This is a genomic window from Actinomadura sp. NPDC048394 (assembly GCF_040651755.1).
Taxonomy (GTDB): Bacteria; Actinomycetota; Actinomycetes; order Streptosporangiales; family Streptosporangiaceae; genus Spirillospora; species Spirillospora montaniterrae.
On the sequence record NZ_JBEZJL010000028.1, the window covers coordinates 22562 to 122109 of the forward strand.

Genomic DNA, 99548 nt, shown 5'->3' on the forward strand with positions numbered 1-99548 from the left:
CCCCACTCTCACCTCCCCCCCGCGCCCGCGCGGGGGCGGGCCCCGCCCCCCGCCCGCGGCCCCCCCACGGCGCGCGGGACTACTCGCTCTCGGCCTGCGCGGCGGCGCGCGGACGGCGGGCGCGGCGGCGGCGCGGGGCCTCCTCCGCGGGCTCCGCCGCGTCCGCGGACTCCGCCGGAGCGGCACCGTTGGCCTCCGCCGGAGCGGCGCCGTTCGCCTCCGCGGGGGCGGCGCCGTTCGACGCGACCGCGACCGGCTCGTCGTCGAGGATGCCGGGCGAGGTGCCCGCGACCTCGTCCGCGGCGTCCGCGGCCTCGACCGCCGCCTGCGCCGCCGGCTCCTCGCCGTCGACCTCGGGCGGCGGGCCCGCCGGGCGCTTGGCCGGGCCCGACTTCTTCGGCCGCGACCGGGCCGGCTCGGGCCGCGCGGCCTCCGGCTCCGCGGCCGGGACCGGCTCGGCCTCCTTCTTCGGCTCCGCCGGCTCCTTCTTCGCCTCGTGCTGCGCCAGCTTCTCCTCGACGGCCTTCTCGACCTCGCCCTTGCGCTTGCGGCGGCGGCCCGTCTCCTTGCCGGCGGCCTTGTCCGGCTTCGGCTCGACCGGGGTCAGGTGGACGTGGATGCCGCGCCCGTTGCAGGACTCGCAGGTCTCCGAGAACGCGTCCAGCAGGCCCTGCCCGACCCGCTTGCGGGTCATCTGGACCAGGCCGAGCGAGGTCACCTCGGCGACCTGGTGCTTGGTACGGTCCCGCGACAGGCACTCGACGAGGCGGCGCAGCACCAGGTCCCGGTTGCTCTCCAGCACCATGTCGATGAAGTCGATCACGACGATGCCGCCGACGTCCCGCAGCCGCAGCTGGCGGACGATCTCCTCGGCCGCCTCCAGGTTGTTGCGGGTGACGGTCTCCTCGAGGTTGCCGCCCTGCCCGGTGAACTTGCCGGTGTTGACGTCGATGACCGTCATCGCCTCGGTCTTGTCGATCACCAGCGAGCCGCCGGACGGCAGCCACACCTTCCGGTCGAGCGCCTTGGCGATCTGCTCGTCGATCCGGAACGCGCCGAGCACGTCCTGGTCGCCCGTCCAGCGCTCGACGCGGTCGGCGAGGTGCGGCGCGACGTACTCGACGTACTCCGAGACGGTGTCCCACGCCTCGTCGCCCGAGACGACGAGCTTGGAGAAGTCCTCGTTGAAGATGTCGCGGACGACCCGGATCGTCAGGTCGGGCTCGCCGTACAGCAGCGACGGCGCCGAGGCGGTCTTGACCTTCTTCTGGATGTTCTCCCACTGGGCGGCCAGCCGCGACACGTCGCGGCCGAGCTCCTCCTCGGTGGCGCCCTCGGCGGCGGTGCGGACGATCACGCCCGCGTTCTCCGGCATGACCTTCTTCAGGATCGACTTCAGCCGGCTGCGCTCCTTGTCGGGCAGCTTGCGGCTGATGCCGGTCATCGAGCCGTCCGGCACGTACACCAGGTACCGGCCGGGCAGCGAGACCTGGCTGGTCAGCCGGGCGCCCTTGTGGCCGAGCGGGTCCTTGGTGACCTGCACCAGCACCGACTGGCCCGACTTCAGCGCCGACTCGATCCGGCGCGGCTGGCCCACCAGGCCCGCGACGTCCCAGTTGACCTCGCCCGCGTACAGCACGGCGTTGCGGCCCTTGCCGATGTCGACGAACGCCGCCTCCATCGACGGCAGCACGTTCTGCACCTTGCCGAGGTAGACGTTGCCGACGTACGACTGGTGCGTCGCGCGGTTGACGTAGTGCTCGACGAGCACGTCGTCCTCCAGGACGGCGATCTGCGTGCGCTCGCCCTCCTGCCGGACGACCATGACCCGCTCGACGGCCTCGCGGCGCGCCAGGAACTCCGCCTCGGTGATCACCGGCGGGCGGCGGCGGCCCTGCTCGCGGCCCTCGCGGCGGCGCTGCTTCTTCGCCTCCAGCCGGGTCGAGCCCCGCACGGACTGGACCTCGTCCTCGGCGGCGGCGCGCTCCTCGCGGGCGGTGCGCACGTGCACGACGGTGTTCGGCGGGTCGTCGGAGCCGGTCCCCTCGCCGTCGGTGCCCGAGCGGCGCCTGCGGCGGCGGCGCCGACGGCTGGTGCCGCCCTGGGCGCCCTCGCCCTCCTCGTCGCCCTCGGCCTCGTGCTCGGCCTCGGCGTCCTGCTCGTCCTTCTCCTTGTCCTTGTCCTTGCCCTTGGCGGACCTGGACTTGGACTTGGCCTTCGCGGGCTTGGCCGGCTCCTCTTCCTTGGCCTCGGCGGCCTCGTGCTCCTCGGCCTCGTCCGCCTCGTCCTCGCCGCCCTCCTTGCCGCCCCGGCCGCGGCCGCGGCCGCCCCGGCGACGGCGGCGGCGCGACGGCCGGTCCTCCGACTCGTCCTCGTCGGCGGGGCCGTGGTCGCCCTCGGCCTCCTCCTCGGCGGCCTCGTGGTCGCGGTCGCGATCACGGTCGCGGTCGGACGGCTCGGGCTTCGGCTCGTCCTTCTGGCGCGCGGACGGCTCGGCCGTCGGCTGCGGCGGCTGGAACACGACCATCGGGGGCTGGAACGTCACGCCGGGGACGCCGACGCCGCTGGCGGGCTCGGCCTCCGACACCTGGCCGGCGTCCGGCTCGGCGCCGGCCACGGGAACGGAGGGCACCTCCGGCACGGACGGCACCGGGGGCACCGTCGGCGCCGCGGGCGGCGCGGCGGTCTCGTCCTGGGCGGCCGTAGTGCGGCGGCGGGTGCGGGTGCGGCGCGCGGGCTCGGCGGGCGCCTCGGACGCCTCGGCGGTCTCGGCGGTCTCGGGGGCCTCGGCGGCGGCCGGGGCGGGCTCCTCCGCGATCTCCGGGGAGGTCTCGGCGCCCGTCGGCGGGACCGGCTCGGCGGTCTCGGCGGCCTTCGCGGCGCGCGTGCGGGTGCGGGACCGGGTCGTCTTCTTCGCGGGCGCCTCGGCGGCGGGCTCGGCGGGCTCGGCGGCGGGCTCCACGGGCTCGGCGGCGGGCTCCGGCTCGGACGCCGGCGCGGGCGCCGCGGCGGCGGGGGGCCCGGCCGCGGGCGCGTCCTCGACGTCCGGCGGCGGCCCGGCCGGGCGGCTCGCCCGGCGGCGCGAGCGCGACGTCACGCCCGCGGCGGCGCCGTTCTCGCCGCCGTTCCCCGTTCCCGCGCCTCCGGCCGCGGTTCCGGCGGTTCCAGTGGTCTCTTCGGTGCCTTCGGCGTTGGCCGCATCGGCTTCGTTATCAAGCATCCGGGCAATCTCCCGTCAGGCTCCCGGGCGCGACCGCTCGTCCCGCCAGGGGGCGGTCCGTGCGGTGCGCCGCGCGGGAGCGCTCCGTCAGTCATCGGCGTCGTCACCGCCGGACGGTGGTCCGGTCGTGACGACGAAGTCGTCGGGGGTGCGCCCGCCGTCCCCTGCGGGACCGGTTCCGTGTCGCCACGGCTTCGGTCTCACGATCAGGCGCTGACGGCATCCGCGCTCGCGGGGTCCCCGGGGCGCGGCCGCGCGCCGCCGGCCGGGCCGGCGTCGTCGCCGGTCGGCAGGCCGGTCTCCCGGTCCGGATCCAGGGGATCCGCGAGGCCACCGGTGGCCGCGTCCAGGGGCCCCTGCGCCAGCCTGGTCACCAGCGGTGGTGACGGCGGCGCGAGGTCGGCGACCTGGCGCAGTCCGGTGAGGATGTCGTCGGGTCGTACGGCCGGTGTGGAATGCCGAACAACCATTCGAAGTATCGCACAAGGGGCATCCGCCGCCTCCGCGGCGCGCCGGTCCAGCTCACAGGAGGACACGGCAGCGCGCACGTCGAACCGGCGCCGCCCCTTCTTGGTGAGGCGCTCGACCTCGATGCTTTCGGCGGCCATGAAGGCGGCCACGGCAGCGGCGGCGGCGTCCTGCGCCACCCCGTCCAGCCGGATCCGCCACTCGGACGCCTCGAGCCGATCGGCGAGCGCGGCCGGTCTGGCCTGCGCGTCGCCGGCGCGTCCCGGCCCGGCCGGCACGACATCCACGATGTCGAGCCCGGGGGGCAGGGCCGCGTCGAGATCGGCCTGCACCCGCGCAGGGTCGCGGGTCTCGGTCAGCCCGATCTCGAGGTACTCCGCCTCGCTGGCAACCCCGGTCGCCGCCGCACCCGCGTACGAGATCTTCGGGTGGGGGGTGAATCCGCCGCTGAACGCGACAGGGATCCCGGCGCGCCGTACGGCGCGTTCCACGGCCCGGGAAATGTCGCGGTGGCTCGTGAACCGCAGCCTGCCGCGCTTCGCATAGCGCACGCGCAGTCGCTGGATCACGGGGGCCGGCGCCGGTCCCTCCGGCATGGGTGCCAGGGTTCTGGTCCTTCCTACTCGTGCCGAGTCGAAAAACAAGGTCTCTCTATAGAGTACGGGGCGGCGGGCATCGTTGCGCCGGGCCCCTTCCCCCGGACGGCCGCCCCCGCGCAGGCCACGGGCCCGAAAAGCCCGATTCCAGGGGCGTTTCGCGGGCGTGCCGCGCCGCGTCGGCCGTCGTCAGACGACCGAAAGCGGAAGCAGCTTCCGGCCCGTCGGGCCGATCTGGATCTCCGTGCCCATGGTCGGGCACACCCCGCAGTCGTAGCAGGGCGTCCAGCGGCAGTCCTCGACCTCGGTCTCGTCGACGGCGTCCTGCCAGTCCTGCCAGAGCCACTCGCGGTCCAGGCCCGCGTCCAGGTGGTCCCAGGGCAGCACCTCGACCTCGTCGCGCTCCCGGACGGTGTACCAGTCCAGGTCGACGGGCTCGCCGGCGAAGGCCTTCTCGGCGCACGCCGTCCAGCGCTCGTAGGAGAAGTGCTCGCTCCAGCCGTCGAACCGGCCGCCGTCCTCCCACACCGCGCGGATGACCTTGCCGACGCGGCGGTCGCCGCGCGACAGCAGGCCCTCGACGATGGACGGCTGCCCGTCGTGGTAGCGCAGGCCGATCGCGCGGCCGTACTCCTTGTCGCCGCGCAGCTCGTCCTTGAGGGCCTTGAGGCGGCGGTCGACGGTCTCGTGGTCGCACTGCGCGGCCCACTGGAACGGGGTGTGCGGCTTCGGCACGAACCCGCCGATCGACACCGTGCAGCGGATGTCCTTGCGGCCGGTCGCCTCGCGGCCCGCCTGGATGACCCGCTTCGCCATGCCCGCGATCGCGAGGACGTCCTCGTCCTCCTCGGTGGGCAGGCCGCACATGAAGTACAGCTTGACCTGCCGCCAGCCGTTCTCGTACGCGGTGGTGACGGTGCGGATCAGGTCGTCCTCGGTGACCATCTTGTTGATCACCTTGCGCATCCGCTCGGAGCCGCCCTCCGGCGCGAACGTCAGCCCGGAGCGCCGGCCGCCGCGGGAGAACTCGTTCGCGAGCGTGATGTTGAAGGCGTCCACCCGGGTGGACGGCAGCGACAGCGAGGTGTTCGTGCCCTCGTAGCGGTCGGCGAGGCCCTTGGCGACGTCGCCGATCTCGCTGTGGTCGGCGCTGGACAGGCTGAGCAGCCCGACCTCCTGGAACCCCGACTCCTTCAGACCCTGCTCGACCATGTCGCCGATCGTGGTGATCGACCGCTCCCGCACCGGACGGGTGATCATCCCGGCCTGGCAGAACCGGCAGCCGCGGGTGCAGCCCCGGAAGATCTCCACGCTGAACCGCTCGTGCACCGTCTCCGCCAGCGGCACCAGCGGCTTCTTCGGGTACGGCCACTGGTCGAGGTCCATGACGGTGTGCTTCTCGACCCGCCACGGCACGCCCGGACGGTTCGGCGCGACCCGCTGGATCCGCCCGTCGGGCAGGTACGTCACGTCGTAGAAGCGCGGCACGTACACCCCGCCGGACGCCGCCAGCCGCATCAGCAGCTCGTCGCGGCCGCCGGGCGAGCCCTCGCCCTTCCACTCCCGGACGACCTCGGTGATCGCCAGCGCGATCTCCTCGCCGTCGCCGAGCACCGCCGCGTCGACGAAGTCGGCGATCGGCTCGGGGTTGAACGCCGCGTGCCCGCCCGCGACCACGATCGGGTGCTCGTCGGTGCGGTCCGCCGCGTCCAGCGGGATGCCCGCGAGGTCCAGCGCCGTCAGCAGGTTGGTGTAGCCGAGCTCGGTGGAGAACGACACCCCGAACACGTCGAACGCGGCGACCGGGCGGTGCGCGTCGACGGTGAACTGTGGGATGCCGTGCTCGCGCATGACGGCCTCCATGTCGGGCCAGACCGAGTAGGTCCGCTCCGCCAGCACGCCGTCGCGCTCGTTCAGGATCTCGTAGAGGATCTGGACGCCCTGGTTCGGCAGCCCGACCTCATAGGCGTCCGGGTACATCAGCGCCCACCGGACGTCGGTGCCGTCCCAGTCCTTGACCTGGGAGTTCAGCTCACCGCCGACGTACTGAATCGGCTTCTGCACGCTCGGGAGCAGCGGCTCCAGGCGCGGGAAGAGCGACTCGACAGGCATGGCGGTGTCCTCCGTGCTGCGTCCGTGGGATGAACGCCCAGCCTACCGCCGCCCGGCCAGTCGAACGGGCGCCTGGTCGAACGGGCGGTGCTCAGTCGAACGGCCGCCTAGTCGAATCCCCTTCTGGGGGACGACCCCCAGACCCCCCGGTTGGGGTTCGACTGAGCGTCGCCTCCACTCCGCTGGCGCTCCGCTCCGGCGACGCTCAGTCGAAGGGACGGCGGCGGATGTGCACGGCCTGCAGCAGGCCGAAGGCGATCATGTTGGCGAACGTCGCGGACCCGCCGTAGGACACGAACGGCAGCGGCAGGCCCGTGATCGGCATGATGCCGAGCGTCATGCCGACGTTCTCGAACGTCTGGAACGCCAGCCAGCACACCACCCCGGTCGCCACCAGCGTGCCGAACAGGTCGGCGGCCTGGGACGCGATCCGCAGCCCGCGCCACAGTACGACGCCGAGCAGCAGGACGATCACGGCGGCGCCGACGAAGCCGAGCTCCTCCCCCGCGACCGTGAAGATGAAGTCGGTCTGCTGCTCCGGCACGAAGTGCCCGCCGGTCTGCTGGCCGTTGAACAGGCCCTTGCCGAACGGGCCGCCCGAGCCGATCGCGATCCGCGCCTGCTGGGCGTTGTAGCCGGCGCCGCGCGGGTCCGCGGACGGGTTCAGGAACGCGGTGAACCGGTCGATCTGGTACTTCTTCAGCAGCCCGAAGAAGAACACCGCAGCCCCGGCCGCCGCGCCGCCCGCGACGAGCCCGACCAGCCAGCGCTTCTGCGCCCCGGAGACCGCGAGCATCCCCAGCACGACCGCGATGAACACCAGCGTGGTGCCGAGGTCGGGCTGCAGCATGATCAGGACGCCGGGCACCCCGGCGAGCGCCAGCGCGAGCAGCACGTCCCGGCGGCCCGGGCCGATCTCCCCGTCCCGCGGCTCGCCGAGGATCATCGCGAGCAGCACCACCAGGCCGACCTTCGCGAACTCCGACGGCTGGATCTGGAACCCGCCGCCGATGACGATCCACGAGTGCGACCCGTTGATCGTGGAGCCGAGCGGGGTCAGCACCGCCAGCAGGCCGACGCACGCCAGCGCGTACAGGATCGGGACGTAGGCGCGCAGCAGCCGGTAGTCCAGGACGGTGACGACGCCGCCCAGCACGAAGCCGATGAGCAGGTTGAGGATGTGCCGCTTGAGGAAGCCCTCGGGGTCGTCGCCGTGCTCGAGCGCCAGCTGGAACGTCGCGGACCGCACCAGCAGCGCCCCGACCACCGACAGGACCAGCACGGTGACGGTGAGCGGCCAGTCCAGCTTCCGCAGCCCGGCGAGCCGCCCCTGCCACAGGCTCCGGTCGCCGTACCCGCCGACCGACCCGGCCCCCGTGCTGTTCAGCATCGCCCCGCTCCGATCGACGGCTCGAAACCGCCCGCGCCCGCCTCGCCTGCCGCGGTCACGGCGCGGTCCCCTGGACGGGCGCGCTCGGCAGGTCGGACGGTAGCTTGCCGTCCTTCAGCAGCGGCTTCTGCTTCTTCGTCCCGTACATGGCCTCCCAGATCTCCCGGACGGCCGGCGCCGCCGTCACGGCGCCCTGCCCGCCCTGCGCGACCATGACCACCACCGCGTACCGCGGGTGCTTCACCGGGCCGAACGAGGCGAACCACGAGTTGTCGTCCTTGCCGTAGACCTCCGCGGTGCCGGTCTTGCCGGCCACGTCGACCTTCTTGAAGTCGAAGCCGTTGAACGCCCCGGCCGCCGTACCGCTCTTGGTGACGCCCGCGAGGCCGCTCCGGATGTAGGCCAGCACCTTCGGGTCGACCGGCAGCTTCGCCGGCTGCGGGTCGGCGATCCGCCGCTCGATGCCGCCGTCCGGGCGCATCACCGCGAGGCCGAGGCGCGGCGTCAGCAATTTGCCGCCGTTGGCGACCGCCGCGTACGCGCGGACGAGCTGCAGCGGCGTGACCAGCACGTCGCCCTGCCCGACCGAGAAGTTCGCCGCGTCACCGGCGCGCCACACGTACCCGTCGACGCAGTTCTCCGCCGCGACCGCCTTCAGGTACGCGGCGCGCGCCGGGTCCGTCTTCTGCACGTCGGGGAAGCCGCTCTTGGCCGCCTTGCAGTCCGCCTTCTTGGTGGCGTCCCAGTAGTCCTTCTTCCAGCCGCGGTCCGGGATGCGGCCGCTGGACTCGCTCGGCAGGTCGATCCCGGTGGCCTTGCCGAACCCGTAGTCGCGGGCCATCTTCACCATCGGGTCCGACGGGTTCTTCTTCGGGTGCATGCCGCCGTCGCGCAGCCACTCCTCGTACGCGAACTTGTAGAACACCGTGTCGCACGACTTCACCAGCGCGGTGTGCAGGCTCATCGAGCCGAGCGCCTCGCCCTCGAAGTTGTGGAACGCGCGGCTGCCGACGTCGAACGACCCAGGGCACTGGTAGGTGCCGTTCAGCGGGTAGCCGTCGCCGACCGCCGCCGCCACCGACGAGATCTTGAAGGTGGAGCCCGGCGCGAACTGGCCCTGGGTGACCCGCGAGATCAGCGGCTCGCCCTTCTTCTTGCCGAGCAGCGCGTCGTACTCGTCCTGGGAGATGCCGCCGGTCCAGATGCTGGGGTCGTAGGTCGGGTAGCTGGCCATCGCGACCATCCGGCCGGTCTGCACGTCCATCACCACGGCGGCGCCCGCGTCGGACGGGTGGCCCGCCTTGCGGCCGTTCTCGATCGCGTGCTTCAGCGCCTTCTCCGCCGCGCCCTGCACCCCGGCGTCGATGCTGGTGACGAGGTTGCCGCCCGGCACGGCCGCCTTCTCCTCGGCGGTGCCGGTGACGCGGCCCTGGCTGTCGACGAGCACCCGGCGGAACCCGGGCTCGCCGCGCAGCGCCGCGTCGTACTGGGCCTCCAGCCCGGCCCGGCCGATCAGGTCGACGCCGCTGTAGCCGGTGACCTTCAGCCCCTTGCGCTTGTCGAGCTCCTCCTGGGTGATCGGCTGCAGGTAGCCGAGCACCTGCGCGGCGGTCGCGCCCTCGGGCCGCGGGTAGTCGCGGACGGCCTGGACCTGCGCGGTCACCCCGGGGAAGTCCTCCTGCCGCTCCATGATCTGCAGCGCGCGCTTGGGGTCGACGTGGTCCTCGACGGGGATCGGCTGGTACGGCGAGCCCGGCCAGCACGGCCGCTTGATGCCGGGGCCGCACAGCCGGATGCGGTTCGCGACGTCTTGGTAGGTGGTGCCGAGGACGCCGGCCAGCCGGTCCAGCACGGCCTTGCCGCCGTCCTTCTGCCGGGACAGGGTCGTCCGGTCGACGGACACGACGAGCGCGCTGCGGTTGCGGACGAGCGGGATCCCGCGGTCGTCGAGGATCATGCCGCGGACGGCCGGGACGACGATGTCGCGGGTGCGGTTCTGGTCGGCGAGCTGCTGGTAGTGCGAGCCGTCGAGGATCTGCATGCTCCACAGCCGGCCCATCAGGACCAGCAGCAGCAGCCCGACCAGCACGTACAGGACGACGAGACGGAAGTGCGTTCTCGGGTTCACAGGCCGCCGCCCCGCCCCGACATCGCGCGGTAGCGGGCGGCGGGCACCGACAGGCGGTCCCCGCGGGAGCGCTCGCCGCGCTCGTACCTGCGGGTGACGCGCAGCACCGCCCACACGACGAACGGGCTGGCGACCACGTCGTAGCCGACCTGCAGCGGCACCATGCTCGACACGGTGTCCCACTGGGCGCGCGGATCGCCGAGGATCATGCCGGTCACCGCGTACAGCACGGTCCCGGCGAGGGCGCCGGCGGCGACCGCGAAGAACGGCACGACCGTCTGCCGGTCCATCTCCGCGGACGCGATGCCGCACAGGTAGCCGATGAGGCAGTAGACGAGCGCGTACCGGCCGATGGTGTGGTCGGCGGGCGGGATGATGTCGGCGGCGAGGCCCGCGAGGAACCCGGTGACCATCCCGGTCATCGAGCCGAAGACGAGCGCGAGCGCCACCACCGCCAGCAGCACGAGGTCGGGCTGCACGCCGCCGGGCAGCGGCAGCCGGTTGGCCACCGACACCTGCAGGATCAGCGCGACCACGACCACCAGCACGGTGGTGACGGTGCGGCCGGTCTGCGACGTCTCCGGTGGGTTCAGCACGTCATCCCCCCGAGCTCGGGTTCGCGGACGGGGTGGCGGTGCCGTCCGCTTCGGTCTTGGGTCCCTTCTTGCCCTTCTTCTTCTTTTCGCCGGGCGAGCCGCTGGGGGACGGCGTCGGGCTCGGCGACGGCGGCGGGGCGGGCTTGGCCGGCAGCACCGCGTCGCGCGGGTCGGTCTTCGGCGGGGCCACCACGACGGCGACCACGTCCAGGCTGGTGAAGTGCACGAACGGCTTGACGTAGGCGGTGCGGGTCAGCCCGCCGGACGCGGCGTCGATGCGCTCCACGGTGCCGATCGGGACGCCCGGCACGTACGGGCGCTCGCCCTGCGAGCCGAGCGTGACGAGCCGCTGCCCGACCCGCATCGGCGCGCTCGCGTCCAGCAGCTGGAAGCGCAGCGGGGTGGCGCCGCCGCCGAGGCCGCGCCGCCCGGTGCCCTGCACGATGCCGATCTCCTTGGAGTCCTCCAGGCGGGACCCGACGGAGGAGGTCTGGTCGGTGGCGAGCAGCACGGTCGCGGTGGCGGGGCCGACGCGGGTGACCCGTCCGACGAGCCCGTCCGCGCTCATCACGGTCATGTCGGGGCGGACGCCGCTGCGGCCGCCGACGTCGATGGTGACGGTGTCCTCGAAGCCCTGGCCGGCGGAGATCACCTGCGCGGCGAGGATCTTGTAGCCGCCCATCCCGGCGGTGCCGAGCAGCCGCTGCAGCTGCGCGGAGCGGTCCTGGTCGAGGCGGGTGGAGCGGAGCTGCTCGCGCAGCCGCTGGTTGTCGCGGGCGAGCCGGTCGGCGCGGCGCTTCTCGCCCGGCGCGTCGGTGATCGCGTCGAAGGTGTTGCCGACCGGCCGCACCACCGACGCCGACGCCCGCTCGACCGGCCCGAACACGGCCGCGCCGACGCTTCTCAGCCCGCTCAGCGGCGAGTGGTCGCCGCCGCGGTAGTCCACGGTGATCATCGCGAGGGCCGCGACGAGCAGCACGCCGAGGACCGCGCGGGTGCGCCGGGTGTCCTTCACCCACCGACCTCCGGATTCTGTGGTCGCCGCCGGTAGTTCAGTGCCGCGGCCGGTTCAGTGCCGCGACTCCGGTACGAGGACCTGCCGGAGCGACTCGAAGTCCTCGACGCACTTGCCGGTGCCGAGCACCACCGAGTCGAGCGGGTTGTCCACCAGGTGGATCGGCATGCCGGTCTCCTCGCGGAGCCGCTCGTCCAGGTTCTTCAGCAGCGCGCCGCCGCCCGTCAGGGCGATCCCGCGGTCCATGATGTCGCCGGAGAGCTCGGGCGGGCACTTGTCGAGCGTGGTCTTCACCGCGTCCACGACGGCGTTGACCGGTTCCTCGATCGCCCGCCTGACCTCCTCGGCGGAGATCACGACGGTCTTGGGCAGCCCGCTGACGAGGTCGCGGCCGCGGATCTCGGCGTGCGGCTCCTCGTCGCCGCCGGGATAGGCGGACCCGATCGCCATCTTGATCTCCTCGGCGGTCCTTTCCCCGAGCATCAGCGAGTACTCCTTCTTGGAGAAGGAGATGACCGCCTGGTCCAGCTCGTCGCCGCCGACCCGCACCGACTGGCTCGTCACGATGCCGCCGAGCGAGATGATCGCGACCTCGGTGGTGCCGCCGCCGATGTCGACCACCATGTTGCCGGTCGGCTCGTAGACGGGCAGCCCGGCGCCGATCGCGGCGGCCATCGGCTCCTCGATGATGTACACGCGCCGGGCTCCGGCCTGGTAGCCGGCATCCTTGACGGCGCGCTGCTCCACCCCGGTGATCCCGCTCGGCACGGCCACCACGATCCGCGGCTTGGCGAAGTGCCGGCGTTTGTGGACCTTCTGGATGAAGTACCGGAGCATCCGCTCGGTGACGTCGAAGTCGGCGATGACACCGTCCTTGAGCGGGCGGACCGCCACGATGTTGCCGGGCGTGCGGCCGATCATCCGCTTGGCCTCGATGCCCACCGCGACGATCTTGCCGGTGTTGGTGTTGATCGCGACCACGGACGGCTCGTTGAGGACGATGCCGCGCCCCCGCACGTACACGAGCGTGTTGGCGGTGCCAAGGTCGACCGCCATGTCACGGCCGAGAAACGACAGCTTGTTACCCATGAAGAAAGGGAGCCCTTCATGATTGTCGGGCGTGTATAGCGGCGCGTCCATCGTAACGTGCAGGCGCGCTCGCGGGCAGTCGCCCCCGCTCCGCGCGTCGCCCAAAAAACGGGTCCTGAGCAGCCCGCTTTTGGCTAAAGCAACGCGGGCCGGAGAACTCCGGCCCGCGTGTCGTGCGCGACCCGTCCCACGGCCTGCCGGACGTGGCGGGGTTCCAGGGGACGCCCCCTGGCGGAGGTTCAGCCGAGCTCGGGGAAGAAGAGCTTGATCTCGCGCTCGGCGGAGTAGGTGGAGTCGGAGCCGTGGACGATGTTCTCGCCGATCTCCAGGGCGAAGTCGCCGCGGATGGTGCCGGGCGTGGCGCTGACCGGGTCGGTGGCGCCGGCCAGGGCGCGGAACGCCTCGATGGCGCGCGGGCCCTCGACGACCATGGCGACGAGCGGGCCGCCGGTGATGAACTCGACCAGCTCGCCGAAGAACGGCTTGTCGGCGTGCTCCTCGTAGTGGGTCTCGGCGGTCTCGCGGGCGAGGGTGCGCAGTTCGAGCGCGACGAGCGTCAGGCCCTTGCGCTCGATCCGGGAGACGACCTCGCCGACGACGCCGCGCCGGACGCCGTCGGGCTTGACCAGGACGAGAGTGCGCTCGGACACGTGTGTTTCTCCTTGAGGAATTCAGATTGGGTGAGCGCGCGAATCCTACCCGGCTTCTGGGGCCGGAGCGGATTCGGCGGCGCGGCCGTGGTGCCGGGCGGCGCCGTGCCGTTGTCCTGCGCGGTCGTGTCGTTGTCCGGCGCGGTCGTCTCGTTGTCCGGTGAGGCCGTGTCGTTGTCCGGCGCGGTCGTGTCGTTCTCCGGCGCGGCGGTGCCGGGCGATGACGCGCAGGGTGACGGCGGCGAGCAGGACGGCGGCCGCGCCGGCGGCGAGGAGCCAGGCGCGGTAGCCGCCGGCGAGCGCGTCGAGGTGCCCCGCGCCGGCGGGCGCGTCCGCGCGCCGCAGCCGGTCCGCCTGCAGCGAGAGCACGAAGAGCTGCCCGGTGAGGACGGCGGGGAAGCACAGGGACAGGCCGAACAGCGCCGCGCCGACCTGCGCGTCCCGCAGGGAGGCGGCGAGGGCGAGGCCGGCGCCGGTGCCGAGCGGGACGAGCAGGACGACCGGGGTCCAGCGTCCGGTGGGCCCGGCGGCGAGGGCCAGGGCGATGCCGGTGGCCATCAGGGCGTACCCGGCTCGGACGGCGGCGCGGGGGCGCGCGCGGGACGCGGCGAGCGCGCCGGTCACCGCGGCGAGGGCCGCGGCGGCGGGCGGGAGCATGCCGGGCGGGGGGCCGCCCGCGGCGGCGAGCCCGGACAGCGGCGCCGCGAGCGGGTAGGTGAGCAGGCCGGTGGCGACCATGACGACCGCGCAGCCGGACGGGCCGCCCTCCGCACCGCCGGCCGCCGCGATCCCGGCGAGCGCGGCGAGCGCCGACGCGGCCACGACGAGGCGGGCGCCGGGCGACCATCCGTGCGCGGCGACGACGGTCAGGAACGCGAAGCCGGCGACGGGGACGAACGGCAGGGCGAGCCGCCCGCGCTCGGCGAGGCGGGGCGGCGGCAGCGTCCAGGGGACGCGCCCGCGCAGCAGGACGCCGAGGACGGCGGCCACCGCGGCCGCGCCGGCGAGCCAGGGGAACGGGGCGAGCGCCGCGGGCCAGCCGGAGGCCGCCGCGCCGGTGCGCGGCGGCGGGACGGCGTGCAGCGCAACGGGCATCGCGACCAGGAGCGCCGCGGCGAGCACGCCGGCCCAGAGGGCGGAGAGGGCCGCGTTCCGCCGTTCCCACACGAGGACGAGGGAGGCGGGCAGCGCGATCCCGGCGCCGGCGCCCTGCACGGCGCGGACCGCGCCGACCAGCGGCACCGAGCCGGCGAACCGGACGGCGCCGAGCCCGCCGAGCAGGACGACGAGGCCGGTCGCGAGGACGGCCCACGCGGGCAGGCGGCGGGCGGCGACGGCGGCGAGCGGGACGGTGAGCGCGAGCGCGGGCAGGGACAGGCCGGTGGCGCGCAGCAGGGCGGGGACGCGGGCGTCGCCGAGGCCGAGCGCACGCGCGGCGGCGGGGACGGCGCCGGCGGTGGCGTCGGGCACGACCAGCACGGCGGCGGGCAGGACGGTGACGGCGGTCAGCAGCGCGCCGAGCGCCGCGCTCCGGCGCCGTGCCGCGGCGGCGCCGGCGGCGGGGCGGTCCGGCGCCGCGAGCGGGACGCCCCGGTGGTCGTGCGCGTGGGAGGACACGGCGTGCTCCTTCGGAGGTCGTCCCCGCCGAACGCACTATTTCCCGATAAAGAAGAATGTCGGAATTGTTCGTCCATCGTGCGCAGGGATTCGGCGAGGAATGGGTGCCGTCCCCCGCGAATTTAGCGCGCCGGGAGCCGCTCCACCTTGCGTCCCATCCAAAAGGCCGTCAGCCAGAGCGCCCCGAACAGGACGCCGAGGAAGAACATGGCCGGCACCATGAACCCGGTCGCGATGATCGCCACCTGCAGCACCGAGCCCGCCGCGAACGACCACCGGAACTGCAGCAGCCCGGCCATCAGCAGGCACAGCACCGCGAGGCCGCCGCACACCGCCCCGGCCGTCGCGCCGGACACGTCCAGCACCGCGACCGCCACCGGGATCGCCAGCGCGATCACGATCGCCTCGCAGGCCAGCACCGTGGCGTACAGCCTGCGCACCGGATTGGCGGCCTTCCTCCCGGCCCGCGCCCCGGCCTGCTCCCGGGTTCCCTCCGTCGCGCCTTCCGTGGTGCCCTCGGCCATGGCGGTCACCGGCCCTCCCCTACCCGCAGCAGTGTCCTGGCGTCGCCCGCCGTGACCACCGAACCGGTGATCAGGACGCCGGCGCCCCGGTACTCGCCGGTCTCCTCGGCCAGCCCGATCGCGCGGTCGATCGCGTCGTCCAGCCGGTCCGCGACGTGCACCCGCTCCGGCCCGAAGATCCCCTCGGCGAGCTCCGCCAGCTCCTCCGGCGGCAGCGACCGCGGCGAGGAGTTGCGCGTCACGACCAGCTCGGCCAGGACCGGTTCGAGCTGGTCGAGGACCCCGGCGACGTCCTTGTCCGCGGCGACGGCGAGCACGCCGACCAGCCGGGTGAAGCCGAACGACTCGGTGACCGTCGCGACGGTCGCCGCCATCCCGGCCGGGTTGTGCGCCGCGTCCAGCAGGACGGTCGGGCCCGTCCGGGCGACCTCCAGCCGGCCCGGCGACGCCGACTTGGCGAACCCGCTGCGCACCAGCGCCGGGTCGAGCTGCCCCTCGTCGCCGCCGAGGAACGCCTCGCCGGGGGCGATCCGGGTCGCGGCCTCCAGCGCGACCTCTCCCCTGGTCGGCGCGCCGCTGGCGAACGCCTCGACGGCCGCCAGCGCGGTCGCGGCGTTGCTCGCCATGTGCTCCCCGAACAGCGGCAGGAAGATCTCGTCATAGGTGCCGTGCAGGCCGCGCACGCCGATCATCTGGCCGCCGACCGCGACGTCCCGGCTCAGCACGCCGTACTCGATGCCCTCGCGCGCCGCGGCGGCGCCGGTCTCCACGACCCGCCGCAGCAGCACCTCGGCCGCCTCGACGGGCTGCTGGGACAGCACCGCGACCGAGCCCGGCTTGATGATCCCGGCCTTCTCCCCGGCGATCTCCTCGAGGGTGTCGCCCAGGTAGCGGGTGTGGTCGAGGCCGATCGGGGTGACGACGGCGACCGTGCCGTCGGCGACGTTCGTCGCGTCCCACGTGCCGCCCATGCCGACCTCGACGACCGCCACGTCGACGGGCGCGTCCGCGAACGCGGCGAACGCCATCGCGGTCAGGACCTCGAAGAACGACAGCCGCGCCTCGTGCTTGCCGTCGATCAGCTGCACGTACGGCAGCACGTCCTGGAACGCCTCGGCGAACCGCTCCTCGCTGATCGGCTCCCCGTCGATCGCGATCCGCTCGCGCAGGGTGGTCATCTCCGGGCTGGTGTACAGCCCGGTGCGCAGGCCGCGCTCGCGCAGCAGCGCCTCGATCAGCCGCGCGGTGCTGGACTTGCCGTTCGTGCCCGCGACGTGGATCACCGGATACGCGCGGTGCGGCTCGCCCAGGACGTCCACGAGGTCGCGGATCCGGTCGAGGGTCGGATCGATCTCCCACTCGACGCCCCGGCTCATGATCGCGCTCACGGCGCCGCGGTAGTCGAGCGGCTCGGTTGCCTGGCTCACGATGAGAGCCTATCCGGCGCCGCCGCGAGCCCCGTCCGGACCCGCGCACGGCGGCCGGGGGCGCGCGGAGTGGAACCATGGGAACCATGCGGGCCGATGAGGTTTTCTTCCGGGAATGGGAGCGGCGCCGTCCGGGCGAGACGCGCAGCCTGGCCCGCGCGCGCGAGCTGGCGGAGGCGCTGGGCGCCCTGTCCCCCGGGCTGCCGGTGCTGACCGTCGTCGGGTCCAAGGGCAAGGGGACGGCGGCGACGTACGCGTCGGCGTTCCTCGCCGCCTCGGGCCTGCGCGTGTGCACCGTCACCAGCCCCGGCCTGCGCAGCAACCGGGACCGCATCAGGATCGGCGGCCGGGCGGTCTCGGACGCGGAGCTCGCGCGCCTCGGCGACCGGCTCGGCGCGGCCATGGCGGGGCTCGGCCCGCCGGCGGGCGGCTACCTGTCGCCGTCCGGGCTGTTCACGCTGGCCGGCGTCCTGCACGCGCGCCGGGCGGGCGCGGACGTGCTCGTCCTGGAGGCCGGGATGGGCGGACGGTCCGACGAGGTCGCGCTGTTCCCGCCGGACGTGGTCGCCATCACGCCGATCTTCCTGGAGCACGCCGGGGTGCTCGGCGACACGCCCGCGGAGATCGCCGCCGAGAAGCGCGGCGTGGCGGGGCCGGGCACGCCGATCGTGTCGGCGCCCCAGTCGCCGGACGTGGCGGAGGCGCTCGGCCCGGTGGAGTACACCGGCGACGGCGGCGTCCCCGCCGATCTCCTGCCCGCCGGGCTCGGACGCGCCGCCGCCGCAGCCGGGATCGCCGCCGCCCGGAGGCTCGCCGGAGGCGACCCACCGGCGCAGACGCTGCGGCAGGTGCTGTCCACGGTCGTGCTGCCGGGCCGGATGTCCTGGCACACCGTCCCCGGGACGGCCACGACGCTGCTCATCGACTCCGCCATCGACGGGACCGGCGTCGCCGCCGCGCTCGCCGCCGCCCGGGAACGCTGGGGCGAGGTCGATCACGCCGTCGTCTGCCTGCCCGACCACAAGGACCTCGACGGGGCCGTGCGCGCGCTCGGCGACCTGCCCGTCACCTACGTCCGGCTGCCGCAGGAGCACCTGCGCTTCACCCGGCCGCTCCCGCCGTCCTGGGACGTCGTCGGCGCCGGCGCCGTCACCCCGGAGGCGCTCGCCACCCTCGGGCACCGCGTCGCCGTGCTCGGCACCGTCTACTTCACCGGGCTCGTCCTCGACCGGATCGGGGCCGGCACCGAGCGGCTGTTCGTCCCGCCGGCTACCGCGCCGGCTTCTCGACGTCCTTCCGGATCCGGCGCATGACGTCGTCCATCAGCGAGAAGTCCGGGTTCGCGGTCGCGACGTCGGACGCGACGATCCCGTAGGAGTCGCGGGTCGCCCACGCGCAGTACGTGTGCGTCTCGGCGAGCACCGCGAACGTCCCGCACTCCGCCCTGCCGCCGTTCTGCCCCGGGTTGCCCTGCTCGCCGGAGATGAACGTGCTGGGCCGCAGCTTGCGCAGGAACGCCGCCGGGTCGCCGACCGCGCCCGTCCCGCCCACGAACAGCACGTTCGCGCGCCCGACCGGCTCGGTGTACACCGCCGTGCCGTTCTTCGCCGCGGGGACCCCGGCGGCCTCCACGGCCGCCATGACGAACGGGTACGCCGCGCTCGCGGCGGGCTCGACGGGGTCCCTGGTCATCCCGCCGGCGCGCGGCAGCACGTCGATCTTCCGGGTGGACGCGGCCGCCCCGGCCCCGGCGCCCTTCCCGCCCTTCCCCGCGGCGGGCCCGTCCGGCTTGAACGCCAGGACGCCGACCAGCAGCACCGCGACCAGCGCAGCGCCGACCGCGGCGCCCAGCAGCAGCCCGGACACCTGCCGGCGCTCCCGCGCCGGCTCGGCCGCGCCGGGCGCCGGCGCGCCCAGCGGCGCCGGCAGCAGGTGCGGCCCGGTCCCGTCCGGGAGCACGATCGGGCCGGTCCCGTTCGGGAGCGGATGACCGCCCGTGCCGCCGGGCAGCGGATGCCCGCCGGTCCCGACGGGCAGGGGGTGCCCGCCGGTGCCGTTCGCCGCGAGGGGCAGGCGGTGGCCGCCCGTCCCGCCCGGAAGCGGCTGCGGGCCCGTGCCGTTCGCGATCATCTGCGGTCCCGTCCCGTCGGCGCCCGCCGACCACCACGGCGGCGAGTCGCCCCAGGGCGCCGGGGCGGCGGTGAACCCCCCGGGCGGCCCGCCGTCCTCGACGACCTGCTGGCGGCCCGGCTCGTCGCCCGGCGGCGCACCCGGCACGCCGGGGCGAGGAGGTGATTCGGCCATTGCTCTCCCGAGGATTCCGTACGCCTGAAAGCCCGCGGATCACCCGGATCGTAACCGGGCGGCCGGGCCCGCGCCGACCGTTCGCGTCAGGCCGGGCGCCCGTGGCCCGGCCGGACGCCGCCGACCCGCCGCGCTCAGGCCGGCGGCAGCGCGCCGAGCTGCGCCTCCAGCCGCGCGATGGCGGCCTCCGCCTGCGCCAGCCGTTCGCGGTTCTTGGCGACGACCGCCTCGGGCGCCTTCGCCATGAACGCCTCGTTGCCGAGCTTGCGCCGCGCCTGGTCGGCCTCCTTGCGCGCCGCCGCGAGGTCCTTGTCGAGCCGCTTGCGCTCGGCCGCGACGTCGATCACCCCGGCGGTGTCCAGCCGGACCGTGACGCCCTCGACCGGCAGCGACGCGGTGGCGGCGAAGCCGTCGCCCGGCGCGGTCAGCCGCAGCAGGGCGCGGACGCCCTCCTCGTGCGCGGCGAGCGGCGACCCGCCCCACTCCAGCGCGGCGGCGACCCTCTGCCCCGGCTTGAGCCCCTGGTCGGCGCGGAACCGGCGGACCTCGGTGACGAGCCGCTGCAGCGACTCCACGAGCGTCTCGGCGCCGCGGTCGGCGCGGCCGGCGTCGGCGGACGGCCAGGCCGCGGTCACGATCGTGTCGGCCCCGGTCAGGGACGTCCACAGCTCCTCGGTGACGAACGGGATCACCGGGTGCAGCAGCCGCAGCAGGCTGTCGAGCACCTCGCCGAGGACGCGCCGCGTCGCGTCGGCGCGCTCGTCCGCGAGCTGGACCTTCGCCAGCTCCACGTACCAGTCGCACACCTCGTCCCACGCGAAGTGGTACAGCGTCTCGCAGGCCTTGGCGAAGTCGTAGGACTCCAGCTGCGCGTCCACCTCGGCGATGACCGCGTGCAGCCGCGACAGGATCCACCGGTCCACCGTCGTGAGCCCGGCCGGGACGTCCCCGCGCACGTGCGCGCCGTTGATCATCGCGAAGCGGGTCGCGTTCCACAGCTTGTTGCAGAAGTTCCGCGACCCCTGCGCCCACTCCTCCGCCACCGGGACGTCGCCGCCCGGGTTCGCGCCGCGCAGCAGCGTGAACCGCGTCGCGTCGGCGCCGTACCGGTCGATCCAGTCGAGCGGGTCGACGACGTTGCCGAACGACTTCGACATCTTCTTGCCGTGCTGGTCGCGGACCATCCCGTGCAGCGCGATGGTCGTGAACGGCTCGGCGCCGTCCATCGCGTACAGCCCGAACATCATCATCCGGGCCACCCAGAAGAACAGGATGTCGTACCCGGTGACCAGCACCGACGTCGGATAGAACCGCTCCAGCTCGGGCGTCTTGTCGGGCCAGCCGAGCGTCGAGAACGGCCACAGCGCCGAGGAGAACCAGGTGTCGAGGACGTCGCCGTCCTGCGTCCAGCCGGCGGGCGGCTCCTCGTCCGGGCCGGGGCAGACGGTCTCGCCGTCCGGGCCGTACCAGACCGGGATGCGGTGCCCCCACCACAGCTGCCGGCTGATGCACCAGTCGTGCATGTTGTCGACCCACTCGAAGTAGCGGGACGCCATCTCCGGCGGGTGGATCGCCACCCGGCCGTCGCGGACCGCGTCGCCCGCCGCCTTCGCCAGCGGCCCGACCTTCACGAACCACTGCAGCGACACGCGCGGCTCCACCACCGTGGAGCAGCGCTGGCAGTGCCCGACCGAGTGCTCGTACGGGCGGATCTCCTTGACGATCCGGCCCTGCTCGCGCAGCGCCGCGACGACCGCCGGGCGCGCCTCGAACCGGTCCAGGCCCTCGAACGGGCCGGACGCGGTGACCACGCCCCGCTCGTCCATCACCGACATCGACGGCAGCGAGTGCCGGCGGCCGATCTCGAAGTCGTTCGGGTCGTGCGCCGGGGTCACCTTGACGGCGCCGGTGCCGAACGCGGGGTCGACGTGCTCGTCCGCCACGACCGGGATGCGGCGGCCCGTCAGCGGCAGCTCGATCTCGCGGCCGACCATGTGCGCGTACCGCTCGTCGTCGGGGTGGACGGCCACGGCGGTGTCGCCGAGCATCGTCTCCGCCCGCGTCGTCGCCACGACGATCGCGTCGTCGCCCGACCCGTACCGGATCGAGACGAGCTCGCCGTCGACGTCCTCGTGCTCGACCTCGATGTCCGACAGCGCCGTCAGGCAGCGCGGGCACCAGTTGATGATGCGCTCGGCGCGGTAGATCAGGCCGTCGTCGAACAGCCGCTTGAAGATCGTCCGGACGGCGCGGGCCCGCCGCTCGTCCATCGTGAACGCCTCGCGCGTCCAGTCGACGGAGTCGCCGAGGCGGCGCATCTGGCCGAGGATCCGGCCGCCGGACTCGGCCTTCCACTTCCACACCCGGTCGACGAACGCCTCGCGGCCGAGGTCGTGCCGCGACAGGCCCTCCTTGGCCAGCTCCCGCTCCACGACGTTCTGCGTCGCGATGCCCGCGTGGTCCATGCCGGGGATCCACGCCGTCTCGTAGCCCTGCATCCGGCGCCGCCGGATCAGCGTGTCCTGGATCGAGTGGTCGAGGGCGTGCCCCATGTGCAGCGAACCGGTCACGTTCGGCGGCGGGATCACGATCGAGTACGCGGGCCGGGACGGGTCGCGGGCCGGGTCGGCGGTGAACAGCCCCGCCGATACCCACCGCTCGTAGAGCCGGCCCTCGACATCGGCCGGTCGGTACTGGGTGGGCAGGTCGACGTCCGCGGCGGCCCCGTGGCCGCGCTCACTGCTGGGCTGTGTCACGGCCAACGATTCTACGGGGACCGCGGCGGTCCCACGGCCCGCCCCGCCTCGCCCGCCGTCGCTGCGCAGCGGCCCGCGGCGGCCCGCGGCGGCCCGCGGCGGCCCGCGGCGGCCCCAGAGAGCGTTTTCCCGCCGCGGACGGGACACAGGTCACCTGACACCGGGTCGCCCCCACGGAAAGGGTGATGCCGACACGCCGCGACACCGGGGGCGAAAGGAGTGGGAAGGGATGCGAGCGGTACTGGGGCGCACCGCCGTGCTGGCGGGCGCGTTCGCCGCCGGGGCCGTCGCGGCGCACGCCGCGGCGATCCCCCACCTGCTGCGCCTCACCCGCGACCTGCAGCGCTCCCGCGAGCGGATCCTCGCCAGCCGCGAGGAGGAGCGCCGCCGGCTCCGCCACGACCTGCACGACGGGCTCGGCCCGACCCTCGCCAGCCTCGCCATGTCCCTGGACGCGGCGCGCATCACCCTCGCCGGCGAGCCCGAGCGGATGGACCCGCTGCTCGCCGACGTCCGGGACCGGCTCGCCACCGCCGTCGGCGAGATCCGCGACCTCGCGCACGGCCTCCGCCCGCCCGCGCTGGACGACCTCGGCCTCGTCGCCGCCATCGAGTCGTTCGCCGAGGGCTGCGCCGAACGGGTCGACGTCCGGTTCGACGGCGGGCCCGCCGAGCTGCCCGCGGCCGTCGAGGTCGCCGCGTACCGGATCGTCCAGGAGGCGCTGACGAACGTCCGGCTGCACGCGCCCGACAGCACCGCGATGGTGCTGCTGCGCCGCGACGCCGACCTGCACCTGATGGTCGCCGACACCGGCCCCGGGCTGCCGGACGGCGCCCGCAACGGCGAGCGCCCGCGGCCGCGCCGCGGCATGGCCGCGATGAAGGAGTGGGCGGCGGAGGTCGGCGGCGGCTGCACCGTCACGTCCCGGCCCGGCGGCGGGACCGTCGTGTCCGCGCGGCTGCCGCTGCCCGCCCCCGGCGTCGCCGGGTACCATCATGCTCCGCCCGGACGCCGGAACGGGCGCCCCTGAGCAGGTGAGCGGAGGCCGCCGATGACGGACGCGATCCGGGTCCTCATCACCGACGACCACCCGGTGTTCCGGCAGGGCCTGAAGGGCCTGCTGCAGGCGCTGGGCGTCGAGGTCGTCGGCGAGGCCGAATGCGGCCCGGACGCGGTCCGGATGGCCGCCGAACTGCAGCCCGACGTCGTCGTGATGGACCTGCACATGCCCGGCGGCAACGGCATCGAGGCGACCCGGACCATCACCCGCACCAGCCCCCGCATCGGCGTGCTCGTGCTGACGATGTTCCGCGACGACGACTCGGTGTTCAACGCGATGCGCGCCGGCGCCCGCGGCTACCTGCTGAAGGAGTCCGGCGCCGAGGAGATCGCGCGGGCGGTGAAGGCCGTCGCGGCCGGCGAGGCCATCTACGGGCCGGAGATCGCCCGCCGCGTCCTCGCCTACTTCACCGACATGCCCGACCCGCGGCAGGCCGCGTTCCCGCAGCTCACCGAGCGGGAACGGGAGGTCCTCGAGCTGATCGCGCAGGGCCGCAGCAACGCCGAGATCGCCGGCACGCTGTTCCTCAGCCAGAAGACCGTCCGCAACCACGTGTCGAACATCTTCATGAAGCTGCACGTCGCCGACCGCGCCCAGGCCATCGTCCTAGCCCGCGAAGCCGGTCTCGGCGAATCCCGCGGCTGACCCGCCGACCGCAACCGGCAGGGGGCGCGGGGGCGGAGCCCCCGCATCGGGGGTTCCAGGGGGCGCCCCCTGGGGGATATGTGATCGGGGCAGCGGTCCGCGCTTTCTGCGGACACACTGCCCCCATCACACCCCGATCAGGCGCTCTTCTCGCGCGGTTCGCGCTTGGGGCGGTCGCGCGGGACGAGGGTCGGGTTGACGTGCTCCAGGACCGCCTCGCGGGTGATGACCACGCGCGCGACGTCCTGCCGGCTCGGCACCTCGTACATCACCGACAGCAGGACCTCCTCCATGATCGCGCGGAGGCCGCGGGCGCCGGTGCCGCGCAGGATGGCCTGGTCGGCGATCGCCTCGAGGGCGTCGTCGGTGAACTCCAGGTCGACCCCGTCCAGCTCGAAGAGGCGGTGGTACTGGCGCACCAGCGCGTTCTTCGGCTCGGTCAGGATGTTGATCAGCGCTTCCCGGTCCAGGTTGTGCACCGAGGTGATCACCGGGAGCCGGCCGACGAACTCCGGGATCATGCCGAACTTCAGCAGATCCTCCGGCATGACGTCGCCGAGCACCGCCGAGGACTCCTCGAAGTCGGACTTGGAGCGGATCTGGGCGCCGAAGCCCATCCCCTGCTTGCCCACCCGGGACTCGACGATCTTCTCCAGGCCGGCGAACGCGCCGCCGCAGATGAACAGCACGTTCGTGGTGTCGATCTGGATGAACTCCTGGTGCGGGTGCTTGCGGCCGCCCTGCGGCGGGACGCTCGCGGTGGTGCCCTCCAGGATCTTCAGCAGCGCCTGCTGGACGCCCTCGCCCGAGACGTCCCTGGTGATCGACGGGTTCTCGCTCTTGCGGGCGATCTTGTCGACCTCGTCGATGTAGATGATCCCGGTCTCGGCCTTCTTGACGTCGTAGTCGGCCGCCTGGATCAGTTTGAGGAGGATGTTCTCGACATCCTCGCCGACATATCCGGCCTCCGTCAGCGCCGTGGCGTCCGCGATGGCGAACGGGACGTTGAGGAGTTTCGCGAGCGTCTGCGCGAGCAGCGTCTTGCCGGATCCGGTCGGGCCGAGCAGCAGGATGTTGGACTTGCCCAGTTCCACCTGGTCGTCCCGGCCCACGTCACCCGACTGGATCCGCTTGTAGTGGTTGTAGACGGCGACCGACAGCGCCTTCTTCGCCGTCTCCTGCCCGATCACGTAGGAGTCCAGGAACTCGTAGATCTCCCGCGGCTTGGGCAGGTTGTCCCACTTCAGGTCGGAGGTCTCGGAGAGCTCCTCCTCGATGATCTCGTTGCAGAGATCGATGCACTCGTCGCAGATGTACACGCCCGGACCCGCGATGAGCTTCTTGACCTGCTTCTGGCTCTTCCCGCAGAACGAGCACTTGAGCAGATCACCACCGTCGCCGATGCGTGCCACCCAACTGTCTCCTTTTCGTGGGGCCGCCCGTCTGAGAGGGTGCGGCGCGGCCGGCTGGCGTCCCGAGGGCTCTCGACGTTGGACTCGACGTTACCGCCTCCAACGGACTTGGTAAGCCCCTCGCCCGGAAGTATGACCACCGGGCTCGGGACTCCCCGCGTCCTACGTCCTCAGGACGACACTACCTCCGCCTTGCGCTTCCTGCTGGCGAAGACATCGTCGATGAGACCGTACTCCTTGGCCTCGTCGGCGGTGAGGATCTTGTCGCGCTCGATGTCGCGGCGGACCTCCTCGATGGGCTTGCCGCTGTGCTCGGCCAGGATCGTCTCGAGCAGCTCGCGGATCCGCATGATCTCGCGGGCCTGGATCTCGATGTCGCTGGACTGGCCGTAGGTGCCCTCGGTCGCGGGCTGGTGGATCAGGATCCGCGAGTTCGGCAGCGCGGCCCGCTTGCCGGGCGTGCCGGCGCCGAGCAGCACCGCGGCGGCCGAGGCGGCCTGGCCGATGCAGACCGTCTGGATGTCGGGCTTGACGAACTGCATCGTGTCGTAGATCGCCGTCATGGCGGTGAACGAGCCGCCGGGCGAGTTGATGTAGATGCTGATGTCGCGGTCCGGGTCGATCGACTCCAGCGTGATCAGCTGGGCCATCACGTCGTTGGCGGACGCGTCGTCGATCTGCACGCCGAGGAAGATGATCCGCTCCTCGAAGAGCTTGTTGTACGGGTTCATCTCCTTGACCCCGTACGTGGTGCGCTCGACGAAGGAGGGGATGATGTACCGGCTGTCGATCGGCGCCGGGGACCCGCCCGCCTGGACGCCGGGCCGGGCCAGATCGCTGAAGCCGGGTCGGATGAGGTCGCTCACTGTGTGCCTCCGATAGATGTTCAGGTCGTCAGGAGACGGGGCCCTCGGAGGGCACCTGGTTGGCGCTGAGGACGACGTGGTCGACGAACCCGTAGTCCTTGGCCTCGTCGGCGGTGAACCAGCGGTCCCGGTCGGAGTCGCGCTCGATCTGGTCGAGCGGCTGGCCGGTGTGCTGGGAGATCTTCTCGGCGAGCGTCTTCTTGACGTACAGCATCTGCTCGGCCTGGATCTTGATGTCGGAGGCGGTGCCGCCGATGCCGCCGGACGGCTGGTGCATCATGATCCGGGCGTGCGGCAGGGCGTAGCGCTTGCCGGTGGTGCCCGCGCACAGCAGGAACTGGCCCATCGAGGCGGCCAGCCCCATCCCGACCGTCACGATGTCGTTCGGGACGTACTGCATGATGTCGTAGATCGCCATGCCGGCGGTGACGGAGCCACCTGGCGAGTTGATGTAGAGCGTGATGTCGCGGCGGCCGTCCTCGGCCGACAGCAGCAGGAGCTCGGCGCAGATGCGGTTGGCGATGTCGTCGTCGACCTGCTGGCCGAGGAAGACGATGCGCTCGCGCAGCAGCCGCTGGAACAGCTGGTCGCCCAGGGGCAGCAGGGGCGCCTCGGCCACCCGCGCCTGGATCCGCGACGACTCGTCGAAAGTCGGAGGCATGCTCACCGGGTGTTCCTCCGGTCCTTTTAATCGGTTCGGATGATTGGACAGTAACGCGCTCACGACCCCGTTTAAGCCCGGGGGGCCGCCTTTTCGCCAGGGGCGTACCCACGCCTCGGCGAGGTATGGACGATCTCCGCGAACGCGACACGCCCCGCACCCGGAGCGCGGGTGCGGGGCGTGTCGGGAACGCTCAGAACGTCCAGAACGCGACGGGCCTACTTCGCGTCGTCGTCCTTGGCCTCGGCGGCGGGGGCCTCCTCAGCGGCGGCCTCAGCCGTCTCCGCGGGGGTCTCCTCGGCGGACTCCCCGGCCTCGGCCGTCTCGGCGCCGGCGGCCTCGGCGGCCTCCGCGTCGTCAGCGGCCTCGGCGTCGGCGGTCTCGCCGTTCAGCTCGCGCTGCACGGCCTCCACGTCGATCACGTTGCCGGACTCGTCCTTGATCGTGACGTGCTCGACCACGAGGTTCAGCGCCTTGCTGCGCAGCACCTCCGACACGATCGCCGGGAGCTGGTTGTTCTGGGTGAGGTACTCGGCGAGCTGCTGCGGCGCCACGCCCATCTGCATGGCCTGCGTGACGACGTACTCGCTGAGCTCCTCGTTCTCGACGTTCAGCTCCTCCTGGACGGCGAGCTGGTCGAGGACGAAGCCGCCCTTGACGGCGAGCCGGGCCGCGTCGGCGACCTCGGTGTCGAACTCCTCCTCGGACTTCTCCTCGTCCTTGAGGTAGTCCTCCTTGGACATGCCCGCCATCTGGAGCTGCTGCTCCAGCTGCTGGTTGCGGCGGCTGATCTCTTCCTCCACCACCTTCTCCGGCAGCGGGATGTCGATCTTCTCCAGCAGCGCCTCGAGGGCCTTGTCGCGGGCCTCGGACAGCTGCTGCAGCTTCACCTGCCGCCCCAGCCGGGTGCGGACGTCCTCGCGCAGCTCGTCGATGGTGTCGAACTCGCTGGCGAGCTGGGCGAACTCGTCGTCCAGGTCGGGCAGGTTCTTCACCTTGACGCTCTGCACCGTGACGGTGATCTCGGCCTCCTCGCCGGCGTGCTCGCCGCCGACCAGGGTGCCGGTGAAGGTCTTGTCCTCGCCGGCGGACAGGCCGACCAGGGCCTCGTCCAGGCCCTCGATGGCCGACTTGCTGCCGACCTCGTAGGAGTAGCCGGTGGTGGAGGCGTCCTCCACCTCCTCGCCGTCGACCTTGGCGACCAGGTCGACGGTGGCGAAGTCGCCCTCCTCGACGGCCCGCTCGGCGGTGGTCAGCGACGCGAACCGCTCGCGCAGGTTGCCGACCGTCTCGTCGACCTGCTCGTCGGTCACCTCGGCGTCGTCGACGACGACCTCGATGCCGTCGTAGTCCGGCACCTCGAACTTCGGCCGGATGTCGACCTCGGCGGTGAAGGCGAACTGGGAGCCGTCGTCCAGCTCCGTCACCTCGACCTCCGGCTGGCCGAGAACGAAGATCTCGGTCTCCTCGACGGCGCGGCCGTACAGCTCGGGAAGCGCGTCGTTGACCGCCTCCTGCAGGACCGCACCCCGGCCGACGTACTTGTCGATCAGCGGGGCGGGGACCTTGCCGGGCCGGAAGCCCTTGATCCGCACCTGCTGCGAGATCTCCTTGTACGCCTTGTCGAGGTTCGGCTTGAGCTCGTCGAACGGAACCTCGACGGTGAGCTTGACCCGGGTGGGGGTCAGCTCCTCGACATCGGTCTTCACTGGGGTAGGTCTCCTTGATCGGGCGCTGTCTCGGCCGCGGCGTTCGACGCGTGCTCTTTCCTGCCTGCGAGCGCCCGGCCTCGACGCAGGCGGCCTCACTGCCGCTGCCCGTCTGCGTCTTCTCAGCCGGTCGGTCTTCGCGGGCGCGGGCATGCCGAGATGCGGCTCCGCGCCCTCGCGCGCCAAGTCTATGGGGTAGCGGCGGCGTCTGCGGACATCGCGGTGGGCTCGGACCGGCGAATCGCTGTCAACAATCCCGTACAGGCAGTGACATTTGGCACCCGGACCCCCCATACTCGTCCGGGATGAACGGGATAGCCGCAGCCTTCAGCGCGACCGGTCTGTACTACCTGGGGTTCGCCGTCTTCAAGCTGGCGGCGGACCGGATGGCCCCTGTCCGGGGCAACCGCATCCTGCACATGATCTGGACGATCGTGAGCAACTGGATCTTCCTCATCGCCCTCGCCGTCGTGCTCGGCGGCCTCAGCCTGCAGATCGTGGCGCTCGGGAAGCTCCCGCTGTCCACCGCGGTGCCGATCTTCATGTCCGGGGTCGTGCCGCTGCTGCTCATCGCGATGGTCTTCTTCGGCGAGCGGCTCACCGCCCGCGAGTGGCTCAGCCTGCTGCTGATCGCCGCCGCGATCCTGCTGCTCACCGCGTCCATCAGCGGCCACGAGCCGATCCGGTCGGCCGACGTGCCGCTGTGGAAGATCGCCGTGGTGGTGGCGCCGGCGGTGCTGGTGCCGGTGCTGATCCTCGTCCTGGGCGACTACCGGCCGGACGGCCGGCACGCCCGCCCCGTCACGGGCATCGCCTACGGGCTGAGCTCGGGGTTCCCGGTCGGCACCGCCGAGCTGGCGATCAAGGGGTGGAGCGACGACGCGCACGCCACCAGCCTGCGGATCGCCGCGACGCCCTGGCCGTACCTGACGGTGTTCGCGGCGGCGATCGGCTTCGGGATCATGGTGATGGCGTTCCAGCGCTGCCGGGTGTCGATCGTGTCGACCGTGATGACGGTGAGCGCCAAGTCGTACCTGCTCACCATGGGCACCTTCATGTACGCGGAGGCGTGGCCGAAGGACATGGGGCACTCGGCGATGCGGTTCGGCGCGCTGCTGCTCGGCGCCGTCGCGGTCCTGCAGTTCCCCCGGCACCGGCCGGTCGAGGAGGACGCGCGCCCGCGCGAGGACGTCTCCGCCGCGCAGGACCCGTTCGGCGGTCCCGCGGTGGGCGGGCCGGTGCTCGGCGGGCCGCAGCTCGGGCAGCAGCAGCCTCCGCCCCGGGTGCCGCCGCAGCGCAGCCCCTACGCCCAGGACCCGCTGGGCACGGGCCCGTACAACCTGCCGAACCCGCCGCCGCAGGGCGGCGGCGCGCCGCGCCGGCCCGCGCCGGATCCGCGCCGCTCCCCCGCGCCGGAGCGCCACACCGAGACCGGCTCGGACGGCCGCTGGCGCGGCACCGGCCGCTGACCGAATCGGGCCACATCACCCCCGGACGGCATTGAGCCACGCCGGGCCGCGCCGAAGCGGGCTGGGCTTTGCCAAGCCGCACCGGGCTGCGCCACGCCACGCTGGGCTGCGCTGAGGCGTGCCTAATCCGCGGCCGGGCTGCGGTGAGGGGTGCCGGGCTTGGGGATGGCGGTTAAGTGCGGCGGGCCGCCGTCACCGTTTTGGCTGGTGATGGCGGCCCGTCGCGCGTGAACGGCCGTGGGGACGGCTCAGCGGGGCTTGCGGTCGCCGCCGGGGAGGCCCTTGTCGAGGCCGGCGCGGCGGAGCGCGTCCGCCATGGCGCCACCGCCGGAGAAGCCGCCCTGCCCGGACCGGCCGCGTCCGCCGCCCTGCCCTTGGCCCTGGCCCTGCCGCTGCCCCTGGTTGCGGCCGCCGCCCTGGCCGCGTCCGCCCTGGTTGCGGCCGCCGCCCTGGCCGCCTCGGCCGCCGCCGCGTCCGCCCTGGCCGGGCTGCGCGGCCTGGCCGCCGCCGCGGGAGGGCCGGCGCTGGTCGCGGTCGCGGGGCTCGCCGCCGCGGCCGGCCCGCTGGTCGCGGCCCGGCTCGTCGTCCAGCCGCAGGGTCAGCGAGATCCGCTTGCGCTGCAGGTCGACGTCGAGGACCTTCACGCGGACGATGTCGCCGGGCTTGACGACCTCGCGCGGGTCCTCGACGTACTTGTCCGACATCGCGGAGATGTGGACGAGCCCGTCCTGGTGGACGCCGACGTCCACGAAGGCGCCGAACGCGGCGACGTTGGTGACGACGCCCTCCAGCAGCATCCCCGCCTCGAGGTCGGAGATCTTGTCGACGCCCTCCTTGAACGTCGCCGTCTTGAACGCCGGACGCGGGTCGCGGCCCGGCTTCTCCAGCTCGGCGAGGATGTCGGTGACCGTCGGCAGCCCGAAGGTGTCGTCGACGAACGCGGCGGGCTTCAGCGACCGCAGCACGGCGGTGTTGCCGATGAGGCCCTTGATGTCGCTGCCGGCGGCGTCCAGGATGCGGCGGACGACCGGGTACGACTCGGGGTGCACGCTGGAGGCGTCGAGGGGGTCGTCGCCGCCGGGGATGCGCAGGAAGCCCGCGCACTGCTCGAACGCCTTCGGGCCGAGCCGCGGGACGTCCTTGAGCCCGGAGCGGCTGCGGAACGGCCCGTTGGCGTCGCGGTGGGCGACGATGTTGTCCGCGAGGCCCTCGCCGATGCCGGACACGCGGGTGAGCAGCGGCGCGGACGCGGTGTTGACGTCGACGCCGACGGCGTTCACGCAGTCCTCGACGACGGCGTCGAGGGAGCGCGACAGCTTCACCTCGGACACGTCGTGCTGGTACTGGCCGACGCCGATGGACTTCGGGTCGATCTTGACGAGCTCGGCGAGCGGGTCCTGCAGGCGGCGGGCGATGGAGACGGCGCCGCGCAGGGAGACGTCCATGCCGGGCAGCTCGCGGCCCGCGTACTCCGACGCCGAGTACACCGACGCGCCCGCCTCCGACACCATGATCTTGGTGAGCTTGAGGTCGGGGTACCGGGCGATCAGGTCGGCGGCGAGCTTGTCGGTCTCGCGGGACGCCGTGCCGTTGCCGATGGAGACCAGGTCGACCTGGTGCTCGCGGGCGAGCTTCGCCAGGGTCTCGATCGACTCGTCCCACTTCCGCCGCGGCTCGTGCGGGTAGATCGTGTCGGTCGCGACGACCTTGCCGGTGGCGTCGACGACGGCGACCTTCACGCCGGTGCGCAGGCCCGGGTCCAGGCCCATGGTGGCGCGGGTGCCGGCGGGCGCGGCGAGCAGCAGGTCGCGCAGGTTCGCGGCGAACACCCGGACGGCCTCGTCCTCGGCCTCCTGCCGCAGCCGGGTGCGCAGGTCGATGCCGAGGTGCACGAGGATGCGGGTGCGCCACGCCCAGCGGACGGCGTCGGCCAGCCACTTGTCGGCCGGGCGGCCCTGGTCGGCGATGCCGAAGCGGCGCGCGATCTCCGCCTCGTAGGAGCTGCGGGCGGCCGGGTCGTCGGGCTCGTCCTCCGGCACCAGGTCGAGGTCGAGGACCTCCTCCTTCTCGCCGCGGAACAGCGCGAGGACGCGGTGCGAGGGCAGCTTGGCGAACGGCTCGGCGAACTCGAAGTAGTCGGCGAACTTCGCGCCCGCCTCCTGCTTGCCGTCGCGGACCCGGGACACCATGCGGCCCTGGTTCCACATCCGCTCGCGCAGCGCGCCGATGAGGTCGGCGTCCTCGGCGAACCGCTCGACGAGGATGGCGCGCGCGCCCTCCAGCGCGGCGGCCGCGTCGGCGACGCCCTTCTCGGCGTCGACGTAGGCGGCGGCCTCGGCCTGCGGGTCGCGGGACGGGTCGTCCAGCAGCAGCTCGGCGAGCGGTTCGAGGCCGGCCTCGCGGGCGATCTGCGCCTTGGTGCGCCGCTTCGGCTTGTACGGGAGGTAGATGTCCTCCAGCCGGGCCTTGGAGTCGGCCGCCATGATCTGGGCGCGCAGCTCGCCGGTGAGCCTGCCCTGCGAATCGATCGACTCCAGGATCGCGGCGCGGCGCTCGTCCAGCTCGCGCAGGTAGCGCAGCCGCTCCTCCAGCGCGCGCAGCTGCGCGTCGTCGAGGGCGCCGGTCGCCTCCTTGCGGTAGCGGGCGATGAACGGGACGGTCGCCCCGCCGTCGAGCAGGTCCACGGCGACCCGCACCTGGCCCTCGCGGACGCCGATCTCCTCGGCGATGCGCTCGGTGATGGGCCGGATCGAGGGCTCGTCGCCCTCCCGGCCGGCGGACGTCTGGCTGATGGTCGCTGTCACAGCTTGGATTCGCTTTCTCCCCTGGGTGTCGCCTGTGCATTGTCCAGGGATCGGGGCCGCTTGTCTTGTCACCGCTCGAATGACGGTGGGTCCAGCACCACCTCTCCGGCCGGGGAAGAGTGGGTCTAGCACCACCGAGCCCTGGGCTGCGCTCGACCACAATGGTGGAGATCCACCGCTATGGCGATTCCTTGGAGGACACGGTGAGCGAGCTACTGCGCGCGTACGGGCGCCGCGCCCTGACCTGCCTGCTCCCGTCTCTTTTCCGTGCCGTCCTCCAGATCGTGGTGGCGTTCGCGGTGAACCTGCCGCTGTTCATCCTGGCGGTGCTGTCGGTCGCGTTCATCCCGCTGGGCGTCGGCGTCGTCCTGACGCCGGTGGTGTTCCAGGCGATCCGGGCGGTCGCCGACCAGCAGCGGGCGTGGGCGGCCGAGTGGTCCGGGGTGACGATCCCCGTCCCGTACCGGCCGGAGCCGCCGGGCGCGGCCGGGCCGTTGCGGCGGCTGGGGTGGCTGCTGGCCGATCCCGCGTCCTGGCGCGACCTGCTGTGGACGATCCTGAACGTGCCGGTCGCGCTCGTGCTCGGGGTGCTCGCGGGCGGGCTGGCGGTGTACGGGCTGGAGGGCGTGCTCCTCGCGCCGTGGCTGGCGCTGATCAGCGACTACGGGTGGGGGCCGTTCTGGCCGGTGGAGGACTGGGGCGCGGTCGGGATCGCGGGGTCGGTCGTGCTGGGCGCGGCGCTGGTCGTGGTGGCCGGCCCGGTGGGGCCGTTCTTCCTGAAGGCGCACGCGCTGTTCGGCCAGTCGCTGCTGGCGCCGACGCGCGCCGCGCTGGCCGCGCGGGTGGAGCAGCTCGCGGAGTCGCGGTCGGAGACGGTGGACGCGTCCGCGGCGGAGCTGCGGCGCATCGAGCGGGACCTGCACGACGGCGCGCAGGCGCGGCTGGTGGCGCTGAGCATGAACATCGGGCTGGCCGAGGAGATGATGAAGCACGATCCGGAGATGGCGGCGAAGCTGCTCGCCGAGGCCCGCGAGTCGAGCGGGACGGCGCTGACGGAGCTGCGCGACCTGGTCCGGGGCATCCATCCGCCGGTGCTGGCCGAACGCGGCCTCGACGGCGCGGTGCGCGCGCTCGCGCTGACCCTGCCGCTGCCCGTGGACGTGCACATCGACCTGCCCGGACGTGCCGATGCGCCGGTGGAGTCGGCGGCGTACTTCGCGGTGGCGGAGATGCTGGCGAACATGGTGAAGCACTCCGGGGCGCGGCGGGCGTGGCTCCAGATCGAGCACTCCGGCGGCCGGCTGATTATGATCATCGGGGACGACGGGACGGGCGGCGCGGACCCCGCGGCGGGGAGCGGCATGCGCGGCATCGAGCGCAGGCTCGCGGCCTTCGATGGCACGATGGCCGTGACGAGCCCGCCCGGCGGGCCGACCGTCGTGACCATGGAGCTGCCGTGCGCGTTGTCATCGCCGAGGACCTCGCCCTCCTCAGGGACGGCCTGATCAGGCTGCTCGGGGCGTTCGGCTTCGAGGTCGTGGAGGCGGTGGACAACGGGCCGTCGCTGCTGCGGGCGCTGACGGCGCACCGCCCGGACGTCGCGGTGGTGGACGTCCGGCTGCCGCCGACGTTCACCGACGAGGGGCTGCGGGCGGCGCTGGAGGCGCGCAAGCAGGTGCCGGGGCTGCCGGTGCTGGTGCTGTCGCAGCACGTGGAGCAGCTGTACGCGCGGGAGCTGCTGTCGGACAGCTCGGGCGGTATCGGCTACCTGCTGAAGGACCGGGTGTCGGACGTCAAGCAGTTCGTGGAGGCGGTGCGGCGGGTCGCGGACGGCGGCACGGCGCTGGACCCGGACGTGGTGGCGCAGCTGCTGACCCGGCACGCCCGCGAGGAGCCGCTGCAGCAGCTGACCCCCCGCGAGCGCGAGGTGCTCGGGCTGATGGCCGAGGGCCGCTCGAACGCGGCGATCGCCGCGAAGCTGTTCGTGACGGAAAAGGCGATCAGCAAGCACACGAACAACATCTTCGGCAAGCTCGGCCTGCCGCCGTCGGAGGACGACAACCGCCGCGTGCTCGCGGTCCTGGCCTATCTCGGCGGCTGAGCGCCCCTCATCGGGCCCAGGGCGGGACGATCCGCTCGTCGCCCTGGGGCGCCAGCTCGCACTTGTCCGGGTCGACCACGGCGTCGGGGTCGTAGGCGAGGCAGCCGGCGTGGGCGGCGACGACGGCGGTGAAGCCTCCGGCGGACGCGGTCACCTGGCGGGGCAGGTCGGCGGGCAGGACGACGGTGTCGCCGGGGCCGACCTCCAGCTTGCGGCCGTCGAGGTCGACGGTGGCGGCGCCGTCGAGGAACGTCCACACCTGCTCGGTGTCGAAGGCGTGCAGGGGGCCGGTCCTGCCGGGCGTGGCGTCGACGCGCCAGACGGCGATGCCCTCGGTGCCGCCCTGGGTGGGCGTCGCGAAGGTGGTCATCACGCCGTTCGGCGTCTCGGTGCGGCGGTTGCCGGCGTTGCGGAGCAGTGCCATGGTCCCTCATCCCGTAGATTGGTCAATGTGGTTGTCCATATAGTCAACGAGGTTGTCTTTCATGTCAAGCGCTCCCCCGGACCCGCCCGGCTTCGAGCTGCCGCTCCGGCTGTTCCTCGCGTTCCGCGTGATCATCGATGAGCTGCACGCCGAGCTGGCCCGCGAGGGCCATCCCGAGATGCGGCCGATGCACGGCTTCGTCTTCCAGGCGATCGGGCCGGGCACCACGGCCGTCGAGCTGGGCCGCCGGATCGGGGTGTCCAAGCAGGCCGCGGGCAAGATGGTCGAGACGCTCGAGCGGGCCGGCTACGTCGAGCGCACCGCCGATCCGGCCGACGCGCGGCGCAAGATCGTGCGGCTGACCCCGTACGGCGTCGACGCGCTGGCCAGGTCCGCGCAGATCTTCGACCGGATCCGCGACGACTGGGTGCGGCGGCTCGGCGCCGGCCAGGTACGGGCCCTGGAGGGCACCCTCCGCGCGATGACGCCGGACGACCTGTGGCGCCTGGACATGCCGGGCTGGTTCGGGACGACCTGAACCCGCGTTCCGGTCTTTCTCTGCGAGCTTCCCCCGTACGTCCCCAGGCAGGCGCCCAGACCACCGCCGCCCGGGTCCGGCGGCCGTTCGCGAGGGCTTGAACGGCCGTGTTCGCGCGGTTACCATCACCCCAATTTCTTAGGAAACTTTCCTAAGAGAAGAGCGGGGATTCCTGTTGGTTCGGGGGCACGGACGAACGGAGAATCATGTCCAGACCGGGCGGAGGGCGGGCCGTCGCGCTCGCCACCGCGGCCACCCTCGCACTCGCGACGTCCCTGCTCACGGCGCCACCGGCGCCCGCGGCCGGGACGGTGACGGCCACCTGTGCCAAGACCTCGGACTGGGGCACCGGCTTCGAGGGCAACTGCACGATCAGCAACGGGACGGGCGCCGCCATCAGCGCCTGGAAGGTCGAGGCGGACCTGCCGTCCGGCACGTCCATCACCTCGGTGTGGAACGCGACGAAGACCGTCTCCGGCAATCACTACACGTTCGCCAACGCGAGCTGGAACGGGACGGTCGCGGCCGGCGCGACCACCAGTTTCGGCTTCGACGGCACCGGCTCCGGCTGGCTCACCGGCTGCACGGTCAACGGCGCCGCCTGCGACGGCTCGGGCACCCCGCAGCAGGACACCCAGGCTCCCACCGCTCCCGCGAACCTGCACTCGACGTCCAAGACCGCCACGAGCGTCTCGCTGGCGTGGAACGCGTCGACCGACAACGTCGGCGTCACCGGCTACGACGTGTACAACGGCGCGACGAAGGCCGCCACGGTCACCGGCACGAGCGCGACCGTCTCCGGCCTGTCCGCCAAGACCGCCTACACCTTCACCGTCAAGGCGCACGACGCCGCCGGCAACGTCTCCGCCGCGTCCGGCGCCGTGTCGGTCACCACCGACGACGACGGCGGCGGCAACCCCGGCGGCGGGAGCAAGGTCGTCGGCTACTTCACCGACTGGGGCGTCTACCAGCGCGCCTACTACGTCAAGAACATCGACACCAGCGGGTCCGCCGCCAAGCTCACCCACCTCAACTACGCGTTCGGCAACGTCACCAACGGCCAGTGCGCCATCGGCGACGCCTACGCCGACTACCAGCAGACCTACACCGCCGCGAACAGCGTCGACGGCGTCGCCGACACCTGGGACCAGCCCGTCGCGGGCAGCTTCAACCAGCTCCGGAAGCTGAAGAAGAAGTACCCGAACCTGAAGATCCTCTGGTCGTTCGGCGGCTGGACCTGGTCCGGCGGGTTCGGGCAGGCCGCCGCGAACCCCGCCGCGTTCGCCGACTCCTGCTACAACCTGGTCAAGGACCCGCGCTGGGCGGACGTGTTCGACGGCATCGACATCGACTGGGAGTACCCGAACGCCTGCGGGCTCTCCTGCGACACCAGCGGCCCGGACGCGTTCAAGAAGCTGATGGCCGCGCTGCGCGCGAAGTTCGGATCGAGCAACCTGGTGACCGCCGCGATCACCGCCGACGCCAGCGACGGCGGCAAGATGGACGTCACCGACTACGCGGGCGCCGCCCAGTACGTCGACTGGTTCAACCCGATGACCTACGACTACTTCGGCGCCTGGGACGCGCAGGGCCCGACGGCGCCGCACTCGCCGCTGACGTCCTACCCCGGCATCCCGCACGCGGGCTTCAACACCTCCGACACCATTGCCAAGCTGAAGGCCAAGGGCGTGCCGGCGGGCAAGCTGCTGATCGGCATCGGCTTCTACGGCCGGGGCTGGACGGGCGTCACCCAGTCCGAACCGGGCGGCACCGCGACCGGTGCCGCGCCCGGCACCTACGAGGCGGGCATCGAGGACTACAAGGTCCTCAAGGGCAAGTGCCCCGCGACCGGCACCGTCGGCGGCACCGCCTACGCCAAGTGCGGCAGCGAATGGTGGAGCTACGACACCCCGTCCACCATCGGCGGGAAGATGGCCTACGCCAAGGGCCAGGGCCTCGGCGGCGCCTTCTTCTGGGAGCTGAGCGGCGACACCACGGGCGGCGAGCTGATCACCGCCATCAAGAACGGCCTCGGCTGACGCGGCTCCCCGGGGCGCGCCCTCCCAGCGTCCCCTGAAGCGCGGCCGAGCCCGATGGGCCCCTGACCGAAACCGGACGCCGGTCAGGGGCCCTTCCACGGCTTCACCCGGGCTGCGCGGGAGAGGCCGGCGCGTCCGGGTCGAACAGGGGCCGGACCAGGTCGTCGGCGACGGCCCTCAGGTAGTCCCGCGCCGTACCGCGGACCATCGGATGCTCTGCGCGGAACCCGTCCCAGTCGAGCCCGTCCCAGCGGGCGAGCTCGGCGTGGAGCCAGCGGGTGCCGATGACGGACGCCGCGTCGTCCAGGTCGGTGGTCTTGTCCAGCAGCTGCGGCGAGGGCCGGACGTCGCGCAGCAGCCACACGTCGTACAGGTCCTTGGACAGCGGACGCGAGTCGAGCCACAGCCAGTACAGCTTCCAGCACAGCGACTGCTCGGGCGTCGCGGCCTTGAGGAACAGCGGCGGGTCGCCCGACGGGCGGGGCACGGCGGTCCGGCACGGCGGGGCGTGCAGCTTCTCGTCGAACGCGAAGTCCACCTGGACCTGGCCGCTCGCGTCGCCGCACTGCCAGGGCAGCGTCAACCGGAATCCCCAGCGGTCGTCCTCCCGGTCGCGGACCATGGTCTCCCGCGCGCCGTACGCGTGGATCGACGACCGCTCGACCCGGCTCGGGACGAAGCGCAGGCCGTCCATCAGGTCGGTCCGGGGCGCGTACTCGACGTCGAGGAAGAGGTCCTCGAAGATCTCGTCGGTCTGGAGCTCGTCCTCCCTCCAGACATCGGAGTCGACGACGAAGTCCAGGTCGTGCGGCATGCGGGCGTCCTGGCCGTACCAGGCGCGCATCAGGGCGCTGCCACGCAGCACGAGGTGCTCGCCCCACTTCGACCACGAGATCGCCGAGAGGACGTGGTCGAGCGCGCCCTCGTGCGCGATCTCCTGGAGGGTCGGCTCGTGCGGCGCCATGCCCAGGAGCGGCGGATCCTCCGTCATCGCGTCTCCTCCTCGACCGGCGCGGGCTCCTCGACCCGCGCGGGCTCCCCGGACCGCGCGGGCTCCTCGATCCAGCCGTCGTCCAGGGACTCGTCGGCGTCGTGGACGACGAACTCCCGCTCCACCGCGACGATCTCGTGGCCGCGGGCCCGCAGGTCGGCGGCCAGCGCGTCCAGGCGGCGGCCGGCCGTGCGGGAGCCGACGCACCGGCAGCGCTGCGTGACGAACCGCTCCTGCAGCCCGTCGGCGCGGACGCGCCGGGCGTTGCGGGACACGTGGGCGGCGTGCGGGCGGGCGGCGCCGGCGAGCGCGTCCGCGTCGAACCCGGGCTCCAGCAGCAGCTTGAGGTGGTGCTCGAAGTAGTACGCGGGGCCGAGCGCGTCGGCGTCGTCGGCGGGGACGTCCGCGTTCCACGGCGCCGCCTCGACCTTCACCCGCGCCACCTCGAACCCGTCCGCGCGCAGGCCGTCGGTGGTCCGGTCGGCGCGGGCGAGCGCGCCGGCCAGCGTGCCGCGGGTGCGCAGCGTCAGCATCGGCTGCGACGCCACCCGGCCGCGTTCCAGGACGATGTGGACGAACTTCAGGCCGCGCGCCGCCGCCCACCCCGCGACCGCCTGGGCGGCGGCGGGGCGGACGGTCACGTGCGTCTCGAAGTCTCCGGCGAAGTCCACATCCGGATGGTCGCAAACCGCCCACCGCAGGGCCTACCGGTTTTCCGGAAGGCCAGCCCGCGCGGGCTCCCGTCCGCCGAGAGGTTCAGGCCGGTCTACGGGGGCTTGCTGGCCGGTCTGCGCGGGGTCCGGGCGGCTAGAGGTCCTGGCCGCCGTCGATGGTGAGGATCTCGCCCGTCATGTACGGGTTCGCCATGAGGAACAGCACGGCGGCCGCGGCCTCGTCCGCGGTCCCGAGGCGGCCGAGCGGGGTCTGCAGCCCCGCCTTCGCGACGGCCTCGTCCCCCGCCGCGCCGGCGGCAGCGCCGATCGCGCCGCGCGCCAGCGGAGTGTCGAACATCCCGTAGCGGACGGTGTTCGCCCGCAGCCGCCGCGGCGCCAGCTCCACGGCGAGGGCGCGGGTGAGCGTCTCGACGCCGCCGACGGCCGACAGCAGCGCCATGCCGGGCCGCGGCCGGATCACCAGGTTGCCGGACGTCAAGGTGATCGATCCGCCCGCGCGCATCCGCGGCACCGCGGTGCGCGCGGCGGCGAGCGCGGGCCAGAGCCGTCCCTCGAACGCCTCGCGCGCCCCGTCCCGGGTGACCTCGGTGATCGGCGCGGGGCCGGCGACGCTCCCGGCGGTGAGCAGCACGTGGTCGACGGTGCCGGCGCGCTCGAAGGTCTCCTCCAGGGCGGCGTCGTCGGCGGCGTCGCCCGCGACGCCCAGCACCTCGGCGTCCGGGCCGGCCGCGCGGGCGTGCTCGACGGCGCCGTCCAGCCGGGCCTTGTCCCGCCCGGTGAGCACGACGCGGGCGCCGAGCGAGGCCAGCATCGCGCCGGCGGCCAGGCCGATGCCGGAGCTGCCGCCGATGACGACGGCGGTCTGCCCGGCGAGTCCCTGCGGCAGCGGCGAGCGGACCGGGACGGGCGCCTCGGTGGTGGTCATCGCGTACTCCTCAAAATAAAACATCCGGTTGGTTTAAAACCACCCTGGAGCACCGGGGGCCGCAAAGTCAACCGGATGGTTTAATTCAGGTCATGACGTACGACGCGGAGGCCACCCGGCGGCGGATCTTCGACGCCGCCACGGCCGAGTTCGCCGCGCACGGGCTGGCCGGAGCCCGGATCGAGCGCATCGCGTCCCAGGCCCGCGCCAACAAGCAGGCCATCTACCTGTACTTCGGCGGCAAGGAGAAGCTGTTCGGCGAGGTCGTGCGGAGCAAGGTCGACGAGGTCTGCCACGGCGCCGAGCTCCGGGCCGCCGACTTCGCCGAGGGCGTCGGCCGGCTGTTCGACTGGTACCGGGACAACCCGGAGCTCGTCCGGCTGCTGCTGTGGGAGGCGCTGGAGGGCCGCGGCGTGGTCCACGGCGAGCCCGAGCGCCGCGAGGACTACCGCGCGCGGGTCCGCGAGTTCCGGAGCACCGGGGTCGTGCGGGCGCCGGACGGGCCGGAGGGCACCCGCGTCACGCAGGACCGGATCTTCACCATCCTCGGCCTCGTCGCGTGGAACTTCGCCGTCCCGCAGCTGCGCCGGCTCGTCCTGGACGAGGACGACGACGATGCCGCCCTCGCGCGGCGGCGCGCCTCCGTCGTGGAGGCCGCGAGCGCCCTCGCCGAAGCGGGGATCTTCACATGACCGGCGCCCCGGAGCCCCGCGCGGCCCTGCCGGGGGCGCGGGCGGTCCTGTTCGACCTGGACGGGACGCTGCTCGACCATGCCGGCGCGGCGGGCGAGGCGATCGCCGCGTCGTTCCCGGACGAGGCCCCGGAACCGCTCGTCCGGCGCTGGCTGGAGCTGGTCGAGACCTCCGTCGACCGGTACCTGGCGGGCGAGCTGACGTTCGCCGAGCAGCGGCGCATCCGGATCGTCACGCTGGCCCGCGAGCTGGGGCTCGGCGACTGGGACGACGCGCGCGCCGACGCGTGGATCGCCGGCTACGTCGAGCGGTACGCGTCCGCGTGGCGCCCGTTCCCCGACGCGCCCGGTCCCGTGGCGGCGCTGGCGGAGCGCGGCCTGCGGCTCGGCGTGATCACCAACGGGGACGCCGGGCAGCAGCGCGCGAAGATCGAGCGGATCGGGCTCGCGGACCGGCTGCCGTACCTGGTGACCTCCAGCGAGACCGGCACGGCCAAGCCGGACCCGGAGATCTTCCGCGTTGCCTGCGCCGGGCTCGGCCTGGCCGCCCGCGACGTCGTCTACGTCGGCGACCGGCTGGACGTGGACGCGCGGGGCGCGGCGTCCGCCGGGCTGGCGGGCGTGTGGCTGGACCGCTCCGCCGGGCCCGCCCCGGACGGCCTGGACGTGCCCCGCATCACCTCGCTGGACGAGCTGCCCGGACTGCTCACACCGTGATGCCGGCGAGCGCCGAGCGCGTCGGCTCGATCGCGATGATCTCGTAGCGGACGCGTCCGGTGCGCAGGAACGGGTCCTCGGTGGTGATCTCCTCGATGCGCTCGCGGTCGGTGCCGTCCGCGAGGATCACCCCGCCGACGCGCGGGTCGCGGCGGGCGGTGAGCAGGAACGTCCCGGCCTTCATGTGCCGGTCGACGTACGCGTAGTGCTCGGGGATCAGCGTGTCCAGCTCGCCGAGGACGCCGTCGTCGTAGTGCAGCAGCAACAGGAACATGCGGGCAGTGAACGCCGCGGCCCGCCGCCGCGTCCACGAGGCGCCGCCTATGGCGGGTGAGGCTCCGCCTAACGCCGCAGACGGCGGGCGACGGCCTCGGCGGCCGCGTGACCGGGATCACGGCGCCAGGCGAGCGCGAACCTCAGGCGCGGCGCGTCCGCGGCGATCGGCCGCCACACGAGCCCCGGTTCGGCCGCCCATTCCGGGCGCAAGGCGACGATCGGTTCCCCGGACGTCAGTTCCGCGCGGGCGACCGCGCGCCGCGCCGTCGAGACGCGGGTCTCCGGGTCCCAGCCCGCGGCGCGGCAGGCGTCGAGCACCGCGTCGTGGTACCCGGACGCGAGCCCGCGGTCGAACCACAGCAGCCGCTCGCCCGCCAGGTCGCGCCACGCGACCGCGTCCCGCGCGGCGAGCCGGTGACCGTCCGCCATCAGCACGCCGAGCGGTTCGTCGTGCACGACCTCGGACGCCAGGCCGGCGAGGTCGGCGGGCAGCGTCACCACGGCGAGGTCCAGCTCGCGGCGGCGGAGCGCGGCGAGCTGCCGGTCGGTCGCGGCGTCCTCGTACACCGGCCGGACGCGGGCGTCGCGCGCCGCCGCGCCGAGCCGTCCGGGCAGGTCGGGCGGGATGCCGGGCGGCACGCCGACGACGAGCGTCGCGGTGGCGGACGACGCCGCCGCCACGGCCCGCGCGCCCCGCTCGGCGGCGGCCAGCGCCGCCCGCGCCTCCGGCAGCAGCGCGGCGCCCGCCGGGGTCAGCTCCATGCCGGCGGCCGTCCGGTCGAACAGCGCGGAGCCCAGTTCCCGTTCGAGCGCGCGGATCTGCTGGCTGAGCGACGGCGAGCGCAGCCCGAGCCGCTCGGCGGCGCGGGTGAGGTTCGCCTCCTCCGCGACCGCGACGAAGTACCTGAGCCGCCGCAGTTCCACGGCCCCAGTCTCCCGGACGCCGCCGCTACTCCCCCGGCGGCTCCGTCCGAGCGGGTCCCGGCTCCGTCCGGGCGGGTCCCGGCTCCGTCCGGGCGCGGCCGGGCTCGGCCGGAGCCGGTCCCGGCTCGGTGCGGGCGAGGACGGCGCGGGCCCGGCTCTCCCCCGCCGCGTTCCCCAGGCTGCGGTACAGGTCGAGGGCCTCGCGGGCGGGCCGCCGCGCCGCGTCCCGGTCACCGGCGTCCAGCAGGATCTCGGCGAGCGTGCGGCGCCCGCGCGCCTGCCACCAGCGGTCGCCCAGCCCGTCGAACTCCGCGACCGCCAGCCGGACGGTGTCGGCGCCCTCCGCGTGCCGGCCGAGCCGGGCGAGCGCGTTGGCCTCCGACACGCGGGTGCGCGCGACGCCCCAGGTGTCGCCGAGGTCGGCCAGCACCCGTCCCGCGGTCCGCACGAACGTCAGCTCGCGCAGCCCGTTGCGGGGATCGCCGACCTCGCCGGCGGCCCGCAGGCAGCGGGCCTCCTCCCACTGCTCACCGCGCAGCCGGAACGCTTCGGCGGCGCGCTCCAGCGCGGGCGCGGCCAGGCTGTACTTCACCTCGGCCGCAACGTCGTCGCCCGACGCCCGCAGCGCGCGCGCCTCCGACGCCAGCACCTCCCCGAGCGCGCGCAGCGTCTGCGCCTCCGAGTAGCGGTTGCCATTGCGCTGGAACACCGCGAGGGCGCTCTCCAGCAGTTCGCGGGCCTCCCCATAGCGGCGCTGAGCGAGCCGCAACTCGGCGAGGTTGCGCCGGGTCCGCGCCTGCCACCACGCGTCGCCTTCCTCCTCGAACGCGTCAATGGCCTCGGTCAGGTAGCGCTGCCCCTCGTCGAGGTTGCCCGCATCCCGCAGGCACATGCCCGTGGACCTCAGCGCGCGCGCCCGCCACCACATCTCCCGATTGCCGGTGAAGATGCGAAGCGCCTCGGCGGCGTCCTCGTGCGCCAGCTCGATCTGGCCCTGGTTGCCGCGCACCGACGAACGCTCCAACAGCGCGATGCCGAGCGAACGGTCGTCCAGATGCCCGGCGGCCGTGCAGGTCAGATCGGCCGCCGCCTTCCACTCCGGCCAGAACACCCGAAGCGAATGGAACAGCGAGCACGCCGCCCTCCCCAGCCGCCACACCAGCGTCCACATCCCGCGCTCCGCACCCTGCCCGAGCAGGGCCAGCAGCGCCGGACGCTCGCTCGCCAACCAGTCGACCGCCGAGAACCCGAGGTCGGGCACCTGCCCGGACCCCCGATGCCAGTCCTGCGGCCACCGGCTCGCCGCGACACGCTCCGCCCGCTCCCGGTACCCGTCCAGCAGCCGCTCGACCGCCGCGTCCCGCTCGTCCTTCGCGTCCTCGCGCTCGGCCCGCTCCAGCGCGTACAGCCGGACGAGGTCGTGCAGCCGGTACCGCATCCGGCCCGTCGCGTCCGTCCCCGAGCACTCGGCGAGCTGTGCGTCCACAAGGGCCTCCAGCAGGTCCTCGCCCTCCAGGTCCGACACCCCGAGCAGCGCGCCCGCCGCCCACGCCTGCACGTCCGGGGCCGCCTGGACGCCGAGCGTGCGCAGCAGCCGCCGCTGCGTCGGGCTGCAGTCGTCGTAGCTCAGCGCCAGGCTCGCCCGGACGCCGTTGTCGATGCCGTGCTCCAGCTCGCCCAGCCTCCGCCGCTCGTCCCGCAGCCGGTCGGCCAGCACCCGCGGCGTCCACGACTCGCGCGCCGCGAGCCGCCCGCCGCAGATCCCGATCGCCAGCGGCAGCCGCCCGCACAGCTCGGCGATCTCGGCGGCGGCGTCCAGGTCCGCGGCGACGCGGTCCCGCCCGGCGAGCCGGCCGAGCAGCTCCACCGCGTGCTCGGCGGTGAACTCGGTCAGCCGCCGGTCGAGGTCGTTGAGCAGGCCTAGTGGCTGCCGCGACGTCACCAGCACCGCGCAGCCGCCGCCCGGCGGCAGCAGCGCCCGCACCTGCCCGGCGTCGTGCGCGTTGTCCAGCAGCACCAGCAGCCGCCGCCCGCGCGTCCACGTCCACCACAGCTTCTGCAGCTCCGGCAGCCCGCCCGGGTCGGTCGCCAGCCGCACGCCGAGGGCCTGCAGGAACCCGAGCAGCACCTCCTCCGGAGCCACCCGCGCCCCGGCCGCGCCGCGCAGGTCGAAGTACAGCGCGCCGTCCGGGTACCCGTCGGCGATCTCGTGCGCGAACCGCGCCGCGAGCGCCGACTTGCCCACGCCCGCCGGCCCGTGCACCGACACCACCAGCGGCGACGCCGGCGACCCGGACCCGGCGGCGACGGCGCGGCGCAGCTCGGCCAGCGACGCGTCCCGCCCGGTGAAGTGCGCGATCACCGGCGGCAGCTGCGCCGGCGTCACCGCGCCCGCGGCCTCCTCCGGCGGGCCGGGCCGCTCCTGCTGCTGCGCGCCCCACGCCGCGACCCCCGCCAGCACCGCGACCCCGCCCGTGACGGCGGCCTGCACCGGCGCGGGCAGGTCGAACGCGTCGATCGACGTCGTCACCGCCGTGATCACCGCGGTCAGCCCGCCGACCAGCCACGGCGCCGCGAGCCGCGCCCGGCGCCCCGCCGGGGCGGCGGCGCCCGGGACCGGCCGCGGGCGCGTCCCGTCCGGCATCCGCGCCCTCCGTCCTGTCCCCTCCGATCATGGAGCGCCGGCCGCGCGCGGCGGCGGAACCGGCGGGGAACGGACGGTTAACAGCGCGCTACTCGGTGCGCAGCACCGCCTCGATCTCCAGGACGATCTCGACCTTGTCGCTCAGCCCGAGCTTGCCGCCCGGAATGGTGGCGGCGTCCCCGACGCCGAAGTCCAGCCGGCTGATCTCGCCGGTCGCGGTGAACCCGGCGCGGGCGCCCTTGAACGGGTCGTCCTGCCGGAACACGTCCGGCCCGAAGCCCTCGACCACCAGGTCCAGCGAGACCGGCTTCGTGACGCCGTGCAGCGACAGCTCGCCGTCCAGCACGAACGCCTCGCCGTCCGCGCGCACGCCGGTGGACCGGAACGTCATCTGCGGGTACTTCTCGACGTCCAGGAAGTCGGCGGACCGGACGTGCTCGTCGCGCTGCGCGTTGCCGGTGTCGACGGACGCCAGGTCGATCGTCGCGGTCACCTCCGAGCGCAGCGGGTCGTCGCCGGTCACGACCGTCCCCTCGAAGGTCCCGAAGCGGCCCCGCACCTTGCTCACCATCAGGTGCCGGATCGCGAACCCGACGCCGGAGTGGAGCGGGTCGATCGTCCAGGTGCCCGCGACGTAGTCGGGGATCTCGACAAGTTCCGCGGTCATCGTGTCTCCTTGGTTATGCACAGTAAGACGGTTCCTTTCCGGAACCGCCTCCATGGTGCGGACCTCCGCGCCACGGGCACAAGAAGGCACTTTTTTCTGCCTCGGTCACCTGGAGATAACCATGGACTTCCCGGAGCACACCGTGGCCGGCTGCCGGGGCCGCGAGATCCTCGAGCGCATCGGCGACAAGTGGTCGCTGCAGGTGATCGCGCTGCTCGGCGACCGGACCCTGCGGTTCACCGAGCTCAAGCGCGAGATCGAGGGCATCAGCCAGCGCATGCTGACCGTCACGCTGCGCGGCCTGGAGCGCGACGGCATCGTCACCCGCACCGTCTACCCCGTGGTCCCGCCCCGCGTCGACTACGCGCTCACCCCCATGGGCACCACGCTCCTGGAGGCGGCGATCACCCTCGTCTCCTGGGCCGAGTCCCACCTGTCCGAGATCGACGCCGCCCGCGCCGCCTACGACGCCCGCACCCCCACCCCCGTCACCTCCGCCTGAGCCCCCCGTCACAGGCGGCGCAGCGGGCCGGTGTACCCGTCTGCGGAGGCGACCGTAGGAGAGGCGCGGGGCGAGGGAATTTGGTGTGCGGGGGGTGGGTCGGCTCGGTTAGCGTTGTCAGCAGGTGTCCGCGAACGGGAAAGCGTCCGATGGTCTTTCACGAGGTGGGGCGGCGAGCTAGCCGCGCCGAGCTGGGGAACGAGCAGTCGTGCCCGGCCCGGCTCGGCGGTGTGCGCCGTCATCCCATCGACCTCGTGAGGCCGTCCCATGCGCTCTTCTGAGATCCGTTCCACCTTCCTGGACTTCTTCCGGGAACGCGACCACCGCGTCGTCCCGTCCAGCCCGCTGATCCCGCCGGATCCGACGCTGCTGCTGACGAACGCGGGCATGAACCAGTTCAAGCCGTACTTCCTGGGCGAGGCGGCGCCCGAGCATCCCCGCGCGGTGTCGGTGCAGAAATGCGCGCGGACGTCCGACATCGAGAACGTCGGCCGGACGACCCGGCATTCGACGTTCTTCGAGATGCTCGGCAACTTCTCGTTCGGCGACTACTTCAAGGCGGAGGCCGTCTCCTGGGCGTGGGAGCTGTTCACGCGCCATTACGGTCTCGACCCGGAACGCATCTGGGTCACCGTCTACCTCGACGACTCGGAGGCGGAGGACATCTGGCGCCGGGTCGGCGTCCCGTCCGAGCGCATCCAGCGGCTCGGAATGGAGGACAACTACTGGTCGATGGGGACCCCGGGCCCCTGCGGGCCGTCGTCCGAACTGCACTACGACCGCGGTCCCGCGTTCGGGCGCGAGGGCGGACCGGCGGTGGACGGCGAGCGCTACCAGGAACTCTGGAACCTCGTGTTCATGCAGAACCTGCGCGGCGAAGGGACCGGTAAGGGCGATTACCCGATCCTTGGAGAACTGCCCGCGAAGAACATCGACACGGGGCTCGGCCTCGACCGGCTCGCGGCCGTCCTGCAGGACGTCGACACCGTGTGCGAGACGGATCTGCTCTCGCCGACGCTGCGGCTCGTCCAGGAACTCGCGGGACGCCCCTATCCGGGACGCGACGGCAGCGAGGATTCCATGTCGTTCCGCGTCGTCACCGAGCACGCGCGTTCCATCGCTTTCCTTATCGCGGACGGTGTGCTCCCCGCGCGTGATGGGCGCGGTTATGTGCTGCGCCGCCTGATGCGCCGCGCGGTCCGGCACGCGCGCCGGCTCGGCATCGACGAGCCCGTTCTGGCGCCCGTGACGGGCAGCGTCATCGGCAACCTCGGCGGGACGTGGCCGGAACTGGAGCGGCAGTCCGAGCTGATCGAGCGGGTCGTCACGGCGGAGGAGGACGGGTTCGAGCGGACGCTGCGGCAGGGCACCCGGCTGCTGGAGTCCGCGATCTCCCGGGCGGATTCCACCCTTTCCGGGCAGACCGCGTTCGAGCTGCACGACACCTACGGCTTCCCGATCGACCTGACCCTCGACGCGGCGCGGTCCGCGGGCCTCACCGTGGACGAGGACGCGTTCGCGGAACTGCTGGAGAACCAGCGGCGGCAGGCGCACCGGGCGGGCCGGGACCGCAAGGGCGACGCGGTCGCGCGGCGCGACCTGTACCGGCGGGTCGTCGCCGAGCACGGCCGCACCGACTTCGTCGGCTACTCGTCCACCAGCGCGGGAACGCGCGTCGTCGCGCTCCTCGACGGGACGGGCATCGCGCCGGTCGCGTCCGAGGGCGACGAGCTCGAGGTGGTCCTCGCGCGCAGCCCGTTCTACGCGGAGGGCGGCGGCCAGGTCGGCGACACCGGCACGATCCGCACCCCCGGCGCGGTGCTGGAGGTCGTCGACACCCGTCCGGGCATCGACGGGCTGCACGTGCACGCCGTCCGCATCGTGGACGGCGAGGTCCGTCCGGGCGACGAGGCGGAGGCGGTCGTGGACGCGGACCGGCGCGCGGCGACAGCGCGCTCGCACAGCGCCACGCACGTCCTGCACGCGATGCTCCGCCGCGTCCTCGGCGACCACGCGGCGCAGCGCGGATCGCGCGTCGAGCCAGGCCGCCTGCGGTTCGACTTCGCGCACTTCTCCTCCGTACCGGAGATCGGCACCGTCCAGACGCTCGTCAACGAGTACCTGGCGGACGACCCCGACGTGCGCGTGTGGGAGGCGTCCCGCGCCGACGCGGAGGCGGCGGGCGCGCTCGCGCTGTTCGGCGAGAAGTACGGCGACGACGTCCGCATCGTGGACATCGGCGACGCGTCCCGCGAGCTGTGCGGCGGCACCCACGTCGGGCACGGGTCGCAGGCGGGACCGGTGCACATCGTCGGCGAGTCGTCCATCGGCACCGGCCTGCGCCGCATCGAGGCGCTCACCGGGCCGGACGCGCTCCGCCACTTCGACCACGAGCGGGCGCTGCTGGCCGAGCTCGCGGCGCTGCTGAACGTCCCGCCCGACCAGGCGCCCGGCCGGCTGCGGCAGCGCCTCGACCTGCTCGCGGAAACGCAACGCGAACTCGACGCGCTCCGCCGCGCCGAACTCGACGGGCTCGCGGAACGCCTCGCGGCGCGCGCCGAACCGGTGCCGTCCGGCTGGCTCGTCGCGCGGCAGATCGACGATGTGACCGCCGCCGACCTGCGCACGCTCGCGTCCGCGATCGTCTCGTCCGGCGACGGGCGCGGCCTCGCCGTCCTCGGCACCGCGTCCGGCGGCAAGGCGCAGCTGGTCGCGGCGGTCGGGCCCCGCTCGGACGTCCGGGCGCGCGACCTGCTGACGGACGCGGCGCGCGAGGTCGGCGGCGGCGCGGGCGGCAAGGGCGCGCTCGCGAACGCGGGCGGCCGCCGTCCCGAGAACCTCGGCCGGGCGATCGCGGTCGCGGCGGCGCACGCGCGGACCCTCTGAGTACCCCGGCGCACCGGCGGCCCTCGCCGGTGCGCCGGCACCCCGCCGGTGCGGCGCGGCTCAGCCGTTCGGCAGGATCACCGCGCGGCCGTTGACCCGGCCCGCGTGCAGCCGCTCGTACGCCTCCGGCGCCTCGTCGATCGAGTACGTCTCGACGTGCACGTCCACGACACCGGCCCGCGCCAGCTCCAGCACCTCGATCAGCTCGGCGCGGCTCCCCCAGTACGGCGCCCGCACCGACGCGTCGTACGGCACGACGCCGAACCCGAGCTGCGCGACGCCGCCGCCGATCCCGACGATCAGCACGTCCGCCTCCACGCCCGCGACCCCGGTCGCCGTCGCGACCGTCGGCGGCGCCCCGACGAAGTCGAACACGGCCTGCGCGCCGAGGCCGCCGGTCAGCTCCCGCACCCGCGCCGTCGCCCGCTCGTCCGACAGCACCGTCTCGTGGGCGCCGACCGTCCGGGCCAGCTCCAGCTTGTCCTCCGACACGTCCAGCGCGATCACCCGCGCCGGGCTCAGCGCCCGCAGGATCTGGATCGCCACGTGCCCGAGCCCGCCCGTCCCGATCACCACCGCGGCGCTGCCCGGCACCAGCTTCGGCAGCGCCCCCTTGATCGCGTGGTACGGCGTCAGGCCCGCGTCCGTCAGCGGGACGTTCCGCACCGGGTCCAGGTCACCGAGCGGCACCAGATGGCGCGCGTCGTCGACCAGGAGGTATTCGGCGATCGCCCCGGGCGCGCCCAGCCCCGGCGGCCGGATCCCCAGCTCGTCCGCCCGCAGGCAGTAGTTCTCCTTGCCCTGCGCGCACATCAGGCACGTCCCGCAGCCCCACGGCCCGTACACGGCGACCGGCTCCCCGATCGCCACGCCCTCCACGCCGTCCCCGAGCGCCTCCACGACCCCGGCGCCCTCGTGGCCGAGCGTCAGCGGCAGCGGGAACCCCAGCTGCTCCGCGGGCCAGCTCATCACCGCGATATCGGAATGGCAGACCCCCGCCGCGGTCACCTTCAGCAGAACCTGCCCCGGCCCCACCACCGGATCCGGCACCGTCACGACCTCCGGCGCCCCGCCCACCTCGCGATACTGCACCGCCTTCATGCCTGCCTCCTCCGGGCCGAAGTTCTTACAGACCACGAACGTATCCCCAGCTCAGGAAGCAAACACAGGCGCTTTCCCCGTTCAATCAACAAGTGATCTTGGGAGGAGCAGCATGAGAGCAGTGATCGAGGCGACGGGGCTCCGCGTCCAGGACGGCCCGTCCACCGCCCTGTCCTTCACGGTCCCCGCCGGGGAGGTCCACGCCCTGCTCGGCCGGGCCGGCGCCGGCAAGACCGCGCTCCTCGAAACGGCGGCGGGCCTGCGCCGCCCGCTGTCCGGCACCGTCCGCGTCAAGGGGCTCGACCCCTACGCCGACCGCGACGGCCTGCGCCTCGGCAGCGTCTGGCGGGAGGGCGGCCTGTTCCCCGGCCTCACCGTCGCCGAGATCGTCGACTCCTGGCGCCGCTGGACCCTCGACCCGCTGACCAGGGCCGACGCCCTGCGCCTGACCGGCCTGACCGCCCGCGCCTCGACCCCGTTCGAACGCCTGGACGCGGGCGAGCGCCGCCTCCTCGACCTGACGCTTGCCCTGGTGAACCGCTCGGACGTGCTGTTCCTGGACGAGCCGGTCGCCGGCCTGGACACTGGAACGATCCACCGCATCTGGACGACCCTCCGCAGCCTCGCCGACGCGGGCACCGCCGTCCTCCTGACCACGCGCCACCCCGCCGAAGCCGCCCTCGCGGACCGCACACGAACGGTGGACGAAGCCCCCCACCCGCACACCGGCGCCCGCGCCGCATGACCGCGATACGCCCTGCTGGTCGGGCTGGCGGGATTCGAACCCACGACCCCTGGCACCCAAAGCCAGTGCGCTACCAAACTGCGCTACAGCCCGCGACCGGCCGCCGTCCCCGGCGACCCGTGAAGTCTAATGCCGATCAGGCCCGTCCGCCTCGCTCAACCCGGCATTCCGACCGCGGACCCGTTCGCTCCCCGTCACCCTGTACGCTACGGTTGACGATCGAGGGCTCAGCCCCCTCGCGGGCGTAGCTCAATGGTAGAGCCCCAGTCTTCCAAACTGGCTACGCGGGTTCGATTCCCGTCGCCCGCTCCCACTGAGAAGGCCCAGGTAGGAGCCCCATTCTCCCACCTGGGCCCTGTTGTTTTTCAAGATCGCTACGGCCTCCGTACCCGATCGTTCCGAGGCGCCCTTGTCACCCTTGTCACTGGCCCGAGCCACCTTGAACGCCGCCGTGATCATCGCGTCCGATCTTGGCCCGCGCCGGTAGATCAGCACCGCCCGGGACGTCAAGGTCGCGTTGCTTCAAAGTGGAACCCTGTTGGGGTGGGGATGTGGCGGCCTTGTTTGTCGTCTTGGGGTGGGTTGCGGTCTGGGAGGTGGCCGGGGTGTGGTTCGTCGGGCGCTACTCCCGGATCGAGTTGGCGGCGTTTGGGGTTTCCCAACGTGACGTTCGTTGGCTGGTCGGGGGCGGGGTGGGCGATTGCGGCGTGTTTTGGGGTGGGGGGTGGCACCGTGGGGTCGTGACCACTTACGCCTTCGATGAGGGTCGGCATGCGATCGTGGCGGTCTGGGAGACCGGTTCGGGCTGCGTTGCGTCCGGTTTCGCTGAGCTTGCGGGGGAGGTTTCCGGGGGTGCGGCTCAGCATCTTGCTCAGGCCATGACCCGGTTGTCCGCCCAGGCTTGGCGTGCCTATACGCGTCCTGCGGAACACTCCTTCGCGAACGTGGTGCGGGCTTTGAGCGAGCCGAACCTGCCTTCTGACGGCATGCTCGATGTGTCGTACGACCCCCTTGAGGAGTGCGCGCATCGGGTCGGCCGCGTCTTGCACGAGGTCGGGGACGCGGAGCTGAGCAGGCGGGTCGGGGTCGAGGTGCGGGCCGAGCTGGACGCGATCGAGCAGGCGGGGCTCGGCGATCTGACGGGGCGTGCCCGGCAGGCCCTGGCGCTCACCCGCGCCGACGCGTCGCCCGTCCAGGTGCAGGCCGCGGACAGGATCTTGAACCGGGACCCGCTGGGCGGCGCGAGCCTGTTCACCGAGGTCGAGCCCGCGGCGGCCGCCATCGCGGCGGCGCACTGGCTCCAGGCCGCCGCCGACGTGACGTCCGAGACGACCGGCTACGAGACGACCCAGATCCTCCAGGAGGCGGACGGCATCGAGGCCCTCGCCCACGAGACCCCGACCCTCGTGCTGGAGCGGCTCGAACTGGGCCTCAGCCCGTACGAGACGGTCACTGGTCTGATCCGGGGGGCGATGGTCGTGGCGGAGGGGCGGATCCCCGATCTCGACGAACTCCTCGAGCACGTCACGCAAGCCGAGACGCTCGCGCGTTTCCATGATGATCCGGGTTTCCGGAGCGCGCTGCTCAAGGAGCTGCGCACCACTCCCCTGGACCCCGAGCGGCCTGCGCATGACCTTCTGGAGGACCTTCTCGGCGGCATCCGCGGGTGCTGGCTCATCTATCAGGAGGACGCCTCGGAGGACGACGGCGACTTCGCCGAGGAGGTGCGTGCGGAGGCCAACGCGTGTCGGGAACGGCTCACCTGAACGGTCTCACTGCGAGTCGCTGAGCCCCAGGTTGAGGTGCTCGACGTGGTAGAGGGCCTGGTCGAGGAGTTCGGCGACGTGGTCGTCGTACAGGGCGTACACGACCGAACGGCCCTGGCGGGTGCCGATGACCAGGCCGAGGTTGCGCAGTAGGCGGAGCTGGTGGGAGCAGGCCGACTGCTCCATGCCGACCTCGGCGGCCAGTTCGGTGGCCGGCAGGGGGCCTTCGCGCAGGCGCGCCAGGATCAGCAGCCGCGAGGGGGTGGCCAGCGCCTGCAGCGTGGTGGCGACCCGGGCCGCGGAGGCGGGGTCCAGCCGCGCGCGGGGGGCGGCGTCCACGGACGGCTTCGGCGCTCCATGACCCATGGCGCCATGCTACGCCGACCATGAAGGAATGAATTGTTGTTCATATGTTCCTGCTACGGTGGTCCTCGTCGGAGCCGCACATGAAGGGCCTCTTCCTTGTCTTCCACGCTGGTCACCGCACGGAGCCGCACCAGGGTCGCGGCGTTGCCCGAAGCACGGTGGGCGGCGGCCGCGCTCGGGCTCTTCCTGGCCGGGCTGCCCGTTTATCTGCTGGACGGTCCGGCCTGGGCGTGGGGTGCGCTGTTCGCGGCGGCCTACGTCAGCGGCGGGTGGGAGCCGGGCTGGGCGGGGCTGCGGGCGCTGCGCGGCGGGACGCTGGACGTGGATCTGCTGATGGTGGTGGCCGCGCTGGGCGCGGCGGCGATCGGGCAGGTGCTGGACGGTGCGCTGCTGATCGTCATTTTCGCCACGTCCGGCGCGCTGGAGGCGGTCGCCACCGCCCGTACCTCCGACTCGGTCCGCGGACTGCTCGACCTGGCGCCCGCGACGGCCACCCGGCTCGCCGACGACGGCACCGAGGAGCTCGTCCCGACCGACCGGCTCAGTCCCGGCGAGGTCGTCCTCGTGCGGCCGGGCGAGCGGGTCGGCGCCGACGGCCGCGTCCTGGACGGGGCGAGCGAGGTCGACCAGGCCACCATCACCGGCGAGCCGCTGCCGGTGGCCAAGCGGGCCGGGGACGAGGTGTTCGCCGGCACCCTGAACGGGACCGGTGCCCTGCGGGTGAAGGTGGAGCGCGATCCGTCCGACTCGGTGATCGCGCGGATCGTGGCGATGGTGGAGGAGGCTTCCGCGACCAAGGCCCCGACACAGCTGTTCATCGAGAAGGTCGAGCGGCGCTACAGCGTGGGGATGGTGGCGACGACGCTGGCGGTGTTCGCGGTGCCGCTGGCGTTCGGCGCCGAGCCGGCCGGGGCGCTGCTGCGCGCGATGACGTTCATGATCGTCGCGTCGCCGTGCGCGGTGGTGCTGGCGACCATGCCTCCGCTGCTGTCGGCGATCGCCAACGCCGGACGGCACGGCGTGCTGGTGAAGTCGGCGGTGGTGATGGAGCGGCTCGGGCAGGTCGACCGGGTCGCCTTCGACAAGACGGGCACGCTCACCGAAGGCGTCCCGCAGGTGGACGAGGTGCGCCCGCTCCCAGACGCGGGCCTCACCCGGGACGAGCTGCTGGCGCTGGCGGCCGCCGCCGAGCGTCCCAGCGAGCATCCGCTCGCCGGCGCCATCGTGGGGGCCGCGCGCGCTCGGGGCCTGGCCGTCCCGGCGGCGGCCGACTTCACGTCCGAGCCCGGGACCGGCGTCGCCGCCACCGTCGGCGGGCGCCGCGTCGCGGTCGGCGCCCCCGCCCGGCTCGCCGGGGACCGCGGTGCCGCCCTGGCCGAGCGGCTGGAGGAGCAGGGGCGCACCGCGGTGCTGGTCGAGGTGGACGGCGCGCCGGCCGGCGTGCTGGGCATCACCGACCGGCTCCGTCCCGGCGCCGCCGCGACCGTCGCCGACCTGACCGCCCTCACGGGCACCGCCCCGGTCCTGCTGACCGGCGACAATCCGCGCGCCGCCTCGCGGCTGGCCGGAGAGGTCGGCATCGGCGACGTCCGCGCCGGGCTGCTCCCCCAGGACAAGGTCGCCGCCGTCCGGGCGATGGACGGACGGGTGCTGGTCGTCGGCGACGGGGTCAACGACGCGCCCGCGCTGGCCGCCGCGCACACCGGCATCGCGATGGGACGCGCCGGTTCCGACCTGGCTCTGGAGACCGCCGACGCCGTCGTCGTCCGCGACGAGCTGGCTGCCGTTCCCGCCGTCATCGATCTGTCGCGGCGGGCCCGGCGGCTGGTGGTGCAGAACCTGGCCATCGCCGCGGCGTTCATCACCGGCCTGGTGATCTGGGACCTGGCCGGCACCCTGCCGCTGCCCCTCGGCGTCGCGGGCCACGAGGGCTCCACCGTGATCGTCGGGCTCAACGGTTTGCGGCTGCTCGCGAGCGGCGCGTGGCGCGGCGGGCGGCGGCGGTCATTCGCCGGCGTAGGAGTGCAGGCCTGAACCCCAGATGTTGACGCCGATGAGGTTGTAGAGCAGGCAGCCGTAGCCGAGGAGGGCGATGACGGCGGCCTTGCGCCCGCTCCAGCCCCGGGTGGTCTGGGCGTGCAGGCACGCGGCGTAGACGATCCAGGTGATGAACGCCCAGGTCTCCTTCGGGTCCCAGCCCCAGTAGCGGCCCCAGGCGTTGTCGGCCCAGATCGCCCCGGCGATGATGGCGAACGTCCAGATGGGGAAGGCGAACATCAGCGTCTGCCGCGCCAGGCGTTCGAGCGTGGCGGCGCCCGGCAGGCGGGACGCGATCGCGGCGACCGTCGACCGGTCGGCCGGGTCGTCGTCGGCGGACGCGACGCGGCCGCGGTACAGGTACAGGGCGGTCAGCGCGGTGGTGACCGTGAATCCGCCGCAGGAGATGACGGCGGCGAGGACGTGGATGGCCAGCCAGTACGAGTGCAGCGACGGCTGGAGCGGGCTGACCGGGATGTAGAGGATCGTGGTGGCGAGGCCGAGCGCGACCACGACGGGGAACATCACGAAGGCGCCGAGGTAGTAGGTGCGCTTGCGGGAGAACAGCACGAGCATCGCGGTCACGGCGGTGAAGGTCGCGGCGCAGATGAACTCGTACATGTTGGCCCACGGGACGCGGTCGGCCGCGAGGCCGCGGGTGACGAGCGCGGCCAGCTGGACGGCCCAGCCCAGCACGGTCAGGCCCACCGCGAAGCGTCCGAACCGGTCGGCTGTGAAGACCCCCGCCTCGGGCTCCGGCTCGGCGGCGGCGACGGGGGCGGGCACGGGAACCGGGTCGGCGACGGGTTCCTCGCGGGCGCCGACGCCGGCCAGGACGCGTTCGCGGACCTGGACCGCGGCGGGAGCCGCGACCGTGGTGCGGCGGTAGGCGAAGACGGCGGCGAACGCCACGGCGGCGAAGGTGTACAGCGCGGTGGACGCGTTGGTGAGGCTGTCGCTCAGCGTGGCGAGCGCGGAGTCGGGCGGCATGGTGTCTCCTTCACGAGTCGAGTGTTCTGCGGTACGCGCGGGCGGCGAGGGCGAGGCAGCAGGCGCCGAAGGCGGCGGATCCCGCCAGGCGCAGGGCGATGCCCGTCCAGTCGGGGTGCGAGGTGAGGGCGGACGCGAACGCGTCGATGTCGTAGGCGAGCGGGATGGCGGCGCGGACGGCGGCGACCCCGTCCGGCAGCGAGGACGGCGGGATCAGGCCGAGGAAGATGACGGCCGTCAGGCCGAACTGGCCGGCGAGCGTCGCGACCTCGGGACGCGCGGGGCCGAGGCCGCTGAGGGCGCCGAGCCCGCTCAGCGCCACGCACGAGGTCAGCGCCGCCGGGACCAGGACCCACAGGTGGGCGATGGGCAGCGAGAACAGCGCCGTGCCCGCCGCGGCGGTCAGCACGATCCCGGGGACGGCGAACGTCGCGTAGCAGGAGCAGAACCCCAGCACCACGGCGGCGGGGCGGACCGGGAGCGTCCCGAAGTAGTCCATGCCGCCGCCCGCCTTGACCGCGGCGAGGCGCTGGGCGAGCAGGTTCCACGCGACGAAGGCCACCGCGGACAGGACCGCTCCGGACACGACGGCCGCGCGGGAGCCCTGGCCGGCCGTCGCGCCGACGCCGTGCAGCAGGGCGAGGATCGCCAGCGACTGCACGGTGGCGACGATCACGACGGCGCCGCCGCCCGCGCGGGCGCGGCCGAGCTGCGCGGTGTGCACGGCGGCCGCGGCGGCGAGGGTCCCCGGTGCGGTGGCGGCCATCAGCCCTCTTCCGCGTCGTCGCAGGCGAGCAGGACGTCCTCGAGGCTCGGCGGGGCGAGGCCGAAGTCGTCGAGCGCGGTGTAGGCGGGGCCGGCGAGGATGCGGCCGAGGGCTTCGTGCGCCTGCCCGGCGGGGAGCCGGGCCGACCAGCGCAGGCCGCGCCGCCGGACCGGGCCGCCGAGGTCGCGGGGGTCGAGCGGCGGGTCGCCGCGCCAGGTCAGGTCGAGGCGGACGAGCCCGCCGAACCGGTCCTTGAGGCGGCCGGGGGTGTCGCAGGCGACGGGGCGTCCCCGGCCGAGGACGAGGACGCGGTCGAGGACGGTCTCGGCTTCGAGGACGTTGTGGGTCACCAGGATCACGGCCGCGCCGCCGGCCCGCCGCCGGTCGAGCGCGTCCCAGACGGTGCGGCGGGCGTCGAGGTCGAGGCCGGTGGTCGGTTCGTCGAGGACGAGCAGGGGCCGCTCGCCGGCGAGCGTCGCGGCGACTCCGGCGAGCCGGCGCTGGCCGCCGGAGAGCCGCCCGACGCGGCGGTCGGCGAGCGCGGCGAGGTCGAGTTCGGCGATGAGGGCGTCGCTCTGCGCGCGGGCTTCGGGGCGGCTCAGGCCGCGCAGCCGCCCGGTCGTCTCCAGCGCGGTCCGCACGGACATGTCGGACAGCGCGGATTCGTGCTGCGGCAGGTAGGCGAGGTGCTCGGCGGCGTGCGCCGCGCGCGCCGTCACGTCGGTCCCGCCGACCAGGACGCGGCCGGCGTCCGGCCGGAGCAGGCCGACGAGCAGCCGGACGAGGGTCGTCTTGCCCGCGCCGTTGCGGCCGAGCACGCCGAACACCTCGCCGGGGCGCGCGTCCAGGGACACGTCCTCGACCGCCGGACGCGCGGCGCCCGGGTAGGTGCGGGTCAGTCCGCGCGCGGCGCAGGCGGCGGCCGTGCCCCCGCCGCGCGGGGCGCGGCCTCCGGCAGGCCGCGGGGGCGGCGGCCCGGAGCCGGTCCTGCTGCGAATGGCCATGGGGCAACCATACAGACGTCTTGTATCTACGGCTTGTAGTACCACCATGTAAGCTCGTTCGCGCTGGTCAGCCATGCGAGCGGCGGAACGGAGTCGCCTACGATGCAGAGCGTGCCCCGCATAACCGGATCCCTCGATCAGCACCGCGCCGCCATGCGCGAGCGCATCCTGGTCGCGGTGCGGGAGATCATGACCGCCGACGGCGTGGACCGGCTGTCCATGGCGGAGGTCGCCAACCGCTCAGGGCTCAACCGCAGCGTCGTCTACAACTACTTCGCCGACGTCCGCGCCCTGCTGATCGCCCACGCCGAGTACGAGACCAGGCGCTTCACCGACGAGCTGCTGCGGGCCCTGGAGGGCGCGGACGACCCGGCCGACCGCATCCGCGTCTACGTCCGCCAGCAGCTCGCCGATTTCGCCGCCTACCCGCAGCCCGCCGGCCCCGAGCTCGCCACGCTGCTCGGCCCGGACGGGTACGAGGAGATGCACGCGCACGTCGGCCCGCTCGGACGGCTGCTCACCGGGATCATCGAGGACGGCGTCCGCGCCGGGGAGTTCGCCCCCTGCGACCCGGCCGCGACCGCGCACCTCGTGCACGCGTGCCTCGGCGCCGAGCGCTACCCCCTCGGCCAGGGCGCCCGGGACCTCGGCGAGACCGTCGAGCGCGTCACCACGTTCGTGCTGCGCAGCCTGGGCGCCGAGACGGCAGTTCCAGCTCCCCCGGACGGTGATGCCGTTACCCCCGGAAAGGCCATTGACGACCGGGGCGGCAGCGGGACCGCGGAGTGACCCGACCGGCGTTCCGCCCCTGGAGCGCCGCCCCTCATTCCGGATCACGAACCGGGCCCGACCGGACGCCGTCGTTCCGGAAGCGCGCCCGCGGCGCATTCGTCCGGCGCGCGGAAGTCGCCTCCTTTTTCCGCAGTTGAACGCCGCCGGGAATAACGGCCGCGCGCGGTCGAATTGATTGGACCGCTTCACGTCAATGTATTGCCGCGCCCATAGGGCCCATGTATACGCTGACGGCGAGGCCGTAGGTCGATTACAGAAGGTTGACTTTGGCGTGCGAAGCGTTGTCGTCCGTATCGCTTCGGGTCCTTCTTGCGCGGTGAGCCTTCGCCCCGCCGTCCGTGCGGCGGCGGGGCGGCTGCTCGTGTTCCCAGTGACCGCCTCCCGAAGCCGCCCCGTCCCCCGCCGTGCCCGGAGCGCGTTCCGGAGGTGTCCGCGGTCCGCCGCGTAGGCGGGCGGGCAGGGGTCGGGGGTCGTTCGGACGGAGCGCGGTTCGGCGGATGCGCATGGGGGTGTGCTGATGGTTCGGCAGTGGCGGGGGCGGCTTTTCCAGCGGGGGGTCGCATGCCGGTTCGGGTGATCGTCTACGACCAGCAGACCCTCACCTTGGTCGGCGTGCGGGCCGTTTCGAACCCGAACGCGACATCGAGATCGTCGGGGAGACCCGCAAGACGCGGCACCTGCTGTCGATGGTGCGCGAGCACGACGCCGACCTGGTGCTGGTCGGGCTGCCGATGCCCGATCTCGACGTGCTCGACCTGGTCGGGCGCGTGCGGGCGGCGGCCGGCGGGCGCACCGCGCCGAGCGTCGTGGTGATGGCGGCGCCGAAGCACGAGGGGTCGCTGCTCGACGCCCTGCGCGCCGGGGTCCGCGGCGTCGCGAGCAAGGAGAGCCCGCCGTCGGAGCTGGTCCGCACCGTCCGGGCCGTGGCCGCCGGCGGGGCGGTGCTGACGGCGACCATGACCAGCCACCTGCTCGACTGGGCGGCGCGCGTCCCGGTCGCGAGCACCGTCCAGGCGCCGGTCGTGCGGACGCTCAGCGAGCGCGAGCGCCGGGTCCTCGAGCTGGTCTCCAGCGGGCTGTCGGACACCGAGGTGGCCGCCGAGCTCCACGTCTCCACCGCGACCGTCCGCTCCCACATGCACCACATCACCGCCAAGCTCGGCATGTCCGGGCGGACCCAGGTCGTCGCGTTCGCGTACCGGCAGGGCCTCATGGCGGAGGAGCCCGCCAACCGCCGTTAGCGGCACCGCCCGCCGCCGCGGGCCGGCCGGCCCCTCGATGCCGCCCGGAAACAGATGCGTCATCCTGGCTATTGCAATAGCATCGCAATAGCCAGGATGATGCATATCGGGCGGGCGGGCGTTCGGCGCGAATCCGTCCCATCGCGGGCGGCGATGCGAGGACATGGGATTTTCCCATCCCCTTCCACACCGGTACGGGAACGCCGCCACCGCCCTCCACGTCCGTGGAAATGAGCGGCCGGCGCCCGCGCCTTCCGTTGATCAGGACGAAAAGCCGACCGGGCACCCGTTGAAGATCAGCTCAATGACGGCCACTTCCCCTCCCTGGAAGATCAACAGCTCGTTGAAGACAGCCGGAGCGCAGCCAGATTACTGTGACGATGTTCGTTTTTCCGGGAAACCCGAGAAACTGTCGCGATGAATGGCTGAAATCATGCATGCGCAGATCTGCACGGACGAGCCGGCCGGATTCTCGCCCACGGCGCCCACAGCGCCCACAGCGCCGACGGCGCCGACGGCGCCCCCGCGAGAACGGTCGTTCGCGTCCCGGCGACCGCCCGGCGGCCCGCGCCCGCAGGCGACCCCGCCGCCCAGGCGGCGGCACGCCCCGAACGGGTCTCCGCCCGCGCCCGCCCAGCGCGCCGAACTGGTGCTGCGGAGGCTGCACCGGCTGATCGCGCCCCGCTTCGCGCGGGCCGAACCGCGCGACCGCGCCTTCGCCTTCCTGCGCGGCATGGTGCTGTCCGCCGAGCGCCGCAACGCCAGCCGGCTCGCGGAGAGCGCGGGCGAGCCGCGCCCCGACGGGATGCAGCGGCTGCTGACGACGGCCCGGTGGGACGCCGACGAGCTGAGGGACGACCTGCGCGACGTCATCGTGGAGCACCTCGGTGCCCCGGACGCGGTGCTGGTGCTGAACGAGCAGGGCTTCGCCAAGAAGGGCGACCGGTCCGTCGGCGTCGCGCGCCAGTTCTCCCCTTCGTCCGGCGTCGTGGAGAACTGCCAGGTGGCCGTCTTCCTCACCTACGCCGCGCCGCGCGCTCAGGCCATCATCGACCGCGAGCTGTACCTGCCGGCCGGCTGGGCGCGGGACCCGGTCCGGCGCTCCGCGGCCCGCGTCCCCGCGGACGTTCCGTTCCGCGGCCCCGGACGGCTGGGCTGGGAGATGCTCGACCGCGCGCTGGCCGCCGGGGTCCCCGCCGCCTGGGTCGCGGCCGAGGCGCCGTTCGGCACCGACGCCGAGCTGCGCCGGCGGCTCGCCGGGCGCGCGATCCCGCACGTCCTCGGGCTCGCGTCCGCGACGAGGCCCGGCGTGATCGGCCTCGGCGGCGGGCGGCGCGTCGCGCCCGAGGAGGTCGCCGCGTCGATCCCGGCGCACGAGTGGCTGACCACCACGGACCGGGACGATCCGGTACGGCGCGGCGGCGCGTGCCATTCCGCGCGCGTCCCGCTCCGGCGCACCGGGAACGGCGGGCTCGACGAATGGCTCCTCGTGCGCCGGGACGGGCGCGGGACGCGGCTCTACGCGTGCGCCGCCCCCCGCGCGGCGACGCTGCGCGAACTGGCCGAGGTCGCCCGGCAGGCCGAGCTGGCGCCGCAGTGCGCGGCGTCGGCGCGGCGGGAGGTCGGGCTCGACCACTACGAGGTCAGGCTGTGGAAGGCCTGGTACCGGCACATCACCCTCGGCCTGCTCGCGCACGCGGGCGTGACGCTGGCCGGTACCGGCACCGCTCCCTGATGCCGCCCGCCCGGGCGGCGCGTTCCCCGCCTCCGCCGACGCTGCGCACGTCCTCCCCCATCAGAGCGAAGGGACCGCCATGCACGAGATCACCGACGACGCCCTGCGCCGCGAGCTGGCCGGCCGGCTCCGGCGCTACCGCGAGCTGCGCGAGCGGCTCGGCCCCGAACGGGCCCGCGAGGCGATGCTCGAGGGCCTTCCCGAGAAGCAGGCGGCGAGGCTCGGCCCCGCGGTGAAGGAGCCCGTCCTCGCCCGCGGGCTCGCGCGCGCCCTGCCGTGGCTGGAGGCGGCGGGCCTCGTCCACGAGGTCGTGGACGACTCCCGTCCCGGCGAGGACGCCGCGCTGGAGATCGCGTTCACCTGCACCTGCACGACCGCCGCCGCCGGCCTCGGCATCCCGCCGGAGCGGGCCGAGCCGCTGCTGTGCGGCCTGGAACTGGAGGCGACCCGGCGGGCCTTCCCGGAACTCGGCGTCCGGGCCCTCGCCCACCGCACCGAGGGCAAGCGGGTCTGCGTCTTCCGCTACCGCCGTGACGAGCAGCCGGGGCGACAGGACGCCCCGGCCTGACCTGGAGGTGTGACCATGAAACTCGATCTGACGGCCGTCCACCGGCGGCTCGGCTGGCGCGCGCAGGCGGCCCTCGCGGGCGCGGGCGCCGGCCTCACCGCGCTGGTGGCCACCGCGGGGGACTTCCGCGCGGGCGTCCTGGCCGCGCACATCCCCGTGGTGCTGACGCGCCTCAACAAGGACGCGCTGTCCGCGCCGGTCCTGCCCGACGGCAAGGTGTCGTTCGCCTTCTACGGCGTGATCGACGAGCCCGGGGCGACCCGGACCGTCCAGGCCGACCTGGAGAAGGACGACGTCCTGTACGTCGAGATGCTGATCCCGAAGCTGCCGCCGGAGACCGGGATCGCGCCGGAGCGGCTGCCGTCCCTGGCGCTGGTGTCGCCGTCCGGCGAGCGGCAGGTGTTCACCGCGAACCGGCGCGAGACGTTCGACGAGCCGTACACCGACACGTCCTACATCAGCTACAGCATCGGCCGCCTGTCGGCCGAGAAGGGCACCTACACGATGGAGATCGCGGGCGACGTCCCGGCGCGGTTCGTGCTGGCCGTCGGTGAGGAGGAGCGTCCCGGAGAGGTCATGAAGGGCGAGGTCGCCGACATCGCCGACGTGCACGAGTGGTACCGGACGCCGCCCGCCGCGGCGGCGGCCGAGTAGAGCACCGGACCGAGAGGGAGGAGGCGGCGATGGGCCGGATGGAGCGTACGGAGCGGCTGTGGGACCGCGCGCGGCGGATCACGCCCGGCGGGGTGAACTCGCCGGTGCGGGCGTTCGGCGCCGTGGGCGGCACGCCCCGGTTCATGACCTCGGGCCGGGGCCCGTACCTCGTCGACGTGGACGGGAACGAGTACGTCGACCTCGTCTGCTCGTGGGGCGCGGCGCTGCTCGGGCACGCCCATCCGGCCGTCGTGGCGGCGCTGCGCGTCGCCGCGGCGCAGGGCACGTCGTACGGCGCGCCCACGGAGGGCGAGGTGGAGCTCGCCGAGGAGATCGCGCGGCGCGCGCCGGTCGAGCGGGTGCGGCTGGTGAGCTCCGGCACCGAGGCGACCATGTCGGCGATCCGGCTCGCGCGCGGCTTCACCGGCCGGGCGAAGGCGGTCAAGTTCGCCGGCTGCTACCACGGGCACGCCGACGGGCTGCTGGCGTCGGCCGGGTCGGGGGTCGCGACGTTCGGGCTGCCGGACTCGCCGGGGGTGACCGGCGCGGCGGCGGCCGACACCATCGTGCTGCCCTACAACGACGCCGGCGCGGTCCGGGCCGCGTTCGCCGCGCACCCCGGGGAGATCGCGTGCGTGATCACCGAGGCGTGCCCGGCGAACATGGGCGTGGTGCCGCCGCGCGACGGCTTCAACGCGCTGCTCGCGCGGCTGTGCCGGGAGGACGGCGCGCTGCTGGTCGTGGACGAGGTCCTCACCGGGTTCCGCGTCACGGCGTCCGGGTGGCACGGCCGCCAGGAGACGGCGGCGGACCTGATGACGTTCGGCAAGGTCATGGGCGGGGGCCTGCCGGCCGCCGCGTTCGGCGGCCGCGCCGAGATCATGGAGCTGCTCGCCCCGGCCGGGCCCGTCTACCAGGCGGGGACGCTGTCGGGGAACCCGCTCGCCACCGCCGCCGGGATGGCGACGTTCCGGCAGGCGACCTCGGAGGCGTACGCGCGGATCGACCGTGCGGCGGCCGCGCTGATGGCGGCGACGGCCGAGGCCCTGGACAAGGAGGGGGTGCCGTACCGCATGCAGAGCGGCGGCAACCTCTTCTCGGTCTTCTTCGGGGTCCGGGACGAGGTCGTCGACTACGACGGTGCCCGCACGCAGGACGCGGCACGGTACGCGGCGTTCTTCCACGCGGCTCTGGAGCGGGGCGTCCACCTGCCGCCTTCGGGGTACGAGGCGTGGTTCGTCTCCGCGTCCCACGATGACGCCGCGCTCGATCGCGTGATCGAGGTCCTCCCGTACGCGGCGCGCGCCGCGGCGGACGTCCGCGGCGGCACCTGATCCCGCGCGCACACGAAGGCGGCCACCGGATTCCGGTGGCCGCCTTCGCCGTTGCCGTCAGACCGGATGCGCGGTCGGCGAGAAGCCGTAGGGCAGCCGCAGCCGGTGCGCGTTGAGCAGCTCGTCGTCCGCGAGGACGGTGCCGGTGGCGCCGTCGGCGACGATGCGGCCGCCGGACAGGATCAGCGAGCGCGGGCACAGCTCGGCGGCGTACGGCATGTCGTGCGTGACCATCAGCACGGTGACGCCGAGGGACAGCAGGAGCTCGGCCAGCTCCGCGCGGCTCGCCGGGTCCAGGTTGGACGACGGCTCGTCCAGCACGAGGATCTCCGGCTCCATCGCCAGGACGGTCGCGACCGCGACGCGGCGCCGCTGCCCGAACGACAGGTGCTGCGGCGGCCGGCCGGCGGCGTGCAGCATGCCGACCCGGCGCAGCGCGTCCTCGACCCGCCCGTCGAGCTCGCCGCCGCGCAGGCCGAGGTTCGCCGGGCCGAAGGCGACGTCCTCGCGGACGGTCGGCATGAACAGCTGGTCGTCGGGGTCCTGGAAGACGATCCCCACCCGCCGCCTGATCTCCCGGAGGTGCTCCTTCGCGACCGGAAGGCCGGCGATCCGGACGGTCCCCCGGCCGCCGGACAGGACGCCGTTGAGGTGCAGGACCAGCGTGGTCTTCCCGGCGCCGTTCGGGCCGAGCAGCGCGACGCGCTCGCCCGGCCGGACGGTGAGGTCCACGCCGCGCAGCGCCTCGGCGCCCCCGGGATAGGCGTACGCCAGGTCGTCGACCTGCACGGACGGCGGCGGCGCGGAACCGTTGAGCGCGTCGTCCATCAGTTCACCGCCCAGGCCGTCGCGGCCGTCACGGCGGCGACGGCGGGGACGAGACCCGCCGCCGCCCACTGCGCGGCCGAGACCGGCAGCTCGCGGATCACCGGGCTTCGTCCCTCGTAGCCCCGGCTGGCCATGGCGACGTAGACGCGTTCGCCGCGCTCGTAGGAGCGCAGGAACACCGCGCTCAGCGACCGCGCCAGCGTCCGGACGTGCCGGACGTCGCGCGCGTCGAAGCCGCGGGACGTCCGCGCGATCCGCATGCGGCGCAGCTCGTCGAGGATGACGTCGGCGTACCGCAGCATGAACGAGGCGATCTGCACCAGCAGGGGCGGCAGCCCGAGGCGTTCGATGCCGACGAGCAGCGTGCGCGGCTCGGTCGTCGCGGCCAGCAGGATCGACGCGGTGATGCCGAGCGTGGCCTTGGCCAGGATGTTCCACGCGGCCCACAGCCCGGCCGCGCTCACCGTGATCCCGGCGATCGCGACGGGGCGCCCGTGCACGATGAACGGCAGCCCCAGCGCGAACGCGACGAAGGGCACCTCCACCAGCATGCGCCGGGCGACGAACCCGGCGGGGACCCGCGCGGCCGCCGCGACCGCCGCGAGGACGAGCGCGTACAGCCCGAAGGCCCACACCTGCTCGCGCGGCGTGGCCACCACCGCCACCACGAAGGCGAGCGCCGCGACGATCTTGCATTGCGGCGGGAGCCGGTGCACGGGCGTGTCGCCGTGCCGGTACAGCCGGTGCGCGTGCCCGCCGCTCACGGCTCCTCCCGGCGGGGCGCGCGCCGGCGGCGGACGGTCCAGAACACGCCGCCGCCGATCGCCAGGGTCACGCCGACCCCGATGACCCCGGCGAGCCCGTCCGACAGCCGTCCGTCCTTGACGCCCTTCACCCCGTACCCGCTGACGGGGGACCCGCCGGCGGGGCTCGTGCGCTCCTTGCGGTTCATGCGGTGGTCGGCGGCGACCTTGTTCAGGCCGTCCGGTTTGCTGCTGGCGTAGTAGCTGACCAGCCCGGCGAGGACGAGGGCGATGACGATCCCCGCCGCCAGCAGCCGTTTGACGCTCGTGTCCATGGAGCTTCCTAGTCTCGGTCGGTTCGTGCGCTGTCTCGGTCGGTTCGTGCGCTTCAGATCCGCGACGGTTCGGGCGGCGCGACCCGGGCCGCGCGGCGCCGCGCGGTCCGGACGCCGTGGACGAGGTCGGGCCGGACGGCCAGCACGCCGCCGACCGTGACCGCGGTGATGAGCCCTTCGCCGAGGCCGATCAGCACGTGCACGCCGACCATGGCCGCCGCGACGGTGCCGAGCGGGACGTCCGCCGTCCCGCCGATCGCGTAGACGCCGACGAAGCCGAGCGCGGCGACGGGGACCGACACCGCCGCGGCGGCGAACGCGGCGGCGCTGAGCGCGCGCGGCCGGTCCGGCAGCAGCCGTGCCAGCAGGCGGAACACCGCGTGCCCGACGACGGCGGTGACGATGCCCATCAGCGTGATGTTGACGCCGAGCGTCGTCAGCCCGCCGTCGGCGAACAGCAGCGCCTGGACCGACAGCACCACCGACAGGCACAGCACGGCGGCGTACGGGCCGACGAGGATCGCGGCGAGGGCGCCGCCGAGGACGTGGCCGCTGGTGCCGCCGGCGACCGGAAAGTTGATCATCTGGGCGGCGAAGACGAACGCGGCCATCAGCCCGGCGAGCGGCGCGGTGCGTTCGTCGAGCTCGGATCGGGCCTTGTAGAGGGACAGGGAGACGCCGGCCGCGGCGAAGAGGCCGGCTCCGGCGCAGACGGGCGCGTCGATGAATCCGTCGGGGACGTGCACGACGTTTCCTTTCGGAGGCGATCAGTCGCTGTCTTCCACGGGGTCGTTGCGGGGTGCGGCCGGCTGGGCGGGCGCGGGCGGCGGAGCCGGTGCCGGCGGCGCGGCGGGCGCGGGCGCCGGCGGTGCGGCGGGCGCGGGCGGGCGGCGCGTTCCGGCGTCGCGGGGAAGCCGCAGTCCCAGGCCGAGGCCGGCGAGCATGACGGCGGCGGTCAGGAAGGTGACCGTCCGCGCGGCGGAGGCGAGGGCGTCGCGCGCCGCCGTGCCCGCCGCGGCCGTCTCCGGCCGCTCGCGCAGGCCGGGGATGTTCGCGCCGAGGCTGTCGCGGACCGACGCCGCCAGCTCCGCACGGGTGGTGCCGGGCGGCGGGCCCGTCCCGTCGAGGCGGTGGTCCAGGCCGGTGCCCAGCGCGGTGACGAGGACGGTGCCGAGCACGGCGATGCCGAGCGCCGACCCCAGCAGGCGGGTGGTGTTCTGCGCGCCGGACGCCTGCCCCGAGCGTTCGACGGGCACGTCCGCGAGCACGACGTTCGACAGCTGCGCGCTCGCCAGCCCGACGCCGACGCCGTACACCAGCAGCGGCCCGACGAGCCACCACGGACTCGCCGCCGGCCCCATCACCGCGCCGGCCGCGGCGATGCCGGCCGTCTCCAGCGCCAGGCCCGCGACGACGACGCGGCGCGGGCCGTACCGCTGCGTGAGGATCCCGGCGCCCGGTCCCGCCACCAGCGCCCCGACCGCGAGGGCGAGCACGACGAGCCCGGCGCGCAGCGCGCCGGCGCCGAGCGCGCCCTGCAGGTACAGCGGCAGGACGAAGACGAGGCCGAACTCCGCGAGCCCGACGATGGCGATCGCGATGTTGCCGATCCGGAAGCTCGGGACGGCGAACAGCGTCACGTCCAGCAGGACGGGTTCGCCGCGCCCGCGGCGCCGCGCGGTCGTCACGGCGAACAGCAGGAGGCAGAGAGCGCCGAGCACGGCGGCGGGCGGGATCGGCGACACGGCGGAGAACGGCCAGTCCAGGGGGCCGGCGTGGAACGTCCTCGTCGGCGTCCACCAGCCGTACCGCTGCCCTTCGATGAGGACGAAGACGAACGCCGCGCACCCGGTGCTCGCGGCGAGCGTGCCGGCGGCGCCGGTCCGCAGCGTCGCGCGCGGGTCGCGGGCCTCCGGCACCCACAGCGCGATGCCGAGCAGCACCAGCAGCCCGAGCGGGACGTTGATCGCGAAGATCCAGCGCCAGGAGTGCGCGCTCGTCAGCCAGCCGCCGAGGACCGGGCCGATCGCCACCGTCCCGCCGATCACCGACCCCCACACGGCGAACGCCATCGCCCGGTCCCGGCCCCGGAACGCGGTGTTGACGACCGCGAGGGTCGCCGGGAGGATCATCGCCGCCCCGGCGCCCTGCAGCACCCGGCCGAGCAGCAGCCCGGCGGCGCCGTGGGCCTGCCCCGCGACCGCGCTCGCCGCGCCGAAGACCGCGACACCGAGGGCGAACAGCCCGCGGTGCCCGAGCACGTCGCCGATCCGGCCGGCCGGCAGCAGCAGCGCCGCGAACACCAGCATGTACCCGGCGTTGACCCATTCGGCGTCGGTCGAGGCGATGCCGAGCCGGCCGATGATCGTGGGCAGCGCGACGTTGACGATCGTGCCGTCCACCATGATCAGCGAGACGCCGACGCTGAGCGTGGCCAGGCACAGCCGGCGGCGCAGGGCCGCGCGCGGCGGGCGCGCGGCCGGCGCGCGGCGACCGCCGTATAGGACGTCACCGGACATGTGAGCCTCCGGGTCGGGATGCGGCCGCCGCGACGCGGCGGTCCGGCGAGATGCCGGAACGGTCAAGCGGCGGGGCGCCGGGACGGTCAGGCGGGGCGGCCGGCGGGCAGTCCGGAGACGACGTCGGCGGCGACCCGGCGGGCGTCGCGGACGCAGTCGTTGATGCCGACGCCGTGGTAGGCGTTGCCCGCGAGGTGCAGGCCGCCGAGCCCGGCCGCCGCGGCGAGCACGCCGTCGATCCGGTGCCGGTGCCCGACGGGGTACTCCGGGATGGCGCGCCGCCACAGATGGTCGAAGGCGAACACGGGCTCGCCGCGGACGCCGAAGATGTGGACGAGGTCGCGGTGCACGTTGCGGACGGCCTCCTCGCGGGAGAGCGAGGAGAACGCCGGGTCCTGCATGCCGCCGGCGAGCGTGCGGATGAGGACCATGTCGTCGGGGGCCTGCTCGGGGAAGATGGTGGAGGTGTGGATGCTGGCGAGGATCCGCGTCCGCTCCGTCGGGATCGTCAGGAAGCCGATGCCCTTCGGTTCCCTCTTCACGTCCGCGCGCCGGTAGCCGAGCGCGACGACCCGCACGTCGGGATGCGGGATCGCGGCCAGCGCCGCCGCGGCGTCCGGAAGGTGCGGCTCCAGCAGGCCCGCCGCGAGGTGGGCGGGGAGCGCCAGCACGACGTGGCCGGCCGTCAGGACCCGCCCGTCGTCGAGGACGACCCGCCAGCCGCGCCGCCCGCCAGCCACGTTTCGGCCGTCCGCGTGCCGGCCGTCCGCGTGCCGGGCGGTCTCGGTGGCGCGCTCGATCGCGGCGGCCCGGCAGCCGAGCCGGATCTGGTCGGCGAGGGCCTTCTCCAGCGCGTCGATCAGCCGCTGCATGCCGTGGCCGCGGAAGGTGTGCAGCCGCATCCCGAACTCGCCGAACCTCGGCAGCCGGGGCACGTAGAACCGGCCCTTCTGGGTGCCGCGGAGCTGCACGCGCAGCGCGCCGAGCAGGATGCTGCCGTACCGCTCCTCCAGGTACCGGACGTAGGGGAACTTCGCGTCGATGCTCAGCCGCCGCGAGTCTCCCCCGGTGACGCCGAGGACGGCGGGGACGGCCAGCGTCCGCGCCAGCTCCCAGCCGAAGCGCCGCGCGGTGAACTCGAAGACGGGCTCCTCGTGCAGATCCTTGGCGATGAACGGCTCCATCGCGATGCGCAGCTTCCCCCGCATCGACAGCAGCGGGCTGCGCAGGAACTCCCGGGGCGTCGTCGGGAGGGTGAGCAGCTCCTCGTCGTCGCGCAGGAGCAGCAGCCTCTCGGCCTCGCCGGTCGCGAGCATCAGCTCCTCGCCGAGGTCGAGCTCGTGCGCGAGGTCGCCGACCCCGCCCGGCCCGTACACCACGAAGCCGTGCGGGCCGGTGTCGACGGTGAAGCCGCGCTCGTGGCGGGAGCCGACGATCCCGCCGACGCGCTCCGATCCCTCCAGCACGACCACCGAGCTGCCCGGGGACTGCTGCCTGATCTGGAACGCGGCGGTGAGGCCGGTGATGCCGCCGCCGATGACGACGACGTCGTGGTCCCCGTTCGGCGCCTCCGTGACCTGCGCCCCCGCGACCTGAGCGTCCTTGAGCGGTGCTTCCTTGACCGGTGCTTCCTTGTTCGTCACAGCAGCCCCCTGGCGGCGTCGACGGCCCAGTAGGTGAGGATGATCGAGGCGCCCGCCCGGCGGATCGAGGTCAGCGTCTCGGCGACGGCCCGGTCGCGCTCGATCCAGCCCCGCGCCGCTGCGGCCTCGACCATCGAGTACTCCCCCGACACCTGGTAGGCGGCGACGGGGACGTCCACGGCCTCGGCGGTCCGGCGGACGATGTCCAGGTACGACATCGCGGGCTTGACCATGACGATGTCGGCGCCCTCCGCGACGTCGAGGCGGACCTCGCGCATCGCCTCGCCGCCGTTGGCCGGGTCCATCTGGTAGGTGCGGCGGTCGCCGGTGAGCGAGGAGTCGACGGCGTCCCGGAACGGCCCGTAGAACGCCGACGCGTACTTGGCCGCGTACGCGAGGACGGCGACGCCGGTGTGCCCGGCCGCGTCGAGCGCGCCGCGGATCGCGGCGACCTGGCCGTCCATCATGCCGCTGGGTCCGACGACGTCCGTCCCGGCGTCGGCGAGGGCCACGGCCATCCGCCCGTACCGGTCCAGGGTGGCGTCGTTGTCGACGGTCCCGTCCGCGGCGAGCACGCCGCAGTGCCCGTGGTCGGTGAACTCGTCCAGGCAGAGGTCGGCCATCACGGTCGTCGCGTCGCCGACCTCGGCGGCGAGGTCCGCGACCGCGACGTTGAGGATCCCTTCGGGGTCGGTCGCGGCGAGCCCGAGCGGGTCCTTGCGCTCGGGGACGGCGAACAGCATGAGCCCGCCGACCCCGGCCTCGACCGCCTCGCGCGCGGCCTTGCGCAGCGAGTCGCGGGTGTGCTGCAGGACGCCCGGCATCGACGGGACGGGGACGGGCTCGGTGATGCCCTCCTTGACGAACATGGGCAGGACGAGGGAGGCCGGCGGCACCCGCGTCTCGGCGACCATCCGCCGCAGGGACGGGGTGCGGCGCAGCCGGCGCGGTCGCACGACCGGGCGCGGCGGCTGCGGGCGTGGCGGCTGCGGGCGTGGTGGCGTTGTGTCGGGCATGTGATCCTCCAACAGGGCGTCGCGGGTGCTCAGCCGTGACCGATGGGCTGGGACGGGTGGACGGGGCGGGAGCGCGGGTCCGCGCCTCCCGTGGCCTGCGGCTGCGCGGCGAGGACGTCCGCTCCGCCGTCGGCCAGGAGCGTGCGGGCGAGCCGCCGGCCCAGGGCGGCCGCCTCGGCGGGCGTCGCGGCGGGCCCGTTCGCGGACCGGCGCAGGACGGACGAGCCGTCGGGGACGGCGACGAGCCCGTCCAGCCGGAGGGCGCCGCCCTCGCCGTCCGGGACGGCGAGGGCGCCGACCGGCGAGGTGCAACCGGCGTCCAGGCCCGCGAGGAAGGCGCGCTCGGCGGTGACCGCGAGCCGCGACGGCGCGTCGTCGACGGCGCGGAGGGCCGCGGCGGTCGGCGCGTCGTCGGCCCGGCACTCGAGCGCCAGCGCGCCCTGGCTCGGCGCGGGCATCACGATGCCGGGCTCCAGGGGCGCGGCGACGGCGTTCAGGCGGCCGAGCCGCGACAGCCCCGCCATGGCCAGGACGACCGCGTCCAGTTCCCCGGTCTCGGTGCGGGCGAGCCGGCTGTCGACGTTGCCGCGCAGCGGGACCACCGTCACGTACGGGGCACGGGCCCTGATCTGGGCGGCGCGGCGCGGCGACCCCGTGCCGACCCGGGCACCCGGCGGCAGCGCGCCGAGCGACGCGGGCGGCCCCGCCGACGCGGCGAGCGCGTCGCGGGGGTCCTCCCGCACGGGAACGGCCGCGAGCCGAAGTCCCGCCTCGGGCGCGGTGGGCAGGTCCTTGAAGGAGTGGACGACGAAGTCGACCTTCCCGGCCAGCAGCGCCTTGCGCAGGGCGGTGACGAACACGCCGGTGGACCCGAACCGCTCGATCGGGGCGTCGCTCTCGTCCCCCTCGCTGGAGAGCAGGACCAGGTTGACGGACCTGCCGGTGGCCGCGGTGATCCTGCGGGCCGCCCAGCTCGCCTGGGCCACCGCGAGCTTGCTCTTGCGCGTGCCCAGCAGCAGCGGCGTACCGGGGTCGGCGCGGTGGTGGTTGGTCGTCATGCGTTCGCCTCGCTCACGTCGAGATCGAAGAGGCGGGTGAGCGCCTCCAGGTACAGGCGGCCGTCGGGCGTCCCGGCGAGCTCCTTCGCCCGCACGATGGGGGTGTGCAGGAGCTTGCCGACGATGCGGTCGACCGCCGCGACGGTCTCCGCGCGCTCGCTCTCGCCGAGGCCGGGCAGCCGGCCGGCGAGCCGGGCCAGCTCCTGGTCGACGACCTCGCCGGCCCGCGACCGCAGCGCGACGATGAGCGGTTTCACGGTGGACTCCATGCGCCGGGCCAGGAACGCCGCGGCCTGCTCGGTCACGATGCCGCCGGCCCGGCCGACGTCGTCGGGCCGTCCCCGCCGGGCCAGCAGCCGGCCGAGCCGCTCGATGTCCACCAGCGTCACGCCGTCGACGTCGCCGCACAGCGGGTCGATGTCGCGGGGCATCGCCAGGTCGAGCGCGACGAGCGGGGCGTGCCCGGTCTCCTTGCGCGCCACCCGCATGCGTTCGGCGTCCAGCACGTGCCCTTGCGCCCCGGTGGAGGAGACGACGAGGTCGCACCGCTCCAGGACGGCGGGCCAGCCGTCGGCGGTGACGGCCGCACCGCCCACCTCAGCGGCGATCCGGACCGCCTTGGCGTGGGTCCGGCTCGTGACGTGGATCTCGCCCGCGCCCTTGTCGCGGAGGAGCCGGGCGGCGAGCGAGCCGATCGTTCCGGTGCCGATGAGCAGGGCGGTGCGCCCGCGCAGGCCGCCGAGGACGTCGTCCGCCGCGTCCAGCGCGGCGTGGACGAGGGAGACCCCGGCCTGGCCGACGCGCGTCTCGGTGCGGGCGCGCTTGCTCACCCGCAGCGCGTTCTCCATCAGCTCCGTCAGGACGGCGCCGCTGGTCCCGGCGTCCTGCGCGGCGCGCAGCGCGGCCCGCACCTGCGCGACGATCTGCTCCTCGCCGACCGCCATCGACTCCAGCCCGCAGGCGACGCGGAACAGGTGCGCCACCGCCTCGGTCTCGCGGCGGATCGCGACGGACCCCCAGACGTCGTGCTCGGGGACGCCGGCCAGCCCGGCGAACGCCTCCACCACGTGGCACGTCGCCTCGCTGTGCCGCTCGGTCGCGACGAACGCCTCGAGACGGTTGCACGTCGCCAGCAGCACCGCCTCCTCGACGGCCGGGTGGCCGGTGAGCCGTTCGAGGGCCTCCTGCGTCCGGCCGGGCGGCACCGCGAGCCGTTCGAGCAGCCCGATCGGCGCGCTGCGGTGGTCCAGCCCGACGTTGTGTATGTGCATCACGGGAAAGCTCAACCTCACAGGGTGCGGAATCGACGGGAATTCTGTACCGCGGGGAAGAATGACGTGAGCGTAGGCAAGGCCCGGAAAATCCGTCCAGGCATCCGCGGTAGTGGCCCGCGCGCACCGCACTAGAACGCATTAAGTGCGGTAATGCGGAACGGCCGTGGATTCACCTCCGGCCGGTTTGTTAGCGTCCGGCGGGCGTCCCACTCGATGGCGGAATTCTTGGAGGACCGGGTGACCACGACCGAAGAGACCGGCGGGCCCGCCCCGGCCGGAGCGGCGGAGCCCGCGGCGAGCACCGGCACGCGAAGCACCGGCATGCGAAGCACCGGCACGCCGAGCACCGGCACGCCGAGCGTGTTCCTGGAGGCGGCGCGCGGCGCGTCCACGTCGCGCGCACCGGTCTGGCTGATGCGCCAGGCCGGCCGCTACCTGCCGGAGTACCGGGAGCTGAAGGAGCGGTACTCGTTCTGGGAGATGTGCCGCACGCCCGAGATCGCGGCGGAGGTGACGCTGCAGCCGCTGCGGCGGTTCCCGCTCGACGCCGCGATCGTGTTCAGCGACATCATGACGCCGCTGCCGCCGATGGGCGTGCCCGTCGACTTCGCGCCGGGGCCGGTCATCCGGAACCCGGTGCGGACCGCCGCCGACGTCGCCGCGCTCCGGGTGCCGGACGGCGGCGAGATCGCGCCGTTCGTCGCCGAGGCGATCGGCATCGCCCGCGCCGAGGCCGCCGTCCCGGTCATCGGGTTCGCCGGCGCTCCCCTGACCGTGGCGGGCTACGCCGTCCAGGGGACCGGGTCGGTGGACTACGCGGACTTCCGGGCGTGGCTGCACCGCGAGCCGCGCCTCGCGCACGCCCTGCTCGACAAGCTCGCCGACGTCACCGCCGCCTACCTGCGCACGCAGATCGACGCGGGCGCCCGGGCCGTGCAGCTGTTCGACAGCTGGGCCGGCGTCCACGGCCGCAACGCCTACGCGACCTTCGGGATGCCCTACGCGCGGCGGGTCCTCGACGCGCTCGCCGGCACCGGCGTGCCGCGCATCTACCTCGCGGTCGGCGCCGCGCACCTCTACCCGCAGATCGCCCGGCTCCCCGCCGAGGTCATCAGCGTCGACTGGCGGCAGCCGCTGGACGCCGCCCGCGCGGCCTTGCCGGACAAGGCGCTGCAGGGGAATCTGGACCCGACGGTCATGCTGGCCGACGCCGGCACGATGCTCGCCGCGGCACGCGAGGTGATCAGGGCCGGGGCGGGCGGCGCGCACGTCTTCAACCTCGGCCACGGCGTCCTGCAGGGCACGCCGCCGGACAACGTGGCCCGTCTCGTCGACCTGGTTCACCAGACCCCCCGCGAGGAGGCCGCGGCATGAGTCACGCCGAGTCCGTCACCGAGATGCTCCGGCGGCACCAGGACCGCCTGGTCGCCGCGTTCGAGGACCAGGACGGCGGGGCCCGCTTCCGGACGGCGCGGTGGACCCGCGACGGCCTCGGCGGCGGCCGCGCGCGGATCCTGGAGGGCGGCCGGGTCTTCGAGCGGGCGGGTGTGAACGTCTCGCTGGTCGCGGGCGACAGGGTCCCCTCGGCCGTCAGCCGGACCCGGCCCCAGCTGGCCGACCGGGGGTTCCGCGCGACCGGCATCTCGATGGTGCTGCATCCGCTGAACCCGTACGCGCCGTCCTTCCACGCCAATTTCCGCTACTTCGAGATCGACGGCGGCGAATGGTGGTTCGGCGGCGGAATGGACCTCACCCCGATGTACGGGTTCGACGAGGACGCCGTCCATTTCCACCGCACCATCAAGGAGTGGTGCGGGCGGCACGAGATCGCCTCTTACGAAGAGTGGAAGGCGACGTGCGACGAGTACTTCTACATCAAGCACCGTAAGGAGATGCGCGGAATAGGCGGGGTCTTCTTCGACCGGATCACCGCCGACGCTCCGCGGCCCCCCGCGTCGTACGGCGCCTTCGTCGAGGACGGTCTCGGCGCGATCCTCGACGCCTACCAGCCGATCGTCGCGCGCCGCTCCCCGATGCCGTACGGCGACCGGGAGCGCGACTGGCAGCTGGCCCGGCGCGGCCGGTACGCGGAGTTCAACCTCGTCTACGACCGCGGCACGCTGTTCGGCCTGCAGACCAACGCCAACATCGAGGCCGTCCTGATGTCGATGCCGCCGCTGGCCCGCTGGGGCTTCGACATCACGCCGGAGCCGGGCAGCCCGGAGAGCGACGTGGCGCGGTTCCTCCAGCCGCGCGACTGGGCGGCCCACGAGCCTTCGCCGCTGCTGCCCGCACGCTGACGGCCCCGACCGCGACGGCCGCCATCTCCCGGCGCTCCGCCCCCGGAAACGGCCGCGGCCGGCCAACGCGAGGAGCGTCCTTGCCGCCTCGGCTCACACTTGAAAGGGTCCTACCGACGGCACGCAGGGCCGGTTCCTGCGGCGTTCCGGCGATCCTCCGACCGCGGTCAAGGGGCAGTGGTGCGACATTCCTCCGGTGAGCAGGCGCTCGACCCCGTCGGCTACGACGCCGAACTGCGGCGGCATCACGAGGTGCTGCGCCGGGCCTGGGGTGTCGGGCTCCACGACCACGTCCTCGACATCGGATGCGGCACCGGGCGGACGACCCGGGACGCCGCGCGCACGGCCCGCGCGGGCGGCGCGCTCGGGGTCGACGTCTCCGCGCCCGCCATCGAGCGCGCCCGCGAGCTGGCCCGGGCGGACGGGCTCGGGAACGTCGCCTTCGAGCAGGGGGACGCGCAGCGCCACCGCTTTCCGGAGGCGCGTTTCGACCTGGTGACCAGCAGGTTCGGCACCATGTTCTTCGCCGACCCGGGCGCCGCCTTCGCCAACGTCGGGCGGGCGCTGCGCCCGGACGGGCGCCTGGTGATGATGGTCTGGCAGTCCGCCGAGCGCAACGAATGGGACGTCGCCATCCGCGAAGCGCTCGCGGGATCCGACGCGCCGCCGCCCGCCGCCGAGGGACCGGATCCGTTCTCGCTCGACGACCCGCCGGCCGTGACGCGGATCCTGGACGAGGCGGGGTTCGCCGACATCGCCTTCACCGACGTGCAGGAGCCGGTCTATTACGGTCCGGACGTCGCCGCCGCCCTCGGCTGGGTCCGCGGCTTCACATCCACCAGGGAGGCACTGGAGCGGCTGGACTCCGCCGCCGCGGCGCGTGCGGTCGAGCGCCTGCGCGAAACGCTCCACGCCCATCTGTCCGGTGACGGCGTCCGGTTCGACTCCCGCGCCTGGATCATCACCGCCCGCCGTCCCGGCTGACACCGCGCTGCGGTCGCCCTAGGCCGTGCCCGCCATGCGCCGGCGGGTCCGTTCGGGAGCGGTCGCCGGCAGGGTGGCGAGGACGTCGGCGAGCGAGGTGGCGGCGAGGCTGCTCCGCCACGCCTCGTGCGCCTCGGCCATCTTCGCGGCGAGGACGCAGGTCTCCCGGCAGTCCTCGGGACGCAGCGCACCGCGGCCCTGCTGCCGGATCTCGCGGCACTCGTAGGGCGAGGCCCCGCCGTCGACCGCCTCGACGATCTGCAGCAGCGTGATCTCGGCGGCGGGACGGCCGAGCCGGAACCCGCCCCGGGGGCCCGTGGTCGCCGCGAGGACGCCGCCGCGCACCAGCGCCTGGAGCTGTTTGGCCAGGTAGGGCGCGGGGAGGTCGTAGTACTGCGCGAGCTGGGCCGCCGACGCGGTGGCGCCCGGGTCGAGCTGGGCCAGCGTCGTGGCGCAGTGCAGGAGCCATTCGGTGCTCACGGGCAGCTTCATGGCCCCGATCCTATCGGAGACATTGCGGATCCGTTTAGTCCGAGATAGAGTCGTGCCCGGTCCAGAGACGAGGAGAGATCACCATGCGGATCGCCGTTGCGGGTGCGACAGGGAACATCGGGGCGCTCACCGTCACCGCCCTCCAGAAGGCCGGGCACGACGTCGTGCGCATCAGCCGCTCGCTCGGCGTCGACCTCGTCACCGGCGAGGGGCTCGACGCGGCCCTGACCGGCGTCGACGCCGTCGTCGACGCCACGAACGCGACGGCCGCCGACCCGGCGGAGACGGTGGCCTTCTTCGGCGCCGTCACCCGGAACCTGCTCGCCGCCGAGGAGCGCGCCGGGGTCCGCCACCACGTCCTGCTGTCGATCGCCGGGGTCGACCGCGTCGAGGGCAACGCGCACTACGCCGGCAAGCGGGAGCAGGAGCGGCTGGTCACCGCCGGGCCGGTGCCGTGGTCGATCGTCCCGGCCACCCAGTTCCACGACTTCGCCGCGATGCTCGCCGGCTGGACGGAGCAGGACGGCGTGGCCACGATCCCGCCGCTGCTCGTCCAGCCGGTCGCGCCCGCGGACGTCGCCGCCGTCCTCGCCGAGGTCGCCGCGGGCGCGCCGCAGGGCCGCTGCCCCGACCTCGCCGGGCCGGAGCCGCAGGACCTGGTCGACATGGCCCGCCGCACCTACCAGGCACGCGGCCGCACGGTGAAGCTCGTGCCGACCTGGGCGGGGCTGTTCGGCCCGGAGATGGCGGGCAACGCGCTCCTGCCCGGCGAGGGCGCCCGCATCGCGCCGACCACGTTCGACGAGTGGCTCGCGACGGCCTGAGCGACGGCCTGAGTGACGGCCTGGGCGACGCGGGCGCGGCGCCTCACTTGGACTCGACCCGTCCCAGCGGATCGTCGCTCTCCAGCAGCGCCTCGCACGCCGCCCGCCAGCCGGAGCCGTCGATGCCGAGCGCGTGGCGGAGGTAGGCCAGCGTGAGCCGCTGGACGAGGGCCAGCCGTTCCGGGTTCTCGTCCGTGGTCTCCCTGGCCTCGTAGCCGGGGATCCCGCCGAGCGAGTGCTCCGCCCCGAACAGCGTGAGCAGGCTCTTGGGGCCCGGGCTCAGGTGGTAGGGGTCGGCCGTCCAGTCCGGCCCGCGGACGGTCAGCGGGAGGTCGTCCCGGTCCCCCGTGACCACGAGGGCGGGCGTGGTCATGTGCGCGAAGCTCGGGTTCATGAACGGGTAGTGCTCGGCGGCGAACGGGGTGAGGTCGGCTCCGCCGCGCCCGGCCGTGGCGAGCAGGACGCCCGCCTTGACCCGCGAGTCGGAGAGGTCCTCCTCCTCGCCGGTCACGGGGTCGATGACGCGCAGGCCCAGCAGGTTGCCCGCCGTCTGGCCGCCGAACGAGTGCCCGGCCGCGGCGATGCGGCCGCGGTCGAGGCGCCCGGCGAGACCGGGAAGGGCGGCCTCCAGGAGGTCGAGGTGGTCGAGGACGCGCTTCAGGTCCTCGACGCGGAAGCGCCAGATCCGGGGCGTCCGCGGGTCGTCCTCGGGAAGGCCGACCGTCCGCGAGTCGAGGTGGGTGGGCTGGATCACCGCGAAACCGCGGGCGGCCCAGTAGTCGGCGAGGGGGCCGTAGCCGTCGAGCGATGAGCCGAAGCCGTGCGAGAACACGATGATCGGCAGTTCGGTCCCGGTCGCCGGCGCGGAGACGCGCACGCGCAGGTCCTCGCCGCGGCCCGGCGCGGGAAGCACCACCGGCTTCACCGAGACGACAGGGGCGGGTGCCGCGGTGCCGATGCCGGCGGCCGGCGTTTCCAATGCGGTCATGGCTCTTCCTTCTTCAACCGCCTCAGCGGAGGGGTGCGAGTTCGCGGCTACGCTAAAAGCTGACGCTGACGTCAGAGGCAAGTAGCGTGGCCGGAGTCACACCGGGAGGCATGATGCGCATCGGCGAGCTCGCCGCCAGGACGGGCGTGAGCGTCCGCGCTCTGCGGTACTACGAGGAGCAGGACCTGCTCGCCGCGGAGCGCAGCCCGAGCGGGCAGCGGCACTACGCGGACGCCGCGGTCGACCGCGTCGGGCTGATCCAGCAGCTGTACGCCGCGGGCCTGTCGAGCCGGTCGATCCTCGAACTGCTGCCCTGCGTGGTGGACGGCGAGGCCACGCCGGAACTCCTCGACCGGCTCGCCGCGGAGCGCGACCGCATCGACCGGCGGATCAGCGACCTGTCCGGCGCCCGGGACCGGCTCGACACCGTCATCTCCGCCGCCACCGCGAACCTGCGGACGGGCGTGCACTGCCAGGCCCGCCGGCCGACCTGACCGCCCCCGCGAGGACGTGCGGCCGGCCGGATCACCGAAGCGCGGCATGACGGTCGTCGGGCGGGCGGGTCAGAGCAGGGCGTACATGCGGATGTGGACGGCCTCGGGCTCCAGAGCGCGCGCGAGGCCGACGAAGACGGTGCGGGCGAGCCACCGGTGCGCCGGGGCGTCGGTGCGGAAGACCGGCGACGTTCGGTAGTAGTGGCCGGGCCAGGACACCTGGAGGTCGCCGTCGAACTGCTCCGGGCAGTCGGTCCCCTCGTGGTAGTAGCCGCGGTTGACGATGTCGATGACCGCGCCGTCCTCGGCCCGGAGCAGGTAGCGGGCGTCGAGCTGGCAGACGTCGCCCCGGGTGTTCGACCAGTCGCCGCCGCCCGGCAGGACGGTCCCGCGCAGCAGCGGGCCGTCGACCGTGCCGCCGGTGATGGGGGTGAACTCGGTCTTCTCCCCGTCGCCATGGCCGACGTGCAGGGTCGGGGCGAGGTCGGCGCGGATCTCGAAGGCGAAGGTCAGGGCGGGCGCGAAGGCGGATGCGGTGTCGGGCATGGCGGCAGGTTAGCGAGGGTCCGGCCGATATACAACAGCGTTGTACATCAATGTTGCATCTCGTCCGGCCGGGCCATCGCCGTGAGGCGGCGGGCGAGGCGCGCCGCCGCCTCCCGCAGTTCCGGCGGTTCGAGGACCTCCGCCTCGAAGCCCAGCCGGACGACCCGCATCGCGAGCCAGTCCAGGTCGTCGCCGCCGACGACGAGCACGCACCACCCGTCGCGGTCGTCCTCGACGCGCCCCACCTGGGGCGGGATCAGCTCGAGCACCTCGGCGGGACGGGCGCGCATCCGGATCCGCGCGAGGTACCGGTAGGGCGCCTCGGTTACCGACCGCCGCACGTAGTCGACCGGGTCCGGATGCTCCCTCACCGGGAAGTGCCAGGTCGTCGCCGTCACCTCGCGCATGCGGTCCAGCCGGAAGGTCCGCCAGCCGTCGCGGTCGACGTCCCAGGCCATCAGGTACCAGCGGCGTCCTGTGGCGACCATCCGGACCGGCTCCACCGTGCGCTCGCGCTCGTCGCCGCCGCGCGCCGCGTATCGGAACCGCACCCGCAGCGCGTCGCGGCAAGCGCGCGCGAGCGTCACCAGCACATCGGCGTCGACCACGGCCCCGGGTCCGACGAGGGTCTCGGTGGCGCCGTGCACCGCCCGCACCTCGGCGCGCAGCCGCGGCGGCATCACCTGGTCGAGCTTCGCGAGCGCGCGCAGCGCCGCCTCCCCCGCCCCGGCGACCGTGCCGCCCGCCGCGAGCCGCAGCGACACCGCCGTCGCGATCGCCTCCGCGTCGTCGAGGAGCAGCGGCGGCAGCCGGGTGCCCGCGCCGAGCCGGTAGCCGCCGCCGGCGCCCGGAACGGCGTGGACGGGGTAGCCGAGCGCGCGCAGCCGCTCCACGTCCCGGCGCACCGACCGGTCGGTGACGCCCAGCTCGGCGGCGAGCTCGGCGGCGGTCCAGGACGGCCGGCGCTGGAGCAGCCCCAGCAGCCGCAGGACCCGCTCGGTGGTCGCCTCGACGGTCACGCGCTCATCGTTCCACGGGCCGCGGAACCACCCCGCCCGCCGGCCCCCGCCCGCCGCCCCGCCGGGTCAGAGGCACTGCGCGGCCGGGACGATCTTGGCGCGCATGTTCAGGTCCATCATGCGGAGCGCGGCGAAGCCGAGGTCGGGGTGGATGTGCGCGACCGCGTCCCGGACGACCTTGATCTTGAAGTGCCGGACGTAGGCGTCCAGGGCGCTGTAGAGCACGCACTGCTCGGTGACCTGCCCGGCGAGGATGACCTCCTCGACGCCCTCGCGGGAGAGCAGGTACTCCAGCGCGGTCCCGTAGAAGGCGCTGTGGCGGACCTTGGCCAGGAAGTCGCAGTCGTCCGGCGGCAGGATCGGCTCGACCAGGTCGGGGCGCTCGCCGTCCAGCGCCCGCCGGACCAGGTCGTCCCGGTCGGCGGTGAAGTCGCCGTAGTTGTCGTTGACGTAGAGCAGGCGCACGTCGTCGCGCTCGCGCGCGCGCTCGACCAGCCGCCGCAGCGGTTCGATCACCCGTTCCACGCTCGCGGTGAGCAGGCCCGCGTCCTGGTGGCCGTAGGGGTTCAGCATGTCGACGACGATCAGCGCACTGGTGCTCACGGCCCGTGCTCTGCCCGGCCAGAGCCGTCGCACACCTGGTCCGGGCGGCGCGGCGCAAGGACGCGGGTTGCCAAAGGTCGGCCGCCAGGATCGGGGATTCTCACCGGCCCCGGCCCGGCGCGGCGGGCTTATGGTTGCGGGTCGTCTCACTTGGTCGCCTTGGAAGGACGTGCGATGGACGAACCGCAGGGCCCGGCGCCGCGCTGGTGTTCATGTCGGGTGCCGGACGACGCGGGCGGTGACTCCCGGGACCACCGGCACGGCCTCAGCCGCCGGCAGGCGCTGGGCGGGCTGACGGCGGCGGGCGCGCTGGCCCTCGCGGGATGGCCCGGGTCGGCCGAGGCCGCGACGCCGGCGAAGCGTGCCGGACGGGACGTGACGATCACCGTCATGGGCACGTCCGACATCCACAGCCACGCGGTGAACTGGGACTACTACAAGGACGCCGCGTACAGCGACAGCGCGGGGAACGTGGTCGGGCTCGCGCGGGTGTCGAGCCTGGTGAAGCAGATCCGCCGCGCGCGGGGGCGGGAGCGCACGCTGCTCTTCGACGCCGGGGACACCATCCAGGGCACCCCGCTGGGCTTCTACTACGCGACCGTGGAGCCCATCACGAAGACGGGCCAGACGCACCCGATGGCGTCGCAGATGAACGCCATCGGATTCGACGCGGTGGCGCTCGGCAACCACGAGTTCAACTACGGGCTGCCGTTCCTGAACAAGTGGATCAGCCAGATGGACGCGCCGGTGCTGGCGGCCAACGCGGTGCACGCGGGCACGGACCGTCCGGCTTTCCGTCCGTACATCATCAAGCGGATGCACGTCCCGGGGCATCCGCCGATCCGGGTGGGGCTGCTGGGGCTGACGAATCCGGGCGTCGCGATCTGGGACAAGGCGAACGTGTCCGGGAAGCTCGATTTCCTGGACCTGGTCGAGACGGCCAAGAAATGGGTGCCGATCGTGCGGGCACAGGGCGTCGACGTCATGGTCGTCAGCGCGCACGCGGGCGACAGCGGACTGTCGTCGTACACGGGCGACATTCCGGTGGAGAACGCGTCCGCGATGGTCGCGCAGCAGGTCCCCGGAATCGACGCGATCCTTTTCGGGCACGCGCACATCGACGTCCCGGAACGGTTCGTCACCAACGACGCGACCGGCGAGACGGTGGTGATGAGCGAGCCGAAGTGCTGGGGCGAGCGGCTGTCGGTGTTCGACCTCACGCTGCGGCGCGAGCGGGGGCGGTGGAAGGTCGTCGGGAAGTCGGCGACGACGGTGAACACGAACACCGTGCAGGAGGACCCGGCGCTCGCCGGGCTGGTGAAGAAGCAGCACGACGCCGTGGTCGCCTATGTGAACCAGGTCGTGGCGACGTCCACCGAGGAGATGTCGGCGGCGGAGTCGTGCTGGAAGGACACCGCGATCCTCGACTACGTCAACGCGGTGCAGACCGCGAAGGTCACCGAGGCCGTGGCGGGCACCGAATACGCGTCCCTTCCGGTGGTGTCGATCGCGGCCCCGTTCAGCCGCAGCGCGACCTTTCCCGCCGGGCAGGTCACCATCAAGGACATCGCGGGGCTCTACATCTACGACAACACGCTGCTCGGCAGCGTCCTGACCGGCGCGCAGATCAAGGACTACCTCGAATACTCGGCGCGCTATTACAAGCAGGTCGCGGCCGGCGATCCCGTCGATCCGGCGTCGTGGACGAACGCCCACGACCTTCCCGACTACAACTACGACCAGTTCTCCGGCGTCACCTACGACATCGACATCGCCCAGGCGGAAGGGTCGCGGATCCGCAATCTCGCCTTCAACGGGACGGCGGTCGCCGACGACCAGAGATTCGTCGTCGCGGTGAACAACTACCGCCAGTCCGGCGGCGGGGGCTTCCCGCACATCACGACGGCGCCGGTGGTCTACAACGCCCAGGTCGCAATTCGGGAGGCGATCGTGGCGTACGCGTCCGCCGCCGGGACGATCGACCCGAAGACGTTCCACGTGGAGAACTGGAGGCTGGTCCGCGACGGCACGCCCGTCTTCTAGGTGCGGCCGCGCGCGGTGCGTGGGACCCTGGTGCCGTGACCTCGGAAGGCGGCACGGACGGCCCCCAGCGGGCCATGGGCAGGCCGCGCGCGACCTCGCCGGCCGTCCTGGAGCGGCTGGCGTTCGAGCTGTTCGCCCGCAAGGGGTTCGACGAGACCACCGTCGACGACATCGCGGCGGCGGCGGGGATCGCGCGGCGGACGTTCTTCCGCTACTTCTCCTCGAAGAACGACCTGGTGTGGGGCGACTTCGAGGGGCAGCTGCGGAGGCTGCGGGCGCTGCTCGACGAGGCGGACCCGCACGCCCCGATGATGGACGCGGTGCGCAGCGCCGTGGTCGAGTTCAACCGGTTCGACCCGCAGGACGTGCCGTGGCACCGGCAGCGGATGCAGCTGATCCTCGGGGTGCCGACCCTGCAGGCGGACGCGACGCTGCGGTACGCGTCGTGGCGGTCGGTGATCACCGCGTTCGTGGCGGAGCGCACCGGCGCGCCGGTGTCGGCGCTGGTGCCGCGGCTCGCCGGGAACGTCGTGCTGTCCGCCTGCGTCTCCGCGTACGAGTTCTGGCTGGCCTCGGGCGAGGAGACGGTGCTGGCGGACGTGCTGGACGAGGCGCTGCGGCAGGTGAGCGCGGGCCTCTCGGCGGTGCTGGACGGCGCCGGCTCGGTGTCCGCATAGCCGCAATGGCCCGGCGGGCGGGCGTCAGCCGCCGGCGCGGACGGCCCCGGCGATCACCTCGCCGATGAGGACGGCCGTGGCGGCGGGCCCGCGCAGCGGCGCGTCCGGGAGGATCGAGGTGTCGGCGACGCGGAGCCCGGTCAGGCCGTGCACGCGGCCGTGGGCGTCGACGGCGGCGCCCATCGGCACGGTCCCGCAGGTGTGCTGGGACGTGCCGAGCCGGGCGAGGATCCACGCGTCCAGCAGGGCGTCGTCGTCCAGCGGTCCGGGCGCGGGTTCGGCGGGACCGGCGGAGATGTCGCCGAGCGCGCCGATCACGGCGGCCGCCGCGCGCACCGCCTCGCGCATCCGGCGCCGGTCGGCCTCGGTCTCCAGGTAGCCGTAGGCGATCCGCGGCGGGACGTCGGGGTCGGCGGAGACGGTGCGGACCGACCCGTTCGTGCGGGGCGCCAGCACGGACACGAGGAAGGGCAGGGGCGCGCCGGGGACGGCCGCCTTCCCGCCGACCAGGCCCATGACCGGCACGAGGGACTGGAGGATCTCCAGGTCGCCCGCCGCGGCGCCGCCGGTGGACGGCAGGTGGAGGGCGCCGCCGAGCCAGGTGCCGGACGGCGGCGGCAGCGGGCGCCGCGGGGTCCATTCGACGGTGACCTGCGGATGGTCGCTGAGCGCGGCGCCGACGGCGGGCAGGTCGTGGACGGCGGGGATGCCGTGCGCGGCGAGGTCGTCGGCGGGGCCGATGCCGGACAGGTGCAGCAGGTGGGGCGAGGAGAGCGAGCCGGCGCACAGGACGATCTCGCCCGCGTCCAGCAGCGTGCGCCGCCCGCCGCGGTCGAGCACGGCCCCCGTCGCCCGGCCGCGGCGGACCACGACGGACCGCACCGCGCAGTCGCCGAGGACGGTGAGGTTGGGGCGGCGGGCCGCCTCGCCGAGGAGGTAGGCGATCCCGGTGTTGATCCGCCGGCCGTCCACGGTGTTCGACGGCACCGGCCCGAAACCGGGCGCGGCCTGGGCGTTCTTGTCGGGATCGTCGGGATGCCCGAGGGCGCGGGCGGCATCGCGGAACGCGGCGGCGGCGGGATGGCTCAGGTCGGTGCGGCGGACCGGGACCGGGCCGTCGCCGCCGTGCAGGGCGGTGGCGCCGAAGTCGAGGTCGGTCTCCAGCGCCCGCATGGCGGGCAGCACCCGGTCGTAGGACCACAGGTCGCCGTGGACGGACCAGCGGTCGAAGTCCTCGCGCCGCGCCCGGACGAAGTAGCCGCCGTTGACGGTGGTGGACCCTCCGAGGAACCGCCCGCGCGCCGCCGCGTAGGGCAGGCCGGGCGCGAGGAGGGCCGGGAACGTCCGGACGGCGGGGTTCCCCGGTTGCGCGCCGGGGACGAGGCGGGCGTCCAGCAGCCCGCCGGGGAAGTCCGCGCGCGCGGGCGGGACGGGCCCGGCCTCGGCGAGCAGCACCTCGCAGCCGGGGTCCTCGCTGAGCCGGGCCGCCAGGACGGCCCCGCTGCCGCCCGCCCCCACCACGAGGACGTCGGGCCGGCGCGGGACGGGCGTGCTCACCCGGGATTCCGGCGGATCATGGGGCGAGACCTTCCTTTATGGCACTCGATGCATTTAGTATCCGTCCAGGACCGATGGTACGAGCCGCGCCGCGCGCCGGGGCGGCCGGGCCGTCGCACGCCGCACGAAGGAGGACCCATGGAGAGCAACGCTCCGGAGAACCAGGCCGCGGAGGCCGACGACCGCGCCCAGGACGTCGACGTCGCGGAGTCGCTGATCGAGGAGGTCTCGATCGACGGCATGTGCGGCGTCTACTAGGCCGCACGCCATGACCCAGCCCGTGCCGGGCCTCGACCTCGACCGCGCCTGGGACCTGCACCCGCAGGTCTCGGTGCGGCCCGAGCCCTTCGGCGCGCTCCTCTACCACTTCGGGACGCGCAAGCTGTCGTTCCTGAAGGACCGCCGGCTGCTGGAGGTCGTGCGGTCCCTCGGGGAGGCGCCCACCGCCCGGGAGGCGTGCGCGCGCGCCGGAGTGCCCGCGGCGGACCTGCCGAGGTTCGGCGCGGCGCTCGGCGCCCTCGCCGGCTCCTCCATGCTCGTGGAAAGGACCCCATGACCACCACGACGAACCGACCCGCTCCGCAGCACGCCGCGCAGCGGTCCGGGACGCGGCTGGTCGACCTGTTCGAGTACGGGCTCGACGCGCCGATCTGCCTGACCTGGGAGCTCACCTACGCCTGCAACCTGTCGTGCGCGCACTGCCTGTCCAGCTCCGGGCGGCGCGATCCGCGCGAGCTGAGCACCGAGGAGTGCAAGGCCGTCATCGACGAGCTGGAGGCCATGCAGGTCTTCTACGTCAACATCGGCGGCGGCGAGCCGACCGTCCGGCCGGACTTCTGGGAGCTGCTGGACTACGCCACCGCGCACCACGTGGGCGTGAAGTTCTCCACCAACGGCGTCCGGATCACCCCGGAGGTCGCCGAGCGGCTCGCCGCCAACGACTACGTGGACGTGCAGATCTCGCTGGACGGCGCGACGCCCGAGGTCAACGACGCGGTCCGCGGCGCCGGCTCCTACGACACCGCGATCCGCGCGATGCGGAACCTGCGCGATGCGGGGATGAAGAACTTCAAGCTGTCGGTGGTGTGCACGCGGCACAACATCCCGCAGATGGACGCGTTCAAGGCGATCGCCGACGAGTACGGCGCGCAGCTGCGGCTGACGCGGCTGCGCCCGTCCGGCCGCGGCGCGGACGTGTGGGACGAGCTGCACCCGCGCCAGGAGCAGCAGCGCGAGCTGTACGACTGGCTGGTCGCGCACGGCGACAGCGTGCTGACCGGCGACTCGTTCTTCCACCTGTCCGCCTACGGCAAGGCGCTGCCCGGCCTGAACCTGTGCGGCGCCGGACGCGTCGTCTGCCTGATCGACCCCGTCGGCGACGTGTACGCGTGCCCGTTCGCGATCCACGACGAGTTCCTCGCGGGCAGCATCCGGCAGCCCGGCGGGTTCACCCGGGTCTGGCGCGAGTCGGACCTGTTCCAGAACCTGCGCGAGCCGCAGACCGGCGGGGCGTGCGCGTCCTGCGGCTTCTACGACACGTGCAAGGGCGGCTGCATGGCCGCCAAGTTCTTCACCGGCCTGCCGCTGGACGGCCCCGACCCCGAATGCGTGCAGGGGCACGGCGAGAAGCTGCTCGCGCAGCGTCCTGAGGACCGGGCCGGGATCCCGAAGCCGTCCGCCGACCACTCGCACCGCACCTCGCCGCCGCGCCGCCGCCCCGTGCCGGTCACGCTGCTGACCCGCCGCCCGGAGCGCCCGCCGGTGAGCGCCTGCGAGGAGAACCCGCTGGCCGGGCTGCGGCTGACCTAGCGGTTCCCCGGCGGCCGCCCGGCGGCCCGCCCACCCATCCAGGAGACATCGAGATGTTCAAGAACCCGTGGTTCGAGACCGTGGCCGAGGCGCAGCGCCGGGCCAAGCGGCGGCTGCCGCACATGGTCTACGGGGCGCTGGTCGCGGGCTCGGAGCGCGGCCGGACGATCGACGCCAACACGAAGGCGTTCGGCGACCTCGGCTTCGCGCCCCGCGTCGTCGGGCACAAGGCGGAGCGCGACCTGTCCACCACCGTGATGGGCGTGGAGACCTCCATGCCGGTGCTCATCTCCCCCACCGGCGTGCAGGCCGTGCACCCGGACGGGGAGGTGGCGGTGGCGCGCGCCGCCGCGAACCGGGGCGTCATCATGGGGCTCAGCTCGTTCGCGAGCAAGCCCGTGGAGGAGGTCGCGGAGGCCAACCCGAACGTCTTCTTCCAGATGTACTGGAGCGGCGACCGCGACGCGATGGTCCAGCGCCTCGACCGCGCGAAGAAGGCGGGCGCGAAGGCGCTGATCGCCACGCTCGACTGGTCGTTCTCCAACGGCCGGGACTGGGGCAGCCCCATGATCCCGGAGAAGATCGACTTCAGGACGGCGGCGAAGCTCGCGCCGGGCGTGCTGCCGCACCCGGGCTGGCTGTGGAAGTTCGCCAAGGAGGGCCGGATCCCGGACCTCACCACCCCGAACCTCAAGCCGCCGAACGGCCCCGCGCCGACGTTCTTCGGCGCGTACGGCGAGTGGATGCAGACGCCGCCTCCCACCTGGGAGGACGTCGCGTGGCTGCGGGAGGAGTGGGGCGGCCCGTTCCTGCTCAAGGGCGTCACCCGCGTCGACGACGCCAAGCGCGCGGTGGACGCCGGCGTGACGGCGCTGTCGGTGTCCAACCACGGCGGCAACAACCTCGACACGACGCCCGCCACGATCCGGGTGCTGCCGTCCATCGCGGAGGCGGTCGGCGACCAGATCGAGGTGCTGCTGGACGGCGGCGTGCGGCGCGGCGGCGACGTCGCCAAGGCGCTCGCGCTCGGTGCCCGCGCGGTGCTGATCGGCCGCGCCTACCTGTGGGGCCTGGCCGCGAACGGGCAGGCGGGGGTGGAGAACGTCCTGGACATCATGCGCGGCGGCCTCGACTCCGCCGTCCTCGGGCTCGGGCACTCCTCCGTCGACGAGCTGAACCCCGACGACCTGGTCATCCCGCCCGGCTTCGCGCTGACGCTGGGCGGCGGTTCTGCGGGCTGACGTGGCCGGTGCTGCGGAACTGGCGGGGGCCGCCTGGACGGACGTCCGGGCGGCCCCGCTCGTCCTGGTGCCGGTCGGGTCGACCGAGCAGCACGGCCCGCACCTGCCGCTGTCGACCGACACGGTGATCGCCGAGGCGGTCGCCGCCCGCGCGGCCGGCGCCCTGCGCCCGGACGCGGAAGGGCAGGTGCTCGTCGCGCCGGCGATCGCGTTCGGGGCGAGCGGCGAGCACGCCGGCTTCCCCGGCACGGTCTCGATCGGGCACGAGGCGCTGAAGGCGGTGCTCCTGGAGACCGTGCGGTCGCTCGCACTGTGGGCGGGACGCGTCGTCTTCGTGAACGGGCACGGCGGCAACGTCCCGACCCTCGACGCCGCCGCCGAGCAGATGCGAACAGAGGGGCACGACGCCGCCTGGGTCGGCTGCGGCGTGCCCGGCGGCGACGCGCACGCCGGGTTCACCGAGACGTCCGCGATGCTGCACCTGGCCCCTGACCTGGTGCGGCCGTTCGACGCCGTCACTGGAGACGCGCGCCCGCTGGCCGCGATCATGCCGGACCTGGTCGCGGGCGGTGTCCGCGCCGTCTCGCCGTCCGGCGTGCTCGGCGACCCCGCCGGGGCCTCCGCCGAGCGGGGCCGCGAGATCGTGGCGGCCATGGTCGCGTCGGCCGTCCGCCGGATCGCGGGCGGGCGGGCGGACGAGCGCGGGCGGCTCCTCGACCCGGCGGTCCCCCGGACATGAGCGGGCCGAAGGACCGGTTCCGGCTGCCCGACGGCCTGCCCATCGCGCTCGCCCGCGACACCTCGCTCTGGTCTGGCGGCCGCGTGGCCACCGGCGGCGCGCCGTGGAAGGTGGTCCGGCTGGCGGACGCGGCGCGCCCCCACCTGGCGGCGCTGCGCCGGGCGGGCCGCGCCGGTCTCGCCGACGGCTCGCCGCTCGGGCGGGCGCTCGCCCGCAAGCTCCTCGACCTCGGCATGGCCGACCCGCTCCCGGCGCCGCGTCCCGGGCCGCACGACGTGACGGTGGTGATCCCCGCCTACGAGCGGGCCGACGAGCTGGAACGGTCCCTGGCCGCCGTCGGGGACGTGCCGGTCGTCGTCGTGGACGACGCCTCCCCCGACCCCGAACCGCTGCGGCGGATCGCGGAGGCGTACGGGGCGCGCCTCGTCCGGCACTCCCGCAACCGGGGCCCCGCGGCGGCGCGCAACACCGGCCTGCGCCTGGTCGAGACCCGGCTCGCCGCGTTCGTCGACTCCGACTGCCGACCGATGGCGGGCTGGCTCGACGTCCTCGTCCCGCACTTCGACGATCCGCGCGTCGCCGCCGTCGCACCCCGGATCATCCCGCTGTCGGACGACACGGGGCTGCTGGCCCGCTACGAGACCGCGCGATCGGCGCTGGACATGGGCCTGCGGCCCGCGCTGGTCCGCCCCGGCGGCCGGCTCGGGTTCGTGCCGACCGCGACGCTGCTCGTGCGGGTCGCGGCCGTCCCGGACGGCCCGTTCGACGAGGACCTGCGGCTCGGCGAGGACGTCGACTTCGTGTGGCGACTGGGCGACCGGGGATGGAACGTCCGCTACGAGCCCGCCGCCCGGGTCGCGCACACGCCGCGGCTGCACCCGGTGGCCTGGGCGAAGCGGCGGCACGAGTACGGCACGTCCGCCGCCGACCTCGCGCGGCGGCATCCCGGCAGGCTCGCGCCGGCCCGTCCGTCGCTGTGGAACCTCGCGGTGCTCGCCCTGCTGGCGCGGGGACGTCCGGGCGCGGCGGCCGGTGTCGCGGGTGTGGCGGCGGCGCTGCTGGCCAGGCGGCTGTCGCGGCTGCCCGCCGACTGGAGCCTGGCCGCCGCGATCGTCGGGAAGGGCGTCGCCGCCGACGCCGCCGCGATCGGGCACGCGCTGCGCCGCGAGTGGTGGCCGCTCGGCCTGGTCGCGCTCGCCGCCTCCCGCCGCAGCCGTCTCGCCCGCGCCGCGGCGGTGGCCATGCTCGCGCCGATCGCGCTGGAATGGCTGCGGCAGCGTCCCGCCATCGACCCCGTCCGCTACACCGTCCTGCGGCTCGCGGAGGACGTCGCCTACGGGTCCGGGGTGACGGCGGCGTCCGCCCGCGCGCGCTCGGCCGCTCCCCTGCTGCCGGACGTCCGGTTCCCCGAGTCGTTCCCGTCCGTCCGGGACCGGGCGCGCGAGGCCGCCGGACGGTGGATCGCGGCCGTCCGCCCGGCCGGCCGCGATCCGCGCTGAGCTCAGCGGTTCAGCGCACCGAGGTCCACGGGCAACTGGGCGCCGGTGATGTACTTGCCCTCGTCGGACGCCAGGAACGCCACGATGTTCGCGATGTCCTCGGCCTCGACCATCTCGTAGGGCAGCGTCGCCATGTAGATGGGCGCGAGCATCGGGGCCTGCTCCAGCAGCTCGGTCATCTTCCCGGCGGTCATGCCGGTCCGCACCCCGTGCGGATGGACGGTGTTGACCCGGATGTCGTGCTCGCCCAGCTCGTTGGCCAGCACCTTCGCCAGGCCCACGACACCGTGCTTGGACGAGGCGTAGTGGGCGAGGAACGGCAGCCCCTTCAGGCCGGCCACCGAGCTCGTGATGATGATCGAACCGCCCTGGCCCTGCTCGATGAGCGTCGGCACGGTCGCCTTGACCGTCTTCCACACCCCCGTGAGGTTGGTGTCGATGACGTCCTGCCACTGCTCCTCGTCGAGCTCCCAGGTGCGGCCGTAGTTCACGATCCCGGCGTTGGCCACCACGACGTCCAGCCGGCCGAGCTCGGCGACGCCCTCGCCGACGGCCGCCTGGAGCGCGGCGAGGTCGCGCACGTCCGCCTTGCGGGCCACCACCCGGCGTCCCTGCGCCTCCACCAGCTTGGCGGTCTCGTCCAGGTCGGACTGGGCGGAGGGCTCGTAGGGGACGTACGAGCTGGCCGACCCCACGAGGTCGACCGCGATGATGTCGGCGCCCTCGGACGCGAGCCGGACGGCCTCCGCGCGCCCCTGCCCGCGCGCCGCGCCGGTGATGAAAGCGACCTTGCCTGCCAAACGCGCCATGGCTTCTTCCTCCACATGGGTCAAGACCCGGCGACGCAGGGTGGAAGGCCTTTTCGGGCGGACAACGGCTGCGCTGCCATCGGGCCGATAAGCGGTCGACAGCCATAGTGGCACTGAGTGTCAAAAGGGGCAAGGGTTCACTTGCGCCGCATCACCGCCGGTCACGAGCCCGTCACGGGCACGACGCGGGGCGCGACCCTGAGCCCGGCGCGGGCGCGGCCTTGAGCCCGCCACCGCCACCGGCGCCGACAGCACGGTGGCGATGGCGGGGGCCGGGCCCCGGCGGCCGGAGGTTCCCCCCGGATCCCCGGCCGCCGTCCGGCGGACCGCGCGGGAACACCGGTGGGGCGGCCCGCCCGGAGGCATCCGCCGTGCGACCGCGCGCGGCGCGTCGTCGCCCGTCCGACCGGACGGCCCGTCACTCCCCATACCGGGACGGCCCGTACCCCCGTGCGGCCGATGCCCATCCTGGCGGAGGCGGCGGTGTCCGCCATCGGTAGATGAACCGATTCCGGGTACCGATTCCCGTCGCCTTCCGTAGCACCCCGACTACACTTCAGGAGTCCCCTCTGGTTGCCGGGCGTCCGGCGGGAACTGACTCGGAGACGGCGTGGCGCTGAATGTGACGCTGGAACGGCAGACGGGAAGACTCCCCGCGGAGTTCACCAGCTTCGTCGGGCGGAAGGCGGAGCTCCACCAGGTCAGGCGGCTGATCGACGGGCACCGGCTGGTCACCCTGACCGGCCCGGGCGGGGTCGGCAAGACCAGGCTCGCGGTCCGCACCGCGACCCGCGCGCGCGACGCGTTCGACGGCGGCGTGTACTTCGTCGCCCTCTCCGGCCTCACCGAGCCGTCGCTGCTGGCCCAGGCGGTCTGCGACGCGCTCGGCCTCGTCGAGCAGGGCGGCGAGCCCGCCGCGTCCCGGCTGGCCGACCATCTCGCCGACCGGCGCGTCCTGATCGTCCTCGACACCTGCGAGCACCTCCTCGACGAGTGCGCCGCGCTGACCGAGGCGCTGCTGCGCAGCGCCCCCGGGCTGCGCGTGCTCGCGACCAGCCGCCAGCCGCTCGACGTGCTCGGCGAGCACACCATCGCGGTCGCGCCGCTCGGCCGACCGGAGCCCGGCCGCGCCGATGCCGCGGACGGCGAGGAGTGCGACTCGGTCAAGCTGTTCGCCGAGCGCGCCGCCGCGGCCGTCCAGGGCTGGACGCTCACCCGCGGCAACCGCGACGCCGTCGTCCGGCTCTGCGACCGGCTCGACGGGATCCCGCTCGCCATCGAGCTGGCCGCGGTGCAGCTGCGGACGTTCTCGGCCGACCAGGTGCTGAAGCGGCTCGGCACCCGGCTGTTCCAGGCCCGCGGCGTGCGCACGAGCGTCCCGCGGCACCAGACGCTGCGCGCCGCGATCGACTGGAGCCACGCGCTGTGCTCGGCCGGCGAGCGGCTGCTGTGGGCGCGGCTGTCGGTGTTCGCCGGCGACTTCGAGCTCGACGCCGCCGAGCACGTCTGCTCCGGCGACGACCTGCCCGCCGAGCACGTCGTCGAGCTGCTCACCGGGCTGGTGGACAAGTCGATCGTGCAGCGCGCCGACCGCGGCGGCCAGGTGCGCTACCGGATGCTCGACAGCCTGCGGGAGTACGGCGTCGAGCGGCTCGCCGCGCAGGGCGGCGAGACGCTGCTCAGGAAGCGCTGCTTCGACTGGTACGCCGGGCGGCTCCGGACCGCCCGCGCCGAGCTGGCCGGCGCCGGGCAGGTCGGGTGGCTCGCCTGGTTCGGCAGCGAGCGCGCCAACATCCGCGCGCTGCTCGGCTACGTCCTGCCGACGGCGGAGACCGCGACGATCCGGGACGCGATGGAGGCGCTCGGCCGGCTCTGGATGCTGCACGGCATGGCGGGCGAGTGCCGGCACTGGATGGACCGGCTGCTGGAGACCCGCGACACCACCGGCGAAGGCTGGTCGGGCTTCCTCGGCGTCGCGGCCCTGACCATGGTCCTGCAGGACGACCTCGGCGCGGCCGGGGAGCTGCTCGACCGGGCGCTGGTGCAGGCGCGGGCGGAGGGCGACGACGACACGGCCGCCCTGATCGTCTCGTGCCAGGGGGTCGCGGCGCTGTTCGCCGGCGACGTCGACCTGGCGCTGCGGCTGCTCGGCGCCGCCGACGAGGTGAGCGGCGACGACGCCGCCGGCGACGTGCTGTTCCTGCTCGTCGAGGTCTTCCGCGGCGTCGCGTACCTGTTCAAGGGCGACTACCCGGCGGCCGTCGCGCACGCCGGGCAGGGCGCGCGGACCGGCGAGGAGCACGGCGAGCTGTGGGTGCGCTCCTACGGCATGCTCGTGTGCGGGCTGGCGCTGTGGCTCGCGGGCGACCTCGCCGCGTCCCTCGAACGGCTCTGCCGGTCGCTGCGGATCAAGCGCGACCTCGGCGACGAGCTCGGCATGACGCTCGGGCTGGAGGCGATCGCCGGGTGCCTGTGCAGCGGCGGCGAGTACGTCCGCGCGGTCCGGCTCCTCGGCGCCGCCGACCGGATGCGCGAGTCGACCCAGACCGCGTGGTTCGGCCCGCACCACGCGATGCTGCGCGAGATCCACACCGGCAAGGCCATGGAGGCGCTCGGCGAGCGGCGGTACCGCGCGGCGTTCGAGGAGGGCGGGCGGCTCGCGCCCGCGCACGCGATCCGGGACGCGCTCGGCGAGCCCCCCGTCCCCGAGGACCCCGCGGACGCGCCCGCGGCGGACGCCTGCCCGCTCACCGAGCGCGAGCTACAGGTGGCGGCGCTGGTGGCGGAGGGGCTGTCGAACCGCGACATCGCCGAGCGGCTGACGATCGCGAAACGCACCGCCGACTCGCACATCGAGCACATCCTGTCCAAGCTCGGCTTCTCCTCGCGCGCCCAGATCGCCGTCTGGATCACCGAGCAGGAGTCCTGACCCGGACGAGCGGCGGTTCACCCCCCCGGCCCCGGTGCGTGTGCTCTCGATCACCGAGGGTAGGGCGTGATCAGCACGTCGATGCCGATCGGGGGGTCAGCGGTGATGACGACGGTTCGGGCGGCCGCGCGCAGCCGGACGGGCGGGACGGGCGGGATGGGCGCGGCGGGGCGGCGGGCCTGACGTGCAGGGGTTCTCCACCGCGACGGTCTACGAGGGGCCGCTGGCGGAGGTCCCGCCGGACGGGCTGCGGAAGATCTGGCTCTGGGCCGTCCTGATCGCGGTCGGCGGGTTCCTGTTCGGGTTCGACACCGGCGTGATCTCCGGGGCGCTGCTCTACATCAAGACCGACTTCGGGCTGAACTCGTTCGAGCAGTCCAGCGTGGTCAGCGTCCTGGTGCTGGGCGCGATGGCGGGCGCGATGGGATCGGGCCGCATCGCCGACCGGATCGGGCGCCGCCGGATCCTCGGCCTGGAAGGGCTGGTGTTCCTGGTCGGGACGGTCATCGCCGTCCTGTCCACCGGCTACGCGATGCTCGTGGCCGGCCGGCTCGTCCTCGGCCTCGCGGTCGGCGGCGCGTCGGCGACCGTGCCGGTGTACCTCTCGGAGATCTCCCCCAAGGAGATCAGGGGCCGCACCCTGACCCTCAACCAGCTGCTCATCACGATCGGCATCCTGGTCGCCTACCTGACCAACCTCGCGTTCTCCGGGGTCGGCGACTGGCGGGCCATGATCGGCGTCGGCGCGGTGCCCGCCGCGGTGATCGTCGTCGCGTCGCTGTGGGTGCTGCCGGAGTCGGCCGCCTGGCTCGCCGCGCGCGGCGAACGCGACGAGGCGCGGCGGCTGGTCGCGTCCGTCACCAACGAGGCCACCGCCGACCGGCTCCTCGACCGCTACGACCGCGACCGGGCCCGGCAGGACGACGGCCGCACCGGATGGCGGACCCTGCTCGCCGCCGACGTCCGGCCCGCGCTCGTCGTCGGCCTGACGCTGGCCGCCGTCCAGCAGTTCGGCGGCATCAACACGATCATCTACTACGCCCCGACGATCATCGAGGAGACCGGGCTGACCGCGTCCAACTCGATCGTCTACTCCATTGCCATCGGCGTCATCAACCTGGTGATGACGCTGGTCGCGATCCGCGTCATCGACCGGGCGGGGCGCCGCCCGCTGCTGCTGTTCTCGCTCGGCGCGATGACGGTGATGATGGCGCTGCTCGGACTGTCGTTCGTCGCGGGCTGGTCGTCCGGGCTGTCGCTGGTGTTCATGGTGCTGTACATCGCCGGCTACGCGGTCGGCACCGGGCCGGTGTTCTGGACGCTGATCGGCGAGATCTTCCCGCCGCGCGCCCGCGCCGCCGGGTCCAGCGCGTCCACCGCGGTGAACTGGCTGGCGAACTTCGTCGTCAGCCTGGTCTTCCTGCCGATCGCGGGCGTCCTCGGGCAGGGCGAGACGTTCTGGATCTTCGCGGTGATCGCGGGGCTCGGCTGGGTCTTCGTGAGCCGCTTCGTCCCGGAGACCAAGGAGCGCGACTTCACCGAGGTCGACGCCGACCTGCGGTCCCGGTTCGGGGAACGCGCCCCCGCCTGACGGCGGTCAGGCGGTGAGCCGCTCCCAGTGGCGCCGGACCTCGGCCCAGGGGAAGCGCGGACCGGGATCGATGCGGCGCCGCACCAGAACCTCCGGGTCGTCGGACGCGGGGATCAGCTCCCGGTCCAGGTCGCTGTGGCGCACCAGGCGCGCGAGCGAGGGGTGGGTCTCCGTGAGGACGGTCAGCAGGGCCATGAGCGCGGCCGTCTGCTCCGGCGGGAAGTCCTCGGTGGGGACCTGCGACCGCGAATGGAAATGGTCGGGATGGCGGCCGGTGTTGACCAGCTCGATCCCGATCGACGGGGTGTTGTGGCCCGCGGCGTGCGCGGCGACCCGGTCGAGCGGCACGAAGCGGTGGCAGCTCCCGTCGCGGTCCACGTAGAGGTGGCCGCACACCCCGGTCCCGTCGTCCTTCCCGTCCGCGCTCCGCTCGGCGTACTCCCAGGCCTCCGACAGCGTCGGGATCTCCGTGGCGTGCAGCACGACGGTCGTGATGGACTCCGGCGACCGCCGCTCCAGCGACCCCCACCAGGAGACGAGCCGGTCGTCCACGGGCGGACCTGCGGGCGCGGTCATGATCCCCATGCTAACGAGCCCGGCGCCGGTCACGCGTCCGGCTCAGCCGAGCCGTCCTCGTCGTCGGCGCCGGTCAGGCGCGCGCTCAGGCGGTGCGAGACACGGACGTCGCGGTAGGTGGTGTTCCGCTTCACGGGGCGGGGCAGGTTCCGCCGGTCGGTGCTCGCCCCCGACTCGCCCTCCGGTTCGGCGCCCGCCCGCTCCTCGACGTCCGGCGTCTCGTGGAAGACGAGTTCGTCCGCCTTCACCGAGGCGCTGATCTCCACGTCCGGTTCGCGCATCGCTCCTCCTCACATCCCCGGCAGGCGCTTGAGAACGCCCCCGATCAGGTCCCGGCCGGCGCGGACGGATTTCCTGGTCAGCGCCGCCGCCAACTCGCCCGCCCCCAGGTCATCGGCCCTCTCCGAAACGTCCCACCCCACCCGCCGCCCCCGCCCGTCCCGCCACTCGCGCGGGCCGCGCCGCTCGCCCTCGTCGCGCCGCCCGCGCGGGCCGCGCCACTCGCCCTCGTCGCGCCCCTCGCGCTCGTCGCGCCACTCGCGCTCGTCCCGCCACTCGCGCGGGCCGCGCCGCTCGCCCTCGTCGCGCCTCTCGCGCTCGTCGCGCCGCTCCCGCTCGTCCCGCCACTCGCGGTGGGCGCGTCGCTCCCGCTCGTCGCGCCACTCGTAGGGGGCGCGCCGCTCGCGCTCGTCGCGCCACTCGTACGGGTCGCGCCGCTCGTGCGGGTCGCGCCGCTCGTGCGGGTCGCGCCGCTCGCGGGGGGCGCGCCACTCGTGCAGGTCGCGCCGCTCCCCCTTGTCTCGCCGCTCGCGCTCATCCCAGCGCTCGTGCGGGTCGCGCCGCTCTCGGTCGTCTCGCCGCTCGCGCTCACCGCGCCATTCACGCGGGTCGCGCTGCTCGTGGTGGTCGCGGCGCTCGTGCTCGTCCCAGGGTTCGTGGGGGGCGCGTCGCTCCCGGCGGTCTCGTGGCTCGGGCCGTGGGCCGGGGGCGGGTGGTGGCGGGGCGGGGCGTGGGCGTTCCGGGCCGGGTTCGCGCCCGACGTGCGGGCGGCGGGGCGGCCTCCGGGCATCGACCCCGTTCCGCGCGCGCCCTGCGCCGCCGCCCGGGTCGTGGACCTGCCGGCCGGCGTCCCCGCCCTCGATGGCCCGGCCCGCTCCACCGCCGGCGTCGTCCACGGCGCGCGCGGTGCCCGGCCCGGCGTCCCGGAGCGCGCCGCCGGCGCCCCCGCCGAGCCCGCCCGCCGCCGCGCCGGCACCGCGCGCCGTCCCGGCGAGGAGGCCGGGGTTCGCGTCGACCGTCCCCAGCACCCGGTCGATGATCCGCGCGACGTTGTCGAGCCGCACCTTGAGCGTCGCCTGCGCCTCCACGCCCCGGAGGGTGAGGCTGACCCGGCCGAGGTCGACGTCCGCGCCGACGCCGAGGGAGAGCACGTCGAGCACGGCGGCGTGCAGCGACACGTCGGCGCGCAGCTCCTCGACCTCGATCTCGACCTCGTCGACCTTGACGACCGGGACGTCCAGCAGGACGTCGGGGTCCTCGCCGGGCGCGCCGCCTGCGGGCGGCTGGTTCATGGCTTCTCCTCGGTGCGCGCGTGCGGCCGTTCCGGACGTCCCTTACCGGCCAGGGCGGCGCGAACCCTGGACGGCGCCCGGTTTTGCCCGGATATGGCGAGGAGATGCCGCGGCCTTCGAGATCCGGCGCGCCGGGCGTCCCGCCGGCGGCCCCCGGCAGTTCCGCAGAGCGGCGTGTAGGGCAACAGGTGAAGGGTGGGCGGGTAGAACTCGGTGTGCACCCTC

General features: G+C 74.0%; 87 protein-coding genes and 2 tRNA genes. 37 read left to right on the forward strand and 52 right to left on the reverse strand.

Annotated elements, in window-relative coordinates; genetic code table 11:
• Nucleotides 1-79: 79 nt before the first annotated feature.
• The 12 genes from AB0C78_RS21590 to AB0C78_RS21645 all read right to left on the reverse strand — a co-directional run bounded on the left by AB0C78_RS21590 (nt 80) and on the right by AB0C78_RS21645 (nt 16781).
• On the reverse strand, nt 80-3220 hold the full coding sequence (locus tag AB0C78_RS21590; RefSeq protein WP_360750543.1) for an Rne/Rng family ribonuclease: 3141 nt from the start codon (nt 3218-3220) through the stop codon (nt 80-82).
• A 206-nt stretch (nt 3221-3426) separates the two neighbouring features.
• The gene (locus AB0C78_RS21595; RefSeq protein ID WP_360750545.1) at nt 3427-4284 is read right to left on the reverse strand and encodes a TIGR03936 family radical SAM-associated protein; all 858 of its coding nucleotides are present in this window, start codon (nt 4282-4284) and stop codon (nt 3427-3429) included.
• Between the two features lie 189 nt (nt 4285-4473).
• A complete protein-coding gene (locus tag AB0C78_RS21600; RefSeq protein ID WP_360750547.1) occupies nt 4474-6396 on the reverse strand; it encodes a TIGR03960 family B12-binding radical SAM protein in 1923 nt (640 codons plus the stop codon).
• Nucleotides 6397-6601: 205 nt separating this feature from the next.
• A complete protein-coding gene (rodA, locus tag AB0C78_RS21605) occupies nt 6602-7786 on the reverse strand; it encodes a rod shape-determining protein RodA (protein ID WP_360750549.1) in 1185 nt (394 codons plus the stop codon).
• Between the two features lie 55 nt (nt 7787-7841).
• Nucleotides 7842-9914, reverse strand: coding sequence for a penicillin-binding protein 2 (gene mrdA / locus AB0C78_RS21610; protein ID WP_360750551.1), 2073 nt, complete (start codon nt 9912-9914; stop codon nt 7842-7844).
• Nucleotides 9911-10510, reverse strand: coding sequence for a rod shape-determining protein MreD (mreD, locus tag AB0C78_RS21615; protein ID WP_151546478.1), 600 nt, complete (start codon nt 10508-10510; stop codon nt 9911-9913). Before mreD ends, mrdA begins: the two co-directional genes overlap by 4 nt.
• Nucleotide 10511: 1 nt before the next feature.
• Complete coding sequence (gene mreC / locus AB0C78_RS21620; protein WP_360750554.1) at nt 10512-11525, reverse strand: rod shape-determining protein MreC; 1014 nt, start codon at nt 11523-11525, stop codon at nt 10512-10514.
• Nucleotides 11526-11579: 54 nt separating this feature from the next.
• Nucleotides 11580-12614: a rod shape-determining protein gene (locus AB0C78_RS21625; protein ID WP_151546476.1), complete on the reverse strand. Its 1035-nt coding sequence runs from the start codon at nt 12612-12614 to the stop codon at nt 11580-11582.
• Nucleotides 12615-12853: 239 nt separating this feature from the next.
• The gene (gene ndk / locus AB0C78_RS21630) at nt 12854-13264 is read right to left on the reverse strand and encodes a nucleoside-diphosphate kinase (protein ID WP_151546475.1); all 411 of its coding nucleotides are present in this window, start codon (nt 13262-13264) and stop codon (nt 12854-12856) included.
• A gap of 45 nt (nt 13265-13309) precedes the next feature.
• Nucleotides 13310-14881, reverse strand: coding sequence for a hypothetical protein (locus tag AB0C78_RS21635; protein ID WP_360750556.1), 1572 nt, complete (start codon nt 14879-14881; stop codon nt 13310-13312).
• Between the two features lie 122 nt (nt 14882-15003).
• Complete coding sequence (locus AB0C78_RS21640; RefSeq protein WP_360750690.1) at nt 15004-15405, reverse strand: DUF4233 domain-containing protein; 402 nt, start codon at nt 15403-15405, stop codon at nt 15004-15006.
• A 5-nt stretch (nt 15406-15410) separates the two neighbouring features.
• Entirely contained in the window at nt 15411-16781 is a 1371-nt protein-coding gene (locus tag AB0C78_RS21645; protein WP_360750692.1) for a folylpolyglutamate synthase/dihydrofolate synthase family protein, read from the reverse strand.
• A gap of 137 nt (nt 16782-16918) precedes the next feature.
• Between AB0C78_RS21645 and AB0C78_RS21650 the strand changes: the two genes are divergently transcribed.
• Entirely contained in the window at nt 16919-18145 is a 1227-nt protein-coding gene (locus tag AB0C78_RS21650) for a hypothetical protein (RefSeq protein WP_360750558.1), read from the forward strand.
• Here AB0C78_RS21650 and AB0C78_RS21655 read toward each other — a convergent pair.
• Both AB0C78_RS21655 and AB0C78_RS21660 read right to left on the reverse strand, forming a co-directional pair.
• The gene (locus tag AB0C78_RS21655; RefSeq protein WP_360750560.1) at nt 18102-19136 is read right to left on the reverse strand and encodes a hypothetical protein; all 1035 of its coding nucleotides are present in this window, start codon (nt 19134-19136) and stop codon (nt 18102-18104) included. The genes AB0C78_RS21650 and AB0C78_RS21655 overlap by 44 nt on opposite strands.
• A gap of 134 nt (nt 19137-19270) precedes the next feature.
• Nucleotides 19271-21892 carry a valine--tRNA ligase gene (locus AB0C78_RS21660; RefSeq protein WP_360750561.1) on the reverse strand — a complete coding sequence of 874 codons (2622 nt, stop codon included), beginning with the start codon at nt 21890-21892 and terminating at the stop codon, nt 19271-19273.
• A 229-nt stretch (nt 21893-22121) separates the two neighbouring features.
• Here AB0C78_RS21660 and AB0C78_RS21665 point away from each other — a divergent pair, with 229 nt between their 5' ends.
• Together AB0C78_RS21665 and AB0C78_RS21670 are read left to right on the forward strand one after the other, a co-directional pair.
• Nucleotides 22122-22922 carry a sensor histidine kinase gene (locus AB0C78_RS21665; protein ID WP_360750563.1) on the forward strand — a complete coding sequence of 267 codons (801 nt, stop codon included), beginning with the start codon at nt 22122-22124 and terminating at the stop codon, nt 22920-22922.
• A 21-nt stretch (nt 22923-22943) separates the two neighbouring features.
• Complete coding sequence (locus tag AB0C78_RS21670; RefSeq protein ID WP_360750565.1) at nt 22944-23597, forward strand: response regulator transcription factor; 654 nt, start codon at nt 22944-22946, stop codon at nt 23595-23597.
• 137 nt (nt 23598-23734) lie between these two features.
• On the opposite strand, the gene clpX is transcribed toward AB0C78_RS21670, so the two are convergent.
• The 4 genes from clpX to tig all read right to left on the reverse strand — a co-directional run bounded on the left by clpX (nt 23735) and on the right by tig (nt 28245).
• On the reverse strand, nt 23735-25009 hold the full coding sequence (gene clpX, locus AB0C78_RS21675) for an ATP-dependent Clp protease ATP-binding subunit ClpX (protein ID WP_151545781.1): 1275 nt from the start codon (nt 25007-25009) through the stop codon (nt 23735-23737).
• A 170-nt stretch (nt 25010-25179) separates the two neighbouring features.
• On the reverse strand, nt 25180-25842 hold the full coding sequence (locus AB0C78_RS21680) for an ATP-dependent Clp protease proteolytic subunit (RefSeq protein WP_360750694.1): 663 nt from the start codon (nt 25840-25842) through the stop codon (nt 25180-25182).
• A 61-nt stretch (nt 25843-25903) separates the two neighbouring features.
• A complete protein-coding gene (locus tag AB0C78_RS21685; protein WP_151545787.1) occupies nt 25904-26536 on the reverse strand; it encodes an ATP-dependent Clp protease proteolytic subunit in 633 nt (210 codons plus the stop codon).
• Nucleotides 26537-26754: 218 nt separating this feature from the next.
• Nucleotides 26755-28245: a trigger factor gene (tig, locus tag AB0C78_RS21690; RefSeq protein ID WP_360750568.1), complete on the reverse strand. Its 1491-nt coding sequence runs from the start codon at nt 28243-28245 to the stop codon at nt 26755-26757.
• Between the two features lie 305 nt (nt 28246-28550).
• On the opposite strand from tig, the gene AB0C78_RS21695 reads away from it, so the two are divergent.
• On the forward strand, nt 28551-29714 hold the full coding sequence (locus AB0C78_RS21695; RefSeq protein ID WP_360750570.1) for a hypothetical protein: 1164 nt from the start codon (nt 28551-28553) through the stop codon (nt 29712-29714).
• 248 nt (nt 29715-29962) lie between these two features.
• Here the strand turns inward: AB0C78_RS21695 and AB0C78_RS21700 are convergent, their stop codons facing one another.
• On the reverse strand, nt 29963-32464 hold the full coding sequence (locus tag AB0C78_RS21700) for a Tex family protein (RefSeq protein ID WP_360750696.1): 2502 nt from the start codon (nt 32462-32464) through the stop codon (nt 29963-29965).
• Between the two features lie 257 nt (nt 32465-32721).
• Here AB0C78_RS21700 and AB0C78_RS21705 point away from each other — a divergent pair, with 257 nt between their 5' ends.
• Together AB0C78_RS21705 and AB0C78_RS21710 are read left to right on the forward strand one after the other, a co-directional pair.
• Nucleotides 32722-34023 carry a sensor domain-containing protein gene (locus tag AB0C78_RS21705; RefSeq protein WP_360750572.1) on the forward strand — a complete coding sequence of 434 codons (1302 nt, stop codon included), beginning with the start codon at nt 32722-32724 and terminating at the stop codon, nt 34021-34023.
• Nucleotides 33975-34619 (forward strand): response regulator transcription factor, encoded by a 645-nt coding sequence (locus tag AB0C78_RS21710; RefSeq protein ID WP_151546181.1) that lies wholly within the window; start codon nt 33975-33977, stop codon nt 34617-34619. Before AB0C78_RS21705 ends, AB0C78_RS21710 begins: the two co-directional genes overlap by 49 nt.
• 7 nt (nt 34620-34626) lie before the next feature.
• On the opposite strand, the gene AB0C78_RS21715 is transcribed toward AB0C78_RS21710, so the two are convergent.
• Nucleotides 34627-35043 carry a cupin domain-containing protein gene (locus tag AB0C78_RS21715; protein ID WP_360750574.1) on the reverse strand — a complete coding sequence of 139 codons (417 nt, stop codon included), beginning with the start codon at nt 35041-35043 and terminating at the stop codon, nt 34627-34629.
• Between the two features lie 61 nt (nt 35044-35104).
• Between AB0C78_RS21715 and AB0C78_RS21720 the strand changes: the two genes are divergently transcribed.
• Both AB0C78_RS21720 and AB0C78_RS21725 read left to right on the forward strand, forming a co-directional pair.
• Nucleotides 35105-35581 carry a MarR family winged helix-turn-helix transcriptional regulator gene (locus AB0C78_RS21720; RefSeq protein WP_360750576.1) on the forward strand — a complete coding sequence of 159 codons (477 nt, stop codon included), beginning with the start codon at nt 35105-35107 and terminating at the stop codon, nt 35579-35581.
• Nucleotides 35582-35787: 206 nt separating this feature from the next.
• Nucleotides 35788-37620, forward strand: coding sequence for a glycoside hydrolase family 18 chitinase (locus AB0C78_RS21725; RefSeq protein WP_360750578.1), 1833 nt, complete (start codon nt 35788-35790; stop codon nt 37618-37620).
• Between the two features lie 103 nt (nt 37621-37723).
• Here the strand turns inward: AB0C78_RS21725 and AB0C78_RS21730 are convergent, their stop codons facing one another.
• From AB0C78_RS21730 to AB0C78_RS21740, 3 genes are all read right to left on the reverse strand, one after another.
• Nucleotides 37724-38611 carry a nucleotidyl transferase AbiEii/AbiGii toxin family protein gene (locus tag AB0C78_RS21730; protein ID WP_360750580.1) on the reverse strand — a complete coding sequence of 296 codons (888 nt, stop codon included), beginning with the start codon at nt 38609-38611 and terminating at the stop codon, nt 37724-37726.
• Nucleotides 38608-39282, reverse strand: a complete 675-nt coding sequence (locus AB0C78_RS21735; RefSeq protein WP_360750582.1) for a hypothetical protein — start codon at nt 39280-39282, stop codon at nt 38608-38610. The genes AB0C78_RS21730 and AB0C78_RS21735 overlap by 4 nt, the downstream gene beginning before the upstream one ends.
• 136 nt (nt 39283-39418) lie before the next feature.
• Nucleotides 39419-40210 (reverse strand): SDR family oxidoreductase, encoded by a 792-nt coding sequence (locus AB0C78_RS21740; RefSeq protein WP_360750584.1) that lies wholly within the window; start codon nt 40208-40210, stop codon nt 39419-39421.
• Nucleotides 40211-40302: 92 nt separating this feature from the next.
• On the opposite strand from AB0C78_RS21740, the gene AB0C78_RS21745 reads away from it, so the two are divergent.
• Entirely contained in the window at nt 40303-40902 is a 600-nt protein-coding gene (locus AB0C78_RS21745) for a TetR family transcriptional regulator (protein ID WP_360750586.1), read from the forward strand.
• Nucleotides 40899-41618, forward strand: a complete 720-nt coding sequence (locus AB0C78_RS21750) for an HAD family hydrolase (protein ID WP_360750588.1) — start codon at nt 40899-40901, stop codon at nt 41616-41618. Before AB0C78_RS21745 ends, AB0C78_RS21750 begins: the two co-directional genes overlap by 4 nt.
• Here AB0C78_RS21750 and AB0C78_RS21755 read toward each other — a convergent pair.
• The 4 genes from AB0C78_RS21755 to AB0C78_RS21770 form a co-directional block, all read right to left on the reverse strand.
• On the reverse strand, nt 41608-41892 hold the full coding sequence (locus AB0C78_RS21755; RefSeq protein WP_360750590.1) for a YciI family protein: 285 nt from the start codon (nt 41890-41892) through the stop codon (nt 41608-41610). The genes AB0C78_RS21750 and AB0C78_RS21755 overlap by 11 nt on opposite strands.
• 68 nt (nt 41893-41960) lie before the next feature.
• The gene (locus tag AB0C78_RS21760) at nt 41961-42818 is read right to left on the reverse strand and encodes a LysR family transcriptional regulator (RefSeq protein WP_360750592.1); all 858 of its coding nucleotides are present in this window, start codon (nt 42816-42818) and stop codon (nt 41961-41963) included.
• 25 nt (nt 42819-42843) lie between these two features.
• Entirely contained in the window at nt 42844-45462 is a 2619-nt protein-coding gene (locus AB0C78_RS21765) for a tetratricopeptide repeat protein (RefSeq protein ID WP_360750594.1), read from the reverse strand.
• A gap of 88 nt (nt 45463-45550) precedes the next feature.
• Nucleotides 45551-46129, reverse strand: a complete 579-nt coding sequence (locus tag AB0C78_RS21770; RefSeq protein WP_360750596.1) for a YceI family protein — start codon at nt 46127-46129, stop codon at nt 45551-45553.
• A 121-nt stretch (nt 46130-46250) separates the two neighbouring features.
• On the opposite strand from AB0C78_RS21770, the gene AB0C78_RS21775 reads away from it, so the two are divergent.
• Both AB0C78_RS21775 and alaS read left to right on the forward strand, forming a co-directional pair.
• Entirely contained in the window at nt 46251-46631 is a 381-nt protein-coding gene (locus AB0C78_RS21775; RefSeq protein WP_360750598.1) for a helix-turn-helix domain-containing protein, read from the forward strand.
• 267 nt (nt 46632-46898) lie between these two features.
• A complete protein-coding gene (gene alaS / locus AB0C78_RS21780; RefSeq protein ID WP_360750600.1) occupies nt 46899-49517 on the forward strand; it encodes an alanine--tRNA ligase in 2619 nt (872 codons plus the stop codon).
• Nucleotides 49518-49577: 60 nt separating this feature from the next.
• Here alaS and AB0C78_RS21785 read toward each other — a convergent pair whose 3' ends face one another.
• The gene (locus AB0C78_RS21785; protein WP_360750602.1) at nt 49578-50618 is read right to left on the reverse strand and encodes an NAD(P)-dependent alcohol dehydrogenase; all 1041 of its coding nucleotides are present in this window, start codon (nt 50616-50618) and stop codon (nt 49578-49580) included.
• A gap of 112 nt (nt 50619-50730) precedes the next feature.
• Between AB0C78_RS21785 and AB0C78_RS21790 the strand changes: the two genes are divergently transcribed.
• Nucleotides 50731-51363 (forward strand): ABC transporter ATP-binding protein, encoded by a 633-nt coding sequence (locus AB0C78_RS21790; RefSeq protein ID WP_360750604.1) that lies wholly within the window; start codon nt 50731-50733, stop codon nt 51361-51363.
• A 16-nt stretch (nt 51364-51379) separates the two neighbouring features.
• Here AB0C78_RS21790 and AB0C78_RS21795 read toward each other — a convergent pair.
• A tRNA-Pro gene (locus tag AB0C78_RS21795) sits at nt 51380-51456 on the reverse strand.
• Nucleotides 51457-51601: 145 nt separating this feature from the next.
• Between AB0C78_RS21795 and AB0C78_RS21800 the strand changes: the two genes are divergently transcribed.
• Together AB0C78_RS21800 and AB0C78_RS21805 are read left to right on the forward strand one after the other, a co-directional pair.
• Nucleotides 51602-51672 (forward strand) — tRNA-Gly (locus tag AB0C78_RS21800).
• Nucleotides 51673-52103: 431 nt separating this feature from the next.
• Complete coding sequence (locus tag AB0C78_RS21805; RefSeq protein WP_360750606.1) at nt 52104-53129, forward strand: hypothetical protein; 1026 nt, start codon at nt 52104-52106, stop codon at nt 53127-53129.
• A 6-nt stretch (nt 53130-53135) separates the two neighbouring features.
• Here AB0C78_RS21805 and AB0C78_RS21810 read toward each other — a convergent pair whose 3' ends face one another.
• Nucleotides 53136-53495, reverse strand: a complete 360-nt coding sequence (locus AB0C78_RS21810; RefSeq protein WP_360750608.1) for a metalloregulator ArsR/SmtB family transcription factor — start codon at nt 53493-53495, stop codon at nt 53136-53138.
• A gap of 144 nt (nt 53496-53639) precedes the next feature.
• Between AB0C78_RS21810 and AB0C78_RS21815 the strand changes: the two genes are divergently transcribed.
• Nucleotides 53640-55529: a heavy metal translocating P-type ATPase gene (locus AB0C78_RS21815; protein ID WP_360750610.1), complete on the forward strand. Its 1890-nt coding sequence runs from the start codon at nt 53640-53642 to the stop codon at nt 55527-55529.
• Here AB0C78_RS21815 and ccsB read toward each other — a convergent pair.
• From ccsB to AB0C78_RS21830, 3 genes are read right to left on the reverse strand one after another with little or no spacing between them, the layout of a single operon-like run.
• On the reverse strand, nt 55500-56522 hold the full coding sequence (gene ccsB / locus AB0C78_RS21820) for a c-type cytochrome biogenesis protein CcsB (protein ID WP_360750612.1): 1023 nt from the start codon (nt 56520-56522) through the stop codon (nt 55500-55502). The two genes, AB0C78_RS21815 and ccsB, sit on opposite strands and share 30 nt — an antisense overlap.
• Before the next feature lie 10 nt (nt 56523-56532).
• Nucleotides 56533-57288, reverse strand: a complete 756-nt coding sequence (locus AB0C78_RS21825; RefSeq protein ID WP_360750614.1) for an ABC transporter permease — start codon at nt 57286-57288, stop codon at nt 56533-56535.
• Entirely contained in the window at nt 57288-58292 is a 1005-nt protein-coding gene (locus AB0C78_RS21830) for an ABC transporter ATP-binding protein (RefSeq protein ID WP_360750616.1), read from the reverse strand. Before AB0C78_RS21830 ends, AB0C78_RS21825 begins: the two co-directional genes overlap by 1 nt.
• A 111-nt stretch (nt 58293-58403) precedes the next feature.
• Here AB0C78_RS21830 and AB0C78_RS21835 point away from each other — a divergent pair, with 111 nt between their 5' ends.
• The 6 genes from AB0C78_RS21835 (at nt 58404) to hemL (ending at nt 64616) form a co-directional block, all read left to right on the forward strand.
• On the forward strand, nt 58404-59081 hold the full coding sequence (locus AB0C78_RS21835) for a TetR/AcrR family transcriptional regulator (protein ID WP_360750618.1): 678 nt from the start codon (nt 58404-58406) through the stop codon (nt 59079-59081).
• A gap of 644 nt (nt 59082-59725) precedes the next feature.
• Entirely contained in the window at nt 59726-60325 is a 600-nt protein-coding gene (locus tag AB0C78_RS21840) for a response regulator transcription factor (RefSeq protein WP_360750698.1), read from the forward strand.
• A gap of 421 nt (nt 60326-60746) precedes the next feature.
• The gene (locus AB0C78_RS21845; protein WP_360750620.1) at nt 60747-62060 is read left to right on the forward strand and encodes an IS701 family transposase; all 1314 of its coding nucleotides are present in this window, start codon (nt 60747-60749) and stop codon (nt 62058-62060) included.
• A gap of 79 nt (nt 62061-62139) precedes the next feature.
• On the forward strand, nt 62140-62628 hold the full coding sequence (locus tag AB0C78_RS21850) for a hypothetical protein (protein ID WP_360750622.1): 489 nt from the start codon (nt 62140-62142) through the stop codon (nt 62626-62628).
• Between the two features lie 15 nt (nt 62629-62643).
• Nucleotides 62644-63282, forward strand: a complete 639-nt coding sequence (locus AB0C78_RS21855) for a hypothetical protein (RefSeq protein WP_360750624.1) — start codon at nt 62644-62646, stop codon at nt 63280-63282.
• A 29-nt stretch (nt 63283-63311) separates the two neighbouring features.
• A complete protein-coding gene (gene hemL / locus AB0C78_RS21860) occupies nt 63312-64616 on the forward strand; it encodes a glutamate-1-semialdehyde 2,1-aminomutase (RefSeq protein ID WP_360750626.1) in 1305 nt (434 codons plus the stop codon).
• A gap of 57 nt (nt 64617-64673) precedes the next feature.
• Here hemL and AB0C78_RS21865 read toward each other — a convergent pair whose 3' ends face one another.
• The 9 genes from AB0C78_RS21865 to hemA form a co-directional block, all read right to left on the reverse strand.
• Complete coding sequence (locus AB0C78_RS21865) at nt 64674-65444, reverse strand: ABC transporter ATP-binding protein (RefSeq protein ID WP_360750628.1); 771 nt, start codon at nt 65442-65444, stop codon at nt 64674-64676.
• Nucleotides 65444-66208, reverse strand: coding sequence for a cobalt ECF transporter T component CbiQ (gene cbiQ / locus AB0C78_RS21870; RefSeq protein ID WP_360750630.1), 765 nt, complete (start codon nt 66206-66208; stop codon nt 65444-65446). The genes AB0C78_RS21865 and cbiQ overlap by 1 nt, the downstream gene beginning before the upstream one ends.
• Nucleotides 66205-66522, reverse strand: coding sequence for a PDGLE domain-containing protein (locus tag AB0C78_RS21875; RefSeq protein ID WP_360750632.1), 318 nt, complete (start codon nt 66520-66522; stop codon nt 66205-66207). The genes cbiQ and AB0C78_RS21875 overlap by 4 nt, the downstream gene beginning before the upstream one ends.
• Nucleotides 66523-66575: 53 nt before the next feature.
• Nucleotides 66576-67268, reverse strand: a complete 693-nt coding sequence (locus AB0C78_RS21880; protein ID WP_360750634.1) for an energy-coupling factor ABC transporter permease — start codon at nt 67266-67268, stop codon at nt 66576-66578.
• A 21-nt stretch (nt 67269-67289) separates the two neighbouring features.
• The gene (locus AB0C78_RS21885; RefSeq protein ID WP_360750636.1) at nt 67290-69041 is read right to left on the reverse strand and encodes an MFS transporter; all 1752 of its coding nucleotides are present in this window, start codon (nt 69039-69041) and stop codon (nt 67290-67292) included.
• 86 nt (nt 69042-69127) lie between these two features.
• Entirely contained in the window at nt 69128-70684 is a 1557-nt protein-coding gene (gene hemG / locus AB0C78_RS21890) for a protoporphyrinogen oxidase (protein ID WP_360750638.1), read from the reverse strand.
• Nucleotides 70681-71700, reverse strand: a complete 1020-nt coding sequence (hemB, locus tag AB0C78_RS21895) for a porphobilinogen synthase (RefSeq protein WP_360750640.1) — start codon at nt 71698-71700, stop codon at nt 70681-70683. Before hemB ends, hemG begins: the two co-directional genes overlap by 4 nt.
• Before the next feature lie 29 nt (nt 71701-71729).
• Entirely contained in the window at nt 71730-72758 is a 1029-nt protein-coding gene (hemC, locus tag AB0C78_RS21900) for a hydroxymethylbilane synthase (RefSeq protein WP_360750642.1), read from the reverse strand.
• Nucleotides 72755-74029: a glutamyl-tRNA reductase gene (hemA, locus tag AB0C78_RS21905; RefSeq protein WP_360750644.1), complete on the reverse strand. Its 1275-nt coding sequence runs from the start codon at nt 74027-74029 to the stop codon at nt 72755-72757. The genes hemC and hemA overlap by 4 nt, the downstream gene beginning before the upstream one ends.
• A 240-nt stretch (nt 74030-74269) precedes the next feature.
• On the opposite strand from hemA, the gene hemE reads away from it, so the two are divergent.
• From hemE to AB0C78_RS21920, 3 genes are all read left to right on the forward strand, one after another.
• A complete protein-coding gene (hemE, locus tag AB0C78_RS21910) occupies nt 74270-75406 on the forward strand; it encodes a uroporphyrinogen decarboxylase (protein ID WP_360750646.1) in 1137 nt (378 codons plus the stop codon).
• Nucleotides 75403-76332 (forward strand): oxygen-dependent coproporphyrinogen oxidase, encoded by a 930-nt coding sequence (gene hemF / locus AB0C78_RS21915; RefSeq protein ID WP_360750648.1) that lies wholly within the window; start codon nt 75403-75405, stop codon nt 76330-76332. The genes hemE and hemF overlap by 4 nt, the downstream gene beginning before the upstream one ends.
• Before the next feature lie 180 nt (nt 76333-76512).
• Nucleotides 76513-77316, forward strand: coding sequence for a methyltransferase domain-containing protein (locus tag AB0C78_RS21920; RefSeq protein ID WP_360750650.1), 804 nt, complete (start codon nt 76513-76515; stop codon nt 77314-77316).
• Between the two features lie 18 nt (nt 77317-77334).
• Here the strand turns inward: AB0C78_RS21920 and AB0C78_RS21925 are convergent, their stop codons facing one another.
• Nucleotides 77335-77808, reverse strand: coding sequence for an Rrf2 family transcriptional regulator (locus AB0C78_RS21925; RefSeq protein ID WP_360750652.1), 474 nt, complete (start codon nt 77806-77808; stop codon nt 77335-77337).
• A gap of 83 nt (nt 77809-77891) precedes the next feature.
• On the opposite strand from AB0C78_RS21925, the gene AB0C78_RS21930 reads away from it, so the two are divergent.
• Nucleotides 77892-78632: an NAD(P)H-binding protein gene (locus AB0C78_RS21930; protein WP_360750654.1), complete on the forward strand. Its 741-nt coding sequence runs from the start codon at nt 77892-77894 to the stop codon at nt 78630-78632.
• Between the two features lie 43 nt (nt 78633-78675).
• Here AB0C78_RS21930 and AB0C78_RS21935 read toward each other — a convergent pair whose 3' ends face one another.
• Nucleotides 78676-79620: a chlorophyllase gene (locus AB0C78_RS21935; RefSeq protein ID WP_360750656.1), complete on the reverse strand. Its 945-nt coding sequence runs from the start codon at nt 79618-79620 to the stop codon at nt 78676-78678.
• 113 nt (nt 79621-79733) lie between these two features.
• Here AB0C78_RS21935 and AB0C78_RS21940 point away from each other — a divergent pair, with 113 nt between their 5' ends.
• The gene (locus AB0C78_RS21940; protein ID WP_360750700.1) at nt 79734-80114 is read left to right on the forward strand and encodes a MerR family transcriptional regulator; all 381 of its coding nucleotides are present in this window, start codon (nt 79734-79736) and stop codon (nt 80112-80114) included.
• A gap of 69 nt (nt 80115-80183) precedes the next feature.
• On the opposite strand, the gene AB0C78_RS21945 is transcribed toward AB0C78_RS21940, so the two are convergent.
• The 3 genes from AB0C78_RS21945 to AB0C78_RS21955 all read right to left on the reverse strand — a co-directional run bounded on the left by AB0C78_RS21945 (nt 80184) and on the right by AB0C78_RS21955 (nt 82282).
• A complete protein-coding gene (locus tag AB0C78_RS21945; RefSeq protein ID WP_360750658.1) occupies nt 80184-80660 on the reverse strand; it encodes a DUF3237 domain-containing protein in 477 nt (158 codons plus the stop codon).
• Between the two features lie 47 nt (nt 80661-80707).
• Nucleotides 80708-81679 carry a YafY family protein gene (locus AB0C78_RS21950; RefSeq protein ID WP_360750660.1) on the reverse strand — a complete coding sequence of 324 codons (972 nt, stop codon included), beginning with the start codon at nt 81677-81679 and terminating at the stop codon, nt 80708-80710.
• A gap of 66 nt (nt 81680-81745) precedes the next feature.
• Nucleotides 81746-82282: an isochorismatase family cysteine hydrolase gene (locus AB0C78_RS21955; RefSeq protein ID WP_360750662.1), complete on the reverse strand. Its 537-nt coding sequence runs from the start codon at nt 82280-82282 to the stop codon at nt 81746-81748.
• A 174-nt stretch (nt 82283-82456) separates the two neighbouring features.
• On the opposite strand from AB0C78_RS21955, the gene AB0C78_RS21960 reads away from it, so the two are divergent.
• Nucleotides 82457-84325 carry a 5'-nucleotidase C-terminal domain-containing protein gene (locus AB0C78_RS21960; protein ID WP_360750664.1) on the forward strand — a complete coding sequence of 623 codons (1869 nt, stop codon included), beginning with the start codon at nt 82457-82459 and terminating at the stop codon, nt 84323-84325.
• A 35-nt stretch (nt 84326-84360) separates the two neighbouring features.
• Nucleotides 84361-85002 carry a mycofactocin system transcriptional regulator gene (gene mftR / locus AB0C78_RS21965; RefSeq protein WP_360750666.1) on the forward strand — a complete coding sequence of 214 codons (642 nt, stop codon included), beginning with the start codon at nt 84361-84363 and terminating at the stop codon, nt 85000-85002.
• Between the two features lie 24 nt (nt 85003-85026).
• Here mftR and mftG read toward each other — a convergent pair whose 3' ends face one another.
• On the reverse strand, nt 85027-86559 hold the full coding sequence (mftG, locus tag AB0C78_RS21970; RefSeq protein ID WP_360750668.1) for a mycofactocin system GMC family oxidoreductase MftG: 1533 nt from the start codon (nt 86557-86559) through the stop codon (nt 85027-85029).
• Nucleotides 86560-86697: 138 nt separating this feature from the next.
• On the opposite strand from mftG, the gene mftA reads away from it, so the two are divergent.
• The 6 genes from mftA to mftF are packed head-to-tail and all read left to right on the forward strand — an operon-like array spanning nt 86698 to nt 91847.
• The gene (gene mftA, locus AB0C78_RS21975; protein ID WP_192808759.1) at nt 86698-86817 is read left to right on the forward strand and encodes a mycofactocin precursor MftA; all 120 of its coding nucleotides are present in this window, start codon (nt 86698-86700) and stop codon (nt 86815-86817) included.
• Nucleotides 86818-86827: 10 nt separating this feature from the next.
• Nucleotides 86828-87115: a mycofactocin biosynthesis chaperone MftB gene (gene mftB / locus AB0C78_RS21980; protein ID WP_360750670.1), complete on the forward strand. Its 288-nt coding sequence runs from the start codon at nt 86828-86830 to the stop codon at nt 87113-87115.
• Nucleotides 87112-88368, forward strand: a complete 1257-nt coding sequence (gene mftC, locus AB0C78_RS21985) for a mycofactocin radical SAM maturase (protein WP_360750672.1) — start codon at nt 87112-87114, stop codon at nt 88366-88368. The genes mftB and mftC overlap by 4 nt, the downstream gene beginning before the upstream one ends.
• A gap of 53 nt (nt 88369-88421) precedes the next feature.
• Nucleotides 88422-89609, forward strand: a complete 1188-nt coding sequence (gene mftD / locus AB0C78_RS21990; RefSeq protein WP_151540282.1) for a pre-mycofactocin synthase MftD — start codon at nt 88422-88424, stop codon at nt 89607-89609.
• Between the two features lies 1 nt (nt 89610).
• Entirely contained in the window at nt 89611-90348 is a 738-nt protein-coding gene (gene mftE, locus AB0C78_RS21995) for a mycofactocin biosynthesis peptidyl-dipeptidase MftE (RefSeq protein ID WP_360750674.1), read from the forward strand.
• Nucleotides 90345-91847, forward strand: a complete 1503-nt coding sequence (mftF, locus tag AB0C78_RS22000; RefSeq protein ID WP_360750676.1) for a mycofactocin biosynthesis glycosyltransferase MftF — start codon at nt 90345-90347, stop codon at nt 91845-91847. Before mftE ends, mftF begins: the two co-directional genes overlap by 4 nt.
• Nucleotides 91848-91849: 2 nt before the next feature.
• On the opposite strand, the gene AB0C78_RS22005 is transcribed toward mftF, so the two are convergent.
• Complete coding sequence (locus AB0C78_RS22005; RefSeq protein WP_360750678.1) at nt 91850-92656, reverse strand: mycofactocin-coupled SDR family oxidoreductase; 807 nt, start codon at nt 92654-92656, stop codon at nt 91850-91852.
• A 610-nt stretch (nt 92657-93266) separates the two neighbouring features.
• Here AB0C78_RS22005 and AB0C78_RS22010 point away from each other — a divergent pair.
• Nucleotides 93267-95585 (forward strand): LuxR C-terminal-related transcriptional regulator, encoded by a 2319-nt coding sequence (locus tag AB0C78_RS22010; protein WP_360750680.1) that lies wholly within the window; start codon nt 93267-93269, stop codon nt 95583-95585.
• Between the two features lie 184 nt (nt 95586-95769).
• Nucleotides 95770-97176, forward strand: a complete 1407-nt coding sequence (locus AB0C78_RS22015) for a sugar porter family MFS transporter (RefSeq protein ID WP_360750682.1) — start codon at nt 95770-95772, stop codon at nt 97174-97176.
• A 6-nt stretch (nt 97177-97182) separates the two neighbouring features.
• On the opposite strand, the gene AB0C78_RS22020 is transcribed toward AB0C78_RS22015, so the two are convergent.
• The 3 genes from AB0C78_RS22020 to AB0C78_RS22030 are packed head-to-tail and all read right to left on the reverse strand — an operon-like array spanning nt 97183 to nt 99323.
• Nucleotides 97183-97752, reverse strand: coding sequence for an N-acetylmuramoyl-L-alanine amidase (locus AB0C78_RS22020; RefSeq protein WP_360750684.1), 570 nt, complete (start codon nt 97750-97752; stop codon nt 97183-97185).
• A gap of 29 nt (nt 97753-97781) precedes the next feature.
• Nucleotides 97782-98033, reverse strand: coding sequence for a hypothetical protein (locus tag AB0C78_RS22025; RefSeq protein ID WP_360750686.1), 252 nt, complete (start codon nt 98031-98033; stop codon nt 97782-97784).
• 9 nt (nt 98034-98042) lie between these two features.
• On the reverse strand, nt 98043-99323 hold the full coding sequence (locus AB0C78_RS22030) for a hypothetical protein (protein ID WP_360750688.1): 1281 nt from the start codon (nt 99321-99323) through the stop codon (nt 98043-98045).
• Nucleotides 99324-99548: the final 225 nt, after the last annotated feature.

Bases quoted from the DNA above. Each gene is read 5' to 3' on its own strand.
- AB0C78_RS21940 (WP_360750700.1), top strand. From the start codon at position 79,734: ATGCGCATCGGCGAGCTCGCCGCCAGGACGGGCGTGAGCGTCCGCGCT.
- mftB (WP_360750670.1), top strand. From the start codon at position 86,828: ATGACCCAGCCCGTGCCGGGCCTCGACCTCGACCGCGCCTGGGACCTG.
- AB0C78_RS21770 (WP_360750596.1), bottom strand. From the start codon at position 46,129: ATGACCGCGGAACTTGTCGAGATCCCCGACTACGTCGCGGGCACCTGG.
- ccsB (WP_360750612.1), bottom strand. From the start codon at position 56,522: ATGCCGCCCGACTCCGCGCTCGCCACGCTGAGCGACAGCCTCACCAAC.
- AB0C78_RS21595 (WP_360750545.1), bottom strand. From the start codon at position 4,284: ATGCCGGAGGGACCGGCGCCGGCCCCCGTGATCCAGCGACTGCGCGTG.
- AB0C78_RS22020 (WP_360750684.1), bottom strand. From the start codon at position 97,752: ATGACCGCGCCCGCAGGTCCGCCCGTGGACGACCGGCTCGTCTCCTGG.
- AB0C78_RS21740 (WP_360750584.1), bottom strand. From the start codon at position 40,210: ATGACCACCACCGAGGCGCCCGTCCCGGTCCGCTCGCCGCTGCCGCAG.
- AB0C78_RS21685 (WP_151545787.1), bottom strand. From the start codon at position 26,536: ATGCCTCCGACTTTCGACGAGTCGTCGCGGATCCAGGCGCGGGTGGCC.
- AB0C78_RS21875 (WP_360750632.1), bottom strand. From the start codon at position 66,522: ATGGACACGAGCGTCAAACGGCTGCTGGCGGCGGGGATCGTCATCGCC.
- AB0C78_RS21775 (WP_360750598.1), top strand. From the start codon at position 46,251: ATGGACTTCCCGGAGCACACCGTGGCCGGCTGCCGGGGCCGCGAGATC.
- AB0C78_RS21830 (WP_360750616.1), bottom strand. From the start codon at position 58,292: ATGGCCATTCGCAGCAGGACCGGCTCCGGGCCGCCGCCCCCGCGGCCT.
- hemA (WP_360750644.1), bottom strand. From the start codon at position 74,029: ATGCACATACACAACGTCGGGCTGGACCACCGCAGCGCGCCGATCGGG.
- mftA (WP_192808759.1), top strand. From the start codon at position 86,698: ATGGAGAGCAACGCTCCGGAGAACCAGGCCGCGGAGGCCGACGACCGC.
- AB0C78_RS21790 (WP_360750604.1), top strand. From the start codon at position 50,731: ATGAGAGCAGTGATCGAGGCGACGGGGCTCCGCGTCCAGGACGGCCCG.
- AB0C78_RS21745 (WP_360750586.1), top strand. From the start codon at position 40,303: ATGACGTACGACGCGGAGGCCACCCGGCGGCGGATCTTCGACGCCGCC.
- mftF (WP_360750676.1), top strand. From the start codon at position 90,345: ATGAGCGGGCCGAAGGACCGGTTCCGGCTGCCCGACGGCCTGCCCATC.
- AB0C78_RS21935 (WP_360750656.1), bottom strand. From the start codon at position 79,620: ATGACCGCATTGGAAACGCCGGCCGCCGGCATCGGCACCGCGGCACCC.
- AB0C78_RS21625 (WP_151546476.1), bottom strand. From the start codon at position 12,614: ATGGGTAACAAGCTGTCGTTTCTCGGCCGTGACATGGCGGTCGACCTT.
- hemC (WP_360750642.1), bottom strand. From the start codon at position 72,758: ATGACGACCAACCACCACCGCGCCGACCCCGGTACGCCGCTGCTGCTG.
- AB0C78_RS21590 (WP_360750543.1), bottom strand. From the start codon at position 3,220: ATGCTTGATAACGAAGCCGATGCGGCCAACGCCGAAGGCACCGAAGAG.
- AB0C78_RS21750 (WP_360750588.1), top strand. From the start codon at position 40,899: ATGACCGGCGCCCCGGAGCCCCGCGCGGCCCTGCCGGGGGCGCGGGCG.
- AB0C78_RS21645 (WP_360750692.1), bottom strand. From the start codon at position 16,781: ATGAGCCGGGGCGTCGAGTGGGAGATCGATCCGACCCTCGACCGGATC.
- AB0C78_RS22030 (WP_360750688.1), bottom strand. From the start codon at position 99,323: ATGAACCAGCCGCCCGCAGGCGGCGCGCCCGGCGAGGACCCCGACGTC.
- AB0C78_RS21865 (WP_360750628.1), bottom strand. From the start codon at position 65,444: ATGGACGACGCGCTCAACGGTTCCGCGCCGCCGCCGTCCGTGCAGGTC.
- mftD (WP_151540282.1), top strand. From the start codon at position 88,422: ATGTTCAAGAACCCGTGGTTCGAGACCGTGGCCGAGGCGCAGCGCCGG.
- AB0C78_RS21715 (WP_360750574.1), bottom strand. From the start codon at position 35,043: ATGGCACTGCTCCGCAACGCCGGCAACCGCCGCACCGAGACGCCGAAC.
- AB0C78_RS22025 (WP_360750686.1), bottom strand. From the start codon at position 98,033: ATGCGCGAACCGGACGTGGAGATCAGCGCCTCGGTGAAGGCGGACGAA.
- AB0C78_RS21885 (WP_360750636.1), bottom strand. From the start codon at position 69,041: ATGTCCGGTGACGTCCTATACGGCGGTCGCCGCGCGCCGGCCGCGCGC.
- AB0C78_RS21655 (WP_360750560.1), bottom strand. From the start codon at position 19,136: ATGGCCGAATCACCTCCTCGCCCCGGCGTGCCGGGTGCGCCGCCGGGC.
- AB0C78_RS22005 (WP_360750678.1), bottom strand. From the start codon at position 92,656: ATGGCGCGTTTGGCAGGCAAGGTCGCTTTCATCACCGGCGCGGCGCGC.
- AB0C78_RS21960 (WP_360750664.1), top strand. From the start codon at position 82,457: ATGGACGAACCGCAGGGCCCGGCGCCGCGCTGGTGTTCATGTCGGGTG.
- AB0C78_RS21670 (WP_360750565.1), top strand. From the start codon at position 22,944: ATGACGGACGCGATCCGGGTCCTCATCACCGACGACCACCCGGTGTTC.
- AB0C78_RS21765 (WP_360750594.1), bottom strand. From the start codon at position 45,462: ATGCCGGACGGGACGCGCCCGCGGCCGGTCCCGGGCGCCGCCGCCCCG.
- AB0C78_RS21785 (WP_360750602.1), bottom strand. From the start codon at position 50,618: ATGAAGGCGGTGCAGTATCGCGAGGTGGGCGGGGCGCCGGAGGTCGTG.
- hemB (WP_360750640.1), bottom strand. From the start codon at position 71,700: ATGCCCGACACAACGCCACCACGCCCGCAGCCGCCACGCCCGCAGCCG.
- alaS (WP_360750600.1), top strand. From the start codon at position 46,899: ATGCGCTCTTCTGAGATCCGTTCCACCTTCCTGGACTTCTTCCGGGAA.
- hemF (WP_360750648.1), top strand. From the start codon at position 75,403: ATGAGTCACGCCGAGTCCGTCACCGAGATGCTCCGGCGGCACCAGGAC.
- AB0C78_RS21730 (WP_360750580.1), bottom strand. From the start codon at position 38,611: ATGACGGAGGATCCGCCGCTCCTGGGCATGGCGCCGCACGAGCCGACC.
- AB0C78_RS21855 (WP_360750624.1), top strand. From the start codon at position 62,644: ATGAAACTCGATCTGACGGCCGTCCACCGGCGGCTCGGCTGGCGCGCG.
- AB0C78_RS21650 (WP_360750558.1), top strand. From the start codon at position 16,919: ATGCGGGCCGATGAGGTTTTCTTCCGGGAATGGGAGCGGCGCCGTCCG.
- AB0C78_RS21925 (WP_360750652.1), bottom strand. From the start codon at position 77,808: ATGAAGCTGCCCGTGAGCACCGAATGGCTCCTGCACTGCGCCACGACG.
- AB0C78_RS21810 (WP_360750608.1), bottom strand. From the start codon at position 53,495: ATGGGTCATGGAGCGCCGAAGCCGTCCGTGGACGCCGCCCCCCGCGCG.
- AB0C78_RS21725 (WP_360750578.1), top strand. From the start codon at position 35,788: ATGTCCAGACCGGGCGGAGGGCGGGCCGTCGCGCTCGCCACCGCGGCC.
- AB0C78_RS21695 (WP_360750570.1), top strand. From the start codon at position 28,551: ATGAACGGGATAGCCGCAGCCTTCAGCGCGACCGGTCTGTACTACCTG.
- AB0C78_RS21930 (WP_360750654.1), top strand. From the start codon at position 77,892: ATGCGGATCGCCGTTGCGGGTGCGACAGGGAACATCGGGGCGCTCACC.
- AB0C78_RS21825 (WP_360750614.1), bottom strand. From the start codon at position 57,288: ATGGCCGCCACCGCACCGGGGACCCTCGCCGCCGCGGCCGCCGTGCAC.
- AB0C78_RS21945 (WP_360750658.1), bottom strand. From the start codon at position 80,660: ATGCCCGACACCGCATCCGCCTTCGCGCCCGCCCTGACCTTCGCCTTC.
- AB0C78_RS21850 (WP_360750622.1), top strand. From the start codon at position 62,140: ATGCACGAGATCACCGACGACGCCCTGCGCCGCGAGCTGGCCGGCCGG.
- AB0C78_RS21665 (WP_360750563.1), top strand. From the start codon at position 22,122: ATGCGAGCGGTACTGGGGCGCACCGCCGTGCTGGCGGGCGCGTTCGCC.
- hemL (WP_360750626.1), top strand. From the start codon at position 63,312: ATGGGCCGGATGGAGCGTACGGAGCGGCTGTGGGACCGCGCGCGGCGG.
- rodA (WP_360750549.1), bottom strand. From the start codon at position 7,786: ATGCTGAACAGCACGGGGGCCGGGTCGGTCGGCGGGTACGGCGACCGG.
- AB0C78_RS21845 (WP_360750620.1), top strand. From the start codon at position 60,747: ATGGCTGAAATCATGCATGCGCAGATCTGCACGGACGAGCCGGCCGGA.
- mftC (WP_360750672.1), top strand. From the start codon at position 87,112: ATGACCACCACGACGAACCGACCCGCTCCGCAGCACGCCGCGCAGCGG.
- AB0C78_RS21720 (WP_360750576.1), top strand. From the start codon at position 35,105: ATGTCAAGCGCTCCCCCGGACCCGCCCGGCTTCGAGCTGCCGCTCCGG.
- AB0C78_RS21755 (WP_360750590.1), bottom strand. From the start codon at position 41,892: ATGTTCCTGTTGCTGCTGCACTACGACGACGGCGTCCTCGGCGAGCTG.
- AB0C78_RS21640 (WP_360750690.1), bottom strand. From the start codon at position 15,405: ATGGCCGAGGGCACCACGGAAGGCGCGACGGAGGGAACCCGGGAGCAG.
- AB0C78_RS21600 (WP_360750547.1), bottom strand. From the start codon at position 6,396: ATGCCTGTCGAGTCGCTCTTCCCGCGCCTGGAGCCGCTGCTCCCGAGC.